The sequence below is a fragment of the Paraburkholderia sp. CNPSo 3281 genome, from assembly GCF_024206515.1.
In the GTDB taxonomy this organism is placed as follows: domain Bacteria; phylum Pseudomonadota; class Gammaproteobacteria; order Burkholderiales; family Burkholderiaceae; genus Paraburkholderia; species Paraburkholderia nodosa.
Window position 1 is genome coordinate 1 of the sequence record NZ_JAMBPS010000017.1, and the last position, 115,343, is coordinate 115,343.

Consider the following 115,343-nt stretch of genomic DNA (forward strand, 5'->3'; position numbering starts at 1 on the left):
CACCGCAACGTGCGGTTGCATTACACCCCAACCTATACCTCTTGGCTGAATCAGGTGGAAAACTGGTTCTCGCGCATCCAGCGCGATGTAATTGCGCGAGGCATCTTCACCACGGTGAAGGATTTGGACCGCAAGCTGATGCGCTACATCCGCGAGCACAACAAGAATCCCAAGCCGATTAAATGGAAATACGATGATCCATCACGACGAATTCGGCCAGTGCCATTTCAATGACGCAGTCGACTAGCTATGGCGGAAATGGCTCGTATGGGCCGACGCCCGTGAGCGGAACATCGGAGCCCGTATATTGCATCGCAGGTTTCCTCCCCGTAAATCCGAAGCCGAGAGATTCACCGTTGCGGTAGCAGTAACGGTGGCACCTTGATTGGCGCGCAGGCAAGTTCTACGCGACGTATCGGGCGCGCCTTGGCTGGCGGGGCGCTTCAGCAGGACGCGTCCACGGACTCGCAGGCTTAATGCAGCCCTAACTAATCGCGCACACGAAATTCTGTGAATGAATTTCCCAGGCAGAAAATGCGAGTAGCGGAATGGGCAGCCTGCTTTGAGTGTGGCGCGTAGCGGTGCACATGTCATCAGGCTCGTCGCTGCTCTCAGAACCGCTGCCGCTTGACGGCTGCGTTCTCAGGTTCCGGCGGGCTATGGTGGTGCCAAGGTGTTCGAGGACCACGCCGCGGTCGGTGTGCTCGATGCACGCTACGACTTGAAGCACGTCCTCGCCGCAGCGCGCGCCGTCGCGCTGCGAATGCAAATTCCGAGTTGTGACCAAGGCTCATCAGTTCGCGCGAATCCATGCCGATGCAGTGTGGGCTTTGCCAGGTCATTCACTGGCAGGAAGTAGCAAGGAAAAACCGAGATTCGCGTCTGGCAGACTGGCGCAGCGTTCATGCAGCGTACGGAGGAGTGGTGCAGGGTGCGCTGGTTTGCCACCCAGGCCAGTTCGCCGCGCTGAAGTGTGCGTGCCAGCGCCTGACAGTCATGTCAGCCAGTTGCGGTGCTTTTTTGGAAAGCGCGCAGAAATGCAGTGACGGCGTCGTTTGCCCATCGGTCCCGTTGGGCTGCGGAGGCGGGGGAATCGGGGTGCGTCAGGCATTGCATCTGGGCTTCACCACGCACCATATTCACGAAGAGCGAGGCTGCAGTATCGCGTCCCATGCCACCGAGGTCCACTTCCCCTCTTGACTCGGCAGTTTCCAGCGCCTTCGCGACGGCGTTGTTCATGGCACCCGGTCCAGCTAGATAGAAACGTCTTCCAAGTTCGGGAAACCGAGGTGCTTCCGAGATAATCGCACGATACAGTGCCAGTCCATCGCGCGACAGCAAAAGCTCCAGGTACGCCTGCGCTATCGCGCTCAGGATTTTCGCGAGGCCCTTCCCAGGGAATGTGTGCTTGCAGATCGTCTTGTGAAACAGCGCACATTCGGCTTCGACGACCGATACGAATAATGCTTCCTTATTCGGGTAGTGCGAATAAACCGTCGATTTCGATACCCCTGCGGCTTGCTGGATCATGTCGGTCGTCGCCGCGCTAAAACCATTGGCCAGGAACACGGCTCTTGCTCCAGCAAGAACAATGCGTGCCTTTTCGGACTGAGTTTCTGCCCGATCGGGCGAGAGGGACTTGGAAGATGTGGTTGTCTTCGAACGCCCCGAGGAGATCGCCATGTGTTTGACCGCACCTGAAGTAAAACGGGACGATACCACAGGAACAGTCCGGGCCGAACTAGCCGGTATGTGACGAGTTTGAGTTCAAGCACCTGAAAATATGGGATGAAGCGGCGGGCCCTTGACGGTACCGAACCGCTCGGTTTAGTATCGGCTCCATCTTGTTCCTGATCCAGCGCTGCCCGGGCTATTGATCGGTCCGTAGCGTTGCGGAGCAGGTCGGTGCGATCGTGCCTGCGGTGCTGGACCGGTGTCTGGTGAGCTTTGCTTCATTGGAATTCGCGACCCGTGACCGGCTCCTGCGCAAGTTGCTAGATGAGTGAGTCATCTTTTTTTATCAAATATCTGACTTGTCAGATAAATGGCGGACTCGACGATAGTCGCCCGTCAACTTTCCGAAAGGACGCAACATGAACCCGCCGAAACCCGTTGGTACTCCGGCCCCATTGGTTGGCATGCAGTTCTTGCTGGGTACGTTCGCCGTGGCGCTTGCCACCTTCATGAACGTGCTCGACTCGTCGATCGCCAACGTCGCGATCCCGACTCTCTCTGGCGACCTCGGCGTCTCGGTCGACGAAGGCACGTGGGTCATCACGGTGTTCTCCGCGGCCAACGCGGTGGCGATTCCTCTGACCGGGTGGCTGACGCAGCGGGTTGGGCAGGTGAAGTTGTTTGTCGCGGCGATCCTGCTGTTCGTGGCGTCCTCGGCGGCCTGCGGCCTCGCGCCCAACCTGCCGGTGCTGCTGGCGGCCCGGATCGTGCAAGGCGCGGTGGCCGGTCCGTTGATCCCACTGTCGCAGGCGCTGCTGCTCGCTTCGTTTCCGAGGGAGAAAAGCGCCAGCGCGCTGTCACTGTGGTCGATGACCGCAACGGTCGGGCCGATTGCCGGCCCGGCGCTAGGCGGCTGGATCACGGACAACTACAGCTGGTCGTGGATTTTCTACATCAACGTACCGGTGGGCCTGTTTGCCGCCGCAGTAGTCTGGACGCTCTATCGCAACCGCGAAACGCCGACGCGCAAGCTTCCGATCGACAAGGTGGGGTTGCTTTCGCTCATCGTCTGGGTGGGCGCGCTGCAGATCATGCTCGACAAGGGCAAGGACCTCGCCTGGTTTGAATCTCCGACCATCTGGATACTCACGATCGTCGCGGTGCTCGGCTTTCTGTTCTTCCTGGTGTGGGAGCTGACGGAGGCCAAGCCGATCATCGATCTGCGTCTCTTTGCGCAACGCAACTTCCTGGGTGGCACGGTGGCGATTTCGGTCGCGTACGCCGTCTTCTTCGCGAACCTCGTGATCCTGCCCACCTGGATTCAGGAGTACCTGGGTTACCGGGCTGTGGATGCGGGTATCGTGACGGCACCGCTTGGTATCTTCGCTGTGCTGCTCGCCCCGGTGATGGGCAAGATCATGCCGAAGTCGGACCCGCGGGTGCTGGCCACGCTGGCCTTTCTTGGCTTTGCCGGCGTGTTCGTCATGCGTTCGTGGTACGTGACGGGCGTGGACGTCTACTGGCTGGTGCTGCCGACGCTGCTGCAGGGCATCCCGATGGCGCTGTTCTTCACGCCGCTCACCGCGATCATCCTGTCGGGTTTGCCTCACGAGAAGATACCCGCGGCCGCGGGCCTCTCGAACTTCGTGCGGGTTTTCGCGGGTGCGGTAGGTACGTCGCTCCTCAGTAACACCTGGAACGACCGCACGATCCTGCATCATTCGCAGCTTGCCGAGCAGACGGGCGCGACGAACCCGGGCTACCTGCAGGCCCTCTCCGGCATCGAGACGGCATTGCACGCGAGCCTGTTCAAGGCCCAGACGTTCTTTGAAACACAACTGGGTGCGCAGGCGGCGATGCTAGGCCTGAACGACGTTTTCTGGCTGTCGGCGCTGATCTTTATCGTCATCATTCCGCTCATCTGGGTCACGAAGCCCAGCAAGGACGGAGCCGCGAGCGCAGCAGGCGCGGGCGGGCACTAGGAACGTCACGGGGAACTCGCCATGCATCACCACACTAGCGCATCCTTCTCTGCCGTGCAAAACATCGGGTACCAACTGGCCAGGGCAGGCAACCTGGTCACTGCCGAAATGGACTTGGCCCTGAAGGACCTTCGTATCACCAGCCGGCAGCTGGGCATCCTCCTCGCAATGCAGCACCGCTCGGCCGCCACGCCGGTTGAGCTCGCGAAGATGCTGTCGATCGACGCGGGCCTGATGACGCGGATGCTCGACAAGCTGGAAGCGAACGACTTGCTCAAGCGTTCGCGCAGCACGTGCGATCGCCGTAGGGTCAACCATCGTGCTGATGGAGAGGGGGCACGAAGTCGCGGCCGCAGTTCCTGAGTATGCGCCCAAGACGCTGAATGGGCGCCTGAAGCGATTCACGAACGCGGAGTTCGAAGAGCTGGGCCGCCTCCTGCAGAAGTTCCTTGGAGAGTGAGCGCTATCGCGTGTCATCCATTTTTTTTAGTCATAAATCTGATAGGTCAGAAAATGAAGGTGCAGATTAAAAGGCGCGACAGCAGCCTCCTCGCGATGAAAGGGGGGCTCTCGGTGACGCTGGCGGTGCTTTCAGCCTGCGTGAATTATGCGGGCATCCACAGTGACAAGCATATGGCGCAGCCGCAACAGCTCGAGACGACCCAAAGCCTGCCCGCCGAGCAAGGTCACTGGCCGGCTGCCGACTGGGTCGACCAGTTCGGCGACGCACAGCTCAAGGCGCTGATTGCCGAAGCGCTGCAAGGCAGCCCGACGATCGAGGAGGCACGCGCACGCGTTGCCGAAGCGCAGGCTTATAGCCAGACCGCGAAGGCGGCCACGCTGCCGCGCGTCGACGCGGACTACTCACTGACCCGCCAGGAGTTCAGCGGCACCACGGTAGTCCCGCCTCCGTATCGGGGAGGCTGGGCGACAGAAAACAAGGGCCTGCTGAGCGCTTCGTATGATCTCGACCTGTGGGGCAAGAACCGCGAGGCGCTCAAGGCGGCCGTGTCGCAGGAGCAGGCGAGTTTGGCTGACGAGGAGCTCGTCAAGCTCACGCTGGACACCGCGATTGCACGCACCTATAACGACTTGGCTCGCCTCTACGCATTGCGCGATATAGCGCAACAGGAAGTGGGGCGCCGCAAGCTGATCGACCGTATCACGGCAAACCGTATCGCGACAGGCCTCGACACCGAAGTGGAGCGCAAGACCGCGCAAGCGAATCTCACTGCGAGCCAGGGCAATCTCGCCGCCCTCGACGGCAGCATCCTGACAACGCGCTATCAATTGGCCGCGCTGTTGGGCAAGGGCCCGGACCGGGGGCTGGCGATCGCGCGGCCGGCGCTCGGCGTTGGCGACGAAGTGCGTCTTCCGGACAACCTGCCCGCCGATCTGGTGAGCCGGCGCCCGGACATTGTCGCGGCACGCTGGCGTGTCGACGCGATTACGCACGAAGTGAAGGAAGCGAAAGCCGAGTTCTATCCGGACATCAACCTGAGCGCGGCGATTGGGCTCGACGCGTTCGGTTTCGGCCAGTTCCTGAATGCCGCTAGCCGCACCATGTCGGCGGGACCGGCAATCCACCTGCCAATCTTCGACGCGGGTGAGTTGCGTGCGAAATTGAGGGGCCGCTACGCCGAGTTCGACTATGCGGTGGCAGCCTATAACCAGACGCTCGTGCACGCGCTTTTCGATGTGGCCACCCAGCTTGCGCAGATCCGCTCGAGCGATGTGCAGCTCGTCGATGCCGTGGCTACGCAGCAGTCCGCCAAGGGCGCCGATGATCTGGCGATCACGCAGTACAAGGCCGGCCTCACCAACCAGCTCACCGTGCTCAACGCCGATGTCACGGCCCTGAGCGCCGAACAGTCTGTCGCCAACCTGCAGATGAGCCGCCGCGACCAGCAGATCGCGCTCGCCTCGGCACTCGGCGGTGGCTACGTCGACACGTCTTCCGATGCTACACGCAGCGCGGATGCCTCTGTGCACGCAAACCCTGTCGTTGCCGCGCATTGAAGCGTCGTATTCATAAGATTATCCGGAGAACTGAAATGAGTGAAAGCAACATCGCCGAGCGCACGGACGCTCGCCAGAGCCAGCCGAACAGCGATGGTTCAAACGCTACCCCAGCAGGTGCCGAACAGAACGCTACGCAGCCCGCCTCTTCGGGCAAGCGCAAGTTATGGCTCGCGCTGCTGGGCATCGGCACGGTCGTCGCGGGTGCGGCATATGGTTCGTATTACTTCACCGTTGGGCAATATCACGAGTCCACCGACGACGCCTATGTCAACGGTAACCTCGTCCTGCTCACACCGCAGGTGACCGGCACGGTCAACGCCGTCAACACGGACGACACGCAGATCGTCAAAGTGGGCGAGCCGGTCGTGACGCTGGATCCGGCCGATTCGAGGATCACGCTGCTGAAGGCCGAGGCAGCATTGGGGCAGGCCGTGCGCAAGGTGAGCACGCTCTACGTCAACAACGACTATTACGCGGCCAACATCGCGCAGCGCGAATCGGACCTCGTGCGAGCGAAGCAGGATTTGCAGCGCCGGATCGCAGTCGCGAATACCGGGGCGGTGTCGGCGGAAGATGTCTCGCACGCTCAAGACACGGTGAATGCGACGCAGGCCGCGCTCGACGCGGCTCGCCAGCAGGCAATGTCGAACCTTGCCTTGACCGACCGCACGTCGATCGAACAGCACCCGGACGTGCAGGCCGCAGCCACGAAGGTTCGCGACGCATACCTCAACTATGCGCGCAACGTGTTGCCCGCGCCGGTGACAGGGTACGTCGCACAGCGCTCCGTGCAGGTGGGCCAGCGTGTCGCTCCGGGTACGCCGCTGCTGTCGATCGTGCCGCTCGACGGCGTCTGGGTCGACGCGAACTTCAAGGAAGTGCAGCTACGCCGGATGCGCATCGGCCAGCCGGTCACGATGACGGCAGACGTCTACGGTTCTAGCGTGGTGTACCACGGACGCGTGATCGGCTTCTCGGCGGGCTCGGGCAGCGCGTTCGCGACCTTGCCCGCGCAGAACGCGACCGGCAACTGGATCAAGATCGTGCAGCGGCTCCCTGTGCGCATCCAGCTCGACCCGAAGGAGCTCGAGGCGCATCCGCTGCGTATCGGGCTCTCAATGGACGTCGACGTGGAGACGCGCAACGACGACGGAACGCAGCTTGGCGCGGCGGTGAAAACGACCTATCACACCGACGTGTTCGCCCAGTACGGCGCACAGGCCGACGCTGAGATCGCGAGGATCGTCGAGCAGAACGAAGTGGTGGCGCAGATCAAGGCGGTGCAGCCGGCTGCGAAGAACGTAGCGATGAGGATCACGCCGGCCACGCTGGCGGCCCGCTGATCAACGGGGCATTAGAGCTCGGTTGAAGTTTGATTCGGAGGATCCGACAGTGGACAGGTTGCAAACAATGCGAATATTCACCCAAGTTGCAGAAGAGGGTAGCTTTACCGGCGCTGCGAGACGCATGGACACATCAACTCCCATCGTTTCGCGCGCAGTCGGACGCCTGGAAGCCTATCTGGGTATCCGCCTGATCAATCGCAGCACCCGAAGCTTCTCGCTGACCGAATCGGGGGAACGTTATTTACAGCGTTGCCAGCGAATTCTCGCCGAACTCGAGCAGGCGGAGGCTGAAGCGGCGGACGCACAGGTTCACCCGTCCGGCCGCTTACGCGTTCATGCGATGCCGGCCTTCGGGCAGACTTATCTGGTGCCGGCCGTCATGAGCTATCAGCAGCGCTATCCGTCCGTCTCGATCGATCTGACGCTGTCCGGGCATGCACCCAATATCGTCGACGAAGGTTACGACGTCGCCATCCAGATGAGTACCGCCTTGTTACCGGACTCGGCGCTCGTGTCGCAACGCCTGGGCACGCTGTACAGCGTGCTGTGCGCGTCGCCGGCCTATCTGCGCAAGCACGGCACGCCAGGCCGCGCTGCCACACTGGCGCACCATGCTCGCCTGCAACTGGTCACGTCTCTCTTCCCGCGAGATCGCTGGGAGCTGGACGGACCGGATGGCCGGGAAACAGTCGAGCTTCCGCCAACGGCCTTTCAGGTTAACACTCCGGATGCGCTCGTCACAGCACTGCGCGAGTGCAGGGGGATTGGCGCTCTGCCGATGCCATCGGCCGTACCCGCCCTGGAAAGCGGTGCGCTCGTACGGGTGTTGCCGCGCTATCAACTCCAGACGCTCAACGCCTATGTCGTGTATCCCTCGCGGCAATACCTCAGCGCCAAGGTCGGGACATTCGTCGAGTTCCTGCGGGAGGTGGTGCCGAAGGCGTTGGCTGCCGACCACACGGCCTTAAGTTGAAGTACCGGTTGAACTACGGGAATCGTATGCGCTTTCGAAGCCCGCCAGGACGTCGCGCACGTTGGTGCGGAGATGCATCGCATTCGCTAGCGGCAATTCGACCTACCCGCACTCCGCTTGAGGACATCACTGCTGCCTCTGTCTGGAGTGCTGTCCTTTTCGATTGGTAACGTATGTATATTTATAAGAGGCATCGCAGACTCGCCATCTATTTGCACCAGATCCAAGTGATGTTGGCATCTTGCTGCGGAGCGTGAATTGATACGCTTGGCGTAATGAACTGATTCGTTCTCGAGTATTGCGTACACCGGTGCTACTCGCTACTTTGTGGGAAAGCACATAAAGCGTCTGCGTGGCACGCAACAGGCTTGCTTTTCGTAATGTCACCCCCTGATTCTCGCAGAGTTTCCGACGCAAGCGAACTTCGTTATGTATCCGCAAACGTGCGTTAATGCGCTGATTGACGCGGCGTATTGATTGCCCACGGAGAAAATACCAGTGAAAGTCTCTAATTTGCTTCGATGTATCGCTGCCGGTACAGTCCTCGTCTCAAATGTGATCTACGCACACGAGATCGGTGCCAGCCTCGATTGTCATCTTGGTCCGCACGAATTCATCGAACAGCTGGTAGAAGCAAAGGAAATCGATCCGCGGGCGATGAAAGTGTCGGACGACTCGGTCAACGCGTATCGGCTGAAACCAAACCAGAACTTGACTGCACTCGGATTCAAAGTCCGAGCTGTCTTTGGCTTCTCGCCGAACGATGGCCTGTTCAGCCGGAAGAGCGGCGGAGGCGAAGCGTCCCACCAGGTCTATGGGGTTGTCGTAATGGCAGGGGAAGAGGCGGTTAGTGAACGCATTCGCGAAATGGGAAGCCCGGCGACAGTGAAGGAAGTCATGCCGCTCGTCATGTCGGCCGTCGTTTGTGAGAATTAGTTCACCTTCGGTCGCCCGATGCTACGCCAGCCACTTAACAACCTTCCACTCCTTCGTTCGACCTGCATTCACTCGAAGGTACCGCCGCTGGGTTCAGTCGACTGCGCCGGGTTTCGGTAACGTTCTCGCGACTACGATCATGCTTGGAACCTGCGCCATCACGCGTTTTGCAGCGGTCGGCCATTTCAACTCTTACGCCGCTGCGTCGAGAGCAAGCGCATCTCCAACGGCAGGAAGAAGGGAGAAGGCAACGCAAAGAATGGCAACAAGTATCTTTCGTGGGCCTTCATCGAAGCCGCGGCGGTGGCGCTGCGCTGTTGCCCTTGGCCAGACGCTTTTATGAGCGCAAGAAGGCCAAGCGGCTCCCGGTGGTCTCAATGAAGGCCTTGGCACACAAGCTTGCGCGCGCCGCTTTTTACATGATGCGAGACCACAAGCCATTGGAGATTCAGCGATGCTTCGGTTAGGTTTGGCGAGGGTCACGAGCCCAGTAAATGTGCTGATACACAACCAGTGAATTGATTGGGCCGCGACCCCGGCCATCCCGCTTCTTGACCTAATCATCGTTGCCCGAAGTCTCCACGCTTGCCTGGCAGCCCGAGCCATCGAGGTTGCCTCCTTATGCGTCTGGCTTCCCTCACCACGCTGACCCGCAACGGTTTAGCCGACGGTCGAGATCTGCTTCTTTCCCCGATGGAAAAGTGTCCGTGAGGTCTCTTCCATAGAGCGAACAGTTTCGTCGGTGTACTGTGATCCAACAAAATTCGTGGGGCACCAAGTAATACCCGGGGTAACGGGCCGGCGATGCAGCCGATTTAACGGGACCCAAGGCGGTTGAGCTAGTCAATAGTCACGGTTGGGCCAATGCGCGAGCCTGCTGCCATCGCTTGTTCGTTGCGATGAGGTGGCCAAGGCAGCCGCGCTTCTCGAAATTGAGAATCAGCGTTTCATCTCCGGCCGCTACCTTCCGGTGAAAGGAGGCCTTGCATGAAGTGAATGCAACGAACACAAGCAGCGCTCATGTGTACGAGAGCGATTATTTCGCAATTATACGATTTATCTAACCGAGGAGGTATTTAGTAGTGGAGACAATTGGATTGAGTCATATGGGACGGGGCATCCACGGCGGACTGATCGCCGATGAAGCCGTTCACGAGGAATGCCGCGACATCAAAAATTATCAGTGCAGTGCTGATATGGAGGTTAACTCATGGCTGTCGCATTGATTACGGGAGCCAGCCGGGGCATCGGTGCTGTGATTGCATCGACCTTGGCTGAACACGGGTACAGGGTGGTCGTCAACCATCGCAACAGTGCACCGCAGGCTGAAGACGTGGTTCGGACCATCACCGCGTCGGGTGGCGAAGCTGTGGCGATCAAAGCCGACGTCACCGCGCCTGAGGACGTCGCCGCTATGGTCGAGGAAGTCAATCAGCGGTGGGGCGGGATCGATGTACTCGTGCACAACGCGTTGACGCCGTATGCCGTCACCTCGTTCGCCAAGCTGAGCTGGGAGCAACTCGGCGGCAAGCTGGATTCAGAGCTCCATGCCGCCTTCCTGACCACGAAGGCCGTCGTGCCGGGCATGATTGCTCGTGGCCGCGGGCGGCTGATCTACCTGAGCGCCTTGTTGTCGCGTCGTCCGCGTGACGGAATGATCACGCTGGGCACCGCCAAGGCGGCCATGGACCAGTTCGTCCGATACGTCGCTTTGGAGCTCGCGCAGCACGGGATTACAGCCAACATCGTCGCACCGACTACCGTGGAGGGCGCCACTTCGACGGAGCTGGTTTCGCCCGAACGGTTGCGCGCGATTGCCGCGGCCATACCGATGCAACGGCTCGCCCGGCCGAACGAGGTAGCCAATACGGTGGCGTTCCTGGCAAGCGACGGCTCGGGCTTCACCACCGGCCACTACCTTCCTGTGAGCGGGGGCATGGGGATGGAGTGAGCTCGCCGAGCACGCGATTCGCCAAAAGACGGCGAGCGGAGCGATCTCGCCAAAGCACTCGATGAATCTGATAGAGGAGTTATTGCCAATGCTCTCGATCGACCTGACTTATGTGGGAAGTGGTATTCACGAAGAACTGATCGCACATGTAGCCGATCAGGAGGGATATTTCGAAGACGAAGGTGTCCACGTTGCACTGCGCGATGGAGCTGTCTGGCCGGGCGAACGCGTGCGCGCCGGCGCGACCATCGGTCTGGGCCGTGCTCTATTATCGCGACTCACTGATGGCATCCCATGGACGGTGCTCACCGCCAACACCCATCGTCCCCTGTTCTGGTTCGTGGGGCGTGGCGAGGTGAAGTCCATGGATGATCTGCGAGGGCGCCGGCTCGCGGTCCACGCGGCTCACACCGCCCCCGGGTGTTTTGCGCGAATCGTCCTGCGCAAGCACGGTCTGGATCCCGATCGCGATGTGCAGTGCGTGGAGCGAATCCCGGCTGACTACCAGATGGACCTGCGACGCCTTCGTGAAGGGTCGATCGACGCGGCCTACGTGGGCAGCACGCTGGCGCCCGAGCAGGTCGCCGCCGAGGAGGGCTTTTCGGTGCTTTCCTGGGTGGGCGACCACCTGCGAATTCCCACAGTTGGAATCGCTGTGGATACTTCTCGCATCCCGCTCGACGATCCCGCCCTCCAGGCGCTGGTGCGGGCCAACAAACGGGCCCTCCAGACGATTGCCGAGCAACCGCGTCTGGCTGTCAAACACATCGCGTCGCTCCTTAATCGATTGACCATCGAGGAAGCGCAGCAGCACTACGAACGTTACGTTCGGCCCTGGTTCACCGCCGACGGCCGGGTGGACCCCCACGCCGTTCATGAAGGGGTTGCTGCTGTCGCCACCGAAATCGGCCTTTCCGCGGCAGCCGCTGACCAGATGTATCGGCCAGCGATGTGATCGAACCACGCCGTCAAGCAGGAAGACGAAGACGACTTGGCCCGCAGTGAAACGGTGCATGTCTCTCCTCGTACAGGTGATCGGACGCCGGCGCTCACGAATGAATAAGGTCTTGATGCGACCGGTATCCGAAAACTGTCGATGACCAAAGCTGAAGTAAATCTGAGCACATCCACGCCTTAAAGTCGAAAACGAATCGAACGCCGTTTTCACTGTCGATCAGACGTGGTGCCTGGGGATCCTCAACGCACCACGGTTCACGCCTGACACTCAATCTGCTGTTTTTGAAGTCTCTGCTCCTATGCGCCCGTCCAGCCGGATGCGTAGATTCCGTCATATTAATTAGCAATGCGATGCAAAATGAAGGAGGCAAAGTCAATGGAGATTAGTGGCTTGAAGCTTGCGGCGTCGGCCATTTTGCTGTTCTATGGTTCCGCTGCCTGCGCACAGTCGAGTGTCACCCTATATGGCTTGGTGGACGCAGGAGTCGCGTATTCCAGCAAGACGGCGAATTCAACTGGAAGCAACGCTGGAAAGACGTTCGCGATGGTTGATAGCGGCGTGGGCCCATCATTTTTTGGCATGGTGGGGAAGGAGAACCTCGGTTCAGGAATGCAAGCGGAGTTCACGCTCGCGAGTGGGATCAGCCTGGCCAACGGCGGGTTCAAGAACTCCAACGGCAATTTCTTCGGGCAACAGGCCTGGGTGGGGCTCCGCGGCCTCTTCGGCGAGTTTAAGGGTGGGGTACAGTTTTCACCGTTTTACCTTGCGTTGTATGAATCGGATCCGCGTCAGTTTTCTGAGTTTGGCAGCGGCCTTGTGCAGTACTGCAGCAATGTATTCGTTACGGGTGCGTTCAATTCCAATGCTGTGTCGTATACAAGCCCAGAACTGGCGGGCTTTCAGAGTAGCGTTATGCTTGCCCTGGGCGGTGAGGCAGGCGATTTTTCTGCAGGGCGTCAGTGGTCCGCAAGCCTGAAGTATCAGAACGGCACGGCTCTGATCAATGCGGCGATCTATGACGGTAATAGTGGCGGAACGGTCCAGACTCCGTATCCGAGTACCATCGAATTCGAGGGGCGAACTGTGGGCGTTGCCTATACGTTCGGGTCATTGACCGTGAAGGGTGCGTTTGTCAATTTCAAGGTCGCGGGCTCGCATAACAACAACATCTACGGCGGAGGCTTCAAATATCAGGTGACGCCTTTCGTTGATGTGAATTCGGGCGTGTGGTACACCAGCGATCGCGACAACAGCGCCAATCACTCGCTGATGGCGGCAGCGGGAACGGACTACTTTCTATCCAGGCGAACAATGCTGTACTTTCAGATCGGAATGGTTTCGAACCACGGTGACATGAAGACCGGTCTTGCCGTATCTAGCCTCAGCTTCCTGAGCGGCGCACCCGGTACCACCGTTGGGGGAAATCTTGGGATAAGGCATACATTCTAGGACCGTAGCCAGGGTGCGGAACGCATTTTCCTCATGACTTGCGAGCATCGCAGCCGATTAGACGCTTGCCCGGGGCTTCAATCGGCCGAGCGTTCGACGGACGCCATGTGGTTCAAGATTCCGGGCCGCAACGCATAGCTTGCCGTAAGCTACGTCGAAGCCTGCCGGAAAGGCGCGACGGTGTCGACAAATTGCATGGTGACATGTGTGCCAGGCTCAAAATCAGCATGCCGAATTAAACCGCGGTGATAGCCCTCATCTCCCCGTATTTTCACATGTGCCGGATGCTTGACGCCGTGCCGGCTACGCAGATGAACCGAATACCGCCCATCGCGGGGTACGCACATACCGGGCGGCAAGAGCAATTCGCCGCGGGACCCCACTTTGCATTCCAGTTCGTGATACCTGCCGAGCAGTCGCGCCGAGCTTCGCACGTCACCATCGAGGACGAGACGGCGAATAACCGTCGACGAGGCTGGTTCAGCACCAAGGTCATCGAATGCGGCACGCAATGGTACAGGATACACACTGAAATTCGCGGCCTTTCCAAGCCGCGACAGATAGTCGATCGTCCCCGTGCGTGCCTTCCCACACACGAAGTTCGCGCCTACCACCAGTGCACGGATCCCCAGGCGGTCGATGAGCGTCTGCGACACAAAATCGTCTGCTGACTGTTCGCGTCGATGCTGATCGAAGGGCATCACACACACGTGATCGACGCACCCCGTCGCCGCGAGGAGTTCAAGGCGACGCTCGACGCACACGAGCATGGGGGGGGCCTTGTCCGGTTGAAGCACTCGTCGTGGATGCGGGTCGAACGTCACGACGACCGCGGGCACCCCGAGGTGTTCCGCCGTTTCGCGCAGCATCTCCAGCACGCGCCGATGACCGCGATGCACGCCGTCGAAGACGCCAATCGAAACCACACATCCCTGTTTCAACGAAATCATGATCGCGCTCCATGCCGAGTGTGTGAGCGGATCATAGAAGGCTATCAAGGCGAGGGCCATCCACCGGATAGAACAGTCTCATTGACGCACAGGCACAGTTCGTCAGATGTCGACCTTGCAAAAAGCTGCTTCATGACATCGCGAATCCACTGATTTCCGGGATCGCGATGTACGCGGTCATGCCAGTACTGAGAAATCTCAATATTCGGAAAATCAAGCGGAGGCTCGACGAGTTGCAGGCCGCAGCCTCGGGCCAGACCGAGCGCAAGCGCGCGTGGAATCGTCGCAATGGCGTCCGTGCGCCGTGCGATCAACGCAGCGGACGAGAACGTCGGCACGCGGCACGCGATGTTCTCGGGTGGCACATACGCCTCAAGCAGGCGTTCGACGGACAGACGCTCATGCCCCGTGCCGGCAGCCGACACGACCGCATGCTTCTCGGCGATGAACGTCTCGAGTGTCGGCGTGGCTCCGACACGCGGGTGGTCACTGCGAGTTACGCAAGCAAAGCTCTCCGTCCACAGGGGAAAACGCCGGATGCCTGTCACTAGTGAAGGGAACGAGCCGATCGCGATATCGATCAAGCCCGACTCCAGCCATAGATCCAGATGCTGCGCGTCGCAGTGGATGGCCTGCACACGCACGCGCGGCGCGTGCTCGCCGAGATAGTTGAGCAGCGGCGGAAGCATGTTCACGACGCCGGCATCGACCACATTGATCGTGAACATTCGGTCTGAGGTCGCCGGATTGAACGCAGCATGTGACGAGCGCAGTTGCCGGAAGTGGTCAAGAAGCGATTTGACGGGTTCCGCGAGCTCAAGCGCTTTTGGCGTCGGCTCCATGCGCATCGACACGCGAATGAAAAGCGGGTCACCGAAATACACCCGCAACTGCGCGAGTGTCTTGCTCAGTGCGGACGGTGTGACGTTCAGCACATACGCGGCTTTCGTAATGCTGTGCTCGGTCATCAGCACATCGAAAACCCGAAGGTGATTGAAGTCGAGATCCCCTTCGTTCCGTTGCGGAAAAGTGTCCATGAGGCCGTTTCCATAGAGATAGCGGTTTAGTCGAGGTACTGTAGCTCAAACAAAACGTGCGAACACTGGGCAATACCCCGGGGCACGAGATGCAGCCGGTTTGACCGTCCCTCGCACACATCCGAATTTCCGAGGCCGCAGAAAAGGAGACATACGATGAATCAAGCGCCACATCAGCCGACGGTTGCAGGCGCACCTGTGCATTACGAACATTCCGACGAATCGTCTTTTATCGATGCAACGGAGTTCCGTGAAGCGCTTGCCCATGCCGCGACGGCCGTCACCGTGATCGCCACGGACGGACCTGCGGGCAAAGCGGGTGTGACCTGTTCCGCTGTCTGCTCCGTTAGCGACGCGCCGCCCACGATTCTTTTCTGTGTGAACCGGCGAAGCGCCGCAAACAGCGTCATCAAGTCGAACGGTCTTCTGTCGGTGAACTGGCTAAGCGCCCATCAAGCGGGCATTTCTCAGCTCTTTGCCGGCATTGGCCATGTGCCGATGCTGGAGCGCTTCAGCGATGCGCGCTGGCAAGAGTCCGCACATGGCATTCCGTATCGCACCGATGCCCTCGTAGCACTCGATTGCCGTATTGCCTCGGCAACGGAAATCGGCACGCACAGTGTCTTTATCGCACGTGTGCTGAATGCACGGCGTACAAGCGGGGTCGAGCCGCTTGTCTATTGCAGGCGTGCATATGCAACGACGCGTCCCACGCAATCCTGATCACCCTGAAATTGACCACCAACGGAGTAACCTATGATCCGCACAGGAAAGCAGTATCTCGAGTCGCTGAACGATGGACGCAACGTCTGGGTCGGTAACGAGAAAATCGACAATATCGCGACTCACCCCAAAACGCGCGGCTACGCAAAAGTTCACGCCGATTTCTACGATCTCCACCATCGCGAAGACCTTCGGGACGTGCTCACCTTCGTGGATGAGAACGGCGAGCGCCGTTCGATGCAATGGTTCGCGCACCGCAACAAGGACGAGTTGCGCCGCAAGCGCAAGTATCATGAGACGATCATGCGGGAACTGGCGGGCGCATCTTTCCCGCGCACGCCCGACGTCAACAACTATGTGCTGATGACTTACGCAGACGACCCGACGCCGTGGGAGACGCAGGCCATCGGCGCGGAAGGGAAAAACCTCGCGAAGAACATCATAGAATTCGTGCAACACGCGAAGGACAACGACCTGAATTGCGCACCACAATTCGTCGATCCGCAAATGGATCGATCAGGCCCCGAAGCGCAGGCGAAGTCGCCCGGACTGCGCATCGTGAAGAAAGATGAGCGCGGCATTACTGTCACCGGCGTCAAGGCGATCGGCACGGGTGTCCCGTTTGCGGACTGGATTCATATCGGCGTCTTCTTCCGTCCGGGTATTCCGGGCGAACAGATCATCTTTGCCGCCACGCCCGTGAATACGAAAGGCGTGACTATCGTTTGCCGCGAGAGCACCGTAAGGGACGATGAGACGGAGCATCCGCTCGCCGCGCAAGGCGACGAACTCGACGGCGTGACCGTGTTTGACAACGTCTTCATTCCGTGGAGCCATGTGTTCCACATCGGCAACCCGGAGCATGCCAAGCTTTATCCGCAACGCGTCTTCGACTGGCTCCATTATGCCGCGCTGATTCGCCAGGTGGTACGTGCCGAGCTGATGGCGGGCCTCGCGGTGCTGATCACCGAGCACATCGGCACGAACAAGATTCCGCAGGTGCAGACGCGCGTTGCGAAGCTGATCGGCTTCCATCAGGCGACGCTCGCCCATATGATCGCTGCCGAAGAACTCGGTTTTCATACACCGGGTGGGCACTATAAGCCGAATATTCTGATTTACGACTTCGGGCGCGCGTATTACCTCGAACACTTCTCGTCGATGATCTACGAACTCGTGGATCTGTGCGGGCGCAGCGCGCTGATTTTCCCAACCGAAGCGCAGTGGAAGGACTCGAAGCTTGGCCCGTGGCTCGAGCGCATGAACAGCGGCCCGACGGGCAAGCCGTATGACCGCATAAAGATCGGACGCGTCGTGCGCGATCTGTTCCTCTCAGAATGGGGCGGCCGCCTTTTCATGTTCGAGAACTTCAATGGCACGCCACTGCAGACAATTCGCTCGCTGACGATGCAGCGTGCGGAGTTCGCCGCTTCTGGCCCGTACGGCATGCTGGCATCAAAGGTGTGTGGCATCGAACAAGGCGGCAACGAACTGGCGACGGAGTATGCCAGCTCCGCAGACTACGCGAAGGCTCAGGATAGCGCGCGCCGCCAGGAGCAACTCGCAATGCGCAGTGTAGTGACGGTCTAACGAAGGACGGCGTGCGGCCCGTTGTGCGTCGCACGCCCGTGAGGCCTGACCATTTGGAGACAGCATGAGAAACGTCGACGAAGACACCATTACGCAGATCGTAATCTCGCGTCACGCAGAGGCTCCAGATTCGCGGCTCAAACGGATCATGACGGGCATCGTCCAGCATCTCCACGCGTTTGCCCGCGACGTCGAGCTGACCGAGGATGAGTTGTATCAGGGCATACGGTTCCTCACAGACGTCGGCCATATCACCGACGAAAAGCGGCAGGAGTTCATCCTGTTGTCGGATGCGCTGGGCCTGTCGATGTTGGTGACAGCGCTTAACAATCACAAGCCGGCAGGCTGTACGGAGTCGACGGTATTGGGGCCTTTCTTCGTCGCAAACTCGCCGGACTACGAGAACGGCCATGACGTAGCGAACGGCGCGAAGGGGGAGCCGTGTTTCGTGACCGGACGGGTGAGGGGGCTCGCCGGCGAGCCGGTCCCCGATGCGCGCGTCGAAGTCTGGCAGGCCGATTCGGATGGTCTCTATGATGTGCAGTACGACGGGGCGGCCACCCAGGGTCGCGGCACATTGCGCAGCCTTGAGGACGGGTCATTCCACTTCCGTTCGGTCACGGCGGAGTCCTACCCGATTCCGTACGACGGGCCGGTTGGCCGGATGCTGACGGCACTTGGCCGGCATCCGTGGCGGCCCGCGCATTTGCACTTCATGATTGAAGCGCGCGGTTACGAACGGCTCATCACGCATATATTTCGCGCAGGCGATCGATACCTTGACTCCGACGCGGTGTTTGGCGTGCGCTCTTCGCTGATTGCGGACTGGATGCACCACGAACGGGGCAGGGCGCCCGATGGCACCGACAACGACACGCCGTTTAGCACACTCGATTTTACTTTCGTTCTGAACCGCACCAACCCCACGCGGGCCTGATCGCTGTTTGCTATGGATGACGAACATGTCGGATACACTTCGTGCGGATGCACTGGATACGCTATTTCGCAGCGCCCGTTCACAAAATGGCTGGATCGACAAGCCGGTGACCGATGGGCAGTTGCGCGCGCTTTACGATCTGGCCGCATACGGTCCAACGAGCATGAATACTACGCCAGCGCGCTTCCTATTTCTGCGTACGCCCCAAGCGAAGGCGCGCTTGCTTCCGGCGTTGGCACCGGGGAATATTGAAAAAACGCGTGCCGCCCCGGTGTGTGTGATCGTCGCGTACGATCGCCGCTTTCATGATCATCTGCCGGCATTGTTTCCGCATCGTGCCGATGCCCGAGCGATCTTCGAAGGCAAGACGGATCTGATTGAGAGCACGGCGTTTCGCAACGGTACCTTGCAGGGCGCTTACTTGCTCCTTGCTGCACGTGCGCTCGGGCTGGACTGTGGTCCCATGTCAGGCTTCGACGAGCAGAAAGTCAATGACGAGTTCTTTCCCGACGGCAATGTCAAGGTCAATTTCCTTTGCAACATCGGTTATGGGGATCGCGGCAAGCTGTTTGACCGGTTGCCGAGGCTGCCGTTAGAAGTGGCGTGCTCGTTTCTATAACCGCGCCTTTGCGTCATTCATCGAAGGTACCGGATCATGCAGGACTCTTTTGTCTATCAGATGCTACCGACGCGGGTCGTTTTCGGCCGCGGCACGAGCGCGACTCTGCCTTTCGAGGCGGACCGACTCGGCTTGCGCCGCCTGCTGGTGCTGTCCACACCCGACCAGGCCATGCTAGCGGAGCAAGTCGAGCAATTGCTCGGCGGCCGTGCCGCCGGTGCGTTCAATGGCGCCACAATGCACACGCCCATCGATGTGACCGAGCGCGCACTGGAGGTCGTGAAAGCAGGGCGGATCGACGGTATCGTCGCGGCGGGCGGGGGCTCGACCACGGGACTCGGCAAGGCCATCGCGCTGCGCACAGATCTGCCGCAGATCGTGCTTCCGACCACGTACGCGGGCTCCGAAATGACGCCGATCCTCGGCGAGACGCAAGGCGATCGCAAGACTACGCAGCGCAATTCGAAGATCCAGCCCGAGGTGGTGATTTATGACGTGGATCTTACGCTCTCGTTGCCACCGGCGATGTCTGCCCTTTCGGCATTCAATGCGATGGCGCATGCGATGGAGGCACTCTATGCACCTGATACCAATCCGATCGTCACGATGATGGCTGAGGACGGGGTCCGCGCGATTGTCGATTCGTTGCCTCGTGTGCTCAAAGAACCAGACGATCCCGAGGCTCGCGCGTCCCTGCTTTACGGCGCATGGCTTTGCGCATGCTGTCTTGGCGCGACCTCGATGGGGTTGCATCACAAGTTGTGCCATACGCTGGGCGGTTTGTTCGATCTGCCACATGCGAAGACGCATGCCATCGTTTTGCCCTACGCGCTCGCCTACAATGCGCCAATGGTCCCAGAGGTCATGGCTCGTCTCCGCCGTGCAATGGCGGCTGACGATGCTGTCGGCGCGCTGTTGGATCTTGGGCGCGATTGCGGCATTCCACTCGCATTGCGTGACATCGGGATGCCGTACGAAGGGATTGCGCTTGCTGTGAAGCAGGCGCTGAGGAATCCCTATGACAATCCGCGTCCAGTCGAACCGGCTGCCCTGGCCACGTTGCTGACGCATGCCTGGGCGGGGAGTGGCATTTGACCCGTCTCCGATGCGCTCCAACCAGGATAGGAGACCGCGCCAAAGCGGGGGCGAAAACGGGTTGCAGCGAGTATGGCCGATCGGAGGTCTATAGTGGGTCAATGGACTCCGACCCTTCCGATCTGCCTTCAGTCCTCCAGTTGCGAATCAGTCTGCGCGGCGTCAGCCCGCCGGTCTGGCGGCGAGTGCTGATTCCCGGGCAGGTCACGATTTCGCAACTGCATCGTGTGATGCAACTCGCCATGGGTTGGAACGACGAACACCTGCACCGGTTCATCATCCGCGGCTGGCGTTATGGTGGACATCGTGACGGCGCGTTGCAGTTCTTCGACGGCACAGACACCCTGTCGCTGGCGGCGTTTGGCCTGCACGAAGATGAGCGCTTTGCCTACGTGTACGATTTCAACTCGTGGTGGTTGCATGACGTGCGCGTCGAACGTCGAACGTGCAACCTGCGGTCAAGGCCAATACCGCGCTGCGTCGCGGGCGCCGGGGGCTGCCCGCCCGAAGACGCCGGAGGTCCGGAGAGGTACATGAACGCTATGGAGGTTCATGGCGAGCACGAATTTCTCGAGTGGATTGAGACTTTACGCGAAGGCCTGATTGACGTGGACGATCTGCGCATCGAGGCCGACGAATGGTTGATCTGGCTGGATCGGCGTTTCGACCGTCGGGCGGCGGATGAACGCCTGCAGACGCTGGCGCGGTAAGCTGTCCGCCCGAGCGATGTGCCCAGCGGAGGCCGCCATGCAGATCAGCGTGCAGATTGTGGTGCGGACGGACGTCGACGAGCAGCCGAGTGTCAGTGAGATTGCCCACTTCGAACGGGAAGGCTTCGATGCCGGCTCACTCGGCCTGCATCTTGATGAGGCAAAGGCGCTGCTGGGCCAGCTGCAGCGTTCGATGATCGACGCGCAGGCCGCCGAAGCGATCGCCCGGATGAGCGTGTGTCCGGAGTGCAGCTCGCCTCTGACTGTCAAGGGCCACCATCGCCTGGTCTACCGCTCGGTGTTTGGCCGGCTATCGATCGACAGCCCGCGGTACTATCGGTGCCGATGTTCCGGAGCAGGGCGCCGCTCCCTCAGCCCGCTGGCCAGTTGCCTGCGTGAGCGGACGAGTCCCGAGCTGCAGTATCTGCAAGCCAAATTTGCCGCGCTGATGTCCTACGGGCTGACCGTCCGGGTACTGGGCGAGGTGTTACCGCTTGAGCATGTGCTCGCGGCCACCACGATCCGCAGACGCGTCGCAGCACTCGGCCGCCGCCTTGAGAGTTCGAAGGCGACGGTCGCCGTCGAGCAACCACTCTGCGTCGATCTGCCTGCTGGCCGATGCGCTATTCCGAAATACAGTTCAGTACGCGCAGTGGGAATCGACGGCGGATATATCCGGCTGACCGGACACAGCAGCCGGCAGGACGGCTGGTTCGAAGTCATCGTTGGGAAATCACAGCGCAACGACGGTGGCGGACACAGCTTCGCATACGTTCATACACTCGAGCGCGCGCCCGCCGATCGGATGCTGGCGTTTCTCGCCCAGGAGGGTGTCGGTGCGGACCAGCCAGTAACTTTCCTGTCCGACGGCGGCGACACCGTGCGCCACGCCCAGCTCAACTTTGGCGATTGCGGCGAGAGGGTACTCGACTGGTTTCACGTCGCCATGCGGGTGCAGAATCTGGAACAGGTGATCAAGGGGTTGCCGGACCGCGACGAACGGCCGTCCGTCGGCGCGATGATCGATAGGCTGCACAGTGCAAAGTGGCACCTCTGGCACGGCTGCCCTTATCCGGCGCTGCAGCGGCTTGAAAGCCTGGGCTGGGAACTCGCCGCGGTTGGCAGTCCAGAGGAGGCCAGGCTGCTGGCCAGACTGGATGAGTTTATCGGTTACATCGAAAATAACCAAAGCTTTATTGTGAACTACGGAGACCGCTACCGTCACGGCGAGCCGATCACCTCGAGCTTCGTCGAATCGGCGGTCAACCAGGTGGTCAGCAAGCGCTTTGTGAAGCGGCAGCAGATGGCGTGGCGGCCCGCTCTCGCGCATGCCCTTCTGCAGGTGAGGACGGCGGTCCTGAATGAGCAGTTGCGATCACGGTTCGAGCGATGGTATCCGACGCTCGCGCTCAACAATCACGCTCACAATATCGCGGCTTAGTGCCCCCGCTTTGGCGCGGTCTCCTATTTGACACGCAAGTGGCTAGGCCTGCGTCCGAAGCCGCTGGCGATATTTCTGGCGCAGTCACTGGCTCGCGCAATGGGGGCAAAAACTGCATTGATCGTTTCGAGCGAAGCGCACGTTTACTCGAGCTGGCGGTACCTGTTTCGAAAGCGAAGGATCAAGGCCGACTACCGTGCACTGGCGTGGGATTGCGGCGCACGCCGGTCGTAGCGCCAATGGCATGTTCTTCCGATGCCGCATCGCAGGCTGGCGCCTGATGCGGCCGGCAACGACGCCGTACGGCGCAGACGTCACGCGCTGCTGGCGGCGCTGGATGGGCAGATCCGCGATGCAGTGCATGAGTAGGTGGCGAACCTGAAGTGCGGGAATGCCGTCGACAACCCCTGACCTGAAGCCAGTGGAATTACCAAGTTGCCGCGAATATTCGTTTGTGGTCAAATGACCATGTCATTTGATCTGGACATCTGCTCTACCCCCAATTTGGATGACGCCCGTATGGGGTGCTCTCTTCGGTGCAGTGGCAATTCCTGGCGAAAGCCTGGGGGAGGGCGCTCTTGCATTCAATGCCCGAGCGGTTCTCGACGGTTGGTTGAAAGCGCCAGGGTAAGCGACATGAATTTCTGGGGACGGTTCGCGTGGAGGCAATGCGAGGCCGCCCACTAGAGCGATAAGAAAGAACGAGTGTCCAGGTCTTTGGGGATCTCGGACTGAGTACCAATCGAATCGACGCTGCTCGATTTCACCATACAGAGTGAGACAGGATGAACCAGGCGACTGTACCTTCGGCGCTACGCGCCCAACTGCGAGACGGCTCCTTGCTGGAGACGCGTGCCTGGCTTGCGTCGGGATGGGAGGGGGGCACGGATGGTCGTTCGTTTCCCGTATCGAATCCAGCGACGGGTGAAATCCTGGCTCGCGTGGCCAGCCTTGGCGCCTCAGAGATCGAGAAAGCGGTTGCATCGTCGGCGCTTGCACAAGAAGGCTGGCAGAAACGGACCAGTCACGAGCGCGCGAGGATATTGCGCGCGTGGTACGACTTGATAATTGCGAATGCCGACGACCTTGCATTCATTATGACGTCGGAGCAAGGCAAGCCGCTCTCTGAGGCCCGCGGCGAAATCATGTATGCGGCTTCTTTCGTGGATTGGTTTGCCGAAGAAGCGAAGCGTATATACGGCGACGTCATTCCTCACCCGCAAAGTGACAAGCGCATCCTTGTCATTCGTCAGCCGATCGGCGTTTGCGCCGCGATCACGCCGTGGAACTTTCCTGCCGCGATGATCACCCGCAAGGTTGCTCCCGCTCTGGCTGCGGGTTCTTCCATCATTGTTCGCCCAGCAGACCTGACTCCGCTGACGGCGCTTGCGCTTGCCGTGCTGGCTGAGCGAGCCGGAATTCCGGCCGGTGTGTTCCAGGTCGTGTGTGGCCCGTCGCGCGAGATTGGAGCGGTCCTCACGTCTAGTCCGATTGTGCGCAAGCTATCGTTTACCGGTTCAACAGAAGTCGGCCGTCTACTCATGAGCCAATCGTCCGGAACGATCAAGCGACTTTCTCTCGAACTGGGTGGTAACGCACCTTTCATCGTATTCGACGACGCAGATCTCGACGCAGCGATCGAAGGTGCCATGGCGTCGAAATACCGGAATAGCGGTCAGACCTGTGTTTGCGCGAATCGCTTCCTTGTTCAGGCAGGCATTCATGACCGTTTCGTCGACGCGCTCGCCCGGCGAGTTCAGGGGCTCAACGTAGGAAACGGCACGGAACCCGGGGTACAGCAGGGGCCGCTGATTCAGAAGTCGGCCTGTGACCACTTGAGCCAGCTGATTGACGATGCAGTAGCCAAGGGTGCACGAATTGTCACGGGCGGGAAAGGTCATCGGCTTGGCGGAACGTTTTTCGAGCCGACGGTTATTGCCGATGCGACGCCGGCCATGCGTCTCGCGCGCGAGGAGCTCTTCGGACCCGTCGGTCCAGTGTTCCGTTTCGACGACGAGGCAGAGGCGATCGCGATGGCCAACGACACTGAGTACGGACTGGCAGCCTATCTCTATACACGCGACCATGGTCGCATCTGGCGGGTAGGTGAGGCACTCGAGTACGGCATGGTTGGCCTGAATACTGGTGTGATTTCCAACGAGGTCGCGCCGTTCGGCGGGGTAAAGCAATCCGGCTTTGGCAGAGAGGGTTCCCGTTACGGAATCGAGGAATATCTGGAGATCAAGTACATGTGTGCCCAGATCTGACTGCCAACGTCTGCATGAAGGAGATATCAATGAAAATGTCCCCGCAGTCGATGCTTTTCGAAACCGTTCCGTCAATTCTCCAGGAATGGGGCTGTGTGCACCGCTTGGGTCAAGTGATGGCGTCATGGACGGATCGACGCAATGTTCTGATTGTTACCGACGCGGGGCTGCACAAGGCCGGTGTGCTGGAGCCCGCGAAAGTGTCGTTGGTGGCCGGGGGATTCCGTGTAGCAGTTTTTGACGAGGTCGTGGCCGACCCGCCCGAGAGTGTGGTATCGCGCTGCGTCGAGTTCGCGCGCAGTGCAGAGGTAGACGTTGTTATTGGCCTTGGCGGTGGGTCGTCGATGGACATTGCAAAACTGGCCGCCGTTCTCACCGTCTCACAGCAATCGCTGGCAGAAATGTACGGAATTGGCAACGTTCAGGGTGTGCGCCTGCCATTGGTGCAAATCCCTACCACGGCTGGTACCGGGTCCGAGGTCACCAACATCTCCATCGTTTCGGTTAACGAAACAAATAAGATGGGGATCGTCGCACGTCAACTGTATGCCGACAGGGTGATCCTCGACGCCGAACTGACGGTCGGGCTGCCACGCAGTCATACCGCTGCAACAGGCATCGACGCGATGGTCCACGCTATTGAGGCCTATACCAGCAAGCACAAGAAGAATGCTATCTCCGACGCCCTGGCGCGTGAAGCATTGCGATTGCTGGCGAGCAATCTGATCCCGGCTTGTGAAAATGGCCAGGACCAGCGCGCGCGCGAAGCAATGCTGCTGGGGGCTACTCTTGCGGGACAAGCCTTCGCCAACGCACCAGTGGCCGCGGTCCATGCACTTGCGTATCCGCTGGGGGGGCATTTCCATATTCCGCACGGTTTGTCCAATGCATTGATGCTTGCACCAGTGCTGCGCTTCAACGCCGAAGCGGCAGTTTCGCAATACTCGGAATTGGCAGACGTCGTAGGTGCGGCCGGAAAAAGCAACGCGGCAGAAGGCGCAGCCGCGTTCATCGAATTTATGGATGACCTGATGGACCGATCCGGCGCTCCGCGCCGTCTCCGCGACGTGGACGTGCCGCGGTCGAGTCTTCCTACCTTGGCGGCCGATGCCATGAAGCAGCAGCGCTTGCTGTTGAACAATCCCGTTGTTGTCGATGAATCAGACGCATTGCACTTGTATGAACAGGCCTATTGAACCGGGGCAGGCAATTCTGTGATCGCCGTTACGTCAATATAGAGAGCATCATGAATAATGTAGAAACGATTGAGCACCACGAGGTCGTCATTCTGGGCGCCGGCTTCGGCGGCCTCGGAATGGCCGCTCGCATGAAAATCGCGGGCATCGACGACTTTGTCGTCCTGGAGAAGCGTCCCGAGCTCGGCGGTGTCTGGCTTGATAATTCGTATCCCGGCGCAGCATGCGATACCGAGTCGCATCTGTACTGCTACAGCTTCCATCCGCATCTTCGCGTAAGTGCCATGTATGCTGGCAGGAATGAGTTGCTCAATTACTTGAACTCGCTTTCCACACAGTTCAACCTGGCAAAACACTTGCGGTTCAACAGCGAGATTCGTAGTGCTGTATGGGATGTGAGCGCGATACTTTGGCGATTCGAGCTAGCCGATGGTTCGCGCTTGAGCGCTCGTTTCTTCGTGCCGGCTTGGGGGCAGCTCAATCGCCCGATGATTCCCACGATTCGCGGCCTGGCAAGTTTCAAGGGAGACTATTTCCATTCCGCGCAGTGGCGGCATGATGTGAATTTGAGTGGCAAGCGTGTTGCAAGCATTGGTAACGCCGCAAGCGCGGTGCAGTATGTGCCGGAAATCGCGCCGAAGGTCGAGCACCTTGCTGTGTTCCAGCGAAGCGCAAACTGGATCATGCCACGCAATCAGATCGTCTTCTCGATGGAGCAACTCGATACATACGAGCGAGATCCCCATCTCTTTGAGGAAAGCAGGAAATCGTTGCATGCATTCCGTGAAGCAGGGTTCGAGCGCACACGCATCGGTACCAACGCGCAGACAGAAGGCAAGAGTTTGGCTTTGGCGCACCTTCATCGGCAGGTGTCGGACGCGGTACTTCGCGAGCAGCTCACGCCGGATTACGAATACGCCTGCAAGCGAATTCTGCGATCGGATGATTACTATCCAGCTCTTATGCGCGAGAACGTCTCCTTGGAGACGGCGGGCGTAGAGGCTTTTGTCGAGGATGGTATCCAGACCAGGGATGGGCGTGCTCTCCCCTTCGATGTAGTCGTGTTCGGAACGGGATTCGAGAGTCAGGCATTCCAGGGTAGCCTGCAAGTTCGCGGGACGGATTGCACGTTGACGCAGGCATGGGAAGATGGCCCGGAAGCCTATCTTGGCATGACGGTGCCGGGCTTTCCGAACATGTTCATGTTGTATGGGCCGAATACGAATCTGAACCACAACTCCATCGTTTCGATGCTCGAGATCCAGCAAAGCTACATCATCGACGCGATCAGTGGTTTGGCTGAGGCTGGCGTGAGGGCGGTAGACGTCGACAGGAAGGTGTTTGACGAATACAACAACAGGCTACAGTCAGCGATGGCCGGCTCTGCGTTTTCGGCGGGCTGCTCAAGTTGGTACAAGAACGCGAAGGGCAAGGTGATCAACAACTGGGCTGGCACAGTGGACGAATACCGCACTGTGACACGATGGGATCAAAGCGCGTTCGGTGCGATCTGACCGGGGATGCACATGACATCAGTGCACTGGTTGCCGCTGACGGAGGTTTCCGAAGATGCTCGGGACGCTGTTCGGGCGTTCCGCGAGCTGGGCGGAATGCATTACGGTAGCTTTTCCGTAGACCAGTCGCGCGTGAACTTCGTGCGCGCGTGCGAAATGAACGGCATCACAGGTGACGAGCCTGTTGTCTATGAGGATATGCCCGTTCCCGTAGCGGACGGCAGCATTATCGTACGGCTCTATCGTCCGCGCGACGGGGAGGACAACGAGGAAAATCCACTTGTTGTCTTCATTCACGGAGGCGGGTGGGTGATCGGGAGCGTGGACACACACGATGGCATCTGCCGACATCTCGCACGGCATAGCCGATGTCCTGTCGCCTCGGTGGAGTACCGGCGAGCGCCAGAGCACCAGTGGCCAGTCCCGCTCGAAGACTGCGAGCGGGCATTGGACTACCTGATCACCAACGCCCCTGCGCTCTCAATTAACACGTCTCGGGTGGTCCTGGCGGGCGACAGCGCCGGCGGCAATATGGCGACCATTATCGCCAATGCGGCATCGACGGTGGGATCCACAGTCATCGGGCAGATCTTGTTTTATCCGGTGACGGACCTGACGGCGACGCTCCCGTCATATCAGCGCATTCAAGGTGGATTTCCGCTTGTAGCCGAATCGATGTTTTGGTTCCGGGATCACTACGTGCCGGCTGGCGTTCCGTTTGATCTTCCGCGCCTGTCCCCGCTGCTGCATGCCGAAGGTCGGCGACAGCCGCCGATGTTCATTGCAACGATGGGGCTGGACCCGCTATGCGACGAGGGCATAGCCTACGCGTCGTGCGCTGCACGAGCTGGGAGCAATGTCGAGCATCATCATCTTCCTGGGCATCACCATGGCATCGTCACCGCAGCCCGCAATATCGCGGCCGCGAGATATCTACTGGAACGCGCAGTTTCCTTTGTTCGACGGCTTGCCGAAACAAGATAGATTCAATGTTTGATGCTTTAGTCTCCACGAGGGCTCGTGCATACACCCTGACGAGATCGAAGATGTCGTTGTCAAACTTACAAACGACCGAAAAGCATCGAGTTTCTCGACGCCTTACCAAAGAGCAACGTCGGAAAGATCCTCCGGCGAGAGTTGTGGGCCCGAAGAACTAACGTCACCGTCGGGATCGGATGCTATCGGGGTCGCGCCCATCGCGTTTATCCGGTCTTGCACAGAAATGAAGGGACGGGAAACGTCCGCCGTGGGGCAGTCTCGCGAGGTACCTTAGCCCCACTTCGTGTGCTGCGGTAGTCCAGAGTGACTGCCAGTCAGTGGGGGAGGGGGATTGAAGGCGGAAGGAGCGAAATAACGCCTGATGTTGCGTAGTCGGCCATTGCTACATTCGCAACCGATTGTGTAATGGAAAGCCCTTATTCAAATTGTCATTCGACTGCATGAGACTGGGAACACTGGAACTTGGTCAAATGATCATGTCAGAAGTGACCGATCGAACCGAGGTGCGCATGTCGGCTGCTCGCGTGCATGTCAGAGTGCATGCATGGATGACCTGCCTCGGGGCGTCTCCTGTTGGGTTGGTGAATTGTCGCCCTATATGCGGGGAATCCGACATCAACGCGTTCAAATGACCAAGTCAATTGATGCGTTCGTGTGGCGTTACAGATATCTTCAATAACTGGTCAGTGGAGGGATCTCATGACTAAGAACCAAGCGTATTCAAGTTCGATAGAACATATAGAAGTACTAATCATTGGCGCAGGAATCTCTGGCATCGATGCCGCGTGCCATCTCCGCATGCACCTGCCGGATCGCTCGTTTGCCATTCTGGAAGCGATGGAGGGATTCGGTGGTACGTGGTGGACCCATCGTTACCCCGGGGCGCGCTCCGACAGCGACCTGTACACGTATGCGTACGGATTCCGTCCGTGGAGTGGGCGTTCGATCGCCACAGCGGATGAGATCCATGGCTATCTGGGAGAGGTCATCAAGGAATATGACCTCGGTTCGAAGATCCGCTATGGGCATCGTGTTCACACGGTGGGCTGGTCGAGTGAACAAAAGCGCTGGACTGTCGAAGTATCGCGAAACGATACGGGTGAGCGCTTCTCGATAACTACCGATTTTTTGTGGCTGGGGGCGGGATACTACGACCATCGTCAGGGCTTTACGCCCAAGTGGAACGGGTTCGATCGTTACAAGGGAATGATCGTTCATCCGCAGCACTGGCCCGAGGACCTCGACTATGCCGGAAAGCGGGTGGTCGTGATCGGCTCGGGGGCTACCGCCGCAACGTTGATTCCGGCGATGGCCAAAACCGCAGCGCACGTGACGATGCTTCAGCGGTCACCCACGTTCTTCACATCCGTTCCATGGACCCACCAACTGGACGCTCCTCTTCGCGAACTTAACGTTCCGCAAGAATGGCGTGCGGAAATCCTGCGGCGTGCGCATCTCAAGCAGACGTTTGACCTGATCAACCTGTCCGCGGCGAACCCGGACGCTGTTCGCGATTGGCTGATCAACGAGACTCGCCAACAATTGCCGGAAGGTTTTGACGTCGACAAGCACTTCAACCCTGGCTATCGGCCGTGGCAGCAGCGAGTTGCCGCCGTCCCCGAGGGAGACCTCTTCGCGGCTATTCGTGACGGGAAAGCATCCGTAGTGACGGACACCATCGAGTCGTTCGATGAGAACGGCATTACCTTGGCCTCCGGCGAGCAACTGCAGGCGGATATCGTCGTGACGGCGACCGGCTTCGACATGAGTGCTTTTGGCCAGATCGCATTTCACGTCGACGGAGATCCAGTCGATATGACCAGGCGGGTCTCATATCGAGGAATGATGATCGAGGGTATCCCGAATATGGCGTTCATTTACGGATATTACCGTTCGAGCTGGACGCTCCGCGCTGATCTCATCTGTGAATTCACCTGTCGTGTGCTCGCACATATGGACAAGGTTGGGGCGAAGACGGTGGAGCCGCGCCTGCGAGCCGAAGACGCCGACATGCAGCGGTTGCCCTGGACAGACCCGAACAACTTCAATGCAGGATACGTTATGCGGTCGCAACACCAGATGCACTCACGGGGAGATCGTATGCCGTGGCAGCACCATTTTGAGTACGAGGAGGAGAGCCAGACTCTTCCGGAATTGAGCCCGGATTCCGAAGTCCTCGTATATCGCTGATCTCCCAGTAACGTTCGCATAAAAGGTAATGTTATGGCACTCGATTTGCATCTCGCTGGTTTTCTCGAAGCTTTTGCCGGATCTGGCGCGAAGCCACTGCCGCAGTCAACCCCGGAAGAGGCGCGCGCATTGATGCATCAATTGGCACACGCAGTGCGTGCATCAGGGGCCGTGGTCGAAATTCATAGTGTGGAAGACTTGACGGTTCCCGGCGCGACTGGATCGCTACGGGCGCGGCTTTATCGTCCGACTCAAGAGAGTCATTTGCCAACGGTCATTTATCTTCATGGCGGTGGGTTTGTCATTGGTGATCTGGATACCCACGACAATATTTGTCGAGAGCTGGCTCGTGGTGCGAACGCGGTAGTAGTCTCAGTGGATTACCGGCTGGCTCCCGAGCATCGGTATCCGGCAGCGGCGGACGACGCTGTCGCCGCGACTAAATGGGTTATCGCAAACGCTGGGGAACTGGGCGGCAACGATGTAGTGGCGGTTGCCGGCGATAGCGCTGGCGGCAATCTTGCGGCCGTCGTGACCCAACAGCTGCACGTTGAGGGAATTTCGCTTGCCGCCCAGTTCCTGATTTATCCGGCGGTAGCACAAGACCGATCCGACTTTCCTTCCTTCAAGGAAAACGGCGAAGGCTATCTGCTCGACCTCGATTCGATCGTCTGGTTTGATCGACATTACGTCCTCGACGGTACGAACCGGGCGGATGCACGACTGGCCCCGGTCCTCGCCAGGGACTTTGCAGGGCTGCCTCCCGCGGTCATCGTTACCGCGGAATACGATCCACTGCGCGACGAGGGCGAAGCATACGGTCGCTTGCTTCATGCAAGCGGCGTCAAGGTAGAAACGATCAGGTGCGATGGCATGCTTCACGGGTTCTTCGATATGGGGGGGATCTCCCCGGGCGCCCAGGCATGGATCGAGAAAGGAATCGCAAGTTTTCGGAACATGCTCGGGAGCGCGCAGCACCATTGATACGTTCACGGTAGCGACTTGACTCTGCTGTTCGCAGTTCTGTGGCCGCATGCAGCGTGGCAGGCGAGTTCAAACGTCGCCGGTGCGGCCACAGTCCTGTCGTATGACGGAATGTGTCCGATTGCGCGATGCCTCTGTGGAGCCGAAAAGTGCGTGCTTTCGCGACAGGGCTCCTGTTATTTGTCTCGATGCACTCGGACCTATCGACCGTGTTGAGACAGAGCGCGACGCGTCGGTACGCTTTGCAGTGGAACCGCACTTTGTGGTCGAAAGTTGTGAACGGGTGTGAAAAACCAAAATATAAGGGATGGAGGAGTCGCCAATATAGCCGGGCGAACATTTGGGCCTGGTGACAAGTGCGTACGTTGTGACCTCCTTTTATAAGGCCAGCCAGGCCGTGGGAAATGTTCGCATGTCTGATCAAGTCAAGATTTGACGTGCGAGCCGATCTCACGTGCATTCGCTGCGTAGTCTATCCAGGACACAAACCTGTGAAGAATTCATTCGATTATCTTGTTGTAGGTGGCGGATCGGCAGGCAGTGTGCTGGCTTCGCGTTTGACCGAAGACCCTGATGTGACGCTGTGCCTCTTCGAAGCCGGCGGCACCGGCGATGGATGGACAGTAAGCGTTCCGGCCGCCTTGGTGCTGATGATTCCATCCCGGCTGAACAATTGGGCGTTTCAGACCATTCCGCAAAAGGGACTGCTGGGACGACGGGGCTACCAGCCGCGTGGCAAGGCGTTGGGCGGATCGTCTGCGATCAATGCCATGGTGTACACGCGCGGCCATCATTCCGACTACGACGATTGGGCGGCGCTTGGCAACGAAGGCTGGGCCTGGAATGACGTTTTCCCTTATTTCAAGCGAAGCGAGCATAACGAGCGTCTTGGCGATGAATGGCACGGCCGCGGCGGCCCACTTTGGGTCAGCGATCTGAGGACAGGTAATCCATTTCAGGAACGTTGGCTGGAGGCCGCACGACAGTGCGGCTTGCCCATCACGGACGATTTTAACGGTGCGGAGCAGGAGGGCGTCGGCATTTACCAGGTAACCCAGAAGAATGGTGAGCGCTGGAGTGCAGCACGTGCTTATCTTTTTCCGCATATGAAGGTTCGCGGCAATCTGACGGTGGAGACCAATGCGCAGGTTAGACGCATTGTGTTCGATGGAAAAAGAGCCGTTGGTGTCGAAGTCACGCGTGCGGGGAGTGTCGAGACGGTTTGGGCGAAAAAGGAGGTGATCCTTTCCGCGGGCGCTCTTCAGTCGCCTCAGTTGCTTATGTTGTCCGGCGTTGGGCCGAAGGACGAACTTCATCGCCATGGGATAAAGGTCGTGTCCGATCTCGCGGGCGTTGGAGAGAACTTGCAGGATCACCCGGACGTCGTTGTCAGCTACAAGACAAACAGCCTGGATGCGCTCGGCGTCTCGGTGCGCGGTGGGATCAAGACGCTGCGCGACATCAAGCAGTATCGGAATTCGCGGCACGGCACCTTGACGACCAATTTCGCTGAAGGTGGCGCCTTCCTGAAGACACGGGCCGATCTCGATCGACCGGACGTTCAGATGCACTTTGTCGTTGGTCCCGTCAACGATCATGGAAGAAAGTTGCAGCTTGGACATGGGATTTCCTGTCATGTGTGCCTGTTGAGGCCGAAAAGCCGTGGATCGGTCAAACTGCAAAGCGCGGATCCGCTTGATACGCCGTTGATCGACCCGGCATTCCTCGAGCACACGGATGATCTCGAAGTCCTGGTCGAGGGCTACAAGTTGACTCGGCAGTTGATGGCGGCCCCGGCCATGTCGGAGTTTGTGACGGAGGATCTGTTTGAGTCGCGGTCGCAATCAGACGAAGACATTCGTGGGTTGCTACGTGAGCGGACCGACACCGTTTACCACCCGGTAGGAACCTGTCGCATGGGAAGTGACGAACTCGCCGTCGTTGATTCTCAATTGCGAGTTCGGGGAACGGAGGGCTTGCGTGTCGTTGACGCCTCCATAATGCCAACGTTAGTGGGTGCAAACACGAACGCACCGACGATTATGATTGGAGAAAAAGCCTCGGATTTAATCCGGGGCATTGCAAGATTTCCGGCCACGATGCCGAATTGAATTTTAGAACGGTGGTTTAACTAGCACCCTCTCGTGCCGGCATTCGTACGCACGAATGCCGCAACCGTGCACGGATGTTGCGGACGTAGTATGCGCAACCACAGAGATGGCTATTCGGGGAACCCGCGACCCTATTCGGCATAGACAAACTTTCAAAATGCCGACATAATTCACGAACGTGATGGTCATCTGACCATGTATCTCGAATGAACGCTACATGCCTGTACGACGTGAGCGCAAGAGGATTTTCGGTGTCGGAGCTTACCAATGACAAGAGTTCGGGCTGCGTTGCGGCGACAAGACTTTGTTGACGCTGCCGTTGATGTCATCGCCGCGCATGGCGTTGCAGGAGCCACCACGAGGCGAATAGCTCAAGCCGCAGGCAGCCCTCTAGCGTCCCTACATTATGTATTCCACACGAAGGACGATCTGTTCGATGCGGTTTACGAATCCCTGTTTGACCGTATCGCGACGAACCTCGCCGCCGATAGTACATTTCACTCTTTCGCCGAACTGGCTGGATGGCAGTTGCGCAAGATTGTCGAATGGCTCGTGCAGAATCCGTCATACGCCCGCGCCCAGTCCGAGCTGATCCAGTGGGCAGCGCGTCATCGACCCGATTTCGCCTTGAGAACCTATGTCCAGTCTGTCGAGCGAACGACGGCTTACTTCAGCAAGTGCGCCGTGGAAGTCCACAGCGACATGATTGAAGCCGTAGCGAGAATGAGCCTCGTCCTGATCGATGGATTACTTAATAGTTGGTATGCGGAAGTGAATATCCGCAAGCTTGCGGCGAACCTGAATAATGCGAGTTCAGCTTTGGAGGCGTTTGCAACCGCCATCTCGAACTCAACGGTACAGGTTTGAAATCGACGCGGCCTGCTATGGCGCTTTTTGAAGCCCATTTCGACCTTGTTTCCGGTACGTAGATGGACGACGGCATCCAGCTGGGCACCTCCAGAGAGAGACACCCAGCGTCGATTCTAGCTAGCTGATGGCGCCCGGCGCCGCGCCGAACATAGACTTCGTCTCCAGGAACTCCTCGATGCCGGCGTAGCCCCATTCCCGTCCATTTCCGGACTGCTTGTAACCACCGAATGGTGCCGCGATGTCAACTGGCGCACCGTTCAAATGGACCATTCCGGTCCGCAACTTTCTCGCGACACGCTCCGCTTGTTCGATCGAGTCTCCATAAACGTAGCCGGACAATCCGTACGGCGAGTCGTTGGCGATGGCGATAGCGTCTGCTTCATCTTTATAGGGGATGGTTACCAATACGGGGCCGAAAATCTCCTCGGTTGCTATTTTCATGCGATTGTTCGCGCGGCTGAAGATCGTCGGCTTTACGTAGTAACCTCTCTCAAGCCCAGAAGGATTGCCGGGGCCGCCCGAGATGAGCACTGCACCCTCCTCAATTCCAACCCGAATCATTTCCTGCACCTTTTGATGTTGGCGGTGGTTCGCCATTGGTCCCATTGTTGTGCTGGGATCGCGCGGGTCGCCGACTACTACCTGCCCGCACGCGGCTGCTGCAATCGCTTCTGCTTCCTCAAGCCGATGCTCTGGCACCAGCATTCGCGATGGCGCCGTGCACGTCTGACCGGAATTGGCCATCATCTGGAGCACCCCATGCGTGACTGCTTGCTGAAAGTTTTCGCTATCCAGAATGATGTTCGCCGACTTTCCACCCAGCTCTAGCGTCACCCTCTTGATCGTCGTCGCCGCTGCCTGAGCGACCTCCACACCAGCGCTCGTTGACCCCGTAAGCGACACCATGTCAATGAGCGGGCTGGAAGCGATGGCCTTGCCCAGGCGCTGTCCGGAGCCCTGTACGAGATTGAATACACCGGGAGGTACGCCTGCCTTCTCAAGGATCTCGGCGAGAACAATTGCCGAGTACGGTGCATTCTGACTGGGCTTCAACACAATTGCGCAGCCCGCAATCAGAGCCGGTGCAACCTTGCACATGACCTGGTTCATTGGCCAGTTCCATGGCGTAATCAACCCGCAAACACCCACTGGCTCCTTCACGATCCGCGAAGTGCCTTGGGCTCGTTCGAACGGGTACTGCTTTGCAACTTCCAGGGTCGTATGGAGGTGCCAGAGTCCCAGCGCCGCCTGAAGTGGTCGAGAAATGGCATCCATGGGTGCGCCCATCTCCAGAGTGATTGCGTCCGCCATGTCCTGCAACCGCTCTGTGTATGCACCAATCACGCTCTCGAGCATTTTAAGTCGCTCAACCAGGGACGTGCTCGAAAATGCCGCGAAGGCGTCACTAGCTGCCTTCGCAGCCAGATTCACATCCACTTCGTCAGAGAACAGCAACACCCCAGAGACCTCGCCGGTCGCCGGATTGATGATTTCGTGCTCAATGCCACCGTTCGCCGGCTCCACCCATCGTCCGCCTATGAACGCTCGGCGTAGATGGTCTTCTTCAAAAATTGGCATCAGCTTGCTCCATGTTAATTGGCCTCACGGGCGAATCTTCAGAACCGCCCAGGAGCATCCATGCTATCGCCTTTTGTGATCATTTGGCCAAGTCGCACGACTTAGTAATAATCAGTATTGACCACTAGTACTTCGAAGAACGATGCTTTCCAGGAAACCAACAGTAATGCTGCTGAAAAAAGGCCCGCAGCCAATGCAATCGGACGACGAGGTGACGAGCTGGCTTCCTGCCAAAGCTTGCGACAAACCGAGGTCACTTTTCTTGAGCAGAACGGTGTGCCCTATCGGCAAGAACATCCACTTACGGGGGCGGTGAGTTCAAATCCACTCACTGCTTGAGAACCCAGGTAAGCATCACAGAGGGTTAACCTTCATCGACAAGGAATTTTGCGAGCAATACCTTCTACTACACGGTCATTTGATCAAGTCACGTAGTAGACTTCGCGCCGGATGGCCAAGGAAGTACGCAATCCGCAAAGTGGCGAACCGCGATCCGGTCGCTTTTAGATTTGAACGTCGAACGACAACTCTCCTTCGGGAGCGAAAGGTAATTACCATGGCAATCATTCAAGTACAGCAGATCATGCAAGAGCACCCGCTGCATGCTCGCGCCCCACATGAGTCCCGCTACGAAGATGGCAGTGCTTTCTGCGACGGCAACTATGTTCCCATCACCGAAGCAACCGTCCCGCTAGTTGACGCGGGATTCTTGCATGCCGATGCTGCCTACGATGTTGTTACCGTCTCACGAGGCAACTTCTTCCGGCTCGACGATCACCTCACCCGCATGGAAGAGTCGTCGGCGAAGTTCTTCCTCGAGAATCCGTTCAATCGCGACCAGGTTAAGGAAATTCTCCAAAATCTCGTGCGAAACGCTGGCCTGAAGGATGCGTACGTCTGGTGGTGCGTCACGCGCGGCCCCCTGAGCGTCGACCGTCGCGATCGCAGCGCGATGAAGAATGCGATGTTTGCCTTTGCCGTGCCGTTCTTCTTCCAGGCGGACGACGAGGTCCGCACGCGAGGCTCGAACTTGCTGATCAGCAAGCGGTACAACCGGATTTCTGCAAAGGCTGTGGATCCCACGGCCAAGAACTTCCATTGGATGGATATGAAGCTCGCTCTCTTCGAGGCGATGCAACAAGAGAAGGACTGGGCGATTCTCGTCGACGAAAACGACAACCTGACCGAAGCCGCCGGTGCGAACGTATTTTTCGTCAAGAACGGCGAACTCTATACCCCTGCTGAAGGCTGCCTGCTCGGTATCACGCGCCAGAGTGTCTTCGATATCGCCGCCGAACTCGGCATCAAGGTGAACATCGGCAAATACACGGCGACCCAACTGCGCCAGGCCGACGAAGCATTCACGTCCTCGTCTGCAGGCGGAATCATGCCCATCAGCTCCGTGGATAGCCAGCGCCTTGGTGACCACAACGGCGCCGGCCCGATCTCCGAGAAGATCCATAACCTCTACTGGGAGAAGCGCTGGGCAGGGTGGCACTCGCAGCCAGCTGAATATCTCGCGTCTGTCCCGGCATAAGCCGGGAGCCCATCATGAGTGATGCATGTGCAAAGCCGCCCCGGTCAGATTTTTTATACCCGGTTTTGGGGCGCTCACGATAGCTCTAGCAATCGTGAAGGGATTGATAGTTCGTCCGGCCCTCCATCAAAGTACCGGACAATACTAGCTTCCAGGTTATAACGACGATCGGTTCGTTGTCTAACCGCATCTGGTTAGGAATCCAGATCGTTGCAAGAGTCTGGCGCGGAGTGGCGATGACCTACGTTGAACCCGCAATCGGCGACATCGCACTTCGTGCGGCCGGACATTCGAGCCGCTAAGCGGAAGGAATCGAGAGGAGAACTGTGATGAAGCAGAGGAATATCAGAGCCGTGTCCGTGATCGCGGCCGTAGTATGTCTTTTGACTGGAACTGCAGCCATGGCGGAAGACCTCACGCCGTCAGGAGCCGAGCGCGCGGCCAGTAAGGACGGTCTCGTGCCGGTTTTGGCCGGGCGGGAAGCTACGCCTTCAGGCTGGGAATGGGGCAAGGTCCGGGGCGACTTCTGGAAGCACAAGAACGAGAAGCCGTTGTACACGATCGATGCGGCAAGCGTCGACAAATACGCCGACAAACTGTCGCCGGGGCAGATCCAGCTCATCAAGCAACTGAAGGGCTACCGCATGGAGGTCTATCCGTCCCACCGCGAATGCCAGTTGCCGGAATCCGCGGAGCAGAATTCGACAGCGAATCTCACGACAGCGAAGCTGGCTTCGAATGGCGAGACGATTCAGACCGCGACATTACCGGGTGTGGCATTTCCGCAGCCGAAGAATGGCGCCGAGGCGATCCTGAACTACGAAACGCGCTACCGGGGCGAAGGCGTGGAGTGGGCGCCGGGCGTCACGGCCATCTCCCCACGCCCGGGCGGTAACGACTGGATCGACAGCGTCGGCCCGCAGGTCTTCTATTTCCCGGCGGGCAAAGATGGCAAGACCGCGCCGCAGGACGTCGACCAGTTTAGCCAGGGCGCCTATTTCGAGGTTGACTCACCCGCTGCACTGGCCGGACAGGCGTTCGTGCAGCGACAGTACTTCGACAAGGACTCGGAGACCTACTACTACTTCCCCGGACAGCGGCGTGTGCGACGCATGCCGGCCTATACACACGACGCGCCGCTGATCGGCTACGAAAACCAGTATCTGATCGATGAAGCCAACATGTTCAACGGTTCCATCGACCGCTTCAACTGGAAGCTCATAGGCAAGAAGGAAATGATCGTCCCGTATGACGATTTCGGCATGTACACCTTCAAGGACAAGCTGCACGACGTCGCCACGCCCAGCGGCATCGCGTCCGATCATCGTCGATATGAGGTGCACCGCGTCTGGGTGGTCGAAGCAACGCTCAAGCCTACGGCGCGCCACGTCGATTCTAAAAAGATCTTGTATCTGGACGAGGACAGCTGGCTTGCACTCGTCGGCGAGGACTATGACGCGCAGGGCAAACTCTGGAAGGTACGTGAGAGCTACCCGATTCCGGTTTGGGAGCTTGGCGGCGCCTGCGACAACGAGCCGTTCGTGCAGTATGACCTCAACAACGGACGCTACGTGTTCGACGCCTCCTCAATCGGTCAAGGCAAGGACATCCGCTGGTACGAGCATATTAATGATCCACGTTTCAAGACGGACTTTTTCACGGCCGAGTCTCTGAGATCGGTGAGCGAGCGCTGAGGTTCGGCGCAAATGCGGGGACCGACGTGCATCGGTGGTGCGCGTCGGCACTGTGAGTGTCAGCAGGGGAGATGAATGAAAACGAAAAACATCGGGATATATGTTGCGGCGTCGCTGGCCATGTTCGGCACGGCCGCAACGACTGCGTACGGCTATGAGTTCACGACGGGCCTGAACGATCTCTCGGGTTCGTGGGTCACCAACCTCACGGCGGGCGGCGGTATCCGCACAAAAAACCCAAGCTGCTCGCTTACGGGCGACCCGAATTCATTCGGTTGCGGCGCGGCAGCCAACACCAACCAATGGGGCGCCGCCGACGACGGCAATCTGAACTACCGCAAAGGTCAGCCCTTCAGCACCTACATCAGCGCGACGAGCGAACTGCTCTTCAAGATGCCAAGCGAAGGGCTCAAGTTCATGATCCGCGGCACGGGTATGTACGACTTCCTTGCCGGCGACACAAACCGCACACCGTTGTCGAGCACCGCGTCGGCACAGGTGGTCTACGACGTGCAGCTGCTCGACCTCTGGGGCGAGAAGGACTTCACAATCAACGGCCAGAATGCCCACGTTCGCCTGGGCAACCAGGTGATCAACTGGGGCGAGAGTATGTTCGCGCAGGGCGGCATCAATGCCACTAACTCGCTCGATGTCCAGAAACTGCTGATTCCTGGCTCGCAGCTAAAGCAGGCGCTGCTGCCCGCGCCGATGATCAGCTTCGCCGCCGATCTTTCCCATGGATTTAGTACTGAGGATTACTATCAGTTCTGGTGGAACGGCAATCGCTATCCACCGGTAGGGTCGTACTGGTCCCTGTCCAACAGCCTGGGCCGCGGGACGACCCCGTATACGGTAAGCACGAACAACCTCAACGTGTCCGGCCCCAGCGCGGGTACGATCGCGGGGCCTGCCAGCGGCAACCAGAACACGCTCAACGGCATCTACACGGGTCTCGTCAACGGCGATTTCGCCGGGCCCCCGGACAACGTCATTGGCCTTCCTGTCAACTGGCAGGCACCATCGAAGTACAAGCCGCAGTTCGGCCTGAAGTTGAACTATTCGCCTCGTTCCTTCGACGCGAACTTCGCGATCTACTACGTAAACTATACCGACAAGTCGCCCGTGCTTTCTTCGTTGGCCAACGGGACGCTGCAATGGTCGTATCTGCAGAACCGCCAGCTCTTAGGCGCCAGCGCGAACTTCGGCATCGGCAACTGGGCGATCGGCACCGAGCTTTCGTACCGGCCGCACGATGCCGTGGCGCTGTCGGGGTGCTATGGCGCGGGCGGTCCACTCGATCTGAACACCAACGGTGTAGCCGGGGTGAATTGCCAGCAGTGGGCCGACATGAAGAAGTTCCAGTACGACATCAACGGGTTGCTGGCGCTTACGCGCAGTGAGTATCCGTTCCTGAAGCTGATTGGCGCGGACGCGGCGACGCTGACGTGGGAGCTTACCTGGATCTACTACCCGGGCCTGAGTTCGAGCGGCGTCACACGTAACGTCAACGGTCAGGCGGTCACGCAGGTGCCTCAAGCCGGTTACCTGCCCTGGCTGAACAATGGCTCGAGCCTGGGTTATCCCATCGGCATGGCGCAGGGCACGTCGAGTTCGGTTGGCGCCACGGTCGACTTCAACTGGACCTATGACGGCACGTTGATTCACGGCTGGCAGGTAACACCGGGTATCACGTTCGCCGATAGCCTGTACGGCTACACGCCCACGCTCACTGCGAACTACCTGCAGGGCGCAAAGTCGCTGAATCTCTATGTGCTGTTCAACCAGAACCCGACCGTCTGGCAGGCGGGTATCAACTACACGCTGTTCTGGGGTGGGCACAACACCGTGGGTAATCCCTACGCGGACCGCAACTTCGTCGGGATGTTCGTCACCCGGAACTTCTGATGGCCGGTTCCGTACGCCATTGAATCATCTGAAGGGAAAATGCCGTGTTAAATCGTTTGGTGAAAACACTGGAAAGGGCGTTCTTCGCTCGCCGCATGGCCGTGCTCGTGAGCATCGGCCTGTTCACCGCAGTCATGGCGTTTTTTGCTGTGCAGCTGCGCATGGATGCGGGCTTCGAGAAGCAGATGCCGATCGGTCACGAGTACATTCAGACCTTCCAGAAGTACCGTTCCGACCTGCTGGGCGCGAACCGCATCACTGTAGTCGTGCACGCACGGAAGGGCTCGATCTGGACGAAGGAGGGACTCACGCGGCTGTACAAGGTGACCCAGGCCGTCGCGTACCTGCCGAACGTGGACCGCATTGGCGTGCAGTCGCTGTGGACACCGAACGCTTACGTGAACGAGATCACCGACGAGGGCTTCCGCGCCGAGCCGATCATCTCCGGCACGATCACGCCCGATCAGCTCAGGCCAGGCGTTGTCGCGAAGATTCGCCGCGCGACTACGCTCGGCGGCTATGTCGGCACGCTCGTTTCGCATAACGAAGACAGCGCCATGATTACGGCCGAGCTCAACGAGCGTGACCGTAACGGCAAGGTGCTCGATTACGTGGCGTTCAACCACCTGCTCGAAGCGCAGATCCGCGAGCCGTTCGAAGACGCGGGCTATGAAATCCAGATCATCGGCTTCGCCAAGCAGATCGGTGATATCGCCGATGGCGCAACCGCCGTGCTCGGCTTCTGCGGCATCGCGCTGCTGCTCACGGCGCTCGCGGTCTACTGGTACTGCCATTCGGTGCGCTTCACGGTGCTGCTCATTTCGTGCTCGCTCACGTCGCTCGTCTGGCAGTTCGGCACGCTCAAGCTGCTGGGCTTCGGCCTGGACCCACTCGCGGTACTTGTGCCATTCCTGGTCTTCGCGATTGGCGTCTCGCATGGCGTGCAGCAGGTCAACTTCATCGTGCGTGAGATCGCGCACGGCAACAGTTCGTTCGACGCCGCGCGCCACAGCTTCAGCGGTCTGCTGATTCCGGGTGTACTGGCGCTCGTGACGGCATTCGTGTCGTTCATCACGCTGCTGCTGATTCCGATTCCGATGGTGCGCGAACTCGCCATCACGGCTTCACTCGGCGTTGCCTACAAGATCGTGACCAATCTGGTGCTGCTGCCGGTAGCGGCCTCGTGCTTCAACTTCACGAAGCGCTATGCCGATAGCGCGCTCAAACGCAGCGAGCGGCGCTCGGCGTGGCTTCGTGGGCTCGCACGCATCGCCCAGCCGCGTTATGCGGGCGTGACCGTGGCGCTGACGCTGGTGGTGTTCGCACTGGCCGCGTGGCAAAGCCGCGACCGCGTGATCGGCACGCTGCAGCCTGGTGCGCCCGAACTGCGCGCGGACGCGCGTTTCAACCGTGACGCCACCTCGATCGCAAGCAGCTACGACATCGGCCTCGACTGGCTCACGGTAGTGATCGAGTCGACGGGCAAGGCGTGTGATAACCCGGCGGTCGGCCTGTACGAGGACGACTTCACGAGCACGATGCGCACCGAGCCCGGCGTGGTGTCAGCGCAGTCGTACTCGGCGCTGCTGCGCCGCTACAACCAGGGCTACAACGAGGATTACCCGAAGATGAACGTGGTGCCGATCGACCCCGAGAACTACGGCGCAGTGTCGGTGGACGCGGGCCGGGTGAAGGGTTTCATGAAAGCGGACTGCGGCATGACGGCCGTGCATCTGTTCCTCACCGACCACAAGGCGACGACGATCAGCCGGATTCTCGACGACGTGAAGGCATATCGCGCATCGCATCCGTTTCCAGGCATTACGGTGCGGCTCGCGGCGGGCAATGCGGGCGTGCTCGCCGCGACCAACGAGGAAGTCGCAGTGAGCGAACTGCCCATGATGCTGTACGTCTATGCGGCGATCCTGATCCTCGTGTTCCTCGCCTACCGCGATTGGCGCGCGATGCTGGCTTGCTGCCTGCCGCTCTCGGTGGCCACCTTCATCGGTTACTGGTTCATGAAGGAACTGCAGATCGGTCTCACGGTGGCGACGCTGCCAGTGATGGTGCTGGCCGTGGGCATAGGCGTGGACTACGCGTTCTATATCTACAACCGGCTGCAGGTGCATCTGGCGGGCGGCCAGAACATCGTCAAGGCGGTGCAGCACGCGATGCTGGAAGTGGGCGTGGCCACGATCTTTACCGCGATCACGCTGGCGATCGGAGTGGCGACATGGAGCTTTTCGGCGCTGAAGTTCCAGGCTGACATGGGCAAACTGCTGGCGTTCATGTTCCTCGTGAACCTGCTGATGGCGATGACGGCGCTGCCCGCACTGGCCTCGGTGCTGGAACGGTGGTTTCCGCGCCGCAAGCCGGCGCGCGCACCGGGCTTGTTCAGCCACTGATATCTGGAGACCAAACCATGATCAAGATGCTTGTTGCCTGCGCGGCGTTGTGCGTGAGTGCGGCGGCCTTCGCGCAGCCGCAGGGCGCGGTGGCGGATTGGGCGGACAAATCCGCGCACGCGTGGACTGCGCCGTCGCACATGATGTTGATGGACGCCACGCGCGCTGGTTCGCGCATCGTCGCGGTGGGTGAACACGGCGTCATCATTCTTTCGGATGATGAAGGAAAAACGTGGCGTCAGTCCAATGAGGTGCCGGTTTCGGCAACGCTTTCGGCGGTTACTTTCACGGATGCGCGGCACGGCTGGGCGGTTGGCCAGTGGGGCGTGATTCTGGCGACAAACGACGGCGGCGAGACCTGGCGAAAGCAGCGCATGGACCTTTCAGTGGACCAGCCGCTATTCTCCGTGCTTTTCACCAACTCGCAGGACGGCATTGCAGTGGGCCTGTGGTCGCTGATGCTCGCCACGCACGACGGCGGCAAGACCTGGGCGAAAGTGACGGTGCCCAAGCCGCCGGGTGCCGGCCGGGCGGACCGCAACCTGTATCACATCTTTCAGGACCGTCAGGGCGCGCTCTATATCGATTCGGAGCAGGGCATGGTGCTTAAGTCCACGGATGGCGGCGCGACCTGGAACTATCAGGCGACGGGCGGCAAGGGCACGCTGTGGACGGGCGTGGCGCTGCCTGACGGGCGGATCGTCGTGGGCGGGCTGCTCGGTAGCCTGTACCAGAGCGGCGACGGCGGGGCGACGTGGACGGCGCTGAACGCCGGCACGAAGAGCTCGATTACCGATCTCGTGGCGACTAAAAACGGACTGGTGGGCGTCGGGCTCGATGGCCTCGTGTTCCGGCAACGCGAGGGCGGCACGTCGTTCGAGGTCCATCAGCGCGAAGATCGCGCGACGCTGACCGCCGCGCTGTTCAATGGCGCCGGCGAGCCGGTATTGTTTTCGCAGGATGGAGTGCTCGACGCTCCCGGAGCGAAGTGATAACGCGTTACATGCAGGACGCCCGAATTAGCCAATTTATAAAATAGGAATACGACATGAATGCTAATGCCATAGTGAGCCGGGCAGCTCTCGCGACTCTGCTGATTTCCGTCGCGGTTGCAGCCCAAGCGCAGGCCGGTGATGATCTTCCCCCGGAGCAGTCGACTCTGCATTCCGTGCAGGTATCGAGTGCAGGGCCGGTCGACCCGGGCGCGCAGATTGAAACGGCTCGCGTGGACGGGCGCGTGGCTGCGAACGTCGGACCGGTGCCGGGCAAGACTCGGGCGCAAGTCCGTGCCGATCTCCTGCAGGCCGGAGAGGAGGGAATGCTTCCGCTGCGCTGGGTTGACTATCCTCCCAGCGCCGCGACGCGGACACGCAATCGGGAGAATTATTTGCTTCTGGAACAGGTGTGGAAGGAAGAAGGGACCATTCCGGCGACGAGCGTAAGCAAATCGCGAGGATTTAACCAGGAATTCAGATAAAAGTTCTGGTGGCGACGAATCGGGTTGTGGGTGCGAAAATGAAGGGGCGGTGCGAGGGGGATGGTATGGGTGTTGTTATCGCCAACGCGAAGATGTCGATGAACGCGTGCGATGAAATTGCTGTCGAGGAAGCGATGCCTTTAAAGGCGGGAGCTCTTCCACAATTCTTCACCGGTTCTCTATCTTGTCATCCAACATCAGACGTTTACCCATTCGCTCTCGGATGACAGGTTTGGTTAGCGAGTCTCAACTGGGACCGAAGTGAAAAATATTGCTAAGAGCATCAAGTTGAAAGTCGCGTTTGGCTCGAGCGTCGGCGTGATTCTTATCTCCTCGATCGGGTTGTTCGGGCTCTATGGGCTTTACACGCTGAATGCGAATCTGAACGACGCCTTCTCGGGGCATGTGGTCCCGATCAATGAGTTGTCAGAAGTGCGAGCAGCGCAATCGGATCTCACGCTTCAGATCGCTCGGATCGAAATGTTCGTTGAGCCTGCCGTCACGCGCGATGCCATTGAAGCGATTCGTGCCGATCAGGCGCGTATCGCCGAAGCATGGAATAGCTACTACGGAATGGGAATCCGTAGTGGCAGGGAGCGAGATCTTGCGATAAAGATCCGAGATTTGCTTCCGCAATTTACGCATGTCACCGACGACGCCATCGACGCCTTGAACACCGGCAACGATGAAGTCGCTATTCCCATCATCAAAAAACTCGTTCCGATCGGAACACAGTTGACGGGCGTATTGGCTGAGGACGCCGCGTTGCATCTGGCACGGGCCAAGCAGTTCGTGGTGGACAGTGGGTCGACCTATCAAAGCGTGTTATGGATCGCGATCGCGCTGGTGGTTCTCGGCATTGCACTGACGGCCGGTGTTTCGATCTATCTGACGCGCGCGATATCGCAGCCACTCGGCAAGGCCTTATTGGTGGCGAATCGAATCGCCGACGGCAACCTGGAGAATGAAATCTCGACGCAGGCACGCGACGAATTCGGCAATTTGCTCGAAGCGCTGAATCGGATGAGCTACCAACTGAGCGACACGGTGCGCGGCATCAAGGACATCGCCGAATCGGTGGCCGTGGCATCGCGAGAAATCGCCATCGGCAATACGGATTTGTCGGCCCGAACCGAGAAGCAGGCGACATCGATCGAGGAAACCGCGACGAGCATGACGCAATTGACGGAGACGGTGAAGCACAATGCCGATAGCGCGCGAGAGGCCAACGTGCTGGCCACTCGCGCCACGAGCATGGCCGATGCAGGTAACGAGGCGGTGCGACACATGGTCGGCACGATCGAGGAAATCAGCGGGAGTTCGAACAAGATTACCGACATTACGACCGTCATCGAAGGCATCGCATTTCAGACGAACATCCTCGCGCTGAATGCTGCAGTCGAGGCGGCGCGCGCCGGCGAACAAGGCCGCGGGTTCGCCGTGGTCGCGAGTGAAGTTCGCAGTCTGGCTCAACGTTCCGCCGACGCAGCGAAGGAAATCAAGGAGTTGATCGGCTCGTCAGTGGCGATGATTCAAGACGGCGCGAAGCAGGCGACGCATGCGCGGGAAACGATAGGCGAGGTCAAACTCGCGATCGAGCAGGTCTCGTCGATCGTTGGTGAAATTGCGCAGGCCTCGGAAGAGCAGACGCGCGGGATCGAACAAGTCAATCAAGCGATAGTTCAAATGGATGAGGTGACGCAACAGAACGCCGTATTGGTGGAACAGGCCGCGCAAGAGGCGCAGGCCCTCAAAGATCAGGCGCGGGTGTTGAATGATGCGGTGTCGGTCTTCAAACTCGCGAATGCGCAAGCCAAACCGAGGGTGGGAGGCCACGCGATGGCTGACCTGCTCACCGGATCGAGTGCGCACTAATACCCGGGAGTACTCTGACGAGGATGCCCGGCGTCACACCGGGCTACCCGGTTCGATGGTTTCCTGCGCAATGAGGATCGCCGTCGCTTTCATCAATTCGAACACGAGATCGATGCTCTGCGACTGTGCCTGCGGACCGAACATCAAGCTCGCGACACTGTCGGTTTGCGTTCCGATCAGCGTTGCCCGTGTGGGGTATTCGCGCGCCGTAGCAAACGCGTCGACCTCGCGTACGCGGTTGACTTGGATCGCCCGATAGATTCGGGCGGTGCTTGACGCGATTCCAGCGGTATCGGGTCGCGGTTTTGTAGAACCGGTTTGCTAGCGAGCCTAAGCGTTGAGTAGCGCCCTAAGCGCCGCCTGTCGCGGTTGGGCACGAGTAATCATCCCTCAGGGCATCTTTGAGCAGATGCTTGCAGGAGGGGCGGCGCATGGCACGAAGTCGCAAACGTGATACGCCCCGAACGGCGCGGATATTATGAGGAGACGCTGCGGACGTTGCCCCAGTGAGGTTCAGCGCCTCGAAGTAGCCGCAGCAGCTTGCTACTTCCGTACTAACTTGCGGGTGGTCTTGACGGTAGGGTTAGAGATTGAAAGCGCCGACGCATAGGAAGCCAACATCCTGCTGGCGTGGTCGATATCAGCGGCCAGACGTTTGGGATCTTCCTGGGCAAACCACGAGAAAAGGAGCCCGTCGATCAGAATAATGATCAGCCGCGCGATGGCATCCAGGGCTTTGGCATCCGCACGAGGCTCGGCAGCGGCCAGGTTGGTGCGGGTACCTTCCAGGGATATACGAAAGGCACTAATGGCCATATCGGGCTGATGTCTGAGCGCCCACGTATACAATTCTGACTGGGTCTTCGCGTATGTCGGGTTTGCCGCGAACCAGGCCATTGCCGCGCGCAGGTTGAAGTCCGCCAGATCGGACAGGGTCCCGTGTTCTGGAGCGTCCGGGCTATCGGAGCGGATCGAATCGATCAAGGTTTCATAGACAGCCAACAATAGCTCGTCTTTCGAGTGAAAAACGTAATGCAGGGAAGCCAGCGGACAGCCCGCAGCCTCGGCGATGCGACGGGTCGTGGCTCCCTTCACACCGTGTTCTGCAATAACCGCGACCGTGGCCGCTACGAGGTCCTGGCGGCGGACTTCAGCCCGTACTCTCAGCATAGGCTAGAGCTCCGTTTCATGTCTTCGTTTAAAGGAGGTACCCGGGCAGGGTAATCGAATGCCTCGATATTAACATGACGATGGACGGCATTTCGCAGTCAACGCATGGGATTGCGCTGCAGGCATGTTGCGACGCTATGGCGGCGAGAGAAATGCAGTTGGCAGAAATTTGCCGGGAATGCCCGCGGAGTTGCGCGCCGCGTGCGGGAACTGGTCGGCGGATCACAATGCAACCGGTCGAAACCATTTCATCACGGCGCCAAAGCTGCGGCCACCGGTGCGTCGCTGTGCCTACGCAAACGCCACGAAGTCGACGCGACGTGGCAGCATGCTTCGCGAACCACGGGTGGATTCATTCATGGGTCGTCGGGCCGGCACATCGAACGGTTTCTGTCTGTCACGTGTCATTCAGCTTCCCGTTTTGATGTTCTTTCCCCAGACGGAGCGCAGATGCGACGACTTAACGTGGGAGCGTGAAAGGACCATCACATGCTCCCTTTGAAATTGGTGCAGTTGCCTTGGTGTGGGAGCCCTCATCATGAGGCTAATGGAAACTCCGTATTCCCAATGTGTTTTTGAGGCATAAACTCTGGGCTGTAGCTACATGGTCAATTGATCAGGTTCGTTTGCCTGCACCACTACTTGACACTTGAGCATCAGTTGGTGCAGTCGATTCCCCGCTACGGGGCGCGCGCCCCGCTACAGGAGGGCGCATTCGCCGCAATGCAGAGGGAAGGCGAACACGTGGAATCGGCTGGCACACCGTTTGCTTGATAGTCAAATGACCAAGTCATGAGATTTAGTCGGGTGAAATATAGCGAAAGATATCTGCAGGTAATGTGGGCAACGATAAGGGTACGCGAATGAAAAAAGCGATTGCTGTCTTGGGATTAGGGGCTATGGGGTCTGCAATTGCCGCCTGCCTGATTGAAGATGGTGCGGAAGTCGTCGTCTGGAACAGAAAACCGGAAAAATCGCAACGCATGCAGGAGTTGGGAGCCAGAGTTGCTGATAGTGCCACGGCAGCCGGTGGTCAGGCGGACGTAATCATCGTGGTTACAGGGACGCCGATTGATCTCGCAGCAGAATTCAAGGAGTTGGGCGAGCGCCTGAACGGCAGAACAGTTGTAAATCTTGCTACGGGGCGACCGTCCGAGGTCCAGACGCTGGATCAAATCGTGAGTGATGGTGGAGCAAAATTTGTCAGCGGGACAATTCAGTGCTTCCCACCCGATATTGGCACCGAGAATGCAATGATCCTTTTTGGTGGCGATGAGAAGATCTGGCTCGACGCTGAACCCATTCTCCGGAAAATCGCGCCGCAATCCACGTACATCGGTGCAAGATCCGACGTTCCGAATGTGCTCGATATCGGACTGACGGGGACATTCGTTTTTGGTGCTGGAGCAGCCTTCCTGGAGGGGCTCCGGTTCGTAGTCAACTCAGGCGTTTCAGTCGACGAACTACGCGACTTAATTCCGACCTATATCGCAGGTCAGAGCAAATTCATCGAAGGTTTGTTCGAGTCCGTCGCAACTTCAGATTATCAGGCTGGGGGCGCCAACCTACGCGTCTATGCCCGGGCTACCGGGATTTTCCAGCAGGCGCAGGAAGATATCGGGCAATCGCCGCGAATTCTGAAGGCGCTACGCGAGCGAATTCTGTCGTCCATCGAACTGGGTGGTGGTGACCGAGGATTCGCTGCGTTATTTAATCATTAACAGCTCTTTTGAGGAGTCGTCATGTCACTGCAGCATCTTTCAATTAACAGTAATCCTGATGAACTGGTAGAAGCAGTCAGGCAGGATGGTGGCGCAATCGTTAAAAACTTTCTCGGCGCCGACTTGCTCGCGCGTATCAGAAATACGCTCTTTGACATGCTTGAGTCGGCTCCTAACGGAGTAGATGAGTATTTCGCGGGTACGCAGACGCGGCGAATGTCGCGCCTCTTCGTGCGTACTGACTGGATGGCCGAGGTCGCTCTGCATCCGCTCTATCTGGGCGCGGCGCGCAGTATTCTGCAAACGCCGATCAAGATCTGGAGCGGCGAGAACCAGATCGATTTGGCTCCCGATATTCAGGTGGGTGTTACGCAAGCCATTCAGATCCGACCGGGTCAAGGTCTTCAGCCCTTGCATCGTGACGACTCCGTGTGGCTTTGGCGCCATCCGAGCTATGGGCGTGAGGCCAGGTTTCAGGTCATGGTTGCGGTATCTGATTTTACAGAGGAAAACGGAGCCACCGTTGTCATCCCTGGTAGCCACAAGTGGGATGACGAGCGCATGCCCAGGCAAGAGGAAGCCATTCCCGCAGTGATGGCCGCGGGCGACGCTCTTTTCTTCATTGGCTCCACTTATCATGGCGGCGGGAAGAACACTAGCGATGCACCGAGAACCGGTCTGACGATGTCTTATGATTTGGCAATCCTCCGACAGGAAGAGAATCAATACCTCACGTTGCCCATTGAACGTGTGAAGAGCTTCCCGGAAGAGTTGCAGCGATTGCTCGGTTGGACGTACGGAACCACTTTTGCAGGCTTTGTTGAGCGTGATGGACAAATGTCGGACCCGAATGAACTGCTGAAAATGAATGATTTTCTCGAGGTCGGACATTTCGATTGACGGACGCCATGGGTGGTGGGGTATTAGCCTGCTTTTAGGTGGCAATGGGCGCTCACCACCTAAAGGCGTTGTGCTCGGTCGTGACCATTACTGGAGTCGGTCGACAGGTGCGCGGCTGTGCTCAGGCTCGCTAGTCGGGGTGGCTGTCGGTCCTGCACGTCGCTACGTTTGATGGCGTGCTTGCACCACAGGCAATCTCGGGTTACGGGGGCCTTACTGGAAGGAGAATGGAAGGGTGCGTGACGTCATTCTGAACATACGCGTCCATGAGGTGACTATTCCCCGCTCACCTGAGATGTGCTTTCAACAGTTTGTTGAAGTTAATGAATATAGTCATTCAGGATTCGGAATGGCGTTTTCTACGTATCATCTAATCCCATATCGGTGTCGATATTGGTTGGTTGAGAATTGAAAGATTCACTGATATTTCAACTGTCAGGGCGGGCAAGTTTGGAGTAACGATTTTTCGATCGCTTTAATAATTCTTTGAATCAATGCAGGTACGGATGCAGATAAGACGGCGATTTCTACGCCTCGGCGCGATTTCGCATTCGTGTAAACGACAAGGAGTAGATCGTGAATTATGAAATTAAGGGAATCCGGAAAATCGCTCTGCTTTATACTGGGGCTGTGGTCTGGACGCCAACCTACTTGCTTCCATTCAACATTGAAGAGTCAATGGCCCGGTTCCGGCTATCCGAAAGTTGTGCTGGGTGGCTTGCGTCCGCAGTACTTCTCTGCCTTGCCCTTTCCATCATCATTTCGGGGCGGCGCTTGGCGACGCTGAACAAGAGATCGGGCGCGGTTATTGCCGCTGCGGTTGCTATTGCGTCAACTTGCGCGATGTTTTCAAATAATTTTTATATATTTGTCGCTGCGAAATTAATTTTCGGAATCGCTTTGGGCGTCAGCTGCGTTTGCGCGTACGGGGTAATTGCACACGTTAAACACCCCGAGAAAGTGACGGCTCAGGTAGCACAGTCGATGGCCATAATATTTTCCTTCGCGATGTATATTGTGCCAATCGTAAATGTGAAGATCGGCGATATGGGGGTGAATGTAGTTCAGCTCGGAATTCTCGCGATGGCTCTATTTCTCGGCGCATTTATGCATCCGGCCATCAATGCAAACGAGGAAGGTGTCGCGAGGGATGCCATCAAATCCAATGCGGTCCGAGGGATTCTGGCGAGCGCATTTCTCCTCTACGTTTCGCAGACGGCACTCTTCGGTTTCGCCGCAGAGGTTGCCGCAACTCGGGGCGTTGAAGCAGACCAACTCGGCATTCTGTTCATGGTAAATGCTGCCGCCCAATTGCCAGTGGGGGTAGCGGTCACCTGGCTAGGTGATCGTTGTGGTTTGTTCAAGCCGATCGCTTTTGGACTCGTCCTGCTGATCGTATGTAGCTTGGGAATGTATTGCGTGGGCGGCAAGTGGGCATTTCTCGTGTCAACCGCCCTCATCAGTGCCGGTGCGACTATGGTCGGCCCCTATATGTTTGCGGCACTCGCTCACATGGATTCCAGCGGGCGAAGCACTGCGACCTGTGCGTCAGCAATCAATCTTGGCTTGGCGGTCGGCCCTGCAATTGCGGGCACAGTGTTCAGCTTTGCTGGTTTGCACGCGGTTGGCTGGCTTTCCGTCGGGTTGCTTGTGGCGCCGATCTTTCTGACCAGCGTTGCGATCCGACAGTTCACGTCGAAACATTCCCGAGCAGCTATCGCTTGACGCGTGAGGCGAAGTACGAACCCGACATATATCGGTATCACCATCTCGCGTCGAGATGGTGAGGCAAAATTGGCGCTAACGTGGGCAAGCGTAATAGTTAATATCATAATGGTCATTGGAATTTATCATGGAATTGAAATTTTATCTTTTTTGCCTTGCTGATCTTGCGCTGATAGCGACTTCCCTTGTCTATGGCGTGAAGTTTTTTAAGAGGCGAAACTGCCTCCTCGGGTTCGAGTGGCTGATTACGACGTTCTCGGCAACGAATTTAATGATCAATGCCTTAACAGGAGGGCGCGTCTTTTACAGTATTTCCCTATTTTGCGATGCATTCTCCAGAGGCTTCGGTGTACCAGTTATCACCGTCGTTGGCATGATGGCTGTTACGCATCGCCATAAACCATCGATTGTCGCTGATGTGGTGTATATGGTGGGCGCACTGGCGGGAACCCTTATGGTGTGGACAGCAGGTTTTATGGTTGAACCTAAACCCTATTTCTATCTGGTGACGTGGTCCTTGTTCTCGGTTTACCTCGTCTACGTTGTCAAGAGGTTGCTGAGCGTTGGAGAGAAACGTAACGCTGTGCGCGTTGTCCTGGCGATGATATCCACGCAGGTTATTGCGAGCACCTATGACTTCTACCATATACCTGGCGACGACGATCACACGATTTTTTATATATTCGCGTTGCTTTCCTGGTCTTACATGTCTGTTTCGCTGTATTACGCCTATCGTGCATTGGAGCGCGCGCAGGAAAAGGAAATGAACCTCAATCGAGGTTATACCATTGGCGCTCTCGAACGAAATCCGCAGTGATTGCTGGCCGTGAAACCGATGACAGACAAAAGTGTCTCGAAAAATGGCCGCCGGGACGCGTCTTGGGAGCCACCAACCGGCGATACGGCGCGTACGTTGACGAGCCGCGGCCGCAACACCGTTGCGCGCATCCTTGCGAGCGCCATCGAGATTTTTGCGGCGGAAGGTTACGGCGGGCTCAGCATGCGAAAGGTCGCAGCCAGTGCGGGACTGGCGTTATCGAATCTGCAGCACTACTTTCCCACACGCGAAGACCTCTTTGCGGCGATCATTACGGAGACCACCGCGGAGTATTCGAGAAACTACGACAACATTCTTCGCACCGACGCGTCGCTCACGCCCGCGCAACGGCTGGAGAAGCTTGTCCGCTTGCTCATCGAAGACGGCAAACAACCACGCACCCAAAGCCTCTTTGTCAATTTTTGGGCGCTCGCCCAAATGCAGGAATTCGCGCGCAAGATCATGGAAGACGCGTATCTGTTCCAGCGCGGCATGATCGGCGAATTCGTCGCTGCTGTGAACCCGCAGTTGTCGCCGAGCGTACTGGCGCACCGCGCCGCGCTCATAACGGGGCAAATCGAGGGGCTGCTTGTGTTGATTCCTCAGCGCAACCGCTTCCCGTCGGATATCAAAGGTATCGAGGATGAAGCCGTGAGGGTGATCCTCACAGTTGCCGCTATGCCCTGAGAGTTGCCCCCTAAATCGGAAAATTGTGCGGAAATCGAAGTCACCCCATGTACTGGCGCGCTGGGAGGGCTGCCAATTGTGGTGAAGCCAGGGACACCGGCTGTATTGTGAAGAGCAGTTGCAGCTACGCTCGAAGTTGCCGAAGTGAGGAAAGACAGTGGTGACGCGGGTGGCGAGGATTGTGCTGGTCAAACCGAATGACGCCTGGGGTATGGATTTTGTGTCCGACCAGCTTGCTGATGGTTCGAAGTTTCGCACTTCGACGGCAGCAGGAAGAGCGCCTCCATGCCCACGTGCTTTATCAAGGTGCCCACACGTTGGCGGTCAATTCCATGTTCATCATGGCCCCGATTGGTCCACTTATCCAACTATCAGAATTCGCGCAACCACCTATTAACACGGGCCGCAGTGGCGTCTGCGGTTTCTGGACCAGCGAATCAATGGGCTCTATGGCGAAGTACGTCTTTCCCACCGTGGCGCGCGCTCGCCTTCGCTCGGCACCCGTTCTGCCTTCGGTCGTCCAATCGCCATGCTGACGTCTCCCGTTCCGTTGGCGTCAACATACCACGTGAATATCGGTCGGTTAATAACGGAACGGGAGACCAGTTAGGTTGTATCTAACTCCGATACCCGAGCGGCTTCCTGAAACATTCAAACACGGCGGCCAGCTCATGTTGACCGTGGCCCATGGCGACGGCCTGCTGGAGTCGCGCCAGTACCTCTTGCGGGTACCTGCTGTCCGTGCCACGTTCGTGGCTGTACTCCACAAGCTGTCCGATACCCGCGGCCCAAGTGTCCAGGGTGGCCTGCGACCCTGAGTAATTTCCTTTCTTGATCATCTGCACGCACGTCTGAAGCGTAGCCTCAACGAAGGGAAGACGTGCCGAGGCAAGCGACAAGTAGGTGTCGAGGGAGATGCCTTCGGCGTCACACACGGCGGCGCCGTAGAGAAACCCGAGCGTGGCCCCCAGGGAGAACGAACCCACAACAGCGCCATCGAGAATAGCGGCATTCCCGAATCTCTCTCCAACGAACAGCGCATGTCCACTCAGATTCGCCAAAGTATGCCGCAAGGTTTCGAAGGTCGAACGCGAGCCGGCATACAGAATCGATCCATCCGGCGTGCCGATATTCTTGGGGTAGCAGCCGATACTGCCGTCCAGGTAAGCCACGCCGTGTTCCCTGGCCCACTCCGAAGCATCTTGCGCGTCCTCCGGTGTGCCCGTCGTGAACTGGATTATCGTTTTGCCTTTGAGACGGGCCACGACGTCCGGGGCGCGCAGCAACGAGTCGGACGCGCCATAGTCGAGCACGCAAACAACCACGACCTGACTCGCATCGATCGCCTCCGCGGCTGAGTGGGCGATCCGGGCACCAACCTCGCCAAGCGCCACGGACTTGCTCGCCGTACGGTTCCAGACGGTGACGCGATGATTGGCGGCAAGCAATGCCTTGGCCAGGGCCGCTCCCATTGCGCCCAGCCCAATCACGGATATTGCCTGCGCAGTTACGGTAGCTGCCATCACAAACCTCATTCGAATCGGGCATACGAAGCTTCTGAAAAGGACTCGCTTTTCAAAGCGAGGAATAAAGGTGCCCGCCGTCGACCGGATCGCAAGCGCCGGTCATTCACGAACTGGCATCGATCGCATGCAGCGATCGTGGATGTATTCACGAAAGAGGCGCTGGCCATCGACGTCGCGCAGCAAGGGATCATTCCGCAACGAATGTTCTAACCTACATGGGTTCGAGACGCTGGATGAAGCCAGGACGATCGTCGAGGTATGGCGCCTGAATTACATACAACGATGGTTATCCTGACTTTGCTCTCAAAGAGGTGGCACCAGCCGCATTCGCTCGTCAGCTGATGCCTCGGCCGGGTCCGGCAGGATCCGAAACGCTGTAAAACTCGCTCTGGATCTGGCCTGGAAAACCCCAGCGGGTCAAGAGCATCCGGCACTAACGCTGCACGGTGTCCAGAATATCCAGGCGGTTCAGTGCAACCGACTTCTGTTTGATTGTGCCAAACGCCGCTTCGGTTGCCTCAAGCGTACGCGCGATGTCTTCGTCAGTGTGGCTCGCCGTGAAGAACATGTTGTGCCACGGGTGGAGGTAGGCGCCATTCTTGATGACTTCCGAAGTCCACGCACGGCCACGCGACACGAGCTCGTCGTCACCGGCGAATAACATCTGGGGCATGACGCTCGGCCCGGTCTGCTTGAGTTCGAAACCATGCCGCTCGGCTTGTTCGGCAATGCCGGCACGCAGCTTGTCCGCCAACCGCTTGGTGTGTTCGAGGTAGTCCGTTTCTCGTACCAGACGCAGCGTTTCGATGGCCGCGGCCATCGGCACAGCCGAGAGCCAGTAGGAGCCCGTAACGAAAATGTTCGTCGCAGCCTCTCGTGCCTTATCCGAACCGAGAACCGCAGCGATCGCATAGCCGCCGCCAATGGCCTTGCCCCAGCAGCTGAGGTCCGGGTGCACACCCCAGTCCGACCATGAACAGTCGCGCGACAGGCGCAGCCCCGTACGTACCTCATCGACGACCAGAAGCGCTTCCTGCTCATCCGCGAGGCGACGGCATTCCTTGGCGTATTCGATCGACGGGAAAAATTGATCGTAGAGCACTTCGTGCCGGAATGGCGTTGCGTAGATGGCCGCTACGTCACCATCGACGCTCTTGACGGCGGCATTGAGGCTCTCGATATCGTTGTACTCGAAGTAGACGACGTGAGCCCGGTCTTCCTTGGTAATCCCCGTCGTATAGGGCACGTTCCACGGGGACGCACCATGGTACGTGCCTCGCGCAACAAGAATCTTGCGTTTTTCTCGATAGGCGCGCGACATCACCATGGCCATTGACGTGGCGTCCGACCCGTTCTTGCAGAACATCGCCCAGTCGGCATGGCTGACCTGTTGCGTAAGCGCCTCGGCAAGTTGAACCATCACTTCGCTGGGGCCTGTCGCCGTGTCGATCTTCTGCAACTGGAGGGCCGCCGCTTGCTCGATCCGCTCGTTGCGGTAGCCGAACAGATTCGTGCCGTAACCACACACGTAGTCGATGTACTTGTTGCCGTCGACGTCCCAGAGGTGGGTACCTTTCGCTTTGGCAAAGTACAGCGGAAAATCTTCCGTCAAGTACTTGACGCTCTGGTGACCATACATGCCGCCAGGGATGACCTTTTCGGCTCGTGCGAACCACTCGTCCTTCTTCGCCAACCTGTCCATGCTCGACTCCTTTTGAAAATTCGTTTGTTGCAACATCAAACTTACAATCTAGTCTTTTGACTGATTCAAATGACCATATATGCGGGTGCGCCCAATCTGAGGAATGCACCCTTTGAAACCCCGCGTCGTGCCGACACACCATCTAGCCTTGCGCCACGAACGCTGCATCATTGCGTCGCACGCTTGAAGGGCGGATTTCGTTTTCCGTTCACGTCGCTGCCCAGATCGTCGACCACGACCTTTGCACCCGCCGCGCAAGCAACAGCGCATGTTTGCAGCCGAAACCGGCAGCGATCACGATCGCAACTCGATTCGTCAGGTCGATCTTCATCGGGTGTCTCGCTGGTGGTGATTCTGTCGTGGATCGTGAATGTGCATCACGGAATCCGGGGAGGGGGATCGCGCCTCCCGGGCCGATGCGGGCGCCTGTTCGTCGCTTCAGAGACCGAGGTGCGTCGCGATATCGTCGTAGTCGATCTGCCACAGGCCCGGCGTGCCAGCGGGATATTGCGAGCGGAATCCGATGATTCGCTGAACGCGCTTCGACAGGCCTCTCACGGTGTCCATATCCACGATGAACGGATACGCTTCCTCCGGAGTCAGATAGGACGGTTGCATCGGCAGCGTGAGCCCGCGTCGGCGCTCGTTCTTCGTCACATTCGCGCCGCCACCGTGGATCACTTTTCCGCTGAACAGCAAAGCGTCGCCGGCATCCATCTCGGCGGCAATGGTCATTTCGGGTGTGCCCTTGCTGTCGAAGTAGTCCTCGTCCCAGTTTTGGCTCCCCGGGATGATTCGGGTGGCACCGTTTTCCTCGGTGAAGCGCGTTAGGGCAATCATGAGGTTGGTAAACACCGTGGGACCCTTGACTCCGAGAGCACAAAGGGGCGGAAAATTGCCGACATCGCGATGCAGCATTTGCGCTGTGTTGCCCGGGCCGATGTCGATGACCTGGGCGGTTGAAAGCCACCAATCGCCGGACTCTTCACGGTAGAGCACCTCGCCGAGTTCATGAAAGAGTTCGTCGTCCAGCACATCGCCAAAAGTCTTGCTGTGCGTGACCATGTTCGTCAGGCGCTTGGTATAGGTGCCGTGGAATTCCTTGATCAGTTCGTTTTCGTGCGACGACCCTTCGCGAAGCCGTTTGAGCGGACCATCGACCTCGCGATTAATGTTCGCGACCTGCTCCGGGGTCAGATATTCCTTGATCCGGACTCCGCCGTACTGATTCATGAGCGACACGATCTCTTGCGCGCTGGTCTGCTTGGGGACGGTGGGGAGGGCGTCCTGAATGTTCTGAATATTTGCGTTCATGTTTGCCTCAAAGTTGCGTGGACGGGTAAATCAGAAGCGGCATCGCTTTCAGATTCCGGTGGTGATCCAGACATCAAGTTAACTTTTTGACTTGGTCATGTGACATGTTTGCGTTGGCCTTGTGTCATGCCATGCTTTCACGTTTGTCGACGGAACACGCGCGTCCTTCCTGCCTTTGTGCCGACATCCGGGCGGTCCATGACATGGTTCCGGGCGCGGCAGACACGGAGCCCATCGCTGAGGTTTCTGGTGAGATGGCACACTCACAACAAACACGGTCACATGACCAAGTCATCTGATCGAGGAAATTAACATGGCATTTTTTGATGGTCGATCATGGTTAACCCGTTCGCTTTCCGAATGGTTTCCGCGATTGAAAGGTGCGGGCCCATTTTGACGAGGTGGGCAAAATATGCTCACATCCTGATGTTTCCGCTGAATCGGTCCTTCCAGGTCTGAGGCGGTTGTTGCACTACGCTTTATTGGTCCAGCGCGCTGGCGTCGCGCGTCCCACGTTCTATCAGCACTTTCCCGACCTGCAGGCGGCCGCTCAGCGGGCGGCGTTGGTGAGGCTCGAAAATGCTTTCACATTCGTCGAAGAGCAAGGCAAGCAGCTGAGCCCACCTAACGTCGCCTTCGTCGAATCAATGGAAGTGGAAACTGCTCTGATTCTTGAGCATATGCGTGCCCATCAATCTTTCTATCTGACCGTATTTAACGACGCGGCGACATCGGCGTTTTTTGATGACCTGGTTACATTCGTCGCCGGCCGCATCCTTCCGCCCTATGAAGGTGTTCGTACGGAGGCGGAGGGGGATTGCTTGACGGTGCTTGGCGGGGGATTGGTTTGGACGGTAGTGCACTGGCTTCGCCAGGGCACTACGCGAGAGACCCCGAAGGTAATGGCGAAGCGAATTGCCACGACTTCGGCGACAATTCTCGATGCTTTCGGCCTTACTCTCGGGTTCGCGCGGTCAGATGCGGAGTAATGGCAGGAGAAGCGTGGGAAGCGGCTAAGTTGCTCCACGTGCGCCACTCAAGTGCGGAATCGAACGCTCGTGGATGGCGTTCCGTGCGCACGAGTCGCGCGCGAACGTCATCTTTAGCAACTGGCTTGCTTCGTGGTGCAGATTAATTCTAGATAGTCATTTTCTGGGTCACCGTCGCGATGAGCCAACATCATCAATCCACGCGTCCGGGGGCAAACAGGGATGCACGCCCCAGACACTCTTCGTTCATGGCCGATTAGCGTAGTCGCCGGCCCTATGCAGCGCGTCTTGTGGCGGTTTTTCCGTGCGCGATATGGATCGCCATGGTCCTCATCAGTTCTCGAACGCGGTCGATGCCCGGCGCTTGCTGTTGTTCACCGAACATCAAGCTTGCGATGCCCTCCATCTGCGCGGCGATGAGCGTCGCGCGAGCGAGGCATTCGCGCGCCGTAGCAGACGAGTCTAGCTCCCGCACAAGATCGACATAAATCGCCCGATACGCGGAGTACATTCTTCTTACGAGATCGCGCGTGATATCCGAGTGCTGAGCCAGCGCGAATATCTCGAACGAGAATCGACATACCGTCGGATCACAGGCTTCCTCAAATACGTCCTCAACGATTTCACGCAGGCGCTCCAGTGTCGGCTTGCCGCTCGGCTTGCCCATTTCCGCATAGCGATCCAGATAGGCTTTTCCTAGCGCGCCAATTGTCGACCGGAGCAGGTCGTCATGTGTCGGAAAGTAGTTCTGGAGTGCTGATGGTAAGATTCCAAGTTCCCTGGCCACTCGCGCTTGGGTAAAGTTCGCATATCCTTCCGTGGCCAAAAGGCTCGCGGCAGTAGAGACAATCTCATTGATCTTTACCTCCCGACGTCGCCCCTGGAGCGTTGGCCGGTAGTAGGGGAGATCTTGTCCTGTCTGCCGCACGCTCAGTTCGAAGCGTCCATGCTGCAAGTGCTCCTCAGACCCAAAGACACCGATGTGCAAGCTGCCCTTGGTGCCTGCCCGACGATTGCGGGAACTATGTAGGGGACTGTCACTCTCCAGCGTCTGTGCCGACAAGCCAACAATCATCTTTACAGCTCGCTTTGTCATGCGAACGAATTCTGCATGGTCCTTCTCTGGATCCCCGCCGTGAGAAGCAAAGATCATCATTCCACTCGTCTGCGCGACCAGAACGGACGCACGCACCTGGCACTCGTCGCCAGTGAGAGTGGGGTGGATCTCTGATAGTAACTTCGCAAAGATGCCCCGATACGTGGCATACATATCGTCAACCAGCGCCGCAGCATATGGTTCGTGCTGGGAAAAAGCCCAAATTTCAAACAGGAATTTCGGAAGATCAGTTGCTGTGATGTCGTGAAAAATGCGCTCCACCAGTGCGGAGCAACGCCGCGCGGCGTTGACGCCGGGCTGGCTTGCGATAGCCATATAGTCACTGACGATTTCGTGCATATGTGCCTGCAGCGCCGCACGAAGCAATTCCTCCTTCGTTCGAAAGTAGTATTGAAGGTTCCCCAATGTAATTCCGACGCGAGCCGCGACGCGGCGTGTGGCGAATCCGGCATATCCATCCTCCTGGAATATCTGCCGGGCGGCAAGGATGATCTGCGTCATCCGCTGTTCCCGGTTTCGTCGCTCAACCGGCCTGGGATCGGGCCTTGCCTCCTCGAGACCGCTAAAGGATTCTCGCTCTACCGGCTTATGTTGCACGTCTCGCCCCCAAAATGTTTGCCTGGACCTGTTAAAAATTATAGGTCGCTTCGATGGTAGAAGGAAACGTCATTGTGCTTTCATGGATCCCACCTATTTCCACAGTACGGCCCTGATCGCACCAGACGCTCACTCCCATCCGATCAGTAGATATCGGGGTTCAATCACCGGATGCGGCCCATATTTGGGCGGCCGCAGCCGGGAAGATGTTCACAATAATTGGTGTTTTCCCTCCTCTTGACGTGCTTGATTCTAGGTCAGTCAGTGACTATTGTTAGGTCACGTAGACGTATATATTAGGTCATACGGATACAAAACTGATTCGAGGTGGGAACCAGCTGTGGGGCCGCAAGTGAAGGAGCGGGAGATGAGTAGCAACGTGGGATCTTTGCGAAGCCTGATCGACAAATGGCTGGCTCCGACGCCGGCTTCACCGATAACCGTGACCCGGCTGAGCTACCCGAAAACGAGACCTGTGCGATGCGTACGTGTGGAGTCTCTACGTGCGTCAGGATCGTTCGCGATCTTCTTTTTCCGGCACGATGACGGATCGTGGTGTGTGTTTCCTCCAGCGTCGGAACGGCCCACGATGCGAGCCTCACTGCAGGTGGATTGAGGAAGACTACGCACTCCTCGGCAATTGAAGGGAGGTTGTGATGGATATTGAGAGGATTGCTAATGATTCGGGAATGCTCGTCGTGCTCGACGGTCGGATCGGCCGCGAAGAGTACAAGAGCGTGTACGGGTCCATGCAGGCCCTTGAACGATTTGCCAACCGCATTCGTGAGTTGGTCGCCCGGGAAAGTTGCTCCGGGACGCTGGACATGGAATCGAATTAAAGCGCCACGCGGCGCGGCGGCGGACCCGTTTCCCGGCAGGAAGCAGCGCATGCAGCGACGCAACGGATAGGCTAACGCGCACGCCTTGACGGGAATGTACTCATGAAGCGACTTCTTCTGAAATCGGGCATTGCATGGTGTGTCGCCCTATCGGTCGCGACGGCCGGCGATAAGCCGCCTGCCGCACAACACAGCGCGGCGCAGATCGTGGAGCACAGCGTTGCCGCTAGTGGCAGATTACCGGACAGGGGGGCGGCGAACGCCAGGATCGTGTCGGGGCAGGTCGAAGCGGGCGAAGAAAAGAACCTGACGTTCTCATTCGCTACGATGAAGCATCCGAAGATGAGTTTCTTGGAGGTTGCCTCCGCGGGGCAGATGGGGTTCCATGTCTATGACAGCTCGCAGGATTGGAAGATAAGACAAATTCTCGGTCGAGTCGAAGACGAGCCCTACACGCTATTGGGGGGAATGTCGGGTGCGGAGGCTTCCGAACTGGACGGATTGCTAGTCGACTACGCTAGCAACGGCAGCAGGATTACGCCTTCAGGAATTGATACGCTCGAAGGCCTTCGCGCAAATAACCTTGGCCTCACGTCGAAAGATGGCACGCAACGAGACGTCTGGGTCGGCGCATCAAGCTTCAGCGAATGGGAGTTTGATGGAGCGCAGCGCAGGCTCGAGAGCGTTGAAATGTTCCCCGTGTCCGTGAACGTCGGGCTGATCGCGTCGCTGGCAGCATTGTCCATACCGGCGAGCGCACAGATTTTTGGTGAGGGTGGTGCGAACGGGATGGTGATCCTCGCCAACAATCCCGATGAGCTCAACAAGGCCCGGATGAAGGTGAATGTCGGCGAATCGTCCGAATTGGCGACGCGTGGCGCAATGACAACGTCGGCGCGCGCTCGGGCACCACGAGGGAAGGACCTCGATACATCGCGATTCGCCGAAGTAATTGCCGAGGCCGGGCGGAAATGGCACGTGCGCACGGAACTGCTGCGGGCCATCATCGCCGTCGAATCAAAATTCAATCCGCAAGCTGTCTCGAGGCGCGGCGCGCTTGGCCTGATGCAACTGATGCCAGAAACTGCACAGCGCTTTGCCGCGGGCAACCTCTTTGATCCGAAAGTCAACGTGCTCGCCGGCGCTCGGTATCTACGTGTGCTGCTCGATCTATTCGACGACAACGTCGAACTCGCAGTGGCAGCCTACAACGCGGGCGAGCACTCCGTGATCAAAGCCGGCTACCGGATTCCTGCGATACCCGAGACTCGGGCGTACGTGCCGGCGGTCATGGCTCGTTATCGACGGTTGATTTCCGGGTAGGAGAGCCTCCTGCAGCGGATACCCGCACACGCGCCTTCGGACGCAGTTGTTGTGAGTTGCAGCTGTCGTGCATTTGCATCGATTGATATCGACAGCCGTGCGTGCGGCAGCGCAGCGTTTCCTTTCGCGTACAGGTGGCTTGGACGGGGGCGAGTTGACATAAAGAAAATTATCGTGGTTCAATTAGGAATCCTATTTATTTGGGTGCCGAAATAAAGTGCAATACATCGCCGTTGGAGCGCGCGCTTTTCCCGAAGGACTATCGGGAAAATCGTGTTGGCTGACATTCGGAGAGCGGCAAGCGCCCATTCGATGATACCGATGCGTTCCTGACTCAGGAGCAAGCAATGGAAAACAAGGTATTGGCAAGACAAGGTGCGGCTCTCCATCACAGGCGACGCGCGCTACAGTGGAAAGCGCGTTGCACGAGGTCCGCTTCGACCTGACTGCACATTGACGCACCGCATTCGAGCGAGTACACTCCGCGCCGCGGGGTGGAGCAGTCTGGCAGCTCGTCGGGCTCATAACCCGAAGGTCGTAGGTTCAAATCCTACCCCCGCAACCAAAGCCCAGTAAGGCTTTGCGCGATTTCAGAAGTTTTGGGGTAGTGTCTTTTTTGCCGATTTTGGGCAACAAGTGGGCAGACCCCACGCGAATCCGGCAAGAATCCGTCGTACCAATGAACCCGCCTTCGAGTGGGTTTTTTGTTGCCCAGCGAAATCCGATCCGAACACGCGTTGAAATTTGGGGGGACCATTCCATGAAGAAACAAGCACTCGCACAGTTGGCACTCGCTGTCGGTGCAATCGGCCTGGCCAGCGTGGCACACGCGACTGACGTCAACGTAGGCATCAACGTGGGCACCCCTGTCGTGATCGCGCCGCAGCCTCCTGCCGCCATCGTCGTTACGCCGGGTTGGCATGGCGACCGCTATTGGGATGGCCACCGCTACTGGGACCGCGACGACTGGGAAAAGCACCATCATCATGACAAGGGTTGGCACTGCCCACCCGGACACGCCAAGAAAGGCGAGTGCTGATCGGGCTCCCCGTGCCGTGACGCGCTCAGCATGAAGGAACTCGACAACGTGTGTGGATTGCCGGGTTCCATTCGGCGCGACATTCTTTCCGCGCCGCCTATGCCTCGCTTCGGGCGCGGCGGCGCCGCAGACTCGAAACAAGTGTAATGATCTGTTAGCGGCAGGCGTCAAGCCCGGTTTTGCCGCGAGAAACGCGCCTGCGCTTTGGTACGATCCGGCCTTTCGTCCATTGCGCAGCCATCGTGAATCACCCGTATGTGTCGCTATTTCGTGAACTCTGCGCACGCTGGGTGAGCCGTGCCCGCTCGCTCGCCGCCAACGCCGGCGCGAAGGCACGCCGCCTTGTCCGCGCGGCGCTGCACGGCGTTCGTCACCCGTCACGTCGCGGCATCGCACTGGCGGTCGCTGCAGTACCACTGTTTTCGCTGGCCTACACGCTGGCGCTTGTTCCGTTCACACCTCGACTTGGTGATATCCGCAAGGCCCGGGTCGATCGTCCCGCGCTGATCCTTTCCGCCGATGGCAATCTGCTCGCCGAGTTCAAGCCGGTCAATCGCGAGTGGGTCACGCTCAACCAGATTTCGCCGCACGTGATGGACGCCCTGATTGCGACCGAGGATCACCGGTTCTACGAGCATCACGGGATTGACTTCCAGCGCGTTGCGGCGGCCGCGCTCCATACGTTCACTGGCAGTCGTCAGGGTGGCTCCACCATCACCCAGCAGCTCGCGCGCAACCTGTATCCGGATGAAATCGGCCGCGCACCAACGTTGACGCGCAAGCTCAAGGAAGCGATCACTGCGCTCAAGATCGAGTCCGTGTACAGCAAGGACCAGATCCTGGAGACGTACCTGAACACGGTGCCCTTTCTGTACAACGCATACGGTGTGGAGATGGCCGCGCGTACGTACTTCGGTAAGCCAGCCGCGGATCTCGATGTCCTCGAGAGTGCGACGCTCGTTGGCATGCTCAAGGCGAACAGCGCCTACAACCCGGTGCTCAATCCCGAGCGCGCGCTGGAGCGCCGCAACACGGTGCTCGCGCAGATGGTGAAGTTCGGCAAGCTCAGCCCGCGCGCGTATGCCTGGCTGAAACGTCAGCCGATCGACGTCAATTTCGAGCCCCAGTCCGAGCAGGTTGGCGCGGCTCCCCACTTCGCCGCCCAGTTGCGAAGGTGGCTGACTGCATGGGCGGATCGCAACGGCTACAACATCTATTCCGACGGGCTCGTCGTGCGAACGACCATCGATTCCCGGCTTCAGGCAATGGCAGCACAGGCCGTTGCCTGGCAGACCAGCCAGCTGCAGTCGATCGCCAACGGCGCATGGAACGAGCGAACGGGTTGCTGGCCGGGTAACGCGCTGTTCCAGTCGTTCATCAGGCAGACGGCGGAGTACCGCACAGCGCGCGACACGGGCCTGCCGGATCAGACAGCCATCAGGAAACTTGCGACGGACGCTTCGTTTGTTGATGGCCTTTGTCATGGCAAGACACAGGTCGAGGCCGGTTTCGTGGCCATGGATCCGCGCAACGGGGACATCAAGGCCTGGGTCGGCAGCCGCGATTTTCACGACGAACCTTTTGATCACGTGCAGCAGGCACGACGGCAGCCCGGTTCCACGTTCAAGGCCTTCGTCTATGGCGCCGCGTTCGCGGATGGCGCACAGCCGGGTGACACGATCGTCGATCGCAACGTCGCGATCCCGTTGAAAGGCACTGCGGTATGGAAGCCGACCGATCCCGAGCCGCCGACCGGCCGGCCGATATCGCTGCGTGACGCCCTTGCCTTTTCACGTAACCGCGTAACTGCGCAGCTCATGCAGCGTGAGGGGCCTGCCAAGGTCGCCGCACTCGCGCGTGCGATGGGCGTGCGCGAGAGCCCACTGGATCCGGTGCCGTCGCTCGCGCTGGGCACGAGCCCGGTCACGCTCAGGGAGATGGTCTCGGCATACTGCACGATCGCCAACCGCGGAGCCTATGTCGAGCCGCGCATGGTGACACGCATTGAGGATCGCAACGGCAACGTGCTCGCCGACTTCCCGGCCGCGCGGATGGAGCAGGCACTTCCGGCCGCGGCAGCGCTGAAGCTGGTCGACGTGATGCGCGACGTCGTCAACCGCGGCACCGGTAGCGACATCCGGACACGTTTCGGGATTCACGTCGACGTGGCTGGCAAGACGGGAACAACGCAGGACGGCACGGATAGCTGGTTCATCCTGATCCACCCCCAACTGGTTGCAGGCGCATGGGTGGGATTCGACGACGCACGCGTGACGTTACGCAACGACTACTGGGGCGAAGGTGCGCACAGCGCCTTGCCGGTGGTGGGTGCTTTCTATGACATGGCGCTGCGCGCGCGAGTCATCGATGCGCACGCCCAGCTTGCGCCAGCGACCAATCCGTCGCACTCAGGCCATGCGCGAGCGCATCATCATTTTCTCTTCTGGAGATTCTGAGGCTCTTGTATCGCAGCTTGCGCACCGGTGAGGGCGACCGGCCACAGGGCCGCCCGCCTGTGGCATGGATGTTCGCGCCGCTGGCCGAACATGACGGCTCGGTGATATACCCCGAGGGTACCGGCACAGCGCCCGAAATGCCCAGCAAGAGCGGTGGAGCAATCGCGCAATTCGACGTGTAACTGCACTGCCAACGGGGCTGAACCTGCTTTCGCAGGCCGGCGTGATCACCGGAACGTGCACCTCTGTCAGCAATGCCAGGGAAAATACGATCACGGGCACCAGCGCGACGGGCAGCATCGCCACCCGGCTGTGAGTGGGAGTTAAGACGCTTCATCCCGTGACGCAACGGCAGTAGGACGGGCCAGGGGGCGGTCGCTGTTAAAAGTCCTTGCTTGCCCGCGCCGAACTGGTAACGAAAGCCACGCACTGCGTTCGGCTTCGCGCGGCGCCGCGACCGGCGTCATTGGCGAGCCTCCCGAGCGCATCGACGTTATTCACGTCCTGCACAGCGCGCGCCACTACTCCGCGATACTGTTTCCCTGAATTTGCGTGAGCCACCCGAGGACAATCCGATTGCTTGCGCGGGTATTGTCTTGCTCAGGAACGGCGACGTTCTGCGCAAACACGTGCCTTTGCCGATTGCCCATACTTTACTGGCCATCGTTGAATGCCAATGCCCGCATGTGTGAAAACGCGACTTGCTTCGACATTTCAGACGGCGGCACCCGCCGATAGGTGTTCCGGATACCATTGAACTGTCTATGGGCGGGGGCTACTGCGTCTGCGCACCAGGAAGGCATGTCGTACCTGATCGGCCTCTTATTAGCGGGTCGCGCGGTGTCGTTCAAACGCGGTCTGGCACGAAACGCATCGGGCCGTGTAGGGCGCGGCGGCAAGTCGCTCATAACCGATCGACTCCCCGCATTCGACGCATGCGCCGTAGAGGCCGGCGCCGATGCGTGCCAGCGCTCCGTCGATCTGCTGCAGTTCATGGAAATCGTGCCGCGCGAGGGCAGCGCGCAACTCGTCGTCCGCCTTGCGCGATGCGGTCTCATCGGGATGCGACTCGGGGCCCAGCGCTTCGGGCGGCCGGTCTCCGGCGAGATCTCCGTATTCGCCGTGCAGCGTCGCCAGCAACTCACGACGGCGCTCGCAGAGCCTTTGCCGTAACAGCATGAGTTCGGAAGAGGTGAGGGTGATCATGGACAAGGTTGATGTGTTCTGTAACGCCACACACAACGGCGGAATCGCGAAGGCCTTCCGTCTGATTACTTGCCCGCCGATTAAGAATTTAACTCGCGCGCGATTCGAGTTCGACGGGCATGTGTCAAGTACAGGTTTTACAAAGCAGCAGGATCGACCCGTCGTGAGCGAAGCCTTACGAGGCGGCCAGATATTGGGGCGGGACGGCATGCGCTGACTGGCGAAGGGAGGATGCCATGGAATCTCGGCTAACTATGCAGGAGGTCACGATTGCCGTGGAGGGCGTGCGTCTGATGGGCACGCTTACGCTGCCGCAGAACGCTCGCTCACTGGTTCTGTTCGCGCACGGCAGTGGCAGCTCGCGGTTCAGCCCGCGCAACCGGTATGTGGCCGCCGAACTCAATCGGGCCAGTATCGGAACGATGCTGATGGATCTGCTCTCCGAGCAGGAAGACGCCGGCCCGGCTGCCCGCTTCGACATCGATCTGCTGGCAACGCGTCTCGCGCAAGCGACGGAATCGATCGCGGCGCGGCAGACACCACCGTTATCCATTGGCTACTTCGGCGCGAGCACGGGCGCCGCTGCGGCGATCCGCGCGGCGCGGGTATCGTCTGTTCCGATCCAGGCCATCGTTTCGCGAGGCGGGAGGCCCGATCTCGCCGGACGCGGCGTGCTCTCGTCAGTGCACGCGCCCACGTTGCTGGTGGTCGGCGGGCTCGATGCTCACATCATCGAACTCAATCGCGCGGCGTTCGCCGTGCTCGAAGGCCCGAAGGATCTGGTAATCGTTCCCGGCGCGACGCACCTGTTTGAGGAGCCCGGCACGCTGGAAGCCGTCGCGCGGCTCGCTGTGCAGTGGTTCGAGCGCTACCTTGGCAACTCGCGTGGCAACGCGTGATGCTGCACCCACCGGCGTTAGCCGGCCGGGCTGGCGAGGCACACGAGCTGCTGCGGATGCACAGCGCCTAAGCGAATGCACGCAGCACAAGTGTGTCGTCTGCGCGCCGCTCAACCGCGGCACCTAACGGCCTGCTTTCTCGATTGAGCGTTTCCTCCAGCCATCGTATGCCTTCTTCAGGCGCCCGGTTGACGCGGAAGCGGCGTGTCTGCGTGGGCGTCATCGACAGTTCGACCAGCTTGCCCGTAGCGACCTCGACGACAGGGAAATACATCAGCGAGAGATCGCCGCGATACGCTTTCTGACCGCGAATACCTTCATAGTCGTTGATGAAGTCCCCGGCGCCGTACAGGATGAGCTTGTCCTGATACACCTCAATGCCCTTCACGTGGTGCGACGAATGACCGTGCACCACGTCCACCGCAGCCGAATCGACGAGATCGTGTGCGAAGCGCCGATGCGACGCCGGTATGTCGAAATCGAAGTTCGCGCCCCAATGGATCGAGACGACAACGACATCGGCGGGCTGCTTGACCCTACGCACCTGCGTCGCGATTGCGTGCACGGATTCGGCGGAAAAATCTTCAAGCCGATTCACGCCGGGACGGCCCCGGCCGGCAGCCCAGTCCTCGCCCACACCGCTGCATTCCGTCGCGAAGGCGAAGATCACCACCCGGCCTTGGCCCGCGAGTTCGATCAGGGCCGGCGTAGCCGCCTCGACGTCGTCCTGTCCCGCGCCGGCTGTATGAATGCCGGCGGCACGCAAGGTACTCAGGGTTTCCGTCAGACCGCGGTAGCCCCAGTCAAGCACGTGATTATTCGCGAGCGAGCAGCAGTCGATTTTTGCTGCGCCCAGGACAGGCGAATTGGCGGGATGGATGCGATAGTGGATGCCCTTCCCGGGCCATGCGTCCTCGCTGGACGTGACGGCGGTCTCCAGATTGATGATGCGCGCGTCGGGACTTATGCGATCAAGTTCGCGCCGCGCATCGCCCCAAACGTAGTCGAGCGGGACACGTTCCGGCAACGGGCCGGCATTCGCCTCGGCGAGGCTCACATAGTCTTTCGCCGATCGGACATAGGGCTCGAAGAGACGGGGCCGGCTGGGATGCTTCAGTATCTGATCGATGCCGCGCCCCAACATCACATCCCCGCATAGAAACAGCGTGATGCAGTTCATGTGTCAGCCAGCAGCGGAATATCCTGGTAGCACCGGTCGTCGCGTATCGGCAGCGGCATCCCGGGGCGTGAACGCTTTCAGCATAGTTCGCCGGCATTTCTGCGTCCAGGCAGGAGGTCCGTACAATGGCGGCCCGCGTGTCAGCTGATCGCCTAACGTGCCTTGCCGACACGAGCAGGAACGACGCCAATGTTGGGGTATCCGTACCTTTCGTGCAATTTCTGGCGCCCATCGCCCGCCGAGCCTCGTCCAGCAAGTCTCTCCCGCCCCTGAGCGGCTCATCGAAACGAGATTATTCAAGCCGCGATAAATAAGGATTTTTTGAAACTGACCGCCAGAGATTGCACGAAAGGTACGAATACTCCTTATCGCGCTGGATAAGCTGCGGGCGTCCCGTCGCGTCTAGACCTACGTTCACCAGCCTGTTTCGGTAGTCGCAATCGGGAATAAATTCACTTTCGTCGGTTTGGGTTTCGACTTCATCGACGGCAAATCTCGCATTGCAGTTTCGAAAAGTCCACATGGCTATCTCCGTTGCCGCTTTCGTCGCTTTTGGCGGTTGCCGACGTTCTGATGGTCGGAGTGGAGATTCAGGGTACTTGTTCTTTAAGCAGCTTGTTAGCGAGGGCGCGCGCGCTGCCTCTCGCGCCCGATCCTCACTTGGAAACTCGATTTCGGTTTCGTGCGGATCGTCCGAGTCAGGTTCGGCTCCCACTTCTCGCAGATGAACGATTCCGCGATAAGAGCCGGCAACCGTCTTCATCACGCGAACTCGTGCGATGTGCGTGTGAGTTGCGTAGATCTCGTCTTCCATCACGATCTCCCATTCCCTTTTCCTGGAATCGTAGCGTGAGCCAATGGATTGACCGCTGCCACTTCGGTGACTGCCGCGATATGAGGCGCACCATGATCGCCGCCGGCGTCAAGGTTCAGACGATCGTCATGCTCGTGAACTCACGCACGTTACAGGTCAATAACAGAGATCGTGGGATGGCGGCCGCCGACAATGGTTCGCCCCATTTCATACACCTCGTACTCGAGAGATTGGAAGACTCTGTGAGATATTCAGGATGGCTCAGTAAGCGCCGAACAGACGGTCGAGCGCGGCACTGATCCGGTCCCGTTCATCTTTGAGCGTGCCAATCGCGGGGCCGAGATCAGTTGTCCTGAATGCGCCGAGCAACGGCGTTTCCAGCACGAACTGTTCTCCCTCGATCTCAATGATGGGCGAGAGATCCTGCGCAACCTTGCTCGCGGTGTAATTGCCGGCTACTCGCGTCAAGGGAATGACTACGCGCGATATGAGATTGCCGAGATGATTGCTTTGCACGTCGAGCAGAAAAGGTGACTTGGCCCTGGATCTTGTCGAAGGGTTGTCGTAAAGATCAAAACGCGCCATCAAAACATCCGATATTCTTCCAGGGGCAAGCCGTCACGCTCGATACGTGCATTCATTTCAGCGATGAAGTCCGCGTTCTTTTCCGCCCAGGCACGAGCCTCGGCCGCCTGAACCTCTTCGCGCAGACCGCGTTCGCTTGCCCGGGAAACGTTGACGTTCAGTTCTTTGGCGCGATCGAGTAGATCCGTCGGAAGCGAAACGTTGGTGGGTTTGCGCGTTACCTTTGATGGGGCACGTGCGCCAGCGGCCCGCTTGACGGCATCTGGTTGCTCCGCAGACGCATTAATCATGTGCATCCCCTATGTGCATGAACCATGCACATAGTTTGCCATACTTTTCGACATGGACACGCTTCAGACCGACTTTTTGTTCCTGAACTTTTATAGAAATAATTTTGCCTCCCGGCATGTCGGGTGCTCGTACTGGCCGCGGCAGGCCTGAGGCAGCCAGATTAATACGCCTGCGCGCATCATTTAACATAATATAATTTATCGCATTTTCGAACGATCGTTCTATTTTTGCGTGGAGCCTGATGGCTGCTCGCGACCCGTTGCCCACTTGCCGTCCGCCTAGCAACTTTCGACGCCGTCGGTCCAGAACACCAGCGCGCGCACCTCGATGCTGCGGCGTGACGCTGCGGCTCGCGGCGTTGTTGGATCGTCAAACGCCGTATGCGGTGTGTGACGCGCGGTGCCCGACATCAGCGAGTCGTGAATCTTCAGCAACAGTGCCTCGCCGGGATGCATCTGCGGGAAATAGTACCAGCGATGCCCGGCGTTCCAATTGACCAGGTAGGTTTCGCCAACGCGATCGGGATATATGAGATCGCTCGCTACCAGATCATCCGGCGCGATCGAGCGTGCGTCGCATACTGCCAGCGGCATGCATTCGACCACCTCGAGCGGACGCCAGACGTTGATGATCGCGAACCGCTTGCTCGCCAACGCTGCAACCTCGCCGGACGGCACGTGTTCCGCGACGCGGCGCAGCGCCGACGCTGGCGTCTGGTCGACGTGCGCGCGCAGGACGGGGCCGCGCAGCGCGATGCTGCCGCGCTCGTCGCGCGCGCTGTCGCGCAGCGTATGATCGAAGATCACCACCTTGTCCGCGCCCGTGGCCGCGCGCAGCAGCGCCTTCACTTCCGCGTGATAGATAGAGCGGATGGCGTCGTCGTCGCCAAAGTCGGATAACACCGTGCGATACGCGACGAGCTCAAAACCGGTCACGTCTAGCCCGAGCGCACCAGCCTCCGCGAGCGGCCTCGCATCACGAATCCGCATGCGCCGCGGCGTTAGCACGAGCATTGGTCGTGGTGCGTCGCGCGGTGGATCAAACATGTAGGATACCGGTCGAACACCGCCGGGCTCAAGATAATTGATGTCCGCCTGCAACTCCCCGACTTCGAAGTCGTGCCCGGCTTCATCCACCGTGTTCATTGCGCCCCTCCTGAATGGACATGAAAATCCTCAACCGCGCTAACCAGCGAGCGACCGCCTGCCTGCTGGCCTGCTCACACCACACGCGATTTGTCACAACGGGCGCCCGCCGGCAGCAGGCGCACCAGTTCGTCGAATGCACTGTTCGTAAAGCCGGCGCGGCTGACCAGATAGATGCTCGATGACGCGAACGGCACCGCGCTACTGCCGCGCGGCAAGTCCAGCCGTTCGAGGACCGATCTCGGGAACAGCGCGATGACATCGCCCGCCATTGCTGACATAAGCAAGGCGGGATAGGAAGACAGCTGGATCGCCTCATGCTGCGGGTCGATATCGACGCCGTTGTCGGCGAGCCAGTCATGCGCGAGTTTGCGATAGGCTGTGCCCTCGGCGGTGGTCGCGATCGGATAGCACCGGGCCGCGCCAGCGCCCGCACCACGTGCCGTGGGCAGCACTGCCAGTAGTTCGTCGCCGCCGACCTTGATCGCTTGCAGCCCTAGCTCCCCGGTTAGAGAGTCGGCTACCAGCTCGGGCCCATCGTGCACCTCGCCCTCAACCTGCGCTACAAATGCGCCGTCGATCGCGCCACTGCGCACCTGATCGACGAGCACTCGACTCGTATCGTTCGAAACCTTGATCTGGACGTCCGACCAACGCTGGTGATAAGTGCCGATGACGCACGGCAGCCAACGCTCCGCGACGCTCTCTACCGTACCGATGCGTAGCACGCCGCTCGGCCCCCTCGCTCCCAGCGCATGGCGTGCCTCGCGCGCCAGCGCGAGGATCTTCTGCGCGTAGCCGAGCAGCCGCTCACCGGCCGGCGTCAGCGTCATACCGCGTCCGCCGCGGAGGAACAGAGACACGCCCAGATCATGCTCCAGATGCTTGACGCGCGTCGTTACGTTCGACTGAACACGTTTGAGCTGCGCCGCCGCGCGCGTGATGCTGCGGCCCTCGGCGACGGCGCAGAAAATTTCGAGCTCGATCAGATCCATGGCTTACCTTCACGTTGTTGTTGTCTTTTCCCGCTCACCGCGGCCCACACACCGCGCATCGAAGCCCCCTTCCGTGAACTCCGAGCCGTAATAGGAAAGGTTCATGCGTGCCGAAACTGATCGAGGCGGCGAACACCGGCTTCGAGAGCAGGCTCGCCGGCAGAATCGGCGCGATGCTGTCATGCACTGAGTCCTGACGCCCCGGAGCCGAGCAGGCGCCGCAACTGGGCAAGCCCGGCCTGCCAGTCGCCCAACCCGTTGTCGGCGCTCAAATGGCCGCCTTCGGGCAACAACACCAGCTCGCTGCCCCATGCCCTCGCGAATCCGCTGCCACGCTCGACCGACACGAACCGATCGTCGGCGCTCATCAGCACGATCGACGGGAATGGCAGCCGCCGCGCCGGCATCGGCGTGAAACCGCACGGCCCTGCCGGAAACGTCTCAGCCTCGGTATCCGTCGGAGCAACGAGCAACGCGCCGCGCACGGCGTGAGACGTCGCGTCCGCCCACATCGCGATCAGACAGCAAGCCAGGCTGTGGCCGACCAGCACCAGATCGGGGCCGTAGCGCCCGACCTCGCGATCGAGCCGCACGATCCAGTCGTGCGCGCGCGGCGTTCGCCACTCGTCCTGCTCTACGCGCAACACACCGTCAAGCTTCCTCTCCCAGCGCGTCTGCCAATGCTCTGCGCCTGAGCCGTAGAGGCCGGGCACCGTCAGGACTGCGATCTTCATGCTCTCTCCTGAACTCTGAAATACAGGCCGCCTCGCCAACGAAATGGACCGATTTGCGATTCAATTATAGACAGAACTGTACGTTTATTTTACGATGAATCGTCTAGTTTAGATCGTTGCTCGCCGGCCATGAAAACGGCCGTTCGCGCCGCAGGCGACTGGCGGCATTCAAACCGAGAGGAAGCGAGATGGAACGTGGAGCACTGGATGGAATCGTCGTACTGGACCTGACGCGGGCCTTGTCCGGGCCTTTTTGCACGATGGTGCTCGGAGATCTAGGTGCCGAAGTGATCAAAGTGGAGTTGCCCGGCGCGGGCGACGAAGCCCGTCATTGGGGAGCGCCGTTCGCCGAAACCTGCGGCGCCGCGTTCATTGGCTTCAACCGTAACAAGCGCAGCGTGGAAATTGACCTGCACACCAAAGCCGGCCAGCGCCAGCTGGTCGAGCTTGCCGCGCACGCCGACGTGGTGGTCGAAAACTTCCGCCCCGGCACAATGGGTCGCTTCGGCGTGGACGAACCTGTGCTGAAGGCCCGCAATCCGGAGCTAATCTATTGCTCGATCTCCGGCTACGGGCAGCACGGCCCACTCGCCCAGCAAGGCGCGATGGACCTCATCATCCAGGCCATCAGCGGCGTGATGTCGTTGAATGGCGAGCCCGACGGACGGCCGGTGAAGGCCGCCGTGCCGATCGCGGACCTACTGGGCGGCTTTGGCGCGGCATTCTCCATAGTGGCCGCTCTCCTGGGCCGCGCGCGCGGCACCACCCACGTTAATCGCGCGATCGACATCAGCATGCTCGACATGCTGATCACGATGCTCGGCCAACCGATCGTCGCATACCAGATGTCCGGGCAGGAGCCGAAGCGCTTCGGCAACGCGCACGAGACGATCGCGCCTTACACGTCGTTCCGCACCGCTACGCGTGACATCGTGGTGTCGCTCGCGAACGACAAGCGCTGGCGGCAGCTCTGCTCCATCGTCGAATTCGTCGCGCTCGAAGACAATCCGAGCTACGCCACCCAAGCGCTGCGCAATCGACACCGCGACGCTCTCTACGTCGAACTCGAAGCGATTCTGGTGTCGCGGCCGGCCGAACATTGGCTCGACGCGATGCTCGCGCTCGGCCTGCCTGCCGCGCCCGTCAACAGCCTGCCCGAGATCCTCGCGCACCCACATCTCGCCGAGCGCGGCGCCCTGCTCGAAGTCGAGTATCCGCCGCAGAGCGGGCGCCGCGTCGCGGTGCCTGGCATGCCGTGGCGTGACGTCGCGTCGTCGCGTCCGGTGCTCGACCCGCCGTCGCTCGGCCAGCATACCGATGAGATCTTCGCGCGCTACGGGATCGAGCGTGCCGAGGCCACTGCCCATTCCGAGTAAGCATCCCGCCCCAACCGGCCGGCTGCGGCTGGCCACCCTTTCCCATTGCGCCAGGAGTTCGCCGTGTCTACCACCAACCCGTCGCCAGCCGTCGCCGCTACCCCGTCCCAGCCCTCGGCGTGGGGCTCCTATACGCGTGGCGTGCTGTTCTGCGTCGCCGCCACACTCTCGTTCGGCATCATGTTTCCGGTGATGACGGACGCCTTACTGCACATCGATCCGTTCACGTTTACGTCGCTGCGCTATCTGATCGCCGGCACCGCCTTCCTGATCCTGCTGGTGGCGCGCGAAGGCTTCGGTACATTGCGTCTGAAGGGCGAGCGGATCGGCTTTGCCTGGTTCCTCGGCTCAATTGGCTTCGCTGGCTTCGGCTTCTTCGTGTTCCTCGGGCAGCAGCTCGCCGGCCGAGACGGCGCGCTGACTGCCTCGATCATGATGGCCACTCAGCCGATGATCGGCCTGCTGCTAAACTCGGCGGTACGCAGGATCCGCCCGCCACTCTTTTCGTTCCTGTTCATCGTGATGTCGTTCTGCGGAGTAGCGCTCGTCGTCACAAAGGGCGACATCGTCGGCCTGCTGAACGAACCGCAGAACTATGCGGCCAACGCGCTGATCGTGCTTGGCGCGGCGTGCTGGGTCGTCTACACGTTCAGCGCGATGTATTTCCCAACCTGGTCAGCCTTCAAATACACCACCGTGACGACTTGGCTCGGCCTCAGCACGATCGTGGCAGTCAACCTTGTGCTGTTCGCGACCCATGCGATCCCTGTGCCTCACCTGTCCACGCTGAGCGCTATCGGCCCACACTTGCTCTACATGGGGCTCGTCGCCGGCTTCGGCGGAATCCTGTGCTGGAACCTTGGCAACAAAATCCTCACACCGCTCAACGGCGTGCTTTTTATGGACGTCGTGCCGATCACGACCTTCATCGTGTCGTCGCTGGAAGGCGTGATCCCAACCAATGTGCAGATCGCAGGCGCCTGCATGTCGGGCGCCGCGCTGATTCTAAACAACGCCTATTTGCGGGTGCGCGCCCGGCGCCAGGCTGCCGCGAAGTAACAATGCGGCTTAACAAGGCAAACGCCTCGCGCGCGCAGCGCGAGCGCGGCCCGCAGCCGGACAAATCGATTTGCATAAACGTACCAGTCGGTATATATTTTGACGTAATCGCGAGCCGTGTCATCGGCCTCGGATCGCCGACTGCGACGGTCCTGCGTGAGCGTTTATCGAAGGCCACTCGTGCCGGCCGAGGGATCAGAATGTTGAGGAAAAAGCAGGACATTATCGAAACAGCATTGCGCCTGTTCGAGGAACATGGCTATCGTGCGGTCGGTATAGACCGGATCATCGCGGAGTCCGGCGTCGCCAAGATGACGATGTACAACCACTTCCGCTCGAAGGACGACCTGGTGGTCGCCGTGCTACACGAGCGGGACCAGCGCACCCGCGCCTCGCTCGCGGAATTCGTCGGGCGCGCCCGGCGTGGGCGGCCGCAGATCCGCGCGATTTTCCAGTGGCTCGATCAACGCATCAAATGCAGCGGCTTCAGCGGCTGCATGTTCGTCAACGCAGTTTCCGAATACGGCAACGACAGCGGCGACATTGCGCGCGCAGCCGCCGAGCACAAGGCCAGCATGCAGGCTTATTTCGAAACGGTGCTAATGGACTCCGTGCCCGAGCGCGCCAATGCGCTCGCGCGTCAACTGATGATGCTCGTGGACGGGGCGATCGTCTCTGCCCAGGTTTCGAGACGCGCAGACAGCGCCGATTCGGCGCGAGAAATTTTCTCACGCTTGCTGCCCGAACCGTCGCCCGGCTCCGGCGGCGCGGTCGCTCGAGCCACGAAGGCCGAGACCCGGCGGGCCGCATAGCGGCGAGCCGAGCCTCGGCACACTTGCACGCGGTGGGCGCTTATGCCGGGACCGCATCGGGTTGCCGTACCGGCAAGGCGGCTTCGAACGCCGGCAGCGCGAGGCAGCGCGCCGTGATCGCTGCTAGGGTCGTGAAGCGCGCCGTGTCGACGTCGTACGCCTGTGCCGCTACCACCTGCGGCACCAGGAAAGCATCGGCGAGCGTCACCGCATCGCCGTGGCAGAACAAGCCCGTTTGCGGCGAACTCGCAAGCAACCGCTCAATGCCAGACAGCCCTTCTCCGATCCAGTGACGCACCCATGCTCCGCGCTGTGTGTCGCTTGCGCCGAACGCGCGAGCAAGGTGTCGACTGACACGAATCGAATGCAGCGGGTGGATGTCCGAAGCGAGCGCGGCAGCCAGCCCGCGCACGCGCGCCCGGTCGGCCGGATGTGCCGGCAGCAGCGCGGGCTCCGGTTGTACGTGTTCCAGGTACTCGCAGATCGCGATCGACTGGTGCACAGTGACCCCGCCGTCGACCAGTGTGGGCAGAAGTCCTTGAGGGTTGACTCGCCGATAGACATTGGTCTCGTGCTCGCCGGGCACGCTGGTCAGATTTACCGAGATCGTCTCAAACGAAATGCCCTTCAGGTTCAGCGCAATGCGCACCCGGAACGATGCCGTGGAGCGATGAAATGAATAAAGTTGCACTTTCCATCTCCTTGTGAATAGATAGATGCGCCCGCAACGATGCCGCGTGCGCATGATTCGACAACATCAACTGGCCACGCCGATCAGTTGCGGATCCTCGAGTGCGGCTTCACTGTCCACGTCGCCGCCCCGCGCGGCGGCGGCCAAGCTCGTGAACAGCGCCTCGACGCACTGTTGGGCATCGAGCGTGAGCCGCGACAGCCGCCCTGGGCGCGGAAGCTCCTGCGTGTAGTAGTGCGGCCCCTCGACCAGATAACCGATCGCCCACATGTTCGACTGGGCACGACCGTCCGCGCCCAGCACGTTATTGTTCGTGTCGATGTCGATGCCGCCAGGGTGGTAGTCGCCGTTCATGTGCGGCCGGATCACACCGCGCTGAATCATGTCAGCCGTCAGCGGCGCTGCATCGTTGAGTGGACTGTAGACGTCGATGCGTGACAGGGCTAGCACGTCAGCGTGACGCCGCTCAACACCACCGGCGAAGCTAGTCTCGATGACGAATTGCGCACGCGCCTCGTCCACCCCGGTGTGCGCGGCCGGACCACCTGCAAGCTCGACGATGCCCGCGTCGAGTAGCGCAAGCAGCTCGTCGTTGCGATGCCGCGGAGGACCGAATACGATCCGGTTCAGCGTGGGCACGAATTCGCCAACGAACACCGCATGTGATTCAGGCGTGAAGCCGGCGTACTCGGCAGCTAACCGGAAATGATCGCGGAGGTCGCGCAGCACGTCGGTAGCAGCCTTGACCGGCCCATGGACATTACCCTTGTCGATCTCGCGCAGGTCGTCGAGCAGGAACTCACGGAAATACACCTCGAACTCCGCCATGCTCGTGAACGAGCGGCCCGCAAGCGGATCGAGGATCGTGTCGATCACGACTAGTTCCGCCTCATCGGGTACCCAGCCCGTGTCTAGCGAGGTGACGCCGTCGAGCGCAAGTCGCCTCGCGTAAGCCATGTCCGCCTTGACGAGCGGGAGCACCTCGTTGACGAAGTCAATTTGCGGACTACCGCGCGTCGCCCGCGCTTGAATGCGCAGCTTCTCGATCGCTTCGACCGTGAAGAAGCGCGCGACATAGCGCCCGCCCACGCTCTTCTGATTCACCGGTCGCCCGGAGAACGGCAGGCTCTTGCGCGAGTACATAAGAATCCGTGGCTCGCGCCCCGACGGCTCGTAGCCCAGACGGCCGTCGGCGCGCACAAAGCGGCCACCGCGGCCCGTGGTCAATTGGCACAGCACGTCGTGTGCGGTCAGCCCGAAGCCCTGGATCGCCACCGCGGCATCCGGCGAAACCGCCTCAAGCTGGTCAACCGGGTAGGCATGTGCGAAGAATGCCAGCCGGCCGTTGCGCACCGAAGCGCTCCGCACGAACGCCTCAAAGCGCTCATCGTGGGCATCAGGCAGGCGCTTGCCGTGGCCGGTCGTCAGCAGCACGAAGTCCGAGTCGAGCACGCAGGCTCCTTCGAGCATCACCGCGTAGCGCTCGCCAGCCAGCTCGCGCACACCCACCGCACGCCGCCTCCAGTGCCGCAGCTCAACGTTGGCGGGCAGCATGCGAGCGATGCGGTCGTAGGCCCATGTGAAATAGAGGCCCAGAAGTTGGCGCGGCAGATAGCTCTGCTCGTCGATCTCCTCTCCGCCCGCGCCACCGGTCGCATGACAGGCGCTACCGAACTTGCGATAGCCCTGCTGGCGCGCCCAGTCGCCGAAGCTAGGGCCTTCGCCGTCGATCGCACGGCTGTGCGGCGGGAAAATCGTGACCTGGTTTGCGAGCGTGTTGGTGAGCAGGTAATGCGGCTGCCGCGCCGTATGCGTACCCTGCCCGCACTCGCCCGGATCGACCACGTTAACGATCAATTTTAGCGGCAGCGGCTGACTGCGCGCGTAATGGCCTATGCGCTCCAGCACGCTGACGCCGCGCGGCCCCATTCCGATGATCGTGACGACTTTCTGCATCATGACTCTTCCTCATTGATGATTGGTAAGCGCATCGGTAAGGCAGGCGCGATGCGGGCAATTCCAGGTGGCGCAAAACAATCCAACGCCACGACGGCGATGCGGCAAGCCGCGCACGGGCAAGGTGCCCGCTAACAACGCGAACTGGCAGGATGTCGGCGATCAGCGTGTTGGGCAGCGTCATCAGCGCGCCACCGCCGATCCGTTGCAAGGGCCGGCCTACGACTAGCACCGTCAGGCCGGGCGCGCTTGCACACGCCACCGAGGCCGCCAGCATTACCAGCAGCGCACCGATGATTACTGCTCGTCGGCCATGGCAATCGCTCGACCTGCCCGCCAGCGGCGTGGCCGCCGCCGAGGTCAGCAGATAGCCAGTCACTACCCACGACACATCGGCGAAATGGCCGAATTCGGCGGCGATTGGCGCGATCGCTGGTCAATCGTGCCGAGCAACATGACACGTGGCGCCACGACCGGCGATACCGCGTTGGCAGAACCCCAGTTGTCATCTCCTTTCCGCCTCCATAGGAAGGGGCACTGCTGATGCGAGCGGCGATGCGATCAGCGCGCACCGCTCGCATCCTCAGTACTGCTGCAGATGTACGGCTGCGGCGCGCAGTTCGAACACCAGAGTCTCGATCAGTTGGGCCGCGGGAAGACGCCGCGAAAGCGCTACGCCCTGCCCGGCCCAATGTCCAGCGAAGCCGGCGTCTCCCCGCGCCGCGGCAGCTGCGTTAAGCGCCTTGCCAGCGTCGTACGCCACTGGGTAAGGCGGCGTCGGCGGACGTCCGGGATCGCGGTCCAACACAGTGAAGCGACTTTCGAGGCAGCGCGCGGGGCGTCCCGAGATCGCCAAGGTCAGCGCCGTGCCTCGATCCGGCGCCGCGAGTGCGGCGCGGTATGCAGCGTCAGCGGCCGATTCGGGTGTGTCGATGAAGACCGTACCGAGCTGTGCTGCTTGCGCGCCGGCGGCCAGCGCCGCGGCGATGCCTCCACCCGTCATGATCCCGCCTGCGGCCACCACCGGCAGCCGCGTGCGCCGAGCAATCGCCGCAACCAGCGCGAGCGTGCTGAGCCGCTCGTCTCGAGCAGCGGGATCGAACACGCCGCGATGGCCGCCCGCCTCGATTCCCTGCGCAACGATCACGTCCACCTGCGCCGCTTCGATGCGTTGTGCCTCTTCGAGCGAAGTGGCGGTCGCGAACAGCAGGCAGCCGGCCTGTCGTAGCGCGGCGATCCGTTCGGCCGATGGCAGGCCGAAATGGAAGCTGACCACCGGCGGGCGTTGCCTGAGGAGCACGTCGAGCATCGCGTCGTCCTCGACGAAACTCGGGTAGATAGCGCTCAGCGACGCCGGCGGCTCGGCACCGAACGCCGCGAAGCGTGGAGAGAGATAGTTCAGCCAGCGCTCGTTAGCCGCGGCGTCCACCACGGGCGGCGCGTGTGTGAAAACGTTGATGTTGAATGGCCGGTCGGTGCGCTCGCGTAATTCGGCGATCGCTTCGTGTGCCCGGGCTGGCGACATCGCGCCCACGGCCAGGGCACCGAGGCCTCCGGCGTTCGACACCGCCGCGGCCAGCGTCACAGTGCCAGTGCCCGCCATCGGCGAGAGGAAGATCGGGCGCGTCACGCCAAGCGACACCAACAGGGAATTGCTTTTCGGGGCCGAATTCATGAGTGGGGTTCCAGTGGAAGGTGGTTGTGGGCGGCACGCGGCCCTCGCGCGACACGACTCATGACGACAGCGCGTCCTTCACGGTCTGAATCGCGAACACAGTGATCTGGCCGGCCACCGTGTTGACCGGCAGATAGTCCGGCTGATCCGCCAGATGCACACCCACGCCCTCGCAGACCGGATCGACGAGGTGAATGACCAGATCATCGGGCAGGCTTCCCGAGAGGCAGTGCGCGTGCAACCTCTCCAGAAGCCCAAGGCCGCGCGGACCCACCCCGACGATTCCGATAGACGACGTCATGTGACTTTCTCCCAAATTCCAGTGACGGCGATCTCAGTTCGCGGCGCCGGCAGCCTCGGTGATCTCGCGGCGGACCGGCAACGCGCCCGCGGCGGCTAGCTGCCCGACGAACTGTTTCAGCCATTCGGCATCGAGCGGCTCGAATCCGAAGCCGAGCCGCCCCAACAGTGCGAGAGTGTGATCGTTGTTGTAGACCACGTCGCGCTGTTCGCGCCGCGCCCAGAAGTAGCCAAGCGAGACGTCGCGGTCGTGCGACTGCTCGCCCTTGCCGAACACGTCCGCAAAGGTTGGATGCGCCGACTCCGCGAGCCGCTCGCCGGCCGCTTCTAGGGCGTCGAGCACGCTCGCGATCGTCACAGGCCACGGGCTGTCGACGTGGAATGTCTGTCCGCCCGGCTCGCCGTGCAACGAAAGCGTTACGATGGCCTCCACCACGCGATCCACCGGACTCAGCACGATGTCCTCGCCGAGTTGGCGCGGCCGCTCGCCGGCCTTCAGCGCCGCACGCAGGAACTGTATGAAGCGGTTGTCGGCGCCGTTGCGCTGGAAGCGCGAGGTGCGTGAATGGCCAGATACGTTGCCGGTGCGATAGATGGCACCGGCGCCTCCATTAAGGAAGAAGGCCCGCACCAGTTGCTCCGCCTTGAACTTCGAGCGCTCGTAGGCGTTGAGGAAATCCTGGCCGACGTCGAGCGCCGCCTCATCGAAGATCACCGGCGAGCCCTTGCGGTTGACGCCAGCGACGGCCAGCGTCGAGACGTGGTGGAGATCTTTCTGACACTCGCTGCCGGCCAGCTCGATTACGCGCCGCGTACCCTCGACGTTCTCCCGCTGCAGCGTCGCATCGTCGGCGAACAGGCGCGTGTCGGCCGCGAAGTGATAGATGGCGTCTACATGACGCGCAAGTGTCCGGTAGGTGTCGGCGTCAAGGCCGAAGCGGTCCTGCCCGAGATCGCCGCCGACTACGCTCAACCGCGCGCCGAACGCCGCCAGAGAAAGCTCGGGGAAATACCATCCGAAGGTCTCGGCCAGTCGCGCCGCGGCGGGCTCGGCGCCCTTGTCGCGAACCAGGCAGGTGACATGCGCGTCGGTGCGCGTGAGCAGATCGTGCAGCGCATGAATGCCGAGATAGCCACTCGCGCCGGTGAGCAGGACGTGACGATAGGCGCGCCGCGTGCCAACCTGGTCGCGCGCCTCCCAGCGCAGCGCCGCGGGAGCGTAGGCGATCAGCCCGGTGCTGGTGCCGCGTTCGAGCACCACCTGCGACCCGTCCGCCGGCAGCCCGGCGTTCTCCAGTAGCAGGCCGTGCAGCGCTTCGAGCAGCGCCTTGACGGGGCCGCCGCCGCGTCGGCGAGCATTGAATGACAGGTCGACTACGAGCTGCCCCGCTAGCACGCGCGCGGTCAGCTTGAGGTCGTGGGTACGCGCGTTTTCGCCGCCGCGCGCGGTCCCCGGGTTGTAACGCGACGGCGTCAGCGACAGCGCCGGGTCGCGTGCGAAGTTGAATTCGCCCAGATAGTTGTAGCAAAGCCGCGCGGCTGGCGCCTTGCCCCACTCGGCGACCAGCGCGTCGCGTCGCAGGCCGTAGGCCACGCCGAGATCAGGCACCGCCGCGAGCATCGCGTGGACCTGCTCCACGGTGCGCGTCAGATTGCCACGCGTGCTCGACAGTGGCAGCGGATAGGTCGAGGTGAACCAACCCACCGTCCTCGACACGTCGACGCGCTCGTCGAAACTGACGCGGCCATGGCTCTCAATGTCGACCACCGTGCGACGTACAGTGTCGCCCTGCGCATCGTGCAGCACCTGCAGGAAAGCAGCGAGAAACAGATGATGAAATGGCGCGTGCAGCCCGTCGGTCGAGCTTTGCAGCAACGCGCGAGTCTCGTCGGCCGAGAAACGCAGCCATGCTGTCTCCGTGCAATCCTCGGTGTCGAGCGCGACCGCATGTGGGTCAGTCTCAAGCAGTCCCTCGGCCCGCAGACCGCGCCAGAACGCCAGCGCGTCGGCCAGGCGCTCGCCCGCCTCGGGCAGATGCGCGGCCCAGGCATGGAACGGTGTGCCGGCCGGTTCGGTGACGGGCGCGTCGCCCTTCTCCAGCAAGCTGTACAAGCGACCGAGATCGCTCACAATCACACGCCACGAGATCACGTCGATCGACAGGTGATGCGCGATCAGCAGCAACTGATGCGGCCCGTCGCGGCGCGTGAACAGATGCGCGGCGAAAACGCGCCCGCCGTCGAGGCTCAGCGTGCTCTGATAGACCTGCGCGGCGGTGCGGATCAGCGTGTCTATCGCCTCGTCCTCAGTGAGCGTGTCGATTGACGACATCCCCACCGACGGCCGCACGGCACCGAAGTGCACGGACCATTCGCCATCGCGCTCGCGATACTGTGCGGCCAGCATTGGATGCCAGCGTTGCAGCACGCCCACTACGCGGCGCAGCACCTCGATCGCCAACGGCCGGTCTGACTGCAGCATGATCGCCTGGTTGTAGTGATCGGCCTGAGCGAAACCCTGTGCGAGGAAATCGCGCTGGGCCACCGAAAACTGCGGCACCACGTCCGCGGCAGCGGCGCCACCGCGGTGCGCGACCTGCGGCTCGCCGTCGAAGACGTCTCGCGTGAGCGCTTCTACCGTCGGCTCGCGCAGGAATGCGTTCGCTGTTACGCGGTATCCCATCGCCTGCAATTCAGCGATCACCTGGATCGCGTCAAGCGAATCGCCGCCGAGTTCGAAGAACGAGGTACAGTTGTCGAAGCCGTCATGGCCGAGTACCGTGGTCCAGACGCCGCGAATCACACCGCGCAGCGCCTCGGCCGCAACTGGGTCGTCGCCCCGCTCGGGTACGGCGACGGGCGCGGGCGTTGCCGCCTGCCCCGCTTGCGCAGCCTGCTCCGCGTTGGCCGCTGGGCCCTGCGCGAGCCGTACCTCGAAGGCCTGCCTGATCTCGGCCAGATTGGTCTTCCCGTTGGCATTGCGCGGCAACGCGTCGTATGCCTCAAGCCACTTTGGAATGAGGTAGGGCGGCACGATCTCGGCCAGTCTGGCGCGCACCGTCGACACCTCCGCGATGGCAGGCGAATAGGCAGCGGCCAGCGCCGTCTTGCCGTGGATCTCGACGAGGAACGCGCCCGCCGCGTCGACATTGGGAATCGAGCGCAACGCGGATTCCACGTGCTCGAGCTCGACGCGATAGCCGTTGATCTTCACCTGCCGATCCACACGGCCAAGGAATTCCACCACGCCCGCCGCATCAATCGAGACCAGATCACCGGTGCGATAGAAACGCGTGTCACCCTCTACGTCGGCCATGAAGCGCACCGCCGTCGCTTCCGGATTGCCGCGATAGCCGGGTGACACCGACGGGCCGCCGAGATACAGCTCGCCGGTAGCGGAGTCAGCGTGGAACGCACCGTCATCAGTACGCACCAGCGCGCGAGTGCGGCCGAGGGGCAGGCCGACCGGCACCGTGCGGGTCGGTAGCGCCTCGACCGCACTCGCGTCCGGCACCGGGAACGCGAGCGCACCAACCGTGGTTTCGGTCGGGCCATAGTGATTGACCAGCGTACGCACCACGCCGCTGCGCAGCGTGTCAGCGGCCAGGCGCAGACCGAGCGCCTCGCCGCCGAGAACCAGGTAGTCGAGCCGCCACCCCTGCTTCGCTTCGGCGCCGAACGCCCTCAGCAGCAGGTTCCAGTGCGACGGCGTGATCTTCAGGAACTGGATGCCGTGTCCGGCGAGATGGGCCGCCAGCGCTGCGGGGTCCTTGCGCAGATCGTGGTCGATCAGGTGCAGCGTGCCGCCGGTCCAGAGCGACAGCATCAGCGAGGTATTGCCCAGATCCGCCGCGAGCGTGCTGACGTGCGCGTACGCCAAAGGCGCTCTCACGTCGAGCCGCGCCTGCAGCGCCTCGACATAGTGCGCGAGATTGCCGTGCGTGATCATGACGCCCTTGGGCACGCCCGTTGAGCCAGACGTGAACAGGACGTAGGCCAACTCGTCAGCCGACGGCGCGGGCGCCATGCCGTGCTGCGCACCTGCAGACGCCGCCCCGAGCGTCTTCGGCAGGCGCGCCACGCGCAGGTTGCGGCCCGAGAGCGCGGCCGCACCTGCCTCGTCCGTCAACACGAGGGCCGGCGCAATCGCAGCCAGACGATGCGCATGCTCGGTTGCGTTGCCCTCGTTCTCCACCACCGTATACGCCATGCCCGCCGACATCACGCCGACGATGGCGGCGATCGCATCGGTCGTGCGGTTCAGGAACACGGCAACCAGCGCGCCGCGTTCGAGCGTTTCTGCCAAAACTACCGCCGTGATCGCGGCACCGCGTGCGCGCAGTTGCGCATACGTCAATTGCCGGTCGCCTGCCACGACGGCCGCGCGCTCGGGATGGTCATCGGCATGATGTGAAATCTGTTCAAGAAGCATGTCCAACCTCTCGGATAGCTAGCGCCCGTGCAGGCGACCGACCGGTGGCGCACCATGCGCCGGACGAGGGCGAGCCGCGCCGCCGCACGGCGCATGGCGCCGTGCGAAGCGAACGACAAACGGGAAAGTCGCTGGGAAGGAAACGTCGTTCAGGCGCTCAGCAGGCCGGCATCGATAAATGCCGCGCGCGTGTCGGCATGGTCGATAACACCCATGCGGCCGAGCAGCTTGACGAGATTGACGAGCGTCACGTCGACGTACTTGGTGGCCGCCTCGCGAAAATCCCGATCCGTGTCGCGAATTGCGGTCTCCACCTGTTCGGCCGACAACCCAAGCTTCGCCAGCACGTCACGGTCGAAATCGCGCTGCCAGTCGACCGCGAGATAGTCCTTCAGATAGCCCGGCAGGAAGCGCCCGATCAGCTGCTGGTCGGCCGGCGTGACCCCACGCCAGTACTCGCGCGTGAGCCGTGCGAAGTAGTTGGCATGGCGGCCCTCGTCTGACACGTGATCAGTCATCACCTGCGTAAAGGTGACCGTCGCCTCCTTCTCCTTGCCGATGCTGAGCAGGTCCTTGGTCAGCGTGTGCTCGGCTAGGCAGGTAGCGAGCAATTGGAACGTGCCGTGCAGCCTAGCGGGCAGCATCTCGTAGCCGCGTTTGACCGCATCAAGATTGCCATTGGTTTGCGGTACCGTTAGTGGTTCGATGCCGCTATTCGTCCTCATCTGGATGATGAAGTCGAGCGCGACATAGGCGTGATATCCCTCGTCGATCACGATCGTGATCGCCTCGCGCTTGTCCTCTTCCGATGTGCCGGTGCCGATCTCGTTGTTAATGATCTTCAAGGCGCAATCGATCACGAAACGCGTCTCGAGCAGGCCGATCTCGTACATGTAGCGATAGGTCGACTGCGCGAGCACATACGACACGGCTTCCTGGCCGAGCGCCGCCACCAGCGGGTGCGTCGACAGCAACTGTCGCGACTTCGGGAACGTGTTCTCGCGACCGATGTCCTTCGGCACGAAGATGCGCGCAGCATTGCGCACGGTGGCGCCGGCGTACCAGCGCGTGACGGGGTCGATAGGAGTCTGCTCAATGACGTCTGCCACTGCGTTCATGTTTGCCTCGTAATAGTTAATCAGTTATGCAAATTGATTATGCTGCATCGAACTCGGTAACCATTGTTTCGCCGCGACGTCAGGCCGACACGGGAGTTTCCCGCAGCGCCTGCAGCACGGAGGTGGCCGTGTCGGCAAACGCGACGAGATCTTGCTCATCATGCGCAACCGACAGGAACAGCGGTTCCTCGAGCGACGGCGGCAACAGGAAGCCCTGCTCGCGCATCTCGCGGTGAAAGCGCGAGAACAGTCCGTAGTCCTGGGTCGCTACGTCGCGATAGCCGGACAGCGGCTGCGGGTGATCGCGGAACGCGATACCGAGCAGCGCGCCGTGCCGCGTCACAATGAACGGGATGCCTTGGCGCTCGAAACCGGCACGCAGCCGGTTCTCCAGGAACGCGCCCTTCTGTTCCAATGCGTCGTACACGCCCGGCTTCTCCAGAAGGTCGAGCGCGGCATTGCCGGCCGCCATCGTCAGCGGGTTGGCCGCGAAGGTGCCCGACTGGAACACGCTGCGCCCCAAAGCTACTTCTGCCATCACGTCAGCGCGGCCGCCGAACGCGCCGATCGACGTGCCACCGCCAATGATCTTGCCGAAGGTGACGAGGTCCGGCACCACGCCGAACAGGTCGCACACCGGACCGAAGCGGAACCGGAAGCCCGTCACCACCTCGTCAAAAATCAGCAGCGCGCCATGCCAATCGCATTGTTCGCGCAGGAGGCGGTGGAAGCCTTCCTTCGATTTCACGAAGCCCATGTTGGTCGCGTGCGGCTCGACGAGGACCGCCGCGATCCGCGGTCCGTGCGCGTCGAACGCCGCAATCACCTCAGTCTCGTCGTTATACTCGACTATCACGACGTCGCGATTCAGCTGGTCGCTGATCCCCTTCGAGACGCCCTTCGCGTTGCCCGTACCCTTCTGCAGATTGGCGGGATTGGCGAGCAGCGCATCAGAATGGCCGTGATACGAGCCGCGGAACTTCAGCAGCAGATTGCGACCGGTATGGCTGCGCGCGATCCGAGCCGCCGTCATCACGGCCTCGGTGCCGCTGGTGACGAAGCGCATCTGCTCGACCGCCGCCGAGGCGCCGACGATGCGCTCTGCGAGCCGGTACTCGAGTTCGGTCGACAATCCATAGATCGGCCCGCGGGCGGCCTGCTCCGCGATCGCGGCGACGATTGGGTCGGGCGCGTGGCCGAGCAGCAGCGCGCCGAACGCATTCAGGAAATCGACGTAGCTGCGGCCGTCCGCGTCGACGATGCGTGAACCCTTCGCCGAAGCCGCGCACAGCGGCTCGCCGCCGACCTGCGCGAAGGCCCGCATCGGCGAGCTCACACCATTGGGAATTACCTTACGGCCTCTTTCAAAAAGGGCTGCAGAACGGTTCGCTGTCGTCACACTTTCCTCCAAAGTTGATTCACTACGCAATCTCATCGAAGTTCTTAAATAGCGCAAAAAACATTGGACTTCACTGTACTTGGTTTCTCGATATAAGATGTTTTATATAGCCAATACTCCGGGTATCGAATATGGATCGCCTTACAAGTCTTGAGGTTTTTGTAAGAGTCGCCAGCGCCGGTTCATTCGCAGCGGCATCGAAAGGACTCGATATGACGCCGGCCATGATCGGCAGATATATTCAGTATCTGGAGGATCATCTTGGTGTGGCTCTGATCAACCGGAATACGCGCAATCAGAATCTCACCGAATCGGGACAGATTTTCCTGAAGAGCTGCCAGTGCATCATTACCGACATCAAGACAGCGGAAGCACTGGTTCGCGATAATACGAACAGCGCTCGTCACAATTTCCGCATCACAGCGCCCGTGCTGTTGGGCACGGAGGTCGTCTCCGAACTGCTGGCTGAGTACCTGTCGACCCACCCCCACACCTCGATTGACTTCTCGCTTAGCGATAACTTTGAAGACGTCATGAACGGCCAGTTCGACCTGGCCATCCGGATCGGCAAGATGAGCAACTCGTCGCTGATCGCGCGGCCGCTCGGTCAGTTCCACTTCACCGTCTGCGCCTCGCCGCTGTATCTTGCCAAGCACGGCACGCCGCGCAAGCCGGAGGATCTCAGCGCCCACCACTGCCTTGCCACCGGCTACGGCGGCAAGGAGCATGCATGGGAGTTCATCGGGGCCGACGGCACGACGCAGCGCGTGCGCATTCCGAGCCGCTACCGGATCAACAATCGCGGCGCGCTGCGATCGGCCGCGATCGCCGGTGGCGGCATCATCATGCAACCGCTGATTAGCGTCGGGCCGGCTCTACGCTCGGGGCAACTGATCGAATTGCTTCAGGATTGGCAGGTTCCACCCAAGCCGATTAATCTCGTCTGGCCACAGACCATCAACATGACGAAGCACGCCCGCGAGCTCATCGATTTTCTGGCCAACCGAATGCAGGCGTTCATGAAATATTGAATCGAACGCAGGTCACTAATGTCCGACGCTATTCTTCCGATTTAATATCAGTCAAAAAGCATAAAATGCTATTTTTCGTAAATCTTTTTCGAGCGGGAATATATTCATTTTGAATAAGGCGCGCCAAATCTTACGGAAACAAATATCCTACCATTCTAAATTATTACTCGATCTTTCAATTTAAAATAAGGTTTTGCCGCATTCCATCAGTTGCAACAGAATAAATTCATCGAATCGGACATATTCTCGTAATCTTCGAGCCATCACCAATCGCGATTGTTTCGCCATATTGCTAGCCGGCTTAAATGTATTCGTTCACGCAATGGTGACCGATTGAGGGCAATAGCATCCTAAGCAGACCTTGTAACTTGCGCTACGGGAAATTAGAGATGAACGACATTGCACCACCTTCCGCGCTCGCGGCGAATTCTCGCACGGCCGACGGCAAGCCGGCCGATTCGCGCTCCTACCGGCTCCGGCTGATCGCCGCCTGCGCCGTCGGCAACGCGTTGGAAATGTACGACTTCACGGTTTACAGTTTCTTCGCGCTCGTGATCGGGGCCGCGTTCTTCCCGTCGGGCAGTGCCTACGGATCGCTTCTGTTCGCCGTCAGCACGTTCGGCATCGGATTCGTGATGCGACCGTTGGGCGGCCTCATCATCGGTAATCACGCGGACCGCAGTGGGCGAAAGGCCGCCATGACGCTGACCATTACCATCATGATAGCGGGCACGCTATGCCTGGTGGTAGCACCGACCCACGCCGAGGCCGGGCTCTATGGGCCACTGCTGCTGGTGATCGGGCGCATGCTGCAAGGCTTCGCCCTCGGAGGCGAAATCGGTGCCGCCACCGCCATGCTGATGGAGGGCAGCGACGCCTCCGGCCGCGGTTTTCGCGTGGGCTGGCAACTCGGTAGCCAGGGGATCGCGGCGCTGCTGGGCGCGCTGGTGGCCGCGGTCATCCATGCCACGCTGTCGCCGGAAGCAATCGCGCACTGGGGCTGGCGCGTGCCGTTCGCGCTCGGCCTGCTGATCGCGCCGGCCGGCTTCTACATCCGCAGCCGTCTCGAAGAAACGCATACCGCGCCGGCCCCTGCCCGCAGCCCGCTTAGCACTCTGCTGCGTGATCACGGCAAGGTCGTGGCGCAAGGCATTCTCACCATCATCGGCGGAACTGTCGGCACCTATCTGGTGGTCTATTTCATGCCGACCTACATGGTCCGGGAACTGCATCTGCCCGCGTCGCTGTCGATGCTGTCCGGCTGCGTGAGCGGCCTCGTTTGTCTCGCGTCATCGCTGCTGGGCGGATGGCTCGCGGATCGGCGCGCGCAACGCAAGCCGCTCGTCGTCGCCTCGATGGGCTTCGTGCTGGTGGCGCTCTATCCCGCTTTTCGGATGATGCTGCAATTCCCCAGCGTGCCGTTAGTGCTCGGGATCTCCGCGATGCTCGCAGGCAGTCTCTACTTCGGCGGATCGGTGATGCTGCTGATACTGATGGAGTTGCTGCCGGCTGAGGTGCGCGCCAGCGGACTGTCCCTGATCTATTCCGTCGGCGTGACCGTGTTTGGCGGATCGTGTCAGTTCGTCGTGACGTGGTTACTGGCGCGTACCGGCAATCCGCTTGCCCCTGCGTTCTACATGATGAGCTGCGGCGCCGTCACGCTGCTCGCCGTGCTCAGCGTACGCGAGCAACGCCACGCCTGACTCAGGCCACGCCTACTACGCACTGCCGACCGACCCGCCCTGCCAACAACGCCCGACACGGACATGATGTGAGCGACGCCACCATTTTCCCAGCCACGACTGCGCTACCCGCGATCCGCATTGACACCGAAACTTTCACTGCCCTGCGTCGGCACATCCACGCTCATCCAGAACTCGGCTTCGAGGTAGAGGCCACCGGCTCGCTGGTGGCCGAGCGGCTCGAAAGCTGGGGCTACAAGGTGCACACCGGAATCGGCCGCAGCGGCATCGTCGCGCAACTACGGCTCGGTAGCGGTTCGCGACGCCTGGGAATTCGTGCAGATATGGACGCCCTGCCGATCATTGAAGCAACCGGGCTGCCCTATGCCAGCCGCACGCGTGGCAAGATGCACGCCTGCGGCCACGACGGACACACGGCGATGCTGTTGGCGGCGGCCAAGGTGCTGGCCGACACGCGGGACTTCAACGGCACGCTCAACCTGATCTTCCAGCCCGATGAGGAAAACCTCGGCGGCGCGCGCGCGATGATCCAGGACGGGCTGTTCGAACGCTTCCCGTGCGACGCCGTTTTCGCACTCCACAACCGCCCCGGCATGCCAATCGGCACTTACCTCGTGGCACCCGGCCCGGTCACGCTTTCATCCGATGTCGCCGACGTTACCGTCAGGGGCGTGGGCGGCCACGGTGCAACACCGCGTCGGACCCGCGATCCGATCGTCGCCGTGGCGGCCATGATCGGTGCGCTGCAGACAGTGATCTCGCGCAACGTGCCGCCCGGCGATCCGGCCGTTCTGTCGGTGGGATTCGTGCGCGGCGGCGCCACTTACAACGTGATCCCAGAGTCCGCCACGTTTGGCCTGAACGTACGCGCCTTGCGCACCGAGACGCGCAGCCTCGTCGAGCAGCGCGTTCGCGAAGTCATCGAGCTGACGGCGCGCGCACACGGCGTGAGCGCCGACATCAACTATCGCGCCTTGACCCCACCCGTCGTCAACAGCGAAACAGAAACGTGCATCGTGCAGAAGGTGTGCGAGAGCCTGGTCGGCACCGAGCGAGTCGAAACCGGGGCACCGAGAAGCCTGAACGGCAGTGAGGACTTCGCCTGGATGCTCAACGAGGTGCCGGGCTGCTATCTGATCATTGGCAACGGTGAGGGCGAGGGCGGCGGCTGCATGGTACACAACGCCAGCTACGACTTCAACGATGCGGCTCTGCCGCTAGGTGCAGCGTGTTGGGTCAGGCTTGTGCACACGTATCTGCACGAATGACGATGCGCCTCGGGGCCGCATGCCGACCCTAGCTCGGAAGCAGCCGACACACTCGCGAACAATCTCATCCGTACGCGTCACATAGGTACGTAAGCGCCCGCAATCGCTCGTAGAAGGATTGCTTTCAGCCGGGCCCCTTGCGCGTTGCGGCAGTTCTGATGGCGCGCCGCGAGTCAAAACTATTCGGCGCTGGCCCAAGCTCCAAGGCTCCGCCGAGTTTGCACTATAAAAATGCATGATGGATCAACCAGGTTCCCGCTTTGATGGCTTCAAAGGTCAAGCCGATCCCCTTTTCCTTTAGCGCCGATTCAATATTGCGTCCCCTTTCTCACCTGCCAAGGCGGGAAAGCCCGAGCCCGATGGCTGAGCAGTCCCTGGCGACCATCCGGCGCATCCTTGCCGCACGCACCGCGCTGACCGTCACGAGTCCGGTCGTTTCCGGCCAAGGACAACCGCCCGGTCGATGGGATCCGGTCGGGACGATGCGTCGCCCGGTCGCGCGCTGACCCTCGTTCAGGCCACCATTGCATCTCCACTGTGCACGCCAGGCTATTGAGCTTTGACGAACTTGAGCGTCATACGATCCGATTCGCCGATCGCAGCGTAGCGTGCCCTATCGACGTCGCCGCCCGCATATGTCGGCGGAAGCGACCAGACACCGTGCGGATAGTCCTTGGTATCTCGGGCGTTCGCGTTGATTTCGCTACGTCCCGCCAGTGTGAAGCCAGCCGCCTTCGCATGTTCGATCACGTAGTCCTCCGTTACGTACCCGGTGTCGATCATTTGCTGAAGGGTTGTTCCCGGCCGCGCGCGATGTTCCTCGACGCCCAGTATTCCGCCGGGTTTGAGCGCGCGATAAAAAGCCCGGAGATTCGCGTCGAACTGACCGTCCTTCATCCAGTTGTGGATGTTGCGAAACGTGAGAACACGATCAAACTGACCATCCGCATCGAAACCCGAGAATTCCCCGGCGCGCAACGTGCCGACAACGATGTCGCCGTAAATAGCCGGCTCTCCCGCCAGCTTGCGCCGAAATGCCGCGTCCGTTGGGCGGTCCTCATCCGCCAGCTCGGCCGACGTACTGATGTATTGCGCTTCGTATAGATGCCCATGGCCGCGCAGATACGGGCCGAGTATCTCCGTGTACCAACCGCCGCCCGGCGCGATCTCCAGGACCGTCTGCGTTGAACCGACCTCATGAAACTGCAGTGTCTCTTGTGGATGCCGATAGACGTCTCGCGCCCTCGCCTTTTCGCTGCGCTGGGAGCCGTCAATGGCCGCAGTCAGCGAAGTCGCCGCCAACCCGGAAGCTTGCGAGTCGCGAGTAACCGCTTGCGAGGACGCGGCGCAGCCCGCGGTCATCACCGCAGCGGATACTGCAGCGATGGCAAAAACGAGCAATAGCGGATATCCAGGAAGTGCCCGGCGCTGGCGGATCTCGATCATTTGCGATGTCGTCGTGTTGGGAGGGTGCCATACGATACAAGCTTTCCGCGCCCTCCTGTCGCCAACCGCCCGGTACCGATCCTCCCTCAACGCGTCATCTCGCACGTGAAAATCGTCGATGACGTGGCGCGGCACATTGGCGAGCAGCATGCCGCCCGGGCGAACCTGTAGCGATATTTATGGGTTGAAGTGGAGTCGTCCATCATCAAAAGACATCCGAAGGCACGTTTGAACCAGACTTCGCCCGAATTCGCATGCTGGATCAGTTCAACGCCACAGCCGCCGCTGCTCCCAGTGGCGAGCCCTGCAACGCAACGGACGGCCTCCCATCAACCCCAACGGGAACGTCGCCGACGAGCGTGGTGCGGTAAAGCTGTCGGTCAACGTCGAGATCAAATATATCCGTTGGCGCAAGATGCGCTGTCGATCGATTGTCCCAGAATGCCACGCTGCCGGGCTCCCATTTGAACCGCACCGTGAAATCGGAGCGCGTGACATGCTCCCAAAGCAGTTCGAGCAGGACCTGGCTCTCGCGCGGCGCAAGCCCGACGACCTCCTTCAGGAAGCCGGGGCTCACGTAAAGCGCGCGCTCCCCCGTCTCCGGGTGCACGCGCACCAGTGGATGCTCGCTCACAAGCGTCTGGTCCTTGACGGCCTTGTCGAACGCGTCTGTGCCTCGCGCACCCTGCGGCGCAGCGAAGCGATGCACGCCGCGCAGTCCGTCGACGAAAGCGCGCAGCGGCGCGGAGAGCTTCTCATAGGCAACAACGAGATTGGTCCACTGCGTGTCGCCACCGAATGGCGGGATCGTCACGCCGCGCAGGATCGACGCAAAAGGTGGGTTGACCGCTGCTGTTACATCGGTATGCCAGCCTGTCCATGGTCGCAGAAGTGGCTCTCCCTCGAAGCGCGTCGCCTTGCGAAACTTGGAAATCGAATAGATCTGCGGGTGTCCTTCGACGTGACCGAATACGGGATGCCCGACGGTCAACTCGCCGAACTGTGCCGAAAAGGCCACGTGCTGTTCGTGACTAAGGAACTGCTCGCGGAAAAAGATCACGCGCCATTCGAGCAACGCGCCGCGAATAGCCTTGATCTGCACTTGTGTCAGGGGCCGCGAGAGATCGACGCCGCTGATTTCCGCACCAATATGGGCTGAAAGCGGCCGGACAACGACCTGGGCTTCTTCTGGGTCGACTGCTGTGCTCATGATGATTTCCGGTTAATAGCGTAATACGCGCTCCGATGAGTCAGATCGAAAGAAGCGCAATGATTATCGTCGAGCGCCCCCATCAAGGTCACTGTTCGACGGGAATCCAGTTCGCCGTCGCGGCATCGCTGGCCCGGAACGCCGGGAATTTCGCTCCCAGTTCCGCAATGGTGTGGATATCGTTCTTCACCAGATCGTCGCGCGTGACGAGCGTGGGCTTCACGAGGATGTGATGGTCGAGCGGCTGCCCGGCCACGTCGAGCGCCGCGGCGCGTACCGACACGGCGCCCACCACGGCGGGGTTGGTCGCCGCGGTGGCGACCCACGCGCTGTTCGGCGCGCGAATCGCCTCGATGTCGGCAGTCGAGATGTCCGCGCTGTAGATCCGCACCTTGCTCGCCACATTCGATTCATTCGCCGCGAGATTGGCGCCGCGCGCAAATTCGTCATAGGGGGCAATGACCACGCGTATATCCGGATGCGCGCGGTAGGCGGCAGCCGCCTGATTGGCAACCGACTGCGCGATCGGATTGTCCACGGTGCCCCAGCGCGCCTTTTCCTGGATGCCGGGATGGTCGTGCTTGAACGTCTGCCAGACGGCGTCGCGCCGGTCGAGCGGCGCAAAGCCCGCTACGTACACATAGCCCGCGGAAAACGCGCTGCCGTTGTCCTTGACTGCCTGGGCGAGCAGCAGCGAAGCGAGGTCGCTGTCGCTCTGCTCGATTTGCGGGACCTTCGGATTGGCCAGATTGACGTCGAAAGCGACGACCTTGATGCCCTTGTCGAGCGCCTGCTGCACGACATCCTTGAGCGACTCGGGCAAGCCGTGATTGACGATGATCGCCGACACGCCCAGATTGACGGCCTGCTGGATCTGGTCGCGCTGCTCGGCCGCGTCCTGGCGCCCTTCGTAGATGCGCAGGTCGATGCCGAGCGCCTTCGCCTGCTTCTGCGCGCCCGCCTCGTAGGCCTGGAAGAAGTCGCCTTCCGAAAGATAATTGACCAGCGCGACCTTCACGCCGCCTTTGTCGAACGGCGCCGGGGCGCCAGCCAGTGCAGCGGCCTGCGCCGTCAGTGTGCCGAACAGGCCCGCCGTGCAGAGCGCCAGTGCGCCGTTGCGAATGTGCCGTTGAATCGATGTCTTCATGACGTTCCCGTTTGTGCGATGGGGTTAGTTCCACGCGTGACGTGCCGGCTTGACGCCGTTGAGGTAGTAATTGCCAACAAGGTGATACTTCCAGCGCACCGGATCGTGCAGCGTGTGCGTTCGTGCGTTGCGCCAATGGCGGTCGAGGTTGTGCACGCCGAGCGTCGACTGCGTGCCGGCCAGTTCGAACAGCTTCTCGCCGGCCAGCAGCGCGACTTGTGTCGTGAGCACCTTCGCCTCCCCCACGGCGACCGAGGCGCGCGCCACGTCGTCCTCCGTCGTCTCGCCCTTTGCGGCGAGTTCGTCGAGCACACGCGCCGCACGCTCGAGCAAGGCCTCGGCGGCATGCAACTGGATATGCAGATTGCCGACCTCGCGGATCGTCAGGGGGTCGTCGCTTGCACGGTCGACGCCGCTATCGACCCACGGCCGCGAGCGTGAGCGCACGAACGCGAGCGTGTCTTCGATCGCAGCGCGGGCAATGCCTGCGTCGATGGCCGCCTGGATGATCTGCGAGAGTGGACCATTGAGCGTGGGCTGCTCCGACACGCGATGCGCGGGCAACACGAGCCTTGCCGGCACGCGCACGTTGTCGAGTGTCACGGTGCCGCTAGCTGTGGTGCGCTGACCGAAACCGGACCAGTCGTCCACCACGCTGAGCCCTTGCGTGCCGCGTGGAATATAGGCGAGCCAGCCCCTGCGGTCCTCGTCGAGCCCGAGTACGGGAACGTAATGCGCGAACAGGGCGCCCGTCGAATAGAACTTGGCGCCGTCCACGACGTAGTGATCGCCGTCGCGGCGCACGCGCGTCTTCAGGTCGAGCACGTGTTTCGTGCCCTTTTCCGAAAAGCCGTTGCCAAAGCGCTTGCCGGCGAGGACTTCACCGAACAGTTCGCGCTTTTGCTCCTCGGTGCCGGTCAACGTGATCACGTCGACGAGGCCGAAGTGATTCTGCGGCAGTTGCCCGAGCGACGGGTCCGCAGCAGAAATGATCTTGACTACCTCCGTGAGCGTGACGTTGGACACGCCAGCGCCGCCATACGCTTTGGGCACCGTGATACCCCATAGCCCCGAGCGCGAGAACCACTCGATCTCCTCGTGTGGCAGGCGCCGCTCGCTGTCGCGCTGCGCCGCGCCAACGGCCAGCCGCACGGCCAGCTCCGTTGCTACCGCAATCGCTTCGTTTTCCGTAGCAATCACATGCGCGGCTTCCGTTAAGGGAGCGGCGCCCCGTGTCTCGTTGCCTGCCAGTGTCTCTGCCATGATTTGCTCCGCTCGACCAGATTGTGTAGTTTTGCCAACCGCAACATTGCCGGACTCTGCCGGCCTCAGTTGCGCCCTTCCGCCCGGCGCCCGATGCTGAACGTGAACGCCAGCGCCACGACCAGCAATGCGCCCTTGATGAAGTCCTGCAGGTAATACGGCGCGTTGAGCATCGTGAGACCGTTGAGCAGCACGCCGACGAACACCGCGCCGATCACCGTGCCCGGCACATTGGGCCGCTTCGCGCCCCACACGGCGTAGCCAACCAGCGCGGCCGCCACCGCATCGAGCAGCAACGAATGCCCCGCGCTCACGTCGCCTCGCCCCACGCGCGCGGCGATCAGCAGTCCGCCGAGCGAGGCGATCGTCGCGGAAGCGACATAGGCCGCCAGCCGGTAGCGGGCCGTTGGCGCACCGGCCAGCCGGGCCGCCGTCTCGTTGCCGCCGATCGCATAGACGACCCGGCCCCAACGCGTCGAGCCCATGACGAACGACACGAGCACGGTCAGCACGAGGAGCACGATGACAGGCACCGGCACCACGTCGAAAAGGCGAGCACGGCCTAGCGCAAGGAACGCATCGGGGAACGTGCCGCTCGCTTCGGTGCCGTCGGGCAGGATCGTGCCGCTCGCAAGCGAGCGGCCGCCGGTGGGAATCAGTTGCAGGCCTGCAAGCAGGAAGAGCGTGCCGAGCGTCGCGAGCTGGTCCGGGACATGCAGGCGCGTGATCAGCAACCCGTTGAAGAGCCCCGCCGCCACACCCAGCGCGAGACACGCAAGCACGGCTTCCCAGCCGTTGCCGTGCCACACCACGAGCACATAGCTAGCGGCCATCTGCGCCGAGGCGGCGACGCTGCCCACGGAAAGATCGAAGCCGCCCGCGGCGAGCGTGATCGTCACGCCGATGCCGAGCAGCGCGACGATCGAGACGGCCTGCAAGATGCTGAACAGGTTCGCGACGTTCAGAAACGCAGGCTCGCGCACCGTGAAGATGACGCCTAGCGCGACGAGGACGAGCAGCAACCCGCCGCGTTCGAGCGCGACGAAAAGGCTGTGCCGGCGCTGCCGGGTCGTGCCGCGCGTGGAAGACTCGTCCGATGCTGCTGTGGGTGTGATGGATCTCATGAGTGGGCTGACAAGAGGGGTTCCGCTACGGCTGCGCGTTCGACTGTGCCGCGATCGAACATGACGATGCGGTCGGCGACTTCATGCGCCTCTTCGAGGTCGCTGACGAAAACGAGCGTCGCGCGCGAAGCGGCGCGCTCGCGCAACGCGGCGGCGATATCGGCCCGTGCGCCCGCATCGACGCCCTGAAACGGCTCGTCGAGCAGCAGCAGCCGGGCCGGCTCGGCGTGCCAGCGCGCCAGCAGCACTTTCTGCTGGTTGCCGCCCGAAAGCCGCGCGACGCGGTCGTCGGGACCCGAGCAGCGAATGCCGAATGTCCCGATGGCGTCTTGCGCCTGCGCCGCTTCGCGATCGCGCGGCAGGCCCACGCCGCGCTGCCAGCGGGACAGAAACGGAAAGCTGATCGTGCCGGCGATCGATGCGAACGCAACGGTGTCGGGAAAGAGTGACGTGCGCCACCGGTCTTCGCCGGCGAGGAATACGCCCGCGCGGATCGCGTCGGTTGGCGAGCGTGGGGCCCAGGCGCTGCCGTAAAGGCGCATCTCGCCCGCAGCCGCGTGCAACGCGCCGAATATCACCTGGGCAAGCCTCGATTTCCCCGCACCGACCGGGCCGACAATCGCAACGATCTCGCCTTGCTGCACGTCGAGATCGAACGCATCGCCATGCGCCGTAAGTCGCAGGCCGCGCAGCCGCAATGCAGGGTCCGCGCGCGCCTGGGCCGTGCGCGGCACTGCTCGCGCCTGTGGCAGGGCGCGGCCGATCATCGCTTCCAGCGCCGCGTCAAAATCGATGGGCGCGTTCTGTTCGTCCACAATGCGGCCGTCACGGAGCACCGCCACGCGCGAAGCCAGTCTTCGCAGGTCGCCAAGCCGATGCGAGACCAGCAGCACCGCCACGCCCTCCGCGCGCAAGTCATCCACTAGCGCATGGAGCCGTGCGGCCTCGCTCGTGGAAAGGCTGGCCGTGGGCTCGTCGAGAATCAGCAGCCGCGGGCGCGAAGCCAGCGCACGCGCGATCACCACGCGCTGCTGACCGGCGAGAGAAAGCGAACCGAGCGGTGCCGTGAGATCGGCTTCGAGCCCCACGCGCGCGGCCAGCGCGGCTGCACGGGTGTAGCGGGAGGCGCGCGGCGTCCACCAGCGCGCTCCGCCGCCGCAAAGTTCGTCGAGCAGAAGATTGTCGGCAATGGACAGCGCGGGCACCACCGCGTCGGCAAGGCTCTGATGTACGGTCGCCACGCGCAGACGCTTCGCCGCCTGGGGCGAACCCGGCGCATAGGCGTCTTCGCCGAGCGTGAGCGTGCCTTCGTCCTGCGCACTCACTCCGCTCAGGATCTTGACGAACGTCGATTTTCCGGCGCCGTTCGCGCCCATCAGTGCAACGACCTCGCCAGCGCAGATGGAGAAGTTCAGCCGCGACAGCGCGAGCGTCGCGCCAAAACGCTTCGTGATCGAGTGGGCAGTCAGAATCGGAGCGGACATCGATGGGGTAGCCGGTTGGAGATCGCTAGCGGACACTGCTGCCCATCGTAGCGAGGCGCGGGAGGGAGCCCAACGAAGCGATGCTCATATTCATGCGTCTGTATTTGATAAGGCACCCTACAGAAAGCAGCCTGACAGCAACAGGGCGTATCCGCTGCCGCAACAGCCGATTCGACGACATTGCGAAGAACGCGCCGAAGCAAATCGGGCAAGCCTATATCGATTCGTCAATCCGTTATTGGAGCCGCTGCGCGCGGGTTTCTATACTTTTCTTCTTCGCTGCGCGGTGCGCATTCTCTCCACCCCCAACCGAGAAAAAACGCATGAATGTCCCCCGATCCCATGACGCGCTCTCGCTAGGCGCCGACTACGAAACCCTTGCCGCCCGCTTCCGCCCGATCTTCACGGAGATCGCCCGCGAAGCCGCCGAACGCGAGCGCTCGCGCACGCTGCCGCATGACGCGATTGCCGCGCTCAAGCAAGCGGGCTTCGGCGCCGTGCGCATTCCGGTGCGTGACGGTGGCGCGGGCGCTTCGATCGCGCAGTTGGCGCAACTGCTCATCGAGCTTGCCGCTGCGGACTCGAACCTGCCGCAGGCGCTGCGCGGCCACTTCGCCTTCGTCGAGGACTGGCTGAACGTGCCTGCCGGCGCGGACCAGCGTGCATGGTTCGATCGCTTCGTGAGCGGCCAGCTTGTGGGCAATGCGTGGACCGAGGCTGGCGACGTCGCGCTCGGCCAGATCGGCACGAAGGTCGCGCGCCGCGATGGCGGCTTCGTGCTCAACGGTTCGAAGTACTACAGCACCGGCAGCCTCTACGCGGACTGGATTGACGTATTCGCGCAGCGCGAAGAAGACGGCAGCGACGTGATCGTGGCCGTGGCGACCGACCAGCCCGGCGTGCTTCGCGAAGACGACTGGGACGGCTTCGGCCAGACGACCACGGGTAGCGGCACCACGCTGTTCCGCGACGCCGCGGTCGAGGGACGCAACATCATCGACTTCAACCGTCGCTTCAAATATCAGACCGCGTTCTATCAGCTCTTTCACGTCGCCACGCTCGCAGGAATTGCCGAGGCAGCAAGGCGCGACGCCGCCACCCTCGTGCGCAACCGCAAGCGTATCTACAGCCACGGCAACGCGCCGCGCGTGAGTGACGACGCGCAGATCCAGCAGGTGATCGGCGAGATCGCCTCATGGGCCTATGGTGCAAGGGCCATCGCACTGCAGACTGGAGAAGCCGCGCAGCGCGCTTACGAGGCGCGCTTCGAAGGTGACGACGAGGCCGAGCGCGCGGCAAACGTGGAAGCCGAAATCGCTTCGGCACAGGCCCAGATTGTCGCCTCTGAATTCGCACTGCGCGCGGCGACGCATCTGTTCGATGCGCTCGGCGCGTCTGCCATCCGCGCCGGCCACGCACTCGACCGCCATTGGCGCAATGCACGCGCGGTGTCGTCGCACAATCCGCTCGTCTACAAGGCGAAGATCGTGGGCGACTGGACCATCAACGGCACCGAGCCGCCCTTTCTCTGGCAAATCGGCAACGGACCGGAACGCGGGAGCAAGTGAACATCATGAGCAAAACCATCCACCTGAACGCCTTTGAGATGAACTGCGTGGGCCACCAGTCGCCAGGCCTCTGGACCCACCCGCGCGATCGCTCGTGGCAGTACAAGGATCTCGATTACTGGACCGACCTCGCGAAGATACTCGAGCGGGGCGTTTTCGATGCGATCTTCATCGCGGACGTGATCGGCTATTACGACGTCTACAAGGGCAACAACTATCACGCGCTGCATCAGGCGGCGCAAATTCCCGTAAACGACCCCCTGCAACTGGCCGCGCCCATTGCCATGGTGACGTCACATCTAGGCATAGGCATCACGGCTTCCACGAGCTTCGAGCACCCCTACACGTTCGCGCGCCGTCTCTCCACGGCCGACCATCACACGCAGGGGCGCCTTGCATGGAACATCGTAACGTCGTATCTGGAAAGCGGCGCCAAGAATATCGGGCAAGGCGGCCTACGCGACCACAACAACCGCTACGAAGTCGCGACGGAATATGTCGAGGTGCTCTACAAGCTGTTCGAAGGAAGCTGGGAAGACGGCGCCGTGGTGCGCGACCGGGACCGGCGCGTGTTCACGCACCCCGAGAAAGTGCACGAAATCGGCCACAAGGGAAAATATTTCGAAGTGCCGGGCTATCATCTTTGCGAGCCCTCTCCGCAGCGCACGCCGGTGCTGTTTCAGGCGGGTGCATCGGGCCCCGGCAAGACGTTCGCGGCGCAGCATGCCGAATGTGTGTTCGTTGCGGCGCTCACGAAAAACCTGCTGCGCGACTACGTGACGGATGTGCGCCGCCAGGCGGCGCTCGCCGGGCGCGACGCGAACAAGCTGCTGATCTATAACCTCGTCACCGTGATCGTCGACGAGACCGATGCCAAGGCACAGGCGCGCTTCGAGGAGTATCAGCGCCACGTCTCCTACGACGGCTCGCTCGTCTTCATGTCCGGCTGGACCGGCATCGACTTCGGGCAGTACCTGCCCACCGACACGGTCAAGCGCGTGCAAACGAATGCAATCCACTCGGCTGTCGAACATCTCTCGGGCGGTGACACGACCTGGACCATCGAAGCGCTGGCGAAGTGGGGCGGCGTCGGCGGAATGGGACCAGTATTTGTCGGCTCTCCCACGACGATTGCCGACATCCTTCAGGAGTGGGTCGAAGAGACCGGCGTGGACGGATTCAATCTGGCGTACGCGCTCGCGCATGAGACCTTCGAGCATGTCGTCGAGTACCTCGTGCCCGAGTTGCAGCGGCGCGGCGTGTATCCGCGCGACTACGCGCCGGGCACCTTGCGCGAAAAGCTCTTCGGCGGCGGCGCGCGCTTGCCCGACGAGCATCCGGCGGCGCGCTATCGCGACATCGAGCGTGTGAAGCGCGAAACAGCCGTGCAGACGGGCGAACCGGTTCCAGCCCCGGCTGCGTGAATAAACATAAGCAACCCAAAACAAATGCGTTAGCCGCAAAGAGGCGCACTTCTATACTCGTCGCATCGAGGGGCCGCGTACCCGCACGGCCTGCTCTTTACTTGCGCTCATCTTCAGGACACTCACATGACGACCTCGAATCAACGCACCGCCGATCACGCGATCGACCGACAGTTTCTCGACCGCTGGTCGCCGCGGGCTTTCACGAACGACACGCTGCCCGAAGCCACGCTGCTCACGTTTCTCGAAGCGGCGCGCTGGGCGCCCTCTTCGTACAATTCTCAGCCCTGGCGTTTCGTCTATGCCCTCAGAGGTACGGCGCACTGGTCGCGCTTCCTCGGTTTCCTCAACGATTTCAACCGCGGTTGGGCGCAGCATGCCGCTGCCATCGTGATCGTCCTCTCGAAAAAATCCTTCGTGCCACCGGGCGCAAAGGATCCCGTTGCTTCGCTCACGCATTCATTCGACAGCGGTGCCGCGTGGGCGCAACTTGGGCTTCAGGCCAGCCTTTCCGGCTGGAAGGCGCACGGACTGGCAGGGATCGAGCGCGAGCGGATTCGCTCTGAACTCGCCATACCGGACGACTATGCCATCGAAGCGGCCCTCGCGATCGGCCGCCCGGGCGACCCAGCGCAGTTGAGCGAGGCGCTGCGCGCCCGCGAACTGCCCAACGGACGTCTGCCGTTGGCCGCGATTTCCGCGGAAGGCGCGTTCGCGTTCACCGAATGATCCCGATCGGCGCGCTATGGCGCACTGATCTCGGCTTTCCCACGCGGCGCGTCCGTCGCTGCGACATATCCGTCGTTATATTCCACCAGAGCATATGCATAGCGAATGTGTCTGGTTTGCAGGCAGATACGCCGACAGTAGAATCCGTCGACTCACTGATGCCGCCAACGAAACTCTCATTACGAATATTTCAATCATGAAAGCCATCCGCTCCGCTCTTTTTGCCGCCCTGCTGTCGGTCGTCGCCTCGGCGCCGGCCCTGGCTGCCGACGAACTTGCGCAGGTCAAGTCGTCCGGTGTGTTCCGTGTCGGCACCGAAGGCACTTACGCGCCGTTCACCTACCATGACGAAACCGGCAAGCTGACCGGCTTCGACGTCGATATCGCCACGGCCATCGCACAGCGGCTTGGTGTGAAGCCGCAGTTCGTCGAAGGCAAATGGGATGGCCTGATCGCGGGCCTCGACGTCAACCGCTACGACGCCGTGATCAACGAGGTTTCGATCACCGACGCACGCAAGGCCAAGTACGATTTTTCAAAGCCGTATATCTCGACGCACGCCGTGCTGATCGTGCGCTCGGACAACACGACCATCCATTCCTTCGACGACCTGAAGGGCAAGAAGTCGGCCAATACGCTGACCAGCAACTTCGGCAAGCTCGCCGCGTCGCATGGTGCTGACGTCGTGCCGGTTCAAGGCTTCAACGAATCGATCGATCTGCTGACGTCGGGCCGCGTGGACGCCACCGTCAACGACGCGCTTTCATTCCTCGACTTCCAGAAGCACAAGCCGGACGCGAAGCTCAAGATTGCCGCCATCGACGCGTCTTCCGCGGACGACCAGTCGGGCGTTCTGCTGCGCAAGGGCAACCCGGACCTGGTCGCGGCCGTCGACAAGGCGCTCGCCGATATCAAGGCTGACGGCACCTACGCGAAGATCTCGCAGAAGTATTTCGGCAAAGACGTTTCGCAATAAGGCGGACTGAGCGATGCCGGTATGGCTGCATTTGATGGCGCAATCGTTGTGGCCACTGCTCTACGCGGGACTGGTCTTTACCGTCCCGCTCACGCTGGCTTCGTTTGCGATCGGCATGGCGCTCGCGTTCTGCGCGGCGCTCGTCCGCCTCTTCGGGAAACGCTGGGCCGTGGCGGCCGTGCGTTTCTATATCTGGCTCTTTCGCGGCTCGCCACTGCTCGTGCAGCTGTTCGTCATCTTCTACGGGCTGCCCAACGTGGGCATCGTGCTCGATCCGTTGACGGCGGCCATCATCGGCTTTTCACTCAATGTGGGCGCTTATAACGCGGAAGTCATTCGTGGCGTGATCGAATCGATTCCGCGCGGTCAGTGGGAAGCCGCCTATTCGATGAACATGACGCGCGCTCAGGCGCTGCGCCGCGCCATCCTGCCGCAAGCGATTCGCGTAGCGTTGCCCGCGCTCTCGAACTCGTTCATCTCGCTCGTGAAGGACACGTCCCTCGCGGCCGTGCTGACCGTGCCGGAGATCTTCCAGGCTGCACAACGCATCGCGGCCGTGACCTACGAACCCCTCATTCTCTATACCGAGGCCGCACTGATCTATCTCTTGTTCAGCTCCGTGCTCTCGCAGGCTCAGGGGCGTCTCGAAGCGCGCTATGGCCGCCATGCCTTGTTCGCAGCGGGGCGCTGATGATCCACATCGATAAGCTCCACAAGTCGTTCGGCGACCACGAAGTGCTCGCGGCCATCGACCTCGAGCTCAAGGCCGGCAGCGTCACGGCGCTGATCGGGCCGTCCGGCAGCGGCAAGAGCACGCTGCTACGCTGCATCAATCTGCTCGAAGTGCCAGACTCCGGCACGTTGAGCGTCGGCGATGCCCGCCTCGAATTCAGCCGCGGCCGGCTGCTCACCCACGCGGAAATCGCCTCGGTGCGTCGGCATACCGGCATGGTGTTCCAGAACTTCCAGTTGTTCCCGCACCTGAGCGTGATCGAGAACGTGATGGAAGGTCTCGTCACGGTCCTCAAATGGGAGAAGGAGCGAGCCCGCGAGCGCGCCGCAGCGCTGCTCGCGAAAGTGGGGATTGCCCAGAAGGCAGACGCATGGCCCTCCACGCTTTCGGGTGGCCAGCAGCAACGCGTGGCGATAGCGCGCGCACTCGCGCCCTCGCCCCAGGTGCTGCTCTGCGACGAGCCGACTTCGGCGCTCGACCCCGAGCTTTCCGCCGAAGTGGTCGACGTGCTGAGGCAGCTTGCGCTGGAAGGCACGACCATGCTGATGGCGACGCATGATTTACGGCTCGCGGCTTCTGTCGCGCACGACGCCGTTTTCCTCAAGGATGGCGCGATTGTCGAGGCCGGTCCGTCGCATGAACTCTTCGCACACCCGCGCGATGCGCGCACGGCGCGCTTCGTCTCCACGCTCACGCAGGCGCTGCCCTCGTTCTAAGCATAGTCAGGCGGCGGCGCCCGTCGCCGCCTGTTCGTACTGCCTCAATGCACCTTGGGAAAACCGTGCCGCTCGGCGAGCAGCGCGAGAATGCGCTTCGCGTCGGTCACGAAGTGACGGCCGTTCAGCGTTTGCACTAGGAACGGGATGCTCGTCGCCCAGCACGAGCACGGGCAACCCCTGATGCGCCTCGTCGAGCACGTCGATCACGGCTGCCCGCGGGCGCGCGAACGGCAGGCGTTTGACATCGAGCCGCGCGACGCGCTCGGGCTCGGACACGAGCAATCCTTCTATCGGCGCGCCGTCCGGACAGATGAAACGCTCGCCAGGACGCGCGGGATCGGTGAAGCCAGGTTCAAGCAACAGCAGCAGGTCTCGAGTCATGGTGGACCGACGCTCCGTGATTGAATTGAGGACACACGGGAATTGTCGTGCGCGGCGGCCACTGCCGCCACGAATGAATCGATCCAACAATATTCGCGCCGCTGCTAACCGGCATTTTGGCTGAGCGCAAAAAACCGGTTCTCCGGCCTCGGCAAGCCAAGATGCTCGCGTAGCGTACTGCCCTCGTACTCGCGACGGAAAATGCCGCGCCGCTGCAGCTCGGGCACCACCTTCCCCACTAAGTCGTCGAGGCCCGCGGGCAGATACGGGAACATCACGTTGAAGCCATCACTGCCCGCCTCCACCAGCCACTGCTCCATCTCGTCCGCGATCGAATGGGGCGTGCCCACCATTTGCAGGCCGGAGTATCCGCCCACGCGCTGCGCGAGCTGGCGAATCGTCAAGCCCTCGTCGCGCGCCCAGTCCACCACGCGCTGTCGCGCGGTACGGCTCGCATTGCTCTCCGCAATCTCGGGCAGCGGGCCGTCGGGGTCGAATCCGGAGACGTCGTGACCAAGCGCGATCGATAACGAGGCGATCCCGCTGTCGTAGTGCACGAAGGTGTCGAGACGCTCGCGCTTCTCGTGCGCCTCTTCCAGCGAGTCGCCCACCACGACGAACGCGCCGGGCAGGATCTTCAGATGATCGGGATCGCGGCCCAGCGTTTCCATGCGCGCCTTCACGTCGGCATAGAAACGCTTGCCGGCTTCGAGATTCGGCTGCGCGGTGAAAACCGCCTCGGCCGTTTCAGCCGCGAGTTGCCGCCCGGCCTCCGACGATCCGGCCTGCACCACCACCGGCCAGCCCTGCGGCGGCCGCGCGATATTGAGCGGCCCGCGCACGCAATAGTAGTCACCCTTGTGCGCGAGCACATGGAGCTTCTCCGGATCGAAATACTCGCCGCTCTCCACATCGCGCAAGAATGCATCGTCGGCCCAACTGTCCCAGAGGCCCGTCACGACGTCGAAGAATTCGCGTGCGCGGCGATAGCGTTCGTCGTGCTCCACGTGTTCCTCGAGGCCGAAATTGAGCGCTGCGTCCGGATTGGAAGTCGTCACGAGGTTCCACCCGGCGCGGCCGCCGCTCAGATGATCCAGCGAGGCGAAGCGGCGCGCGACATGGTAAGGCGTGTCGAACGTCGTCGAAGCCGTTGCGACGAGCCCGATCTTCTCCGTCACAGCGGCAAGCGCCGAGAGCAAGGTGAACGGTTCGAACGAGGTGGCGGTGTGGCTGCGCTTGAGCGCGTTGACCGGCATGTTCAAGACGGCCAGGTGATCGGCCATGAAGAACGCGTCGAAACGCGCACGCTCGAGCGTCTGCGCAAAGCGCTTCAGATGAGCGAAGTTGAAATTCGCGTCGGGGTATGCACCGGGGTAACGCCACGCCCCCGTGTGCAGGCTGACGGGGCGCATGAATGCGCCGAGATGCAACTGTCGATTTCGGTTCATCGCTTCGGCCACCGGAAAACGAAAGTCACAACATACTCCGGATCGGCAAAATCCGCTGTGGGCGCCAGCGCAGATAAGCATCTGACAATATCTTGGTTGTGCCGATGTTGAAACAGATTAAGGTGGGAGGCGGATCGCCGCGCAAGCGCGGCAGTTTCAACGTGGACATTTAAATGGGCAACGGCACGATGTCGAACGACAACTACGAGAATCACGATGACCACACGGCAAAAGGCGCGCGCCGCAAGCTATTGAAGCTCGCAGCGGGGGCCGCGACGGCCGCCGCGCTGCGTGGCGCAGCGGGGCTCGCGAGCGCCGCCGCGTTGGCGCTTCAAAGCGGCGCGGCACGCGCGGACGACGGCAAGGTCCTGCGCATCGGTTTCCAGAAGTACGGCAACTTCGTGGTGCTAAAGGCCCAGCGCACGCTGGAGAAGCGGCTCGCGCCGCTGGGCTTCACCGTGCAATGGCTCGAGTTTCCCGGCGGCCCGCAGTTGCTGGAAGGGCTTGCCGCCGGCGCGGTGGATGTCGGCACCGTAGGTGAAACGCCGCCCATCTTTGCGCAGGCCGGCGGCGTGGATTTCGTCTACATTGCAAGCGAGCCGCCCGCGCCGCAGGGTGAGGCCATTGTCGTGCACGAAAATTCGCCAATTCGCATGCCCGCCGACCTGCGCGGCAAGCGCGTTGCGTTCAACAAAGGCTCAAACGTGCACTATCTGCTCGTCAAGGCGCTGCAGAAAGCCAACCTCAAGTACGAAGACATCCAGCCCGTCTATCTCGCTCCCGCCGATGCGCGCGCCGCGTTCACAAGCGGCAGCGTAGACGCGTGGGTGATCTGGGACCCCTATCTCGCGGCGATCGAACGCCAGGCGAAAGTGCGTTCGATCGCGAACGGTGAAAACCTCGCTCGCAATACGCAGTACTACATAGCAAGTCGCAACTTCGCGACCGCGCATGCGGCTGTCCTGCATGCGGTCGTGGAGGAAATCGGCGCCGTGGACACCTGGGCGCGCGACAACGTTCCGACCGTCGCGGCTCAACTGTCACCGCTTGTCGGCCTCGACGCGCCGACGCTCGAACTCGCCCTCAAGCGCGCGAGCTACGGCGTGCAGCCCATCGACGCGGCCACGCTCGCCTACCAGCAGCAGATCGCCGATACGTTCTCCGAACTCAAGCTGATCCCGAAGAAGCTCGTGGTCGCCGATGCGCGCTGGCAATCCACCTGAGCGCGCTGACGCCCGCTTGTCGAAACACGCCAGCCGCGCCTGGCGTAACGCCAGGGCGGCCTTCCCCCCGTTGCCCGACAAAACCGGCTTAGAAGCCGAGATCGGCGCCGCCAGGGCCACCCGCCGGCGACTGCGCCGCCGGGGCTTTAGGCGCCTCATGCACCGTGGCATCGGTCGTGAGCAGCAGCCCCGCTACCGAAGCCGCGTTTTGCAGCGCCGTGCGCGTGACCTTGGTCGGATCGAGCACGCCCTTTTCGACCAGATCGCCATATTCGCCGGTCGCCGCGTCGTAACCGAAGTTGCCCGTGCCTTCCGCGACCTTCGCCGCCACCACGCTCGCTTCTTCGCCCGCGTTGCTCACGATCTGGCGCAGCGGCTCTTCCAGCGCGCGCAGCACGATCTTCACGCCCGCCGTCTGGTCGGCGTTCTTGCCCTTCAGGTCGAGGATCGCCTGACGCACGCGGATCAGCGCCACGCCGCCACCCGGCACGATGCCCTCTTCCACGGCCGCGCGCGTGGCATGCAGCGCGTCGTCCACGCGGTCCTTCTTTTCCTTCACTTCGATCTCGGTGGCGCCGCCCACCTTGATGACGGCCACGCCGCCCGCCAGCTTCGCCACGCGTTCCTGCAGCTTCTCGCGGTCGTAGTCGGAGGTCGCTTCCTCGATCTGCACGCGAATCTGCTTCACGCGCGCCTCGATGGCGCCCGCTTCGCCCGCGCCGTCGATCACCGTGGTGTTTTCCTTGCCCACCTCGATGCGCTTGGCCTGGCCCAGTTCCTGGAGCGTGGCCTTCTCGAGCGTGAGGCCCGTTTCCTCGGCGACCACCTGGCCGCCCGTGAGAATCGCGATGTCTTCAAGCAGCGCCTTGCGGCGGTCGCCGAAACCCGGCGCCTTCACGGCCACCGTCTTCAGCACGCCGCGAATGTTGTTGACGACGAGCGTGGCGAGCGCCTCGCCCTCGATATCCTCGGCAATCAGCAGCAGCGGGCGCCCGGCCTTCGCCACCTGTTCGAGCAGCGGCAGCAGGTCGCGAATGTTCGAGATCTTCTTGTCGTGCAGGAGGATGAACGGATTGTCGAGTTCGGCGACCTGCTTGTCCGGGTTATTGATGAAGTACGGCGAGAGATAGCCGCGATCGAACTGCAGGCCCTCCACGACGTCGAGTTCGTCGGCGAGCGACTTGCCGTCTTCCACCGTGATCACGCCTTCCTTGCCTACGCGATCGATCGCCTCGGCAATGCGCTGGCCAATCGACTCCTCGCCGTTGGCCGAAATCGTCGCGACCTGCGCAATCTCCTTGCTCGTCGTGGTGGGCTTGCTGATCTTCTTGAGTTCTTCCACAGCGGCCACCACGGCCTTGTCGATGCCGCGCTTCAGGTCAAGCGGGTTGAGCCCCGCCGCCACGTACTTCTGCCCTTCGCGCACGATCGCCTGCGCAAGCACGGTGGCGGTCGTGGTGCCGTCGCCCGCTGCGTCGCTCGTTTTCGAGGCGACTTCCTTCACGACCTGCGCGCCGATATTCTGGAGCTTGTCGGCCAGTTCGATTTCCTTGGCGACCGAAACGCCGTCCTTCGTCACGACGGGCGCGCCGAAGCTGCGTTCGAGCACGACGTTGCGGCCCTTCGGGCCGAGTGTGACCTTGACGGCGTCGGCGAGCAGGTTCACGCCTTCGATGAGTTTGGTGCGGGCGATATCGCCGAATACGATGTCTTTGGCTGCCATGATGACGTGCTCTCTCCGGTTCTTACTTATTGATTGACGACTGCGACGATGTCTTCTTCGCGCAACACGAGGAGTTCGTTGCCGTCGACCTTCACGGTCTGGCCCGCGTATTTGCCGAACAGCACGCGGTCGCCCACGCTCAGGTCCGGCGCAATGCGGCGGCCGTCGTTGTCGCGGCGGCCCGGCCCCACGGCCAACACTTCGCCCTGGTCGGGCTTTTCGGCGGCGCTATCGGGAATGACGATGCCCGACGCAGTGCGGGTTTCCTGGTCGAGTCGTTTGACGATCACGCGATCGTGCAGTGGGCGCAGGCTCATGGGTGGCTTCCTTGCGGTTATCTCTCGGTTATTCGCGGTGAAACTGGCACTCGCCGCTTGCGAGTGCTGATGGAAAACCGAGTATAGAAAGCCGGCGCGCGCCGCTCCAATAACGGATTGGCAGATCGATATCTCGGTTACGGGCTTATCGATATCGCGCGGAAGTGGAAAACGGCAAAGGGAGAGAGGAAAAGAAGAAGGGGAGCGGCGTCAGGCAACGCCGCTCCGGGGTCGTGCTACTGCCGCGGCGCCAGACCGCGAATGACCGACACGAGCGCATCGACTTCTTCGCACGTGTTGTAGAACGCGAGCGAGGGCCGCACGGTGGCTTCCAGACCGAAACGGCGCAGAATGGGCTGGGCGCAATGATGCCCCGCGCGCACTGCAATGCCTTCGCGGCTCAGCGCCTGTCCCACCTCTTCGGTGCTGTAGCCCTTCAACACGAACGACAGCACACTGGCCTTGTCGCGGGCCGTGCCCACGAGGCGCACGCCCGGCACCGGCGCGAGCACGCTCGTTGCGTAGGCAAGCAGATCATGCTCGTAACGCGCGATGTTTTCGATGCCGACGCGGCTCACATAGTCCAGCGCGGCGCCCAGCCCCACCGCATCGGCGATATTGCCGGTGCCTGCCTCGAAGCGCGACGGCGGCGGCTGGAACACAGTCCGCTCGAACGTCACGTCCTGGATCATGTTGCCGCCGCCCTGCCATGGCGGCATGTTTTCCAGCACCTCGCGCTTGCCGTACACCACGCCGATGCCGGTCGGCCCGTAGATCTTGTGGCCCGAGAACACGAAGAAGTCCGCATCGAGCGCCTGCACGTCCACCCGCATGTGCGAAATCGACTGCGCGCCGTCGACCAGCGCCTTCGCGCCCGCACGATGCGCAAGCTCCACGATCTCGTCCACCGGCACGACCGTGCCCAGCGCGTTCGACACCTGCGTGACCGAGACGATCTTCGTGCGGTCGTTGAGCAGTTTGCGGTACTCGTCCAGCAGCACCTGGCCTGAATCGTCGACCGGAATGACGCGCAGCCTGGCGCCCTTGAGCGCGGCGAGCTGCTGCCACGGCACGATGTTCGCGTGGTGCTCGAGATGCGAGACGATGATCTCGTCGCCCTCGCCCACGTTCTGCACGCCCCAGGTCTTCGCGATCAGGTTGATCGCCTCGGTCGTGCCGCGCACGAACACGATCTCTTCGGGCGACGATGCATTGATGAAGCGCTGCACCGTCTTGCGCGCATGCTCGTACGCGTCGGTCGCTCTCGCCGCGAGCGTGTGCGCCGCGCGGTGAATGTTCGAGTTCTCGTGCGCGTAGAAGTACGCGAGGCGGTCGATCACGGCCTGCGGCTTGTGCGTCGTCGCGGCGTTGTCGAACCACACCAACGGCTTACCGTTCACGCGCTCCTGGAGGATCGGGAAGTCGCGACGCACCGCATTGACATCGAAAGGCGGATGCGCGCCGCGCAACGGCACGCCCTGGCTCACGCCTGGCGCTGCTGCCCGTTCGCCGAGAAAGTATCGCGCGGGGCCGCCGTTTGCATCGTAGTCCAGATGATTGAGCGCCAGCAGGCCACGCAGCGCATCGTCGCCCGGCAACCCGAACGCTTCGGGAGAAGCGAGCCCGTGCACCGGCACCTCGATATCGCGCGCCGTATCGCGCCAGCCGTTGCCCGCCGTTTCCGTGAAGTAGAACGGCGCACGCTCGCTCGTCGTGGCTCGCACTGGCTCGGACGGCTCGGCTACCGCGTAAGCCTGCGGCACGCCAAGCAGCGCACCGCCCGCGCGCGGCTCCAGCGCCGGCGCGACCGTCACCGCATTGTCGGGCAGCCCGTTCGCCGCCGCCGCATGCGGCGCGAGCGCGGGTACGCGATTGCCGAGCGAAAGCACGTGCGTGGGCGCGGAAGGCGCGAGATTCAAGCCCGGCGCCTTGCCTTGCGGCGGCGCGAAGCCCGGCACGCCCGTGCCGGTGCCGCCCGGACCCGCGAGCGGCGAGCCCGCCGGCGCCGGATTGCTGATCGAGGCGAGTATCGGCGCGGCCGCCGGCAATGCGGACGGCACGCCGCCTACCGCGCCGCTGCCTGCCGCGACGCCGGGCGCGCCTGCGCCGCCCGGCAACGTGCTGAAAAACTCGTTGGCGAGCCGCGCGAGCGTGGCGGGATCCGGCAGTCCGCCCGGCAACGGCGGATGCGCGATCTCCGTTGGCTTAGCGGTAGGTGTCAGGGTAGTCATGGTACTTGCCGATTTCCACGTCATCGAGCACAGCCAGCGCATCCGGCGAATGAACCGCAAGCGAGCAGTAAAGCGAGATCAGATACGACGCGATCGCCTGGTTGTTGATGCCCATGAAGCGCACCGACAGCCCCGGCCCCTGCTCGCCCGCCACGCCCGGTTGATACAGGCCCACCACGCCCTGGCGCTTGTCGCCCACGCGCAGCAACAGGATCTTGGTCTTGCCGTCGGCAACCGGCACCTTGTCCGAAGGAATCAGCGGAATGCCGCGCCACGTGAGGAACTGCGAACCGAACAGGCTGACCGTAGGCGGCGGCACGCCGCGCCGCGTGCATTCGCGCCCGAATGCGGCAATCGCGAGCGGATGGGTAAGGAAGAACGCGGGTTCCTTCCACACCTTCGTGAGCAGTTCGTCGAGGTCATCGGGCGTGGGCGCGCCGGTCAGCGGGAAAATGCGCTGGTCTTCCTCGACGTTCGCCAGCAGGCCGTAGTCGGGATTGTTGATGAGCTGGCTTTCCTGCAACTCCTTGATCGTCTCGATCGTGAGGCGCAGTTGCTCCTTGATCTGGTCGTGCGGGCTGCTGTACAGGTCGGAAATCCGCGTGTGTACG

Annotated in this window: 96 protein-coding genes, 1 tRNA gene and 2 pseudogenes (1 of these 99 running past the window's edge); 61 read left to right on the forward strand and 38 right to left on the reverse strand. The window is 60.9% G+C overall.

The window, feature by feature from the left end:
- Window positions 1-234: transposase (locus M3I56_RS18345; RefSeq protein ID WP_254355189.1), on the forward strand; the 234-nt coding region annotated here is incomplete at its 5' end.
- A 765-nt stretch (window positions 235-999) separates the two neighbouring features.
- Here M3I56_RS18345 and M3I56_RS18350 read toward each other — a convergent pair.
- Complete coding sequence (locus M3I56_RS18350) at window positions 1,000-1,683, reverse strand: TetR/AcrR family transcriptional regulator (RefSeq protein ID WP_254355190.1); 684 nt, start codon at window positions 1,681-1,683, stop codon at window positions 1,000-1,002.
- A gap of 410 nt (window positions 1,684-2,093) precedes the next feature.
- On the opposite strand from M3I56_RS18350, the gene M3I56_RS18355 reads away from it, so the two are divergent.
- The 9 genes from M3I56_RS18355 to M3I56_RS18395 all read left to right on the forward strand — a co-directional run bounded on the left by M3I56_RS18355 (window position 2,094) and on the right by M3I56_RS18395 (window position 13,291).
- Complete coding sequence (locus tag M3I56_RS18355; RefSeq protein ID WP_375541745.1) at window positions 2,094-3,656, forward strand: DHA2 family efflux MFS transporter permease subunit; 1,563 nt, start codon at window positions 2,094-2,096, stop codon at window positions 3,654-3,656.
- Window positions 3,657-3,677: 21 nt separating this feature from the next.
- Window positions 3,678-4,019 (forward strand): MarR family transcriptional regulator, encoded by a 342-nt coding sequence (locus M3I56_RS18360; protein WP_309249166.1) that lies wholly within the window; start codon window positions 3,678-3,680, stop codon window positions 4,017-4,019.
- Between the two features lie 150 nt (window positions 4,020-4,169).
- Window positions 4,170-5,675 (forward strand): efflux transporter outer membrane subunit, encoded by a 1,506-nt coding sequence (locus M3I56_RS18365; RefSeq protein ID WP_254355191.1) that lies wholly within the window; start codon window positions 4,170-4,172, stop codon window positions 5,673-5,675.
- A 35-nt stretch (window positions 5,676-5,710) separates the two neighbouring features.
- Complete coding sequence (locus M3I56_RS18370; RefSeq protein WP_254355192.1) at window positions 5,711-7,021, forward strand: HlyD family efflux transporter periplasmic adaptor subunit; 1,311 nt, start codon at window positions 5,711-5,713, stop codon at window positions 7,019-7,021.
- A 49-nt stretch (window positions 7,022-7,070) separates the two neighbouring features.
- Window positions 7,071-7,997, forward strand: coding sequence for a LysR family transcriptional regulator (locus M3I56_RS18375; protein ID WP_254355193.1), 927 nt, complete (start codon window positions 7,071-7,073; stop codon window positions 7,995-7,997).
- A 498-nt stretch (window positions 7,998-8,495) separates the two neighbouring features.
- Entirely contained in the window at window positions 8,496-8,933 is a 438-nt protein-coding gene (locus M3I56_RS18380) for a hypothetical protein (RefSeq protein WP_254355194.1), read from the forward strand.
- 1,210 nt (window positions 8,934-10,143) lie between these two features.
- The gene (locus tag M3I56_RS18385) at window positions 10,144-10,884 is read left to right on the forward strand and encodes an SDR family NAD(P)-dependent oxidoreductase (protein WP_254355195.1); all 741 of its coding nucleotides are present in this window, start codon (window positions 10,144-10,146) and stop codon (window positions 10,882-10,884) included.
- An 88-nt stretch (window positions 10,885-10,972) separates the two neighbouring features.
- On the forward strand, window positions 10,973-11,839 hold the full coding sequence (locus M3I56_RS18390; protein ID WP_254355196.1) for an ABC transporter substrate-binding protein: 867 nt from the start codon (window positions 10,973-10,975) through the stop codon (window positions 11,837-11,839).
- A 378-nt stretch (window positions 11,840-12,217) separates the two neighbouring features.
- A complete protein-coding gene (locus tag M3I56_RS18395; RefSeq protein ID WP_254355197.1) occupies window positions 12,218-13,291 on the forward strand; it encodes a porin in 1,074 nt (357 codons plus the stop codon).
- 149 nt (window positions 13,292-13,440) lie between these two features.
- On the opposite strand, the gene M3I56_RS18400 is transcribed toward M3I56_RS18395, so the two are convergent.
- Complete coding sequence (locus M3I56_RS18400) at window positions 13,441-14,241, reverse strand: adenylyltransferase/cytidyltransferase family protein (protein ID WP_254355198.1); 801 nt, start codon at window positions 14,239-14,241, stop codon at window positions 13,441-13,443.
- 44 nt (window positions 14,242-14,285) lie between these two features.
- Window positions 14,286-15,278: a LysR family transcriptional regulator gene (locus M3I56_RS18405; protein WP_254355199.1), complete on the reverse strand. Its 993-nt coding sequence runs from the start codon at window positions 15,276-15,278 to the stop codon at window positions 14,286-14,288.
- A gap of 156 nt (window positions 15,279-15,434) precedes the next feature.
- Here M3I56_RS18405 and M3I56_RS18410 point away from each other — a divergent pair, with 156 nt between their 5' ends.
- The 16 genes from M3I56_RS18410 to M3I56_RS18480 all read left to right on the forward strand — a co-directional run bounded on the left by M3I56_RS18410 (window position 15,435) and on the right by M3I56_RS18480 (window position 34,521).
- Window positions 15,435-16,001 carry a flavin reductase gene (locus M3I56_RS18410; RefSeq protein ID WP_254355200.1) on the forward strand — a complete coding sequence of 189 codons (567 nt, stop codon included), beginning with the start codon at window positions 15,435-15,437 and terminating at the stop codon, window positions 15,999-16,001.
- A gap of 33 nt (window positions 16,002-16,034) precedes the next feature.
- The gene (locus M3I56_RS18415; protein WP_254355201.1) at window positions 16,035-17,591 is read left to right on the forward strand and encodes a 4-hydroxyphenylacetate 3-hydroxylase family protein; all 1,557 of its coding nucleotides are present in this window, start codon (window positions 16,035-16,037) and stop codon (window positions 17,589-17,591) included.
- 64 nt (window positions 17,592-17,655) lie between these two features.
- The gene (locus M3I56_RS18420) at window positions 17,656-18,528 is read left to right on the forward strand and encodes an intradiol ring-cleavage dioxygenase (RefSeq protein ID WP_254355202.1); all 873 of its coding nucleotides are present in this window, start codon (window positions 17,656-17,658) and stop codon (window positions 18,526-18,528) included.
- Between the two features lie 25 nt (window positions 18,529-18,553).
- Window positions 18,554-19,147, forward strand: a complete 594-nt coding sequence (locus M3I56_RS18425; RefSeq protein ID WP_254355203.1) for a malonic semialdehyde reductase — start codon at window positions 18,554-18,556, stop codon at window positions 19,145-19,147.
- Between the two features lie 36 nt (window positions 19,148-19,183).
- Window positions 19,184-20,242: a maleylacetate reductase gene (locus M3I56_RS18430; protein ID WP_254355204.1), complete on the forward strand. Its 1,059-nt coding sequence runs from the start codon at window positions 19,184-19,186 to the stop codon at window positions 20,240-20,242.
- A 101-nt stretch (window positions 20,243-20,343) separates the two neighbouring features.
- The gene (locus M3I56_RS18435; RefSeq protein WP_254355205.1) at window positions 20,344-20,952 is read left to right on the forward strand and encodes a plasmid pRiA4b ORF-3 family protein; all 609 of its coding nucleotides are present in this window, start codon (window positions 20,344-20,346) and stop codon (window positions 20,950-20,952) included.
- 37 nt (window positions 20,953-20,989) lie between these two features.
- The gene (locus M3I56_RS18440) at window positions 20,990-22,393 is read left to right on the forward strand and encodes an ISKra4 family transposase (RefSeq protein ID WP_254355206.1); all 1,404 of its coding nucleotides are present in this window, start codon (window positions 20,990-20,992) and stop codon (window positions 22,391-22,393) included.
- A gap of 27 nt (window positions 22,394-22,420) precedes the next feature.
- Complete coding sequence (locus M3I56_RS41650) at window positions 22,421-22,627, forward strand: DUF535 family protein (protein WP_375541746.1); 207 nt, start codon at window positions 22,421-22,423, stop codon at window positions 22,625-22,627.
- A 551-nt stretch (window positions 22,628-23,178) separates the two neighbouring features.
- Window positions 23,179-24,660: an NAD-dependent succinate-semialdehyde dehydrogenase gene (locus M3I56_RS18445; RefSeq protein ID WP_254355207.1), complete on the forward strand. Its 1,482-nt coding sequence runs from the start codon at window positions 23,179-23,181 to the stop codon at window positions 24,658-24,660.
- Window positions 24,661-24,689: 29 nt separating this feature from the next.
- A complete protein-coding gene (locus tag M3I56_RS18450; RefSeq protein ID WP_375541747.1) occupies window positions 24,690-25,856 on the forward strand; it encodes an iron-containing alcohol dehydrogenase in 1,167 nt (388 codons plus the stop codon).
- 50 nt (window positions 25,857-25,906) lie between these two features.
- Window positions 25,907-27,370, forward strand: a complete 1,464-nt coding sequence (locus M3I56_RS18455; protein ID WP_254355208.1) for an NAD(P)/FAD-dependent oxidoreductase — start codon at window positions 25,907-25,909, stop codon at window positions 27,368-27,370.
- Between the two features lie 12 nt (window positions 27,371-27,382).
- Window positions 27,383-28,354 (forward strand): alpha/beta hydrolase, encoded by a 972-nt coding sequence (locus M3I56_RS18460; RefSeq protein ID WP_254355209.1) that lies wholly within the window; start codon window positions 27,383-27,385, stop codon window positions 28,352-28,354.
- Window positions 28,355-29,068: 714 nt separating this feature from the next.
- A complete protein-coding gene (locus M3I56_RS18465) occupies window positions 29,069-30,559 on the forward strand; it encodes an NAD(P)/FAD-dependent oxidoreductase (RefSeq protein ID WP_254355210.1) in 1,491 nt (496 codons plus the stop codon).
- Window positions 30,560-30,592: 33 nt separating this feature from the next.
- Window positions 30,593-31,543: an alpha/beta hydrolase gene (locus M3I56_RS18470; RefSeq protein WP_254343564.1), complete on the forward strand. Its 951-nt coding sequence runs from the start codon at window positions 30,593-30,595 to the stop codon at window positions 31,541-31,543.
- 491 nt (window positions 31,544-32,034) lie between these two features.
- Window positions 32,035-33,654 (forward strand): choline dehydrogenase, encoded by a 1,620-nt coding sequence (locus M3I56_RS18475; RefSeq protein ID WP_254355211.1) that lies wholly within the window; start codon window positions 32,035-32,037, stop codon window positions 33,652-33,654.
- A gap of 267 nt (window positions 33,655-33,921) precedes the next feature.
- Window positions 33,922-34,521, forward strand: a complete 600-nt coding sequence (locus M3I56_RS18480; RefSeq protein WP_254355212.1) for a TetR/AcrR family transcriptional regulator — start codon at window positions 33,922-33,924, stop codon at window positions 34,519-34,521.
- Window positions 34,522-34,641: 120 nt separating this feature from the next.
- Here M3I56_RS18480 and M3I56_RS18485 read toward each other — a convergent pair whose 3' ends face one another.
- The gene (locus tag M3I56_RS18485; protein ID WP_254355213.1) at window positions 34,642-36,102 is read right to left on the reverse strand and encodes an aldehyde dehydrogenase family protein; all 1,461 of its coding nucleotides are present in this window, start codon (window positions 36,100-36,102) and stop codon (window positions 34,642-34,644) included.
- Between the two features lie 556 nt (window positions 36,103-36,658).
- Between M3I56_RS18485 and M3I56_RS18490 the strand changes: the two genes are divergently transcribed.
- The 7 genes from M3I56_RS18490 (at window position 36,659) to M3I56_RS18520 (ending at window position 46,995) form a co-directional block, all read left to right on the forward strand.
- Entirely contained in the window at window positions 36,659-37,639 is a 981-nt protein-coding gene (locus M3I56_RS18490) for an aminotransferase class IV (RefSeq protein ID WP_254355214.1), read from the forward strand.
- A 329-nt stretch (window positions 37,640-37,968) separates the two neighbouring features.
- The gene (locus tag M3I56_RS18495) at window positions 37,969-39,333 is read left to right on the forward strand and encodes a DUF1329 domain-containing protein (protein ID WP_254355285.1); all 1,365 of its coding nucleotides are present in this window, start codon (window positions 37,969-37,971) and stop codon (window positions 39,331-39,333) included.
- Between the two features lie 75 nt (window positions 39,334-39,408).
- The gene (locus M3I56_RS18500) at window positions 39,409-41,238 is read left to right on the forward strand and encodes a DUF1302 domain-containing protein (protein ID WP_254355215.1); all 1,830 of its coding nucleotides are present in this window, start codon (window positions 39,409-39,411) and stop codon (window positions 41,236-41,238) included.
- 44 nt (window positions 41,239-41,282) lie between these two features.
- Window positions 41,283-43,643 carry an efflux RND transporter permease subunit gene (locus tag M3I56_RS18505; protein ID WP_254355216.1) on the forward strand — a complete coding sequence of 787 codons (2,361 nt, stop codon included), beginning with the start codon at window positions 41,283-41,285 and terminating at the stop codon, window positions 43,641-43,643.
- A gap of 17 nt (window positions 43,644-43,660) precedes the next feature.
- Window positions 43,661-44,635, forward strand: coding sequence for a YCF48-related protein (locus M3I56_RS18510; RefSeq protein ID WP_254355217.1), 975 nt, complete (start codon window positions 43,661-43,663; stop codon window positions 44,633-44,635).
- Window positions 44,636-44,691: 56 nt separating this feature from the next.
- Window positions 44,692-45,120 carry a DUF4148 domain-containing protein gene (locus M3I56_RS18515; RefSeq protein WP_254355218.1) on the forward strand — a complete coding sequence of 143 codons (429 nt, stop codon included), beginning with the start codon at window positions 44,692-44,694 and terminating at the stop codon, window positions 45,118-45,120.
- Window positions 45,121-45,381: 261 nt separating this feature from the next.
- A complete protein-coding gene (locus M3I56_RS18520; protein ID WP_254355219.1) occupies window positions 45,382-46,995 on the forward strand; it encodes a methyl-accepting chemotaxis protein in 1,614 nt (537 codons plus the stop codon).
- Between the two features lie 543 nt (window positions 46,996-47,538).
- Here M3I56_RS18520 and M3I56_RS18525 read toward each other — a convergent pair.
- Window positions 47,539-48,165, reverse strand: a complete 627-nt coding sequence (locus M3I56_RS18525) for a TetR/AcrR family transcriptional regulator (RefSeq protein WP_254355220.1) — start codon at window positions 48,163-48,165, stop codon at window positions 47,539-47,541.
- 863 nt (window positions 48,166-49,028) lie between these two features.
- On the opposite strand from M3I56_RS18525, the gene M3I56_RS18530 reads away from it, so the two are divergent.
- The 6 genes and pseudogenes from M3I56_RS18530 to M3I56_RS41655 all read left to right on the forward strand — a co-directional run.
- Window positions 49,029-49,886, forward strand: a complete 858-nt coding sequence (locus M3I56_RS18530) for an NAD(P)-dependent oxidoreductase (protein WP_254355221.1) — start codon at window positions 49,029-49,031, stop codon at window positions 49,884-49,886.
- A 21-nt stretch (window positions 49,887-49,907) separates the two neighbouring features.
- A complete protein-coding gene (locus tag M3I56_RS18535) occupies window positions 49,908-50,786 on the forward strand; it encodes a phytanoyl-CoA dioxygenase family protein (RefSeq protein WP_254355222.1) in 879 nt (292 codons plus the stop codon).
- Between the two features lie 576 nt (window positions 50,787-51,362).
- On the forward strand, window positions 51,363-52,511 hold the full coding sequence (locus M3I56_RS18540; RefSeq protein WP_254343600.1) for an MFS transporter: 1,149 nt from the start codon (window positions 51,363-51,365) through the stop codon (window positions 52,509-52,511).
- Window positions 52,512-52,638: 127 nt separating this feature from the next.
- The gene (locus M3I56_RS18545) at window positions 52,639-53,328 is read left to right on the forward strand and encodes a hypothetical protein (protein ID WP_254355223.1); all 690 of its coding nucleotides are present in this window, start codon (window positions 52,639-52,641) and stop codon (window positions 53,326-53,328) included.
- Between the two features lie 9 nt (window positions 53,329-53,337).
- On the forward strand, window positions 53,338-54,015 hold the full coding sequence (locus M3I56_RS18550) for a TetR/AcrR family transcriptional regulator (protein WP_254355286.1): 678 nt from the start codon (window positions 53,338-53,340) through the stop codon (window positions 54,013-54,015).
- Between the two features lie 94 nt (window positions 54,016-54,109).
- Window positions 54,110-54,265 (forward strand): annotated as a pseudogene (locus M3I56_RS41655) (IS3 family transposase); the annotation flags it as partial.
- 367 nt (window positions 54,266-54,632) lie between these two features.
- Here M3I56_RS41655 and M3I56_RS18555 read toward each other — a convergent pair.
- From M3I56_RS18555 to M3I56_RS18565, 4 genes are all read right to left on the reverse strand, one after another.
- A complete protein-coding gene (locus M3I56_RS18555) occupies window positions 54,633-55,538 on the reverse strand; it encodes an NAD(P)-dependent oxidoreductase (protein ID WP_254355224.1) in 906 nt (301 codons plus the stop codon).
- 436 nt (window positions 55,539-55,974) lie between these two features.
- Window positions 55,975-57,243, reverse strand: a complete 1,269-nt coding sequence (locus M3I56_RS18560) for an aminotransferase class III-fold pyridoxal phosphate-dependent enzyme (RefSeq protein ID WP_254355225.1) — start codon at window positions 57,241-57,243, stop codon at window positions 55,975-55,977.
- 208 nt (window positions 57,244-57,451) lie between these two features.
- Window positions 57,452-57,574: a hypothetical protein gene (locus M3I56_RS41095; protein ID WP_302056892.1), complete on the reverse strand. Its 123-nt coding sequence runs from the start codon at window positions 57,572-57,574 to the stop codon at window positions 57,452-57,454.
- Between the two features lie 107 nt (window positions 57,575-57,681).
- Entirely contained in the window at window positions 57,682-58,557 is an 876-nt protein-coding gene (locus M3I56_RS18565; protein WP_254355226.1) for a phytanoyl-CoA dioxygenase family protein, read from the reverse strand.
- Window positions 58,558-59,024: 467 nt separating this feature from the next.
- On the opposite strand from M3I56_RS18565, the gene M3I56_RS18570 reads away from it, so the two are divergent.
- Window positions 59,025-59,546: a TetR-like C-terminal domain-containing protein gene (locus M3I56_RS18570; protein WP_254355227.1), complete on the forward strand. Its 522-nt coding sequence runs from the start codon at window positions 59,025-59,027 to the stop codon at window positions 59,544-59,546.
- A 274-nt stretch (window positions 59,547-59,820) separates the two neighbouring features.
- Here M3I56_RS18570 and M3I56_RS18575 read toward each other — a convergent pair whose 3' ends face one another.
- Window positions 59,821-61,164, reverse strand: coding sequence for a TetR/AcrR family transcriptional regulator (locus M3I56_RS18575; protein WP_254355228.1), 1,344 nt, complete (start codon window positions 61,162-61,164; stop codon window positions 59,821-59,823).
- A gap of 752 nt (window positions 61,165-61,916) precedes the next feature.
- Between M3I56_RS18575 and M3I56_RS18585 the strand changes: the two genes are divergently transcribed.
- The 6 genes from M3I56_RS18585 (at window position 61,917) to M3I56_RS41665 (ending at window position 67,233) form a co-directional block, all read left to right on the forward strand.
- Window positions 61,917-62,099 (forward strand): hypothetical protein, encoded by a 183-nt coding sequence (locus M3I56_RS18585; RefSeq protein ID WP_254355229.1) that lies wholly within the window; start codon window positions 61,917-61,919, stop codon window positions 62,097-62,099.
- A 690-nt stretch (window positions 62,100-62,789) separates the two neighbouring features.
- Window positions 62,790-63,422, forward strand: coding sequence for a lytic transglycosylase domain-containing protein (locus M3I56_RS41660; protein ID WP_254355287.1), 633 nt, complete (start codon window positions 62,790-62,792; stop codon window positions 63,420-63,422).
- Between the two features lie 488 nt (window positions 63,423-63,910).
- A tRNA-Met gene (locus M3I56_RS18595) sits at window positions 63,911-63,987 on the forward strand.
- 195 nt (window positions 63,988-64,182) lie between these two features.
- Window positions 64,183-64,461 carry a hypothetical protein gene (locus tag M3I56_RS18600; protein ID WP_254355230.1) on the forward strand — a complete coding sequence of 93 codons (279 nt, stop codon included), beginning with the start codon at window positions 64,183-64,185 and terminating at the stop codon, window positions 64,459-64,461.
- 242 nt (window positions 64,462-64,703) lie between these two features.
- Window positions 64,704-66,917: a transglycosylase domain-containing protein gene (locus M3I56_RS18605; RefSeq protein WP_254355231.1), complete on the forward strand. Its 2,214-nt coding sequence runs from the start codon at window positions 64,704-64,706 to the stop codon at window positions 66,915-66,917.
- A 187-nt stretch (window positions 66,918-67,104) separates the two neighbouring features.
- The gene (locus M3I56_RS41665) at window positions 67,105-67,233 is read left to right on the forward strand and encodes a hypothetical protein (RefSeq protein WP_375541750.1); all 129 of its coding nucleotides are present in this window, start codon (window positions 67,105-67,107) and stop codon (window positions 67,231-67,233) included.
- A gap of 509 nt (window positions 67,234-67,742) precedes the next feature.
- On the opposite strand, the gene M3I56_RS18610 is transcribed toward M3I56_RS41665, so the two are convergent.
- Entirely contained in the window at window positions 67,743-68,123 is a 381-nt protein-coding gene (locus M3I56_RS18610; RefSeq protein ID WP_254355232.1) for a TraR/DksA C4-type zinc finger protein, read from the reverse strand.
- Here M3I56_RS18610 and M3I56_RS18615 point away from each other — a divergent pair.
- Entirely contained in the window at window positions 68,122-68,340 is a 219-nt protein-coding gene (locus M3I56_RS18615) for a hypothetical protein (RefSeq protein WP_254355233.1), read from the forward strand. The genes M3I56_RS18610 and M3I56_RS18615 overlap by 2 nt on opposite strands.
- A gap of 19 nt (window positions 68,341-68,359) precedes the next feature.
- Complete coding sequence (locus M3I56_RS18620; RefSeq protein ID WP_254355234.1) at window positions 68,360-69,022, forward strand: dienelactone hydrolase family protein; 663 nt, start codon at window positions 68,360-68,362, stop codon at window positions 69,020-69,022.
- Between the two features lie 67 nt (window positions 69,023-69,089).
- On the opposite strand, the gene M3I56_RS18625 is transcribed toward M3I56_RS18620, so the two are convergent.
- The 7 genes from M3I56_RS18625 to M3I56_RS18655 all read right to left on the reverse strand — a co-directional run bounded on the left by M3I56_RS18625 (window position 69,090) and on the right by M3I56_RS18655 (window position 74,766).
- Window positions 69,090-70,202, reverse strand: a complete 1,113-nt coding sequence (locus tag M3I56_RS18625) for a CapA family protein (protein WP_254355235.1) — start codon at window positions 70,200-70,202, stop codon at window positions 69,090-69,092.
- A 292-nt stretch (window positions 70,203-70,494) separates the two neighbouring features.
- Entirely contained in the window at window positions 70,495-71,016 is a 522-nt protein-coding gene (locus M3I56_RS18630; protein ID WP_254355236.1) for a hypothetical protein, read from the reverse strand.
- A 261-nt stretch (window positions 71,017-71,277) separates the two neighbouring features.
- Entirely contained in the window at window positions 71,278-71,601 is a 324-nt protein-coding gene (locus M3I56_RS18635) for a CcdB family protein (protein WP_254355237.1), read from the reverse strand.
- Entirely contained in the window at window positions 71,601-71,891 is a 291-nt protein-coding gene (locus M3I56_RS18640; RefSeq protein WP_254355238.1) for a type II toxin-antitoxin system CcdA family antitoxin, read from the reverse strand. The genes M3I56_RS18635 and M3I56_RS18640 overlap by 1 nt, the downstream gene beginning before the upstream one ends.
- A 279-nt stretch (window positions 71,892-72,170) precedes the next feature.
- Complete coding sequence (locus tag M3I56_RS18645) at window positions 72,171-73,037, reverse strand: CmcJ/NvfI family oxidoreductase (protein WP_254355239.1); 867 nt, start codon at window positions 73,035-73,037, stop codon at window positions 72,171-72,173.
- 74 nt (window positions 73,038-73,111) lie between these two features.
- Window positions 73,112-74,032: a LysR family transcriptional regulator gene (locus M3I56_RS18650; protein ID WP_254355240.1), complete on the reverse strand. Its 921-nt coding sequence runs from the start codon at window positions 74,030-74,032 to the stop codon at window positions 73,112-73,114.
- A 179-nt stretch (window positions 74,033-74,211) separates the two neighbouring features.
- Window positions 74,212-74,766 (reverse strand): alpha/beta hydrolase, encoded by a 555-nt coding sequence (locus M3I56_RS18655; RefSeq protein ID WP_254355241.1) that lies wholly within the window; start codon window positions 74,764-74,766, stop codon window positions 74,212-74,214.
- A 116-nt stretch (window positions 74,767-74,882) separates the two neighbouring features.
- Here M3I56_RS18655 and M3I56_RS18660 point away from each other — a divergent pair, with 116 nt between their 5' ends.
- From M3I56_RS18660 to M3I56_RS18670, 3 genes are all read left to right on the forward strand, one after another.
- The gene (locus M3I56_RS18660; RefSeq protein WP_254355242.1) at window positions 74,883-76,142 is read left to right on the forward strand and encodes a CaiB/BaiF CoA-transferase family protein; all 1,260 of its coding nucleotides are present in this window, start codon (window positions 74,883-74,885) and stop codon (window positions 76,140-76,142) included.
- 63 nt (window positions 76,143-76,205) lie between these two features.
- Window positions 76,206-77,201 carry a DMT family transporter gene (locus M3I56_RS18665; RefSeq protein WP_254355243.1) on the forward strand — a complete coding sequence of 332 codons (996 nt, stop codon included), beginning with the start codon at window positions 76,206-76,208 and terminating at the stop codon, window positions 77,199-77,201.
- 2 nt (window positions 77,202-77,203) lie between these two features.
- The gene (locus tag M3I56_RS18670; RefSeq protein WP_254355244.1) at window positions 77,204-78,013 is read left to right on the forward strand and encodes a TetR/AcrR family transcriptional regulator; all 810 of its coding nucleotides are present in this window, start codon (window positions 77,204-77,206) and stop codon (window positions 78,011-78,013) included.
- Window positions 78,014-78,053: 40 nt separating this feature from the next.
- Here M3I56_RS18670 and maiA read toward each other — a convergent pair whose 3' ends face one another.
- The 8 genes from maiA to M3I56_RS18705 all read right to left on the reverse strand — a co-directional run bounded on the left by maiA (window position 78,054) and on the right by M3I56_RS18705 (window position 89,584).
- Window positions 78,054-78,758, reverse strand: a complete 705-nt coding sequence (gene maiA, locus M3I56_RS18675) for a maleylacetoacetate isomerase (RefSeq protein WP_254355245.1) — start codon at window positions 78,756-78,758, stop codon at window positions 78,054-78,056.
- 12 nt (window positions 78,759-78,770) lie between these two features.
- Entirely contained in the window at window positions 78,771-80,663 is a 1,893-nt protein-coding gene (locus M3I56_RS18680) for an FAD/NAD(P)-binding protein (RefSeq protein WP_254355246.1), read from the reverse strand.
- Window positions 80,551-81,090 carry an MFS transporter gene (locus M3I56_RS41670; RefSeq protein WP_375541751.1) on the reverse strand — a complete coding sequence of 180 codons (540 nt, stop codon included), beginning with the start codon at window positions 81,088-81,090 and terminating at the stop codon, window positions 80,551-80,553. Before M3I56_RS41670 ends, M3I56_RS18680 begins: the two co-directional genes overlap by 113 nt.
- A 153-nt stretch (window positions 81,091-81,243) precedes the next feature.
- Entirely contained in the window at window positions 81,244-82,335 is a 1,092-nt protein-coding gene (locus M3I56_RS18685) for a nitronate monooxygenase family protein (protein ID WP_254355247.1), read from the reverse strand.
- Between the two features lie 58 nt (window positions 82,336-82,393).
- On the reverse strand, window positions 82,394-82,636 hold the full coding sequence (locus M3I56_RS18690) for an FAD/NAD(P)-binding protein (RefSeq protein ID WP_254355248.1): 243 nt from the start codon (window positions 82,634-82,636) through the stop codon (window positions 82,394-82,396).
- Between the two features lie 33 nt (window positions 82,637-82,669).
- The gene (locus M3I56_RS18695; protein WP_254355249.1) at window positions 82,670-87,067 is read right to left on the reverse strand and encodes a thioester reductase domain-containing protein; all 4,398 of its coding nucleotides are present in this window, start codon (window positions 87,065-87,067) and stop codon (window positions 82,670-82,672) included.
- 149 nt (window positions 87,068-87,216) lie between these two features.
- Complete coding sequence (locus M3I56_RS18700; protein WP_254355250.1) at window positions 87,217-88,185, reverse strand: diiron oxygenase; 969 nt, start codon at window positions 88,183-88,185, stop codon at window positions 87,217-87,219.
- Between the two features lie 79 nt (window positions 88,186-88,264).
- Entirely contained in the window at window positions 88,265-89,584 is a 1,320-nt protein-coding gene (locus tag M3I56_RS18705; protein ID WP_254355251.1) for a glutamate-1-semialdehyde 2,1-aminomutase, read from the reverse strand.
- A gap of 131 nt (window positions 89,585-89,715) precedes the next feature.
- Here M3I56_RS18705 and M3I56_RS18710 point away from each other — a divergent pair, with 131 nt between their 5' ends.
- The 3 genes from M3I56_RS18710 (at window position 89,716) to M3I56_RS18720 (ending at window position 93,586) form a co-directional block, all read left to right on the forward strand.
- Window positions 89,716-90,615, forward strand: a complete 900-nt coding sequence (locus tag M3I56_RS18710; protein WP_254355252.1) for a LysR family transcriptional regulator — start codon at window positions 89,716-89,718, stop codon at window positions 90,613-90,615.
- Between the two features lie 389 nt (window positions 90,616-91,004).
- The gene (locus tag M3I56_RS18715; protein ID WP_254355253.1) at window positions 91,005-92,318 is read left to right on the forward strand and encodes an MFS transporter; all 1,314 of its coding nucleotides are present in this window, start codon (window positions 91,005-91,007) and stop codon (window positions 92,316-92,318) included.
- Between the two features lie 68 nt (window positions 92,319-92,386).
- Window positions 92,387-93,586, forward strand: a complete 1,200-nt coding sequence (locus tag M3I56_RS18720) for a M20 aminoacylase family protein (protein WP_254355254.1) — start codon at window positions 92,387-92,389, stop codon at window positions 93,584-93,586.
- 549 nt (window positions 93,587-94,135) lie between these two features.
- On the opposite strand, the gene M3I56_RS18725 is transcribed toward M3I56_RS18720, so the two are convergent.
- The 6 genes from M3I56_RS18725 to M3I56_RS18750 form a co-directional block, all read right to left on the reverse strand.
- The gene (locus M3I56_RS18725) at window positions 94,136-95,032 is read right to left on the reverse strand and encodes a class I SAM-dependent methyltransferase (protein ID WP_375541748.1); all 897 of its coding nucleotides are present in this window, start codon (window positions 95,030-95,032) and stop codon (window positions 94,136-94,138) included.
- Between the two features lie 262 nt (window positions 95,033-95,294).
- On the reverse strand, window positions 95,295-96,242 hold the full coding sequence (locus M3I56_RS18730; protein WP_254355255.1) for a TauD/TfdA family dioxygenase: 948 nt from the start codon (window positions 96,240-96,242) through the stop codon (window positions 95,295-95,297).
- Between the two features lie 88 nt (window positions 96,243-96,330).
- Window positions 96,331-97,389 (reverse strand): substrate-binding domain-containing protein, encoded by a 1,059-nt coding sequence (locus tag M3I56_RS18735; RefSeq protein WP_254355256.1) that lies wholly within the window; start codon window positions 97,387-97,389, stop codon window positions 96,331-96,333.
- 24 nt (window positions 97,390-97,413) lie between these two features.
- Window positions 97,414-98,652 (reverse strand): SfnB family sulfur acquisition oxidoreductase, encoded by a 1,239-nt coding sequence (locus M3I56_RS18740; protein ID WP_254355257.1) that lies wholly within the window; start codon window positions 98,650-98,652, stop codon window positions 97,414-97,416.
- Between the two features lie 65 nt (window positions 98,653-98,717).
- The gene (locus tag M3I56_RS18745) at window positions 98,718-99,776 is read right to left on the reverse strand and encodes an ABC transporter permease (protein WP_254355258.1); all 1,059 of its coding nucleotides are present in this window, start codon (window positions 99,774-99,776) and stop codon (window positions 98,718-98,720) included.
- The gene (locus tag M3I56_RS18750) at window positions 99,773-101,260 is read right to left on the reverse strand and encodes a sugar ABC transporter ATP-binding protein (protein WP_254355259.1); all 1,488 of its coding nucleotides are present in this window, start codon (window positions 101,258-101,260) and stop codon (window positions 99,773-99,775) included. The genes M3I56_RS18745 and M3I56_RS18750 overlap by 4 nt, the downstream gene beginning before the upstream one ends.
- Before the next feature lie 323 nt (window positions 101,261-101,583).
- Here M3I56_RS18750 and M3I56_RS18755 point away from each other — a divergent pair, with 323 nt between their 5' ends.
- The 6 genes from M3I56_RS18755 to M3I56_RS18780 all read left to right on the forward strand — a co-directional run bounded on the left by M3I56_RS18755 (window position 101,584) and on the right by M3I56_RS18780 (window position 107,406).
- Window positions 101,584-102,828 carry an acyl-CoA dehydrogenase family protein gene (locus M3I56_RS18755; RefSeq protein WP_254355260.1) on the forward strand — a complete coding sequence of 415 codons (1,245 nt, stop codon included), beginning with the start codon at window positions 101,584-101,586 and terminating at the stop codon, window positions 102,826-102,828.
- Window positions 102,829-102,833: 5 nt separating this feature from the next.
- A complete protein-coding gene (locus tag M3I56_RS18760; protein WP_254355261.1) occupies window positions 102,834-104,252 on the forward strand; it encodes an LLM class flavin-dependent oxidoreductase in 1,419 nt (472 codons plus the stop codon).
- Between the two features lie 126 nt (window positions 104,253-104,378).
- Complete coding sequence (locus M3I56_RS18765) at window positions 104,379-104,981, forward strand: nitroreductase family protein (RefSeq protein WP_254355262.1); 603 nt, start codon at window positions 104,379-104,381, stop codon at window positions 104,979-104,981.
- Between the two features lie 196 nt (window positions 104,982-105,177).
- On the forward strand, window positions 105,178-105,957 hold the full coding sequence (locus tag M3I56_RS18770; protein ID WP_133188059.1) for an amino acid ABC transporter substrate-binding protein: 780 nt from the start codon (window positions 105,178-105,180) through the stop codon (window positions 105,955-105,957).
- A gap of 13 nt (window positions 105,958-105,970) precedes the next feature.
- Window positions 105,971-106,648: an amino acid ABC transporter permease gene (locus tag M3I56_RS18775; protein WP_254355263.1), complete on the forward strand. Its 678-nt coding sequence runs from the start codon at window positions 105,971-105,973 to the stop codon at window positions 106,646-106,648.
- Complete coding sequence (locus M3I56_RS18780) at window positions 106,648-107,406, forward strand: amino acid ABC transporter ATP-binding protein (protein WP_254355264.1); 759 nt, start codon at window positions 106,648-106,650, stop codon at window positions 107,404-107,406. Before M3I56_RS18775 ends, M3I56_RS18780 begins: the two co-directional genes overlap by 1 nt.
- A gap of 44 nt (window positions 107,407-107,450) precedes the next feature.
- Here the strand turns inward: M3I56_RS18780 and M3I56_RS18785 are convergent.
- Together M3I56_RS18785 and M3I56_RS18790 are read right to left on the reverse strand one after the other, a co-directional pair.
- Window positions 107,451-107,790: pseudogene (locus tag M3I56_RS18785) on the reverse strand (DUF3088 domain-containing protein).
- Between the two features lie 104 nt (window positions 107,791-107,894).
- The gene (locus tag M3I56_RS18790; RefSeq protein ID WP_254355265.1) at window positions 107,895-109,238 is read right to left on the reverse strand and encodes an LLM class flavin-dependent oxidoreductase; all 1,344 of its coding nucleotides are present in this window, start codon (window positions 109,236-109,238) and stop codon (window positions 107,895-107,897) included.
- 173 nt (window positions 109,239-109,411) lie between these two features.
- On the opposite strand from M3I56_RS18790, the gene M3I56_RS18795 reads away from it, so the two are divergent.
- Window positions 109,412-110,461 (forward strand): sulfonate ABC transporter substrate-binding protein, encoded by a 1,050-nt coding sequence (locus M3I56_RS18795; protein ID WP_375541749.1) that lies wholly within the window; start codon window positions 109,412-109,414, stop codon window positions 110,459-110,461.
- 88 nt (window positions 110,462-110,549) lie between these two features.
- On the opposite strand, the gene groL is transcribed toward M3I56_RS18795, so the two are convergent.
- The 4 genes from groL to M3I56_RS18815 all read right to left on the reverse strand — a co-directional run.
- Window positions 110,550-112,184 carry a chaperonin GroEL gene (gene groL, locus M3I56_RS18800; RefSeq protein WP_254355266.1) on the reverse strand — a complete coding sequence of 545 codons (1,635 nt, stop codon included), beginning with the start codon at window positions 112,182-112,184 and terminating at the stop codon, window positions 110,550-110,552.
- A 26-nt stretch (window positions 112,185-112,210) separates the two neighbouring features.
- Complete coding sequence (locus tag M3I56_RS18805; protein ID WP_167053534.1) at window positions 112,211-112,501, reverse strand: co-chaperone GroES; 291 nt, start codon at window positions 112,499-112,501, stop codon at window positions 112,211-112,213.
- Window positions 112,502-112,737: 236 nt separating this feature from the next.
- A complete protein-coding gene (locus M3I56_RS18810; protein WP_254355267.1) occupies window positions 112,738-114,732 on the reverse strand; it encodes a family 2A encapsulin nanocompartment cargo protein cysteine desulfurase in 1,995 nt (664 codons plus the stop codon).
- Window positions 114,707-115,343, reverse strand: the 3' portion of a protein-coding gene (locus M3I56_RS18815; RefSeq protein WP_133188073.1) for a family 2A encapsulin nanocompartment shell protein. The gene runs 296 nt beyond the window's last position; the window shows 637 of its 933 coding nt (coding positions 297-933); the start codon falls outside the window, past its right edge; it ends in the stop codon at window positions 114,707-114,709. Before M3I56_RS18815 ends, M3I56_RS18810 begins: the two co-directional genes overlap by 26 nt.

Excerpts from the sequence above, each read along its gene's own strand:
- M3I56_RS18350 (WP_254355190.1), bottom strand. The coding sequence starts at position 1,683 with ATGGCGATCTCCTCGGGGCGTTCGAAGACAACCACATCTTCCAAGTCC.
- M3I56_RS18355 (WP_375541745.1), top strand. The coding sequence starts at position 2,094 with ATGAACCCGCCGAAACCCGTTGGTACTCCGGCCCCATTGGTTGGCATG.
- M3I56_RS18360 (WP_309249166.1), top strand. The coding sequence starts at position 3,678 with ATGCATCACCACACTAGCGCATCCTTCTCTGCCGTGCAAAACATCGGG.
- M3I56_RS18365 (WP_254355191.1), top strand. The coding sequence starts at position 4,170 with ATGAAGGTGCAGATTAAAAGGCGCGACAGCAGCCTCCTCGCGATGAAA.
- M3I56_RS18370 (WP_254355192.1), top strand. The coding sequence starts at position 5,711 with ATGAGTGAAAGCAACATCGCCGAGCGCACGGACGCTCGCCAGAGCCAG.
- M3I56_RS18385 (WP_254355195.1), top strand. The coding sequence starts at position 10,144 with ATGGCTGTCGCATTGATTACGGGAGCCAGCCGGGGCATCGGTGCTGTG.
- M3I56_RS18390 (WP_254355196.1), top strand. The coding sequence starts at position 10,973 with ATGCTCTCGATCGACCTGACTTATGTGGGAAGTGGTATTCACGAAGAA.
- M3I56_RS18395 (WP_254355197.1), top strand. The coding sequence starts at position 12,218 with ATGGAGATTAGTGGCTTGAAGCTTGCGGCGTCGGCCATTTTGCTGTTC.
- M3I56_RS18400 (WP_254355198.1), bottom strand. The coding sequence starts at position 14,241 with ATGATTTCGTTGAAACAGGGATGTGTGGTTTCGATTGGCGTCTTCGAC.
- M3I56_RS18405 (WP_254355199.1), bottom strand. The coding sequence starts at position 15,278 with ATGGACACTTTTCCGCAACGGAACGAAGGGGATCTCGACTTCAATCAC.
- M3I56_RS18410 (WP_254355200.1), top strand. The coding sequence starts at position 15,435 with ATGAATCAAGCGCCACATCAGCCGACGGTTGCAGGCGCACCTGTGCAT.
- M3I56_RS18415 (WP_254355201.1), top strand. The coding sequence starts at position 16,035 with ATGATCCGCACAGGAAAGCAGTATCTCGAGTCGCTGAACGATGGACGC.
- M3I56_RS18420 (WP_254355202.1), top strand. The coding sequence starts at position 17,656 with ATGAGAAACGTCGACGAAGACACCATTACGCAGATCGTAATCTCGCGT.
- M3I56_RS18425 (WP_254355203.1), top strand. The coding sequence starts at position 18,554 with ATGTCGGATACACTTCGTGCGGATGCACTGGATACGCTATTTCGCAGC.
- M3I56_RS18430 (WP_254355204.1), top strand. The coding sequence starts at position 19,184 with ATGCAGGACTCTTTTGTCTATCAGATGCTACCGACGCGGGTCGTTTTC.
- M3I56_RS18435 (WP_254355205.1), top strand. The coding sequence starts at position 20,344 with ATGGACTCCGACCCTTCCGATCTGCCTTCAGTCCTCCAGTTGCGAATC.
- M3I56_RS18440 (WP_254355206.1), top strand. The coding sequence starts at position 20,990 with ATGCAGATCAGCGTGCAGATTGTGGTGCGGACGGACGTCGACGAGCAG.
- M3I56_RS18445 (WP_254355207.1), top strand. The coding sequence starts at position 23,179 with ATGAACCAGGCGACTGTACCTTCGGCGCTACGCGCCCAACTGCGAGAC.
- M3I56_RS18450 (WP_375541747.1), top strand. The coding sequence starts at position 24,690 with ATGAAAATGTCCCCGCAGTCGATGCTTTTCGAAACCGTTCCGTCAATT.
- M3I56_RS18455 (WP_254355208.1), top strand. The coding sequence starts at position 25,907 with ATGAATAATGTAGAAACGATTGAGCACCACGAGGTCGTCATTCTGGGC.
- M3I56_RS18460 (WP_254355209.1), top strand. The coding sequence starts at position 27,383 with ATGACATCAGTGCACTGGTTGCCGCTGACGGAGGTTTCCGAAGATGCT.
- M3I56_RS18465 (WP_254355210.1), top strand. The coding sequence starts at position 29,069 with ATGACTAAGAACCAAGCGTATTCAAGTTCGATAGAACATATAGAAGTA.
- M3I56_RS18470 (WP_254343564.1), top strand. The coding sequence starts at position 30,593 with ATGGCACTCGATTTGCATCTCGCTGGTTTTCTCGAAGCTTTTGCCGGA.
- M3I56_RS18480 (WP_254355212.1), top strand. The coding sequence starts at position 33,922 with ATGACAAGAGTTCGGGCTGCGTTGCGGCGACAAGACTTTGTTGACGCT.
- M3I56_RS18485 (WP_254355213.1), bottom strand. The coding sequence starts at position 36,102 with ATGCCAATTTTTGAAGAAGACCATCTACGCCGAGCGTTCATAGGCGGA.
- M3I56_RS18490 (WP_254355214.1), top strand. The coding sequence starts at position 36,659 with ATGGCAATCATTCAAGTACAGCAGATCATGCAAGAGCACCCGCTGCAT.
- M3I56_RS18495 (WP_254355285.1), top strand. The coding sequence starts at position 37,969 with ATGAAGCAGAGGAATATCAGAGCCGTGTCCGTGATCGCGGCCGTAGTA.
- M3I56_RS18500 (WP_254355215.1), top strand. The coding sequence starts at position 39,409 with ATGAAAACGAAAAACATCGGGATATATGTTGCGGCGTCGCTGGCCATG.
- M3I56_RS18510 (WP_254355217.1), top strand. The coding sequence starts at position 43,661 with ATGATCAAGATGCTTGTTGCCTGCGCGGCGTTGTGCGTGAGTGCGGCG.
- M3I56_RS18515 (WP_254355218.1), top strand. The coding sequence starts at position 44,692 with ATGAATGCTAATGCCATAGTGAGCCGGGCAGCTCTCGCGACTCTGCTG.
- M3I56_RS18525 (WP_254355220.1), bottom strand. The coding sequence starts at position 48,165 with ATGCTGAGAGTACGGGCTGAAGTCCGCCGCCAGGACCTCGTAGCGGCC.
- M3I56_RS18530 (WP_254355221.1), top strand. The coding sequence starts at position 49,029 with ATGAAAAAAGCGATTGCTGTCTTGGGATTAGGGGCTATGGGGTCTGCA.
- M3I56_RS18535 (WP_254355222.1), top strand. The coding sequence starts at position 49,908 with ATGTCACTGCAGCATCTTTCAATTAACAGTAATCCTGATGAACTGGTA.
- M3I56_RS18545 (WP_254355223.1), top strand. The coding sequence starts at position 52,639 with ATGGAATTGAAATTTTATCTTTTTTGCCTTGCTGATCTTGCGCTGATA.
- M3I56_RS18555 (WP_254355224.1), bottom strand. The coding sequence starts at position 55,538 with ATGGCAGCTACCGTAACTGCGCAGGCAATATCCGTGATTGGGCTGGGC.
- M3I56_RS18560 (WP_254355225.1), bottom strand. The coding sequence starts at position 57,243 with ATGGACAGGTTGGCGAAGAAGGACGAGTGGTTCGCACGAGCCGAAAAG.
- M3I56_RS41095 (WP_302056892.1), bottom strand. The coding sequence starts at position 57,574 with ATGAAGATCGACCTGACGAATCGAGTTGCGATCGTGATCGCTGCCGGT.
- M3I56_RS18565 (WP_254355226.1), bottom strand. The coding sequence starts at position 58,557 with ATGAACGCAAATATTCAGAACATTCAGGACGCCCTCCCCACCGTCCCC.
- M3I56_RS18575 (WP_254355228.1), bottom strand. The coding sequence starts at position 61,164 with ATGACGCAGATCATCCTTGCCGCCCGGCAGATATTCCAGGAGGATGGA.
- M3I56_RS18585 (WP_254355229.1), top strand. The coding sequence starts at position 61,917 with ATGGATATTGAGAGGATTGCTAATGATTCGGGAATGCTCGTCGTGCTC.
- M3I56_RS41660 (WP_254355287.1), top strand. The coding sequence starts at position 62,790 with ATGTTCCCCGTGTCCGTGAACGTCGGGCTGATCGCGTCGCTGGCAGCA.
- M3I56_RS18600 (WP_254355230.1), top strand. The coding sequence starts at position 64,183 with ATGAAGAAACAAGCACTCGCACAGTTGGCACTCGCTGTCGGTGCAATC.
- M3I56_RS18615 (WP_254355233.1), top strand. The coding sequence starts at position 68,122 with ATGGACAAGGTTGATGTGTTCTGTAACGCCACACACAACGGCGGAATC.
- M3I56_RS18610 (WP_254355232.1), bottom strand. The coding sequence starts at position 68,123 with ATGATCACCCTCACCTCTTCCGAACTCATGCTGTTACGGCAAAGGCTC.
- M3I56_RS18620 (WP_254355234.1), top strand. The coding sequence starts at position 68,360 with ATGGAATCTCGGCTAACTATGCAGGAGGTCACGATTGCCGTGGAGGGC.
- M3I56_RS18625 (WP_254355235.1), bottom strand. The coding sequence starts at position 70,202 with ATGAACTGCATCACGCTGTTTCTATGCGGGGATGTGATGTTGGGGCGC.
- M3I56_RS18630 (WP_254355236.1), bottom strand. The coding sequence starts at position 71,016 with ATGGAAGACGAGATCTACGCAACTCACACGCACATCGCACGAGTTCGC.
- M3I56_RS18635 (WP_254355237.1), bottom strand. The coding sequence starts at position 71,601 with ATGGCGCGTTTTGATCTTTACGACAACCCTTCGACAAGATCCAGGGCC.
- M3I56_RS18640 (WP_254355238.1), bottom strand. The coding sequence starts at position 71,891 with ATGATTAATGCGTCTGCGGAGCAACCAGATGCCGTCAAGCGGGCCGCT.
- M3I56_RS18645 (WP_254355239.1), bottom strand. The coding sequence starts at position 73,037 with ATGAACACGGTGGATGAAGCCGGGCACGACTTCGAAGTCGGGGAGTTG.
- M3I56_RS18650 (WP_254355240.1), bottom strand. The coding sequence starts at position 74,032 with ATGGATCTGATCGAGCTCGAAATTTTCTGCGCCGTCGCCGAGGGCCGC.
- M3I56_RS18655 (WP_254355241.1), bottom strand. The coding sequence starts at position 74,766 with ATGAAGATCGCAGTCCTGACGGTGCCCGGCCTCTACGGCTCAGGCGCA.
- M3I56_RS18670 (WP_254355244.1), top strand. The coding sequence starts at position 77,204 with ATGCGGCTTAACAAGGCAAACGCCTCGCGCGCGCAGCGCGAGCGCGGC.
- maiA (WP_254355245.1), bottom strand. The coding sequence starts at position 78,758 with ATGCGCACGCGGCATCGTTGCGGGCGCATCTATCTATTCACAAGGAGA.
- M3I56_RS18680 (WP_254355246.1), bottom strand. The coding sequence starts at position 80,663 with ATGATGCAGAAAGTCGTCACGATCATCGGAATGGGGCCGCGCGGCGTC.
- M3I56_RS18685 (WP_254355247.1), bottom strand. The coding sequence starts at position 82,335 with ATGAATTCGGCCCCGAAAAGCAATTCCCTGTTGGTGTCGCTTGGCGTG.
- M3I56_RS18690 (WP_254355248.1), bottom strand. The coding sequence starts at position 82,636 with ATGACGTCGTCTATCGGAATCGTCGGGGTGGGTCCGCGCGGCCTTGGG.
- M3I56_RS18695 (WP_254355249.1), bottom strand. The coding sequence starts at position 87,067 with ATGCTTCTTGAACAGATTTCACATCATGCCGATGACCATCCCGAGCGC.
- M3I56_RS18700 (WP_254355250.1), bottom strand. The coding sequence starts at position 88,185 with ATGAACGCAGTGGCAGACGTCATTGAGCAGACTCCTATCGACCCCGTC.
- M3I56_RS18710 (WP_254355252.1), top strand. The coding sequence starts at position 89,716 with ATGGATCGCCTTACAAGTCTTGAGGTTTTTGTAAGAGTCGCCAGCGCC.
- M3I56_RS18715 (WP_254355253.1), top strand. The coding sequence starts at position 91,005 with ATGAACGACATTGCACCACCTTCCGCGCTCGCGGCGAATTCTCGCACG.
- M3I56_RS18725 (WP_375541748.1), bottom strand. The coding sequence starts at position 95,032 with ATGATCGAGATCCGCCAGCGCCGGGCACTTCCTGGATATCCGCTATTG.
- M3I56_RS18730 (WP_254355255.1), bottom strand. The coding sequence starts at position 96,242 with ATGAGCACAGCAGTCGACCCAGAAGAAGCCCAGGTCGTTGTCCGGCCG.
- M3I56_RS18735 (WP_254355256.1), bottom strand. The coding sequence starts at position 97,389 with ATGAAGACATCGATTCAACGGCACATTCGCAACGGCGCACTGGCGCTC.
- M3I56_RS18740 (WP_254355257.1), bottom strand. The coding sequence starts at position 98,652 with ATGGCAGAGACACTGGCAGGCAACGAGACACGGGGCGCCGCTCCCTTA.
- M3I56_RS18745 (WP_254355258.1), bottom strand. The coding sequence starts at position 99,776 with ATGAGATCCATCACACCCACAGCAGCATCGGACGAGTCTTCCACGCGC.
- M3I56_RS18750 (WP_254355259.1), bottom strand. The coding sequence starts at position 101,260 with ATGTCCGCTCCGATTCTGACTGCCCACTCGATCACGAAGCGTTTTGGC.
- M3I56_RS18755 (WP_254355260.1), top strand. The coding sequence starts at position 101,584 with ATGAATGTCCCCCGATCCCATGACGCGCTCTCGCTAGGCGCCGACTAC.
- M3I56_RS18760 (WP_254355261.1), top strand. The coding sequence starts at position 102,834 with ATGAGCAAAACCATCCACCTGAACGCCTTTGAGATGAACTGCGTGGGC.
- M3I56_RS18765 (WP_254355262.1), top strand. The coding sequence starts at position 104,379 with ATGACGACCTCGAATCAACGCACCGCCGATCACGCGATCGACCGACAG.
- M3I56_RS18770 (WP_133188059.1), top strand. The coding sequence starts at position 105,178 with ATGAAAGCCATCCGCTCCGCTCTTTTTGCCGCCCTGCTGTCGGTCGTC.
- M3I56_RS18775 (WP_254355263.1), top strand. The coding sequence starts at position 105,971 with ATGCCGGTATGGCTGCATTTGATGGCGCAATCGTTGTGGCCACTGCTC.
- M3I56_RS18780 (WP_254355264.1), top strand. The coding sequence starts at position 106,648 with ATGATCCACATCGATAAGCTCCACAAGTCGTTCGGCGACCACGAAGTG.
- M3I56_RS18790 (WP_254355265.1), bottom strand. The coding sequence starts at position 109,238 with ATGAACCGAAATCGACAGTTGCATCTCGGCGCATTCATGCGCCCCGTC.
- M3I56_RS18795 (WP_375541749.1), top strand. The coding sequence starts at position 109,412 with ATGGGCAACGGCACGATGTCGAACGACAACTACGAGAATCACGATGAC.
- groL (WP_254355266.1), bottom strand. The coding sequence starts at position 112,184 with ATGGCAGCCAAAGACATCGTATTCGGCGATATCGCCCGCACCAAACTC.
- M3I56_RS18805 (WP_167053534.1), bottom strand. The coding sequence starts at position 112,501 with ATGAGCCTGCGCCCACTGCACGATCGCGTGATCGTCAAACGACTCGAC.
- M3I56_RS18810 (WP_254355267.1), bottom strand. The coding sequence starts at position 114,732 with ATGACTACCCTGACACCTACCGCTAAGCCAACGGAGATCGCGCATCCG.